Origin of the sequence: Picosynechococcus sp. PCC 73109 (assembly GCF_001521855.1) — a bacterium.
In the GTDB taxonomy this organism is placed as follows: domain Bacteria; phylum Cyanobacteriota; class Cyanobacteriia; order Cyanobacteriales; family MRBY01; genus MRBY01.
In genome coordinates this window covers 1,938,590-2,053,932 of record NZ_CP013998.1, presented here as the reverse complement: position 1 = coordinate 2,053,932, position 115,343 = coordinate 1,938,590, and the positions used below count along the sequence as shown (strand labels likewise).

At 49.2% G+C, this 115,343-nt stretch carries 109 protein-coding genes and 1 tRNA gene (1 of these 110 cut by a window edge); 45 read left to right on the top strand and 65 right to left on the bottom strand.

Annotated features, from left to right (window positions below; genetic code table 11):
* Positions 1-224 precede the first annotated feature (224 nt).
* From AWQ23_RS09895 to AWQ23_RS09875, 5 genes are all read right to left on the bottom strand, one after another.
* Complete coding sequence (locus AWQ23_RS09895; RefSeq protein WP_198158639.1) at positions 225-686, bottom strand: anti-sigma factor; 462 nt, start codon at positions 684-686, stop codon at positions 225-227.
* 113 nt (positions 687-799) lie between these two features.
* Positions 800-1,456 carry a sigma-70 family RNA polymerase sigma factor gene (locus tag AWQ23_RS09890; protein WP_012307580.1) on the bottom strand — a complete coding sequence of 219 codons (657 nt, stop codon included), beginning with the start codon at positions 1,454-1,456 and terminating at the stop codon, positions 800-802.
* 100 nt (positions 1,457-1,556) lie between these two features.
* Positions 1,557-2,111: a late competence development ComFB family protein gene (locus tag AWQ23_RS09885; protein ID WP_030006461.1), complete on the bottom strand. Its 555-nt coding sequence runs from the start codon at positions 2,109-2,111 to the stop codon at positions 1,557-1,559.
* Between the two features lie 258 nt (positions 2,112-2,369).
* Positions 2,370-3,335, bottom strand: a complete 966-nt coding sequence (gene nadA, locus AWQ23_RS09880) for a quinolinate synthase NadA (protein ID WP_062434931.1) — start codon at positions 3,333-3,335, stop codon at positions 2,370-2,372.
* A 75-nt stretch (positions 3,336-3,410) separates the two neighbouring features.
* Positions 3,411-4,181 (bottom strand): ABC transporter permease, encoded by a 771-nt coding sequence (locus AWQ23_RS09875; protein ID WP_030006459.1) that lies wholly within the window; start codon positions 4,179-4,181, stop codon positions 3,411-3,413.
* Between the two features lie 85 nt (positions 4,182-4,266).
* Here AWQ23_RS09875 and AWQ23_RS09870 point away from each other — a divergent pair, with 85 nt between their 5' ends.
* Entirely contained in the window at positions 4,267-5,382 is a 1,116-nt protein-coding gene (locus AWQ23_RS09870) for a DegT/DnrJ/EryC1/StrS aminotransferase family protein (protein WP_062434928.1), read from the top strand.
* Positions 5,383-5,490: 108 nt separating this feature from the next.
* Here the strand turns inward: AWQ23_RS09870 and AWQ23_RS09865 are convergent, their stop codons facing one another.
* The 5 genes from AWQ23_RS09865 to psaA form a co-directional block, all read right to left on the bottom strand.
* Positions 5,491-5,769 (bottom strand): HU family DNA-binding protein, encoded by a 279-nt coding sequence (locus AWQ23_RS09865; RefSeq protein ID WP_012307575.1) that lies wholly within the window; start codon positions 5,767-5,769, stop codon positions 5,491-5,493.
* A gap of 267 nt (positions 5,770-6,036) precedes the next feature.
* On the bottom strand, positions 6,037-7,158 hold the full coding sequence (locus tag AWQ23_RS09860; RefSeq protein ID WP_062434925.1) for an AI-2E family transporter: 1,122 nt from the start codon (positions 7,156-7,158) through the stop codon (positions 6,037-6,039).
* A gap of 132 nt (positions 7,159-7,290) precedes the next feature.
* Complete coding sequence (locus AWQ23_RS09855) at positions 7,291-9,492, bottom strand: amino acid permease (RefSeq protein WP_062434923.1); 2,202 nt, start codon at positions 9,490-9,492, stop codon at positions 7,291-7,293.
* A 194-nt stretch (positions 9,493-9,686) separates the two neighbouring features.
* Complete coding sequence (gene psaB, locus AWQ23_RS09850) at positions 9,687-11,888, bottom strand: photosystem I core protein PsaB (RefSeq protein WP_012307572.1); 2,202 nt, start codon at positions 11,886-11,888, stop codon at positions 9,687-9,689.
* Positions 11,889-12,062: 174 nt separating this feature from the next.
* Positions 12,063-14,282 (bottom strand): photosystem I core protein PsaA, encoded by a 2,220-nt coding sequence (gene psaA, locus AWQ23_RS09845; RefSeq protein WP_012307571.1) that lies wholly within the window; start codon positions 14,280-14,282, stop codon positions 12,063-12,065.
* A 619-nt stretch (positions 14,283-14,901) separates the two neighbouring features.
* Between psaA and rpsB the strand changes: the two genes are divergently transcribed.
* A complete protein-coding gene (rpsB, locus tag AWQ23_RS09840) occupies positions 14,902-15,672 on the top strand; it encodes a 30S ribosomal protein S2 (RefSeq protein WP_012307569.1) in 771 nt (256 codons plus the stop codon).
* A 49-nt stretch (positions 15,673-15,721) separates the two neighbouring features.
* On the top strand, positions 15,722-16,378 hold the full coding sequence (tsf, locus tag AWQ23_RS09835; RefSeq protein WP_012307568.1) for a translation elongation factor Ts: 657 nt from the start codon (positions 15,722-15,724) through the stop codon (positions 16,376-16,378).
* A gap of 75 nt (positions 16,379-16,453) precedes the next feature.
* Here tsf and queG read toward each other — a convergent pair whose 3' ends face one another.
* Positions 16,454-17,398, bottom strand: coding sequence for a tRNA epoxyqueuosine(34) reductase QueG (gene queG / locus AWQ23_RS09830; RefSeq protein ID WP_062434920.1), 945 nt, complete (start codon positions 17,396-17,398; stop codon positions 16,454-16,456).
* A gap of 36 nt (positions 17,399-17,434) precedes the next feature.
* Positions 17,435-18,145: a response regulator transcription factor gene (locus AWQ23_RS09825; protein ID WP_030006454.1), complete on the bottom strand. Its 711-nt coding sequence runs from the start codon at positions 18,143-18,145 to the stop codon at positions 17,435-17,437.
* Positions 18,146-18,175: 30 nt separating this feature from the next.
* On the opposite strand from AWQ23_RS09825, the gene AWQ23_RS09820 reads away from it, so the two are divergent.
* Complete coding sequence (locus tag AWQ23_RS09820) at positions 18,176-18,769, top strand: cofactor assembly of complex C subunit B (protein WP_030006453.1); 594 nt, start codon at positions 18,176-18,178, stop codon at positions 18,767-18,769.
* A 168-nt stretch (positions 18,770-18,937) separates the two neighbouring features.
* Here AWQ23_RS09820 and AWQ23_RS09815 read toward each other — a convergent pair whose 3' ends face one another.
* Positions 18,938-19,267 (bottom strand): DUF3155 domain-containing protein, encoded by a 330-nt coding sequence (locus AWQ23_RS09815; RefSeq protein ID WP_030006452.1) that lies wholly within the window; start codon positions 19,265-19,267, stop codon positions 18,938-18,940.
* A gap of 279 nt (positions 19,268-19,546) precedes the next feature.
* On the opposite strand from AWQ23_RS09815, the gene AWQ23_RS09810 reads away from it, so the two are divergent.
* Entirely contained in the window at positions 19,547-20,863 is a 1,317-nt protein-coding gene (locus tag AWQ23_RS09810; RefSeq protein WP_062436623.1) for a cell wall metabolism sensor histidine kinase WalK, read from the top strand.
* 113 nt (positions 20,864-20,976) lie between these two features.
* Positions 20,977-21,750, top strand: coding sequence for an HAD family hydrolase (locus AWQ23_RS09805; protein ID WP_062434917.1), 774 nt, complete (start codon positions 20,977-20,979; stop codon positions 21,748-21,750).
* On the opposite strand, the gene AWQ23_RS09800 is transcribed toward AWQ23_RS09805, so the two are convergent.
* From AWQ23_RS09800 to AWQ23_RS09765, 8 genes are all read right to left on the bottom strand, one after another.
* The gene (locus tag AWQ23_RS09800; RefSeq protein WP_062434914.1) at positions 21,696-22,874 is read right to left on the bottom strand and encodes an esterase-like activity of phytase family protein; all 1,179 of its coding nucleotides are present in this window, start codon (positions 22,872-22,874) and stop codon (positions 21,696-21,698) included. The genes AWQ23_RS09805 and AWQ23_RS09800 overlap by 55 nt on opposite strands.
* Before the next feature lie 98 nt (positions 22,875-22,972).
* Positions 22,973-23,863: a hypothetical protein gene (locus AWQ23_RS09795; protein ID WP_062434911.1), complete on the bottom strand. Its 891-nt coding sequence runs from the start codon at positions 23,861-23,863 to the stop codon at positions 22,973-22,975.
* A gap of 58 nt (positions 23,864-23,921) precedes the next feature.
* A complete protein-coding gene (locus tag AWQ23_RS09790) occupies positions 23,922-24,440 on the bottom strand; it encodes a hypothetical protein (RefSeq protein ID WP_071884953.1) in 519 nt (172 codons plus the stop codon).
* Positions 24,441-24,530: 90 nt separating this feature from the next.
* Positions 24,531-25,742, bottom strand: a complete 1,212-nt coding sequence (locus tag AWQ23_RS09785; protein WP_062434907.1) for an FAD-dependent hydroxylase — start codon at positions 25,740-25,742, stop codon at positions 24,531-24,533.
* A gap of 88 nt (positions 25,743-25,830) precedes the next feature.
* On the bottom strand, positions 25,831-26,295 hold the full coding sequence (locus AWQ23_RS09780; protein ID WP_062434904.1) for an NADAR family protein: 465 nt from the start codon (positions 26,293-26,295) through the stop codon (positions 25,831-25,833).
* 30 nt (positions 26,296-26,325) lie between these two features.
* Positions 26,326-26,982, bottom strand: a complete 657-nt coding sequence (locus AWQ23_RS09775; protein ID WP_062434900.1) for a YdcF family protein — start codon at positions 26,980-26,982, stop codon at positions 26,326-26,328.
* A 79-nt stretch (positions 26,983-27,061) separates the two neighbouring features.
* Positions 27,062-27,658: a hypothetical protein gene (locus AWQ23_RS09770; protein ID WP_062434897.1), complete on the bottom strand. Its 597-nt coding sequence runs from the start codon at positions 27,656-27,658 to the stop codon at positions 27,062-27,064.
* A 46-nt stretch (positions 27,659-27,704) separates the two neighbouring features.
* A complete protein-coding gene (locus tag AWQ23_RS09765; protein WP_062434894.1) occupies positions 27,705-28,118 on the bottom strand; it encodes a VOC family protein in 414 nt (137 codons plus the stop codon).
* Positions 28,119-28,255: 137 nt separating this feature from the next.
* Here AWQ23_RS09765 and AWQ23_RS09760 point away from each other — a divergent pair, with 137 nt between their 5' ends.
* The gene (locus AWQ23_RS09760; protein ID WP_062434891.1) at positions 28,256-29,149 is read left to right on the top strand and encodes a ChaN family lipoprotein; all 894 of its coding nucleotides are present in this window, start codon (positions 28,256-28,258) and stop codon (positions 29,147-29,149) included.
* Here the strand turns inward: AWQ23_RS09760 and AWQ23_RS09755 are convergent.
* The 3 genes from AWQ23_RS09755 to AWQ23_RS09745 all read right to left on the bottom strand — a co-directional run bounded on the left by AWQ23_RS09755 (position 29,146) and on the right by AWQ23_RS09745 (position 30,922).
* Entirely contained in the window at positions 29,146-29,469 is a 324-nt protein-coding gene (locus AWQ23_RS09755; RefSeq protein WP_062434888.1) for a translation initiation factor, read from the bottom strand. The two genes, AWQ23_RS09760 and AWQ23_RS09755, sit on opposite strands and share 4 nt — an antisense overlap.
* A gap of 383 nt (positions 29,470-29,852) precedes the next feature.
* Positions 29,853-30,080 carry a photosystem II assembly protein Psb34 gene (gene psb34 / locus AWQ23_RS09750; RefSeq protein ID WP_041443557.1) on the bottom strand — a complete coding sequence of 76 codons (228 nt, stop codon included), beginning with the start codon at positions 30,078-30,080 and terminating at the stop codon, positions 29,853-29,855.
* Between the two features lie 50 nt (positions 30,081-30,130).
* Entirely contained in the window at positions 30,131-30,922 is a 792-nt protein-coding gene (locus tag AWQ23_RS09745) for an ABC-2 family transporter protein (RefSeq protein ID WP_062434885.1), read from the bottom strand.
* A 133-nt stretch (positions 30,923-31,055) separates the two neighbouring features.
* On the opposite strand from AWQ23_RS09745, the gene AWQ23_RS09740 reads away from it, so the two are divergent.
* Positions 31,056-31,247, top strand: coding sequence for a hypothetical protein (locus tag AWQ23_RS09740; protein WP_030006439.1), 192 nt, complete (start codon positions 31,056-31,058; stop codon positions 31,245-31,247).
* Here AWQ23_RS09740 and AWQ23_RS09735 read toward each other — a convergent pair.
* Positions 31,222-33,738: a DNA topoisomerase (ATP-hydrolyzing) subunit A gene (locus AWQ23_RS09735; protein WP_062434883.1), complete on the bottom strand. Its 2,517-nt coding sequence runs from the start codon at positions 33,736-33,738 to the stop codon at positions 31,222-31,224. The genes AWQ23_RS09740 and AWQ23_RS09735 overlap by 26 nt on opposite strands.
* 319 nt (positions 33,739-34,057) lie before the next feature.
* Between AWQ23_RS09735 and AWQ23_RS09730 the strand changes: the two genes are divergently transcribed.
* Positions 34,058-34,453, top strand: coding sequence for a response regulator (locus AWQ23_RS09730; RefSeq protein WP_012307547.1), 396 nt, complete (start codon positions 34,058-34,060; stop codon positions 34,451-34,453).
* Between the two features lie 60 nt (positions 34,454-34,513).
* On the opposite strand, the gene crtB is transcribed toward AWQ23_RS09730, so the two are convergent.
* The 4 genes from crtB to AWQ23_RS09710 all read right to left on the bottom strand — a co-directional run bounded on the left by crtB (position 34,514) and on the right by AWQ23_RS09710 (position 38,478).
* Positions 34,514-35,455: a 15-cis-phytoene synthase CrtB gene (gene crtB, locus AWQ23_RS09725; RefSeq protein ID WP_012307546.1), complete on the bottom strand. Its 942-nt coding sequence runs from the start codon at positions 35,453-35,455 to the stop codon at positions 34,514-34,516.
* 136 nt (positions 35,456-35,591) lie between these two features.
* Complete coding sequence (pds, locus tag AWQ23_RS09720; RefSeq protein ID WP_062434879.1) at positions 35,592-37,007, bottom strand: 15-cis-phytoene desaturase; 1,416 nt, start codon at positions 37,005-37,007, stop codon at positions 35,592-35,594.
* A 169-nt stretch (positions 37,008-37,176) separates the two neighbouring features.
* On the bottom strand, positions 37,177-38,049 hold the full coding sequence (locus tag AWQ23_RS09715; protein WP_062434876.1) for a universal stress protein: 873 nt from the start codon (positions 38,047-38,049) through the stop codon (positions 37,177-37,179).
* A gap of 249 nt (positions 38,050-38,298) precedes the next feature.
* A complete protein-coding gene (locus AWQ23_RS09710) occupies positions 38,299-38,478 on the bottom strand; it encodes an NblA/ycf18 family protein (protein ID WP_030006436.1) in 180 nt (59 codons plus the stop codon).
* Between the two features lie 258 nt (positions 38,479-38,736).
* On the opposite strand from AWQ23_RS09710, the gene AWQ23_RS09705 reads away from it, so the two are divergent.
* From AWQ23_RS09705 to AWQ23_RS09680, 6 genes are all read left to right on the top strand, one after another.
* On the top strand, positions 38,737-39,597 hold the full coding sequence (locus AWQ23_RS09705; protein WP_232308886.1) for a DUF72 domain-containing protein: 861 nt from the start codon (positions 38,737-38,739) through the stop codon (positions 39,595-39,597).
* A gap of 463 nt (positions 39,598-40,060) precedes the next feature.
* Positions 40,061-40,546: an allophycocyanin gene (locus AWQ23_RS09700; RefSeq protein WP_062434871.1), complete on the top strand. Its 486-nt coding sequence runs from the start codon at positions 40,061-40,063 to the stop codon at positions 40,544-40,546.
* A gap of 83 nt (positions 40,547-40,629) precedes the next feature.
* The gene (gene apcB, locus AWQ23_RS09695) at positions 40,630-41,115 is read left to right on the top strand and encodes an allophycocyanin subunit beta (RefSeq protein ID WP_012307539.1); all 486 of its coding nucleotides are present in this window, start codon (positions 40,630-40,632) and stop codon (positions 41,113-41,115) included.
* A gap of 225 nt (positions 41,116-41,340) precedes the next feature.
* Entirely contained in the window at positions 41,341-41,544 is a 204-nt protein-coding gene (locus AWQ23_RS09690; protein ID WP_012307538.1) for a phycobilisome linker polypeptide, read from the top strand.
* A gap of 197 nt (positions 41,545-41,741) precedes the next feature.
* The gene (locus AWQ23_RS09685; RefSeq protein ID WP_062434868.1) at positions 41,742-43,976 is read left to right on the top strand and encodes a PBP1A family penicillin-binding protein; all 2,235 of its coding nucleotides are present in this window, start codon (positions 41,742-41,744) and stop codon (positions 43,974-43,976) included.
* Between the two features lie 121 nt (positions 43,977-44,097).
* Complete coding sequence (locus AWQ23_RS09680; protein ID WP_062434866.1) at positions 44,098-45,078, top strand: DnaJ C-terminal domain-containing protein; 981 nt, start codon at positions 44,098-44,100, stop codon at positions 45,076-45,078.
* Here AWQ23_RS09680 and AWQ23_RS09675 read toward each other — a convergent pair whose 3' ends face one another.
* The 9 genes from AWQ23_RS09675 to pipX form a co-directional block, all read right to left on the bottom strand.
* Positions 45,079-45,858, bottom strand: a complete 780-nt coding sequence (locus AWQ23_RS09675) for an RNA polymerase sigma factor SigF (protein ID WP_062434863.1) — start codon at positions 45,856-45,858, stop codon at positions 45,079-45,081. It lies immediately after the preceding gene.
* Positions 45,859-46,202: 344 nt separating this feature from the next.
* Positions 46,203-47,216, bottom strand: a complete 1,014-nt coding sequence (tilS, locus tag AWQ23_RS09670) for a tRNA lysidine(34) synthetase TilS (protein WP_062434860.1) — start codon at positions 47,214-47,216, stop codon at positions 46,203-46,205.
* A 53-nt stretch (positions 47,217-47,269) separates the two neighbouring features.
* The gene (locus AWQ23_RS09665; RefSeq protein ID WP_062434857.1) at positions 47,270-49,027 is read right to left on the bottom strand and encodes a KGK domain-containing protein; all 1,758 of its coding nucleotides are present in this window, start codon (positions 49,025-49,027) and stop codon (positions 47,270-47,272) included.
* Positions 49,028-49,173: 146 nt separating this feature from the next.
* Positions 49,174-50,190, bottom strand: a complete 1,017-nt coding sequence (gene ccsB, locus AWQ23_RS09660; protein WP_062434854.1) for a c-type cytochrome biogenesis protein CcsB — start codon at positions 50,188-50,190, stop codon at positions 49,174-49,176.
* Between the two features lie 92 nt (positions 50,191-50,282).
* A complete protein-coding gene (gene cofH, locus AWQ23_RS09655; RefSeq protein ID WP_062434851.1) occupies positions 50,283-51,440 on the bottom strand; it encodes a 7,8-didemethyl-8-hydroxy-5-deazariboflavin synthase subunit CofH in 1,158 nt (385 codons plus the stop codon).
* Positions 51,437-52,246, bottom strand: a complete 810-nt coding sequence (proC, locus tag AWQ23_RS09650; protein ID WP_062434847.1) for a pyrroline-5-carboxylate reductase — start codon at positions 52,244-52,246, stop codon at positions 51,437-51,439. The genes cofH and proC overlap by 4 nt, the downstream gene beginning before the upstream one ends.
* Positions 52,247-52,400: 154 nt before the next feature.
* Positions 52,401-52,994 (bottom strand): cell division protein SepF, encoded by a 594-nt coding sequence (locus AWQ23_RS09645; RefSeq protein ID WP_062434844.1) that lies wholly within the window; start codon positions 52,992-52,994, stop codon positions 52,401-52,403.
* A 418-nt stretch (positions 52,995-53,412) separates the two neighbouring features.
* On the bottom strand, positions 53,413-54,081 hold the full coding sequence (locus tag AWQ23_RS09640) for a YggS family pyridoxal phosphate-dependent enzyme (RefSeq protein ID WP_062434841.1): 669 nt from the start codon (positions 54,079-54,081) through the stop codon (positions 53,413-53,415).
* 43 nt (positions 54,082-54,124) lie between these two features.
* Entirely contained in the window at positions 54,125-54,394 is a 270-nt protein-coding gene (pipX, locus tag AWQ23_RS09635; protein ID WP_012307526.1) for a transcriptional coactivator PipX, read from the bottom strand.
* A 280-nt stretch (positions 54,395-54,674) separates the two neighbouring features.
* On the opposite strand from pipX, the gene miaB reads away from it, so the two are divergent.
* From miaB to AWQ23_RS09615, 4 genes are all read left to right on the top strand, one after another.
* A complete protein-coding gene (gene miaB, locus AWQ23_RS09630) occupies positions 54,675-56,030 on the top strand; it encodes a tRNA (N6-isopentenyl adenosine(37)-C2)-methylthiotransferase MiaB (protein WP_071884920.1) in 1,356 nt (451 codons plus the stop codon).
* A gap of 8 nt (positions 56,031-56,038) precedes the next feature.
* Complete coding sequence (locus tag AWQ23_RS09625) at positions 56,039-56,515, top strand: MEKHLA domain-containing protein (RefSeq protein WP_062434836.1); 477 nt, start codon at positions 56,039-56,041, stop codon at positions 56,513-56,515.
* A gap of 3 nt (positions 56,516-56,518) precedes the next feature.
* Complete coding sequence (locus AWQ23_RS09620; RefSeq protein WP_062434834.1) at positions 56,519-56,776, top strand: hypothetical protein; 258 nt, start codon at positions 56,519-56,521, stop codon at positions 56,774-56,776.
* Between the two features lie 81 nt (positions 56,777-56,857).
* Positions 56,858-57,442 carry an HD domain-containing protein gene (locus AWQ23_RS09615; RefSeq protein WP_062434831.1) on the top strand — a complete coding sequence of 195 codons (585 nt, stop codon included), beginning with the start codon at positions 56,858-56,860 and terminating at the stop codon, positions 57,440-57,442.
* A 49-nt stretch (positions 57,443-57,491) separates the two neighbouring features.
* Here AWQ23_RS09615 and petA read toward each other — a convergent pair whose 3' ends face one another.
* Positions 57,492-58,469 (bottom strand): cytochrome f, encoded by a 978-nt coding sequence (petA, locus tag AWQ23_RS09610; protein ID WP_062434829.1) that lies wholly within the window; start codon positions 58,467-58,469, stop codon positions 57,492-57,494.
* A gap of 50 nt (positions 58,470-58,519) precedes the next feature.
* The gene (petC, locus tag AWQ23_RS09605; RefSeq protein ID WP_012307519.1) at positions 58,520-59,062 is read right to left on the bottom strand and encodes a cytochrome b6-f complex iron-sulfur subunit; all 543 of its coding nucleotides are present in this window, start codon (positions 59,060-59,062) and stop codon (positions 58,520-58,522) included.
* Between the two features lie 227 nt (positions 59,063-59,289).
* Between petC and AWQ23_RS09600 the strand changes: the two genes are divergently transcribed.
* The 3 genes from AWQ23_RS09600 (at position 59,290) to AWQ23_RS09590 (ending at position 62,018) form a co-directional block, all read left to right on the top strand.
* Positions 59,290-59,601: a DUF3067 family protein gene (locus AWQ23_RS09600; RefSeq protein WP_030006422.1), complete on the top strand. Its 312-nt coding sequence runs from the start codon at positions 59,290-59,292 to the stop codon at positions 59,599-59,601.
* Positions 59,586-60,122, top strand: coding sequence for an AMIN domain-containing protein (locus AWQ23_RS09595; RefSeq protein ID WP_062434826.1), 537 nt, complete (start codon positions 59,586-59,588; stop codon positions 60,120-60,122). The genes AWQ23_RS09600 and AWQ23_RS09595 overlap by 16 nt, the downstream gene beginning before the upstream one ends.
* A 228-nt stretch (positions 60,123-60,350) precedes the next feature.
* On the top strand, positions 60,351-62,018 hold the full coding sequence (locus AWQ23_RS09590; RefSeq protein WP_062434823.1) for an adenylate/guanylate cyclase domain-containing protein: 1,668 nt from the start codon (positions 60,351-60,353) through the stop codon (positions 62,016-62,018).
* On the opposite strand, the gene ispD is transcribed toward AWQ23_RS09590, so the two are convergent.
* On the bottom strand, positions 62,015-62,710 hold the full coding sequence (gene ispD, locus AWQ23_RS09585; RefSeq protein ID WP_062436621.1) for a 2-C-methyl-D-erythritol 4-phosphate cytidylyltransferase: 696 nt from the start codon (positions 62,708-62,710) through the stop codon (positions 62,015-62,017). The two genes, AWQ23_RS09590 and ispD, sit on opposite strands and share 4 nt — an antisense overlap.
* Positions 62,711-62,792: 82 nt before the next feature.
* On the opposite strand from ispD, the gene AWQ23_RS09580 reads away from it, so the two are divergent.
* The 5 genes from AWQ23_RS09580 to recQ all read left to right on the top strand — a co-directional run bounded on the left by AWQ23_RS09580 (position 62,793) and on the right by recQ (position 69,347).
* Positions 62,793-63,752: a glycosyltransferase family 9 protein gene (locus tag AWQ23_RS09580; RefSeq protein ID WP_030006419.1), complete on the top strand. Its 960-nt coding sequence runs from the start codon at positions 62,793-62,795 to the stop codon at positions 63,750-63,752.
* A complete protein-coding gene (locus AWQ23_RS09575; protein WP_062434820.1) occupies positions 63,745-64,338 on the top strand; it encodes an HAD-IIIA family hydrolase in 594 nt (197 codons plus the stop codon). Before AWQ23_RS09580 ends, AWQ23_RS09575 begins: the two co-directional genes overlap by 8 nt.
* Before the next feature lie 119 nt (positions 64,339-64,457).
* Positions 64,458-66,431 (top strand): molecular chaperone HtpG, encoded by a 1,974-nt coding sequence (htpG, locus tag AWQ23_RS09570; protein WP_062434819.1) that lies wholly within the window; start codon positions 64,458-64,460, stop codon positions 66,429-66,431.
* A 119-nt stretch (positions 66,432-66,550) separates the two neighbouring features.
* Positions 66,551-67,186 carry an exopolysaccharide biosynthesis protein gene (locus tag AWQ23_RS09565; protein ID WP_062434818.1) on the top strand — a complete coding sequence of 212 codons (636 nt, stop codon included), beginning with the start codon at positions 66,551-66,553 and terminating at the stop codon, positions 67,184-67,186.
* Positions 67,187-67,208: 22 nt separating this feature from the next.
* Positions 67,209-69,347, top strand: a complete 2,139-nt coding sequence (gene recQ / locus AWQ23_RS09560; protein ID WP_062434816.1) for a DNA helicase RecQ — start codon at positions 67,209-67,211, stop codon at positions 69,345-69,347.
* Positions 69,348-69,358: 11 nt separating this feature from the next.
* On the opposite strand, the gene AWQ23_RS09555 is transcribed toward recQ, so the two are convergent.
* The 6 genes from AWQ23_RS09555 to AWQ23_RS09530 all read right to left on the bottom strand — a co-directional run bounded on the left by AWQ23_RS09555 (position 69,359) and on the right by AWQ23_RS09530 (position 75,668).
* On the bottom strand, positions 69,359-70,147 hold the full coding sequence (locus AWQ23_RS09555) for a tetratricopeptide repeat protein (RefSeq protein WP_062434815.1): 789 nt from the start codon (positions 70,145-70,147) through the stop codon (positions 69,359-69,361).
* A gap of 55 nt (positions 70,148-70,202) precedes the next feature.
* Positions 70,203-71,765 (bottom strand): phospholipase D-like domain-containing protein, encoded by a 1,563-nt coding sequence (locus AWQ23_RS09550; RefSeq protein WP_062434814.1) that lies wholly within the window; start codon positions 71,763-71,765, stop codon positions 70,203-70,205.
* A 33-nt stretch (positions 71,766-71,798) separates the two neighbouring features.
* Complete coding sequence (locus AWQ23_RS09545) at positions 71,799-72,593, bottom strand: TIGR03943 family putative permease subunit (protein ID WP_012307507.1); 795 nt, start codon at positions 72,591-72,593, stop codon at positions 71,799-71,801.
* 56 nt (positions 72,594-72,649) lie between these two features.
* Positions 72,650-73,126: an FHA domain-containing protein gene (locus AWQ23_RS09540; protein WP_012307506.1), complete on the bottom strand. Its 477-nt coding sequence runs from the start codon at positions 73,124-73,126 to the stop codon at positions 72,650-72,652.
* 293 nt (positions 73,127-73,419) lie between these two features.
* The gene (pstB, locus tag AWQ23_RS09535; protein WP_012307505.1) at positions 73,420-74,223 is read right to left on the bottom strand and encodes a phosphate ABC transporter ATP-binding protein PstB; all 804 of its coding nucleotides are present in this window, start codon (positions 74,221-74,223) and stop codon (positions 73,420-73,422) included.
* Positions 74,224-74,567: 344 nt separating this feature from the next.
* Positions 74,568-75,668, bottom strand: coding sequence for a DUF389 domain-containing protein (locus tag AWQ23_RS09530; RefSeq protein WP_030006411.1), 1,101 nt, complete (start codon positions 75,666-75,668; stop codon positions 74,568-74,570).
* 212 nt (positions 75,669-75,880) lie between these two features.
* Here AWQ23_RS09530 and rpmF point away from each other — a divergent pair, with 212 nt between their 5' ends.
* Complete coding sequence (gene rpmF, locus AWQ23_RS09525) at positions 75,881-76,048, top strand: 50S ribosomal protein L32 (protein WP_012307503.1); 168 nt, start codon at positions 75,881-75,883, stop codon at positions 76,046-76,048.
* Between the two features lie 229 nt (positions 76,049-76,277).
* The gene (crtH, locus tag AWQ23_RS09520; protein ID WP_157072214.1) at positions 76,278-77,819 is read left to right on the top strand and encodes a carotenoid isomerase; all 1,542 of its coding nucleotides are present in this window, start codon (positions 76,278-76,280) and stop codon (positions 77,817-77,819) included.
* 122 nt (positions 77,820-77,941) lie between these two features.
* Here crtH and AWQ23_RS09515 read toward each other — a convergent pair whose 3' ends face one another.
* Positions 77,942-79,060 carry a SpoIID/LytB domain-containing protein gene (locus tag AWQ23_RS09515; RefSeq protein ID WP_062434811.1) on the bottom strand — a complete coding sequence of 373 codons (1,119 nt, stop codon included), beginning with the start codon at positions 79,058-79,060 and terminating at the stop codon, positions 77,942-77,944.
* A gap of 133 nt (positions 79,061-79,193) precedes the next feature.
* Entirely contained in the window at positions 79,194-79,964 is a 771-nt protein-coding gene (gene hisA / locus AWQ23_RS09510; protein WP_012307500.1) for a 1-(5-phosphoribosyl)-5-[(5-phosphoribosylamino)methylideneamino]imidazole-4-carboxamide isomerase, read from the bottom strand.
* Between the two features lie 59 nt (positions 79,965-80,023).
* Between hisA and AWQ23_RS09505 the strand changes: the two genes are divergently transcribed.
* Positions 80,024-80,095 (top strand) — tRNA-Cys (locus AWQ23_RS09505).
* Between the two features lie 180 nt (positions 80,096-80,275).
* Here AWQ23_RS09505 and AWQ23_RS09500 read toward each other — a convergent pair.
* From AWQ23_RS09500 to AWQ23_RS09475, 6 genes are all read right to left on the bottom strand, one after another.
* Positions 80,276-80,488, bottom strand: coding sequence for a hypothetical protein (locus tag AWQ23_RS09500; protein ID WP_030006408.1), 213 nt, complete (start codon positions 80,486-80,488; stop codon positions 80,276-80,278).
* A gap of 176 nt (positions 80,489-80,664) precedes the next feature.
* Complete coding sequence (gene glgB / locus AWQ23_RS09495) at positions 80,665-82,998, bottom strand: 1,4-alpha-glucan branching protein GlgB (protein WP_062434809.1); 2,334 nt, start codon at positions 82,996-82,998, stop codon at positions 80,665-80,667.
* A 349-nt stretch (positions 82,999-83,347) separates the two neighbouring features.
* Complete coding sequence (gloB, locus tag AWQ23_RS09490; protein ID WP_062434806.1) at positions 83,348-84,127, bottom strand: hydroxyacylglutathione hydrolase; 780 nt, start codon at positions 84,125-84,127, stop codon at positions 83,348-83,350.
* A gap of 70 nt (positions 84,128-84,197) precedes the next feature.
* Positions 84,198-85,112: a branched-chain amino acid transaminase gene (locus tag AWQ23_RS09485; protein WP_062434803.1), complete on the bottom strand. Its 915-nt coding sequence runs from the start codon at positions 85,110-85,112 to the stop codon at positions 84,198-84,200.
* Between the two features lie 61 nt (positions 85,113-85,173).
* The gene (locus AWQ23_RS09480; RefSeq protein ID WP_062434800.1) at positions 85,174-86,976 is read right to left on the bottom strand and encodes a M61 family metallopeptidase; all 1,803 of its coding nucleotides are present in this window, start codon (positions 86,974-86,976) and stop codon (positions 85,174-85,176) included.
* Positions 86,977-86,992: 16 nt separating this feature from the next.
* Entirely contained in the window at positions 86,993-87,673 is a 681-nt protein-coding gene (locus AWQ23_RS09475) for a Crp/Fnr family transcriptional regulator (protein ID WP_062434797.1), read from the bottom strand.
* Positions 87,674-87,914: 241 nt separating this feature from the next.
* On the opposite strand from AWQ23_RS09475, the gene pap reads away from it, so the two are divergent.
* On the top strand, positions 87,915-89,426 hold the full coding sequence (gene pap / locus AWQ23_RS09470) for a polyphosphate:AMP phosphotransferase (RefSeq protein ID WP_062434795.1): 1,512 nt from the start codon (positions 87,915-87,917) through the stop codon (positions 89,424-89,426).
* 332 nt (positions 89,427-89,758) lie between these two features.
* Entirely contained in the window at positions 89,759-91,471 is a 1,713-nt protein-coding gene (locus AWQ23_RS09465; protein ID WP_062434793.1) for a bifunctional diguanylate cyclase/phosphodiesterase, read from the top strand.
* A 40-nt stretch (positions 91,472-91,511) separates the two neighbouring features.
* Here the strand turns inward: AWQ23_RS09465 and AWQ23_RS09460 are convergent, their stop codons facing one another.
* The gene (locus tag AWQ23_RS09460; protein ID WP_062434790.1) at positions 91,512-92,150 is read right to left on the bottom strand and encodes a DUF3386 domain-containing protein; all 639 of its coding nucleotides are present in this window, start codon (positions 92,148-92,150) and stop codon (positions 91,512-91,514) included.
* A 239-nt stretch (positions 92,151-92,389) separates the two neighbouring features.
* Here AWQ23_RS09460 and AWQ23_RS09455 point away from each other — a divergent pair, with 239 nt between their 5' ends.
* Positions 92,390-93,235 carry a DMT family transporter gene (locus AWQ23_RS09455; RefSeq protein ID WP_062434788.1) on the top strand — a complete coding sequence of 282 codons (846 nt, stop codon included), beginning with the start codon at positions 92,390-92,392 and terminating at the stop codon, positions 93,233-93,235.
* Here AWQ23_RS09455 and recG read toward each other — a convergent pair.
* Positions 93,232-95,700 (bottom strand): ATP-dependent DNA helicase RecG, encoded by a 2,469-nt coding sequence (gene recG, locus AWQ23_RS09450; protein WP_062434786.1) that lies wholly within the window; start codon positions 95,698-95,700, stop codon positions 93,232-93,234. The two genes, AWQ23_RS09455 and recG, sit on opposite strands and share 4 nt — an antisense overlap.
* Positions 95,701-96,150: 450 nt before the next feature.
* On the opposite strand from recG, the gene AWQ23_RS09445 reads away from it, so the two are divergent.
* Together AWQ23_RS09445 and AWQ23_RS09440 are read left to right on the top strand one after the other, a co-directional pair.
* Entirely contained in the window at positions 96,151-96,771 is a 621-nt protein-coding gene (locus tag AWQ23_RS09445; RefSeq protein WP_062434783.1) for a YqiA/YcfP family alpha/beta fold hydrolase, read from the top strand.
* A 3-nt stretch (positions 96,772-96,774) separates the two neighbouring features.
* A complete protein-coding gene (locus tag AWQ23_RS09440; RefSeq protein ID WP_062434779.1) occupies positions 96,775-98,013 on the top strand; it encodes a lipid-A-disaccharide synthase-related protein in 1,239 nt (412 codons plus the stop codon).
* A gap of 19 nt (positions 98,014-98,032) precedes the next feature.
* Here the strand turns inward: AWQ23_RS09440 and AWQ23_RS09435 are convergent, their stop codons facing one another.
* Together AWQ23_RS09435 and AWQ23_RS09430 are read right to left on the bottom strand one after the other, a co-directional pair.
* Positions 98,033-98,416, bottom strand: coding sequence for a DUF309 domain-containing protein (locus AWQ23_RS09435; RefSeq protein ID WP_062434776.1), 384 nt, complete (start codon positions 98,414-98,416; stop codon positions 98,033-98,035).
* A 5-nt stretch (positions 98,417-98,421) separates the two neighbouring features.
* Positions 98,422-98,781, bottom strand: coding sequence for a ferredoxin-thioredoxin reductase catalytic domain-containing protein (locus AWQ23_RS09430; RefSeq protein ID WP_012307462.1), 360 nt, complete (start codon positions 98,779-98,781; stop codon positions 98,422-98,424).
* Between the two features lie 279 nt (positions 98,782-99,060).
* On the opposite strand from AWQ23_RS09430, the gene AWQ23_RS09425 reads away from it, so the two are divergent.
* Entirely contained in the window at positions 99,061-99,339 is a 279-nt protein-coding gene (locus AWQ23_RS09425) for a DUF1816 domain-containing protein (protein ID WP_012307461.1), read from the top strand.
* Between the two features lie 93 nt (positions 99,340-99,432).
* Here the strand turns inward: AWQ23_RS09425 and lexA are convergent, their stop codons facing one another.
* Positions 99,433-100,050: a transcriptional repressor LexA gene (gene lexA / locus AWQ23_RS09420; protein ID WP_012307460.1), complete on the bottom strand. Its 618-nt coding sequence runs from the start codon at positions 100,048-100,050 to the stop codon at positions 99,433-99,435.
* A gap of 305 nt (positions 100,051-100,355) precedes the next feature.
* Between lexA and AWQ23_RS09415 the strand changes: the two genes are divergently transcribed.
* Positions 100,356-101,162 (top strand): class I SAM-dependent methyltransferase, encoded by an 807-nt coding sequence (locus tag AWQ23_RS09415; RefSeq protein ID WP_062434773.1) that lies wholly within the window; start codon positions 100,356-100,358, stop codon positions 101,160-101,162.
* A gap of 58 nt (positions 101,163-101,220) precedes the next feature.
* Here the strand turns inward: AWQ23_RS09415 and clpP are convergent, their stop codons facing one another.
* The 3 genes from clpP to remA form a co-directional block, all read right to left on the bottom strand.
* Positions 101,221-101,817, bottom strand: coding sequence for an ATP-dependent Clp endopeptidase proteolytic subunit ClpP (gene clpP / locus AWQ23_RS09410; protein ID WP_012307458.1), 597 nt, complete (start codon positions 101,815-101,817; stop codon positions 101,221-101,223).
* 78 nt (positions 101,818-101,895) lie between these two features.
* A complete protein-coding gene (gmk, locus tag AWQ23_RS09405) occupies positions 101,896-102,450 on the bottom strand; it encodes a guanylate kinase (RefSeq protein ID WP_062434770.1) in 555 nt (184 codons plus the stop codon).
* A 35-nt stretch (positions 102,451-102,485) separates the two neighbouring features.
* Positions 102,486-102,758: an extracellular matrix/biofilm regulator RemA gene (remA, locus tag AWQ23_RS09400; protein ID WP_012307456.1), complete on the bottom strand. Its 273-nt coding sequence runs from the start codon at positions 102,756-102,758 to the stop codon at positions 102,486-102,488.
* A gap of 738 nt (positions 102,759-103,496) precedes the next feature.
* On the opposite strand from remA, the gene AWQ23_RS09395 reads away from it, so the two are divergent.
* From AWQ23_RS09395 to AWQ23_RS09385, 3 genes are all read left to right on the top strand, one after another.
* On the top strand, positions 103,497-104,834 hold the full coding sequence (locus AWQ23_RS09395) for a S41 family peptidase (protein ID WP_049761732.1): 1,338 nt from the start codon (positions 103,497-103,499) through the stop codon (positions 104,832-104,834).
* A gap of 116 nt (positions 104,835-104,950) precedes the next feature.
* Positions 104,951-106,921 carry an AarF/ABC1/UbiB kinase family protein gene (locus AWQ23_RS09390; RefSeq protein ID WP_062434767.1) on the top strand — a complete coding sequence of 657 codons (1,971 nt, stop codon included), beginning with the start codon at positions 104,951-104,953 and terminating at the stop codon, positions 106,919-106,921.
* Positions 106,922-106,995: 74 nt separating this feature from the next.
* The gene (locus AWQ23_RS09385; RefSeq protein WP_062434765.1) at positions 106,996-107,661 is read left to right on the top strand and encodes a cytochrome b/b6 domain-containing protein; all 666 of its coding nucleotides are present in this window, start codon (positions 106,996-106,998) and stop codon (positions 107,659-107,661) included.
* Here AWQ23_RS09385 and AWQ23_RS09380 read toward each other — a convergent pair.
* On the bottom strand, positions 107,658-108,254 hold the full coding sequence (locus AWQ23_RS09380; protein WP_062434762.1) for a nitroreductase family protein: 597 nt from the start codon (positions 108,252-108,254) through the stop codon (positions 107,658-107,660). The genes AWQ23_RS09385 and AWQ23_RS09380 overlap by 4 nt on opposite strands.
* A gap of 119 nt (positions 108,255-108,373) precedes the next feature.
* Here AWQ23_RS09380 and AWQ23_RS09375 point away from each other — a divergent pair, with 119 nt between their 5' ends.
* From AWQ23_RS09375 to acs, 3 genes are all read left to right on the top strand, one after another.
* Complete coding sequence (locus tag AWQ23_RS09375) at positions 108,374-109,039, top strand: nuclease-related domain-containing protein (RefSeq protein WP_062434759.1); 666 nt, start codon at positions 108,374-108,376, stop codon at positions 109,037-109,039.
* A gap of 129 nt (positions 109,040-109,168) precedes the next feature.
* Complete coding sequence (locus tag AWQ23_RS09370) at positions 109,169-110,518, top strand: hypothetical protein (protein ID WP_062434757.1); 1,350 nt, start codon at positions 109,169-109,171, stop codon at positions 110,516-110,518.
* 137 nt (positions 110,519-110,655) lie between these two features.
* Complete coding sequence (gene acs / locus AWQ23_RS09365; protein WP_062434754.1) at positions 110,656-112,620, top strand: acetate--CoA ligase; 1,965 nt, start codon at positions 110,656-110,658, stop codon at positions 112,618-112,620.
* Between the two features lie 109 nt (positions 112,621-112,729).
* Here the strand turns inward: acs and AWQ23_RS09360 are convergent, their stop codons facing one another.
* Positions 112,730-113,947: an ABC transporter substrate-binding protein gene (locus AWQ23_RS09360; RefSeq protein ID WP_062434751.1), complete on the bottom strand. Its 1,218-nt coding sequence runs from the start codon at positions 113,945-113,947 to the stop codon at positions 112,730-112,732.
* Positions 113,948-114,603: 656 nt separating this feature from the next.
* Here AWQ23_RS09360 and AWQ23_RS09355 point away from each other — a divergent pair.
* Both AWQ23_RS09355 and AWQ23_RS09350 read left to right on the top strand, forming a co-directional pair.
* Positions 114,604-115,029: a Fur family transcriptional regulator gene (locus AWQ23_RS09355; RefSeq protein WP_030006386.1), complete on the top strand. Its 426-nt coding sequence runs from the start codon at positions 114,604-114,606 to the stop codon at positions 115,027-115,029.
* A gap of 163 nt (positions 115,030-115,192) precedes the next feature.
* Positions 115,193-115,343 carry the start of a 2-phosphosulfolactate phosphatase family protein gene (locus tag AWQ23_RS09350; protein ID WP_030006385.1) on the top strand. It continues 578 nt past the right edge of the window, so only the first 151 of its 729 coding nucleotides appear in the window; its start codon is at positions 115,193-115,195; the stop codon falls past the right edge of the window.

Here is a 115,343-nt window from a genome sequence, read left to right as displayed (position 1 = left end):
ATATGAATTTTTGTTACAACCTGCCAAGGGGTTAAAGAAAAAACTTTTTATGGTCATGTTTATTTTTTGTGTTGTCTGTCTATCAGAAGACAGAATCCTGGTTTTGTGATGGAAAAAAGAAAAAAAACAATGCTTTTTTTACATCGAAATTCCCCCAAACAAAAATCCACGGCGAGGCAACTCACCATGGACGATGTGGGCAAAACTTAACATCAGCCGAAACATTAGGGTGACTCTGTGGTGGCCAGTTTGGGAATTTGTAAAACCGGGCGATTCAGAGCAACCACAAGGGCTTCTTCTCCCTGGGGAGAGGTTTCGACTAGGGCAGCGGTGGGTTGCTGATCGGGGTCATTTTTAGCAAAGCGATCAAGGTTAAGGCTCGGCATCTGACCCATAACCCCAGCCACAAAGAGAGCGGCGATCGCCCCACTGCCCCAGAGGGAAAGGGTGCGTAACTGGGAACGACGCAACCGCGCCAATACCCGTTGACCGAGATATTGGGCCGAAATGCTGGTGGGAATGGGCAGCAACTGTAGCGCTTGTTTGAGCTGCCGTAGCTGTTGATATTGCTGTTTGACCTGGGGGTCAGTATCCAGGAGGTGCTGAATTTCCTTGCGTTCTGCTGGGGTGGCCTCCCCATCAAAATAGGCGCTCAGGCGCTGGAACTGCTCAAAATTGTGGCCCATAGGAGTTTCAGAATAGGTGTGGTGTTGGTGAGAAGTGTGTTTTTTTTTCATTTCTAGGTCACCCCCTCTTCAGCGATCGCCATCGGTTTGCCGCTGAGAAAAGCTTTCATTATCTAGTCTGCCAAATAGGGCTGGAGCATTTCCTGTAACTTGGCCCGGGCCCGGGCGATCCTTGACTTGACGGTGCCGAGAGAAACCCCGGTGATTTCTGCAATTTCTTCGTAGGCGAGCCCTTCAATTTCCCGCAGCACGATTGTTGTGCGAAAGACTTCTGGCAGTTCGGCGATCGCCTCCCGTAAATGTTCGTAAAATTCCTGGGTTGCCAGATCATCATCGGGGCTGGGATCATCAGAGGCTACGTCCCAAGCCACTTCTCCATCTTGGGTCTGAAACGGATTGTCCAACGAGAGGGGACGACGAACCCGTTTACGTTTGCGTAGCTCGTCATAGAAGAGGTTTGTAATAATTCGACTCAGCCAACCCTTAAATTTTTGGGGATCATTCAAACGCTGAAGATTGCGATAAACTCGAATCCAAACTTCCTGGGATAAATCAGACCGATCCTGCCAATCCGGAGCGAGGTGGTAGAGGAGTCGATCCACATGGGACTGGTAACGTTTTAATAATTCCACGAAAGCAGCCCGCTCAGGCTTACTACCCGCCTGGCAACGGAGAATTAAATCATAGTTAGAGAGTTTTTCCGGAGACACACCACTTTTGGGAACGACTCCCTGTTGGGAAGGAATGGGGATAGAAAGGGATCGGTTCATGCTCTCTTCACAAAGAACTCATAACGGGACTTCTTCTTGTAAAGACCCTACGGCCCAGAAAAAAGTTCCAGCCCCTAGCTCTAAGTGTCAGCCCCCAGTCCTAGGAAAACACATTCTCTTCCTGTTCAAAGCCCGGTGCATAGCCTTCCAGGAGCTTACTGACCTGGGCTAACATGCTCTTGTCTTGGTTCGGAGAGGCGATCGCCTGGCGCTCAGGGAAAAAGTCCGGTCGGTCTAGATAACGAGACAGGGCAGCATCCACCTGTTCATTAATTAAACCCTGCAATTCCTCACGGGCCTTTTGACGCTGATAATTCGCTCCCTCTTCCGTCGTTGCGTAGAGCGGTGGCAAACGGTTTAGGGCATAGGCCGCAATATCCCCTACATCCAAACTTTGGGTGCTACTCGCCTCGATCTCCGCGACCCGGGCAATGGAGCGGCTAATGACTAGCTCCTCCATGACATTGATGAATTGTTTCCGGGGGACAGCAATCACTTCCCCCGTGAGTAAAGCCCCCATCAGGCGATCTAGCGCCATATATTCCTCAATGGAAAGCTCAGAGGACATATCGCAAATGCGTCCAACTTCCGCTTCCATGCTTGGGGTGAGATAGCCGTCTTTTAAGGCTTGTTCAACAATTTGATCAATACTCATAGGTTTCTTGGAAAATTCCGGGACAAGGGGGCCAATCACTTCACTATCTTTGCGTAAAAATCGGGGAAAAACCACGATTCTCTAAGAAAGTACATCCCATTACTATCATTCCAATTTATAGCAAGGGAATGGGCAATCTTTTTGCTTGACTTACACAGATTTACAAATGTTTTACTTCCCGTACGGGTAATGTAGTTTACTCTAAAGGATTTTTGTCAATTTGCTACTGCTTATTTTGCCGCGACTAACGCCTTTGTTCTAGACACTCATTTCTAGCATCTTCTGAATTGGTTTCAAAGCCGCCGTCGCAATGTCTGGGCTGAGGGTGATTTCCGGGGCTTTATGTTTCATCGCCAGATAGAGTTTTTCTAAGGTGTTAAGGCGCATATGGGGGCATTCATTGCAGGCACAGTTACTGGTAGAAGGGGCCGGAATAAAAGTTTTACTGGGGCTGGCCTTTTCCATTTGATGGATGATGCCTGGTTCGGTGGCGACAATGAAAGTCTGGCTGGCACTATCTTGGGATCGCTTTAGTAGGGCGGTCGTGGAGCCGATAAAGTCAGCATGGTTTAACACAGGGGTTTCGCATTCAGGGTGAGCGAGCACCTCCGCGTTGGGGTGTTCGAGTTTGAGTTCGATGATACGTTTTTCGGAAAAGGTTTCGTGGACAATGCAACTGCCCTGCCAGAGGAGGAGATCCCGTCCGGTTTGTTCACTCACGTAACGACCGAGGTTTTTATCGGGGGCAAAGATGATCGGTTGGTCGGCGGGAATTTGGTTGACGATTTTGACGGCGTTGGAGCTGGTGCAGATGATGTCGCTCATCGCCTTGATCTCGGCGGTGCAGTTGATATAGGAAATGACGATGTGGTCTGGGTGCTTGGCTTTAAATTGGGCAAATTCGGCGGGGGGGCAACTGTCGGCGAGGGAACAACCGGCATCGAGATCGGGCAGAAGCACAAGTTTATTGGGGTTAAGGATTTTTGCGGTTTCTGCCATGAAATGTACCCCAGCGAAGACAATCACTTCGGCATCGGTTTGGGCGGCTTGGCGGGCTAATCCCAGGGAATCACCAATGTAGTCGGCAATGTCTTGAATGTCGTTTTCTTGGTAGTAGTGGGCGAGGATGATGGCGTTGAGGTCTTGTTTGAGATCGGCGATCGCCCCAAAGAGGTCTTGGGGAATGGCGGGTGTTGTCGGGCGGGCAGCGGCAGCAGCAAACATGGTTGTTTTTCCGTGAGAGATGGATCGCGGCAAATATGGAAATTCAGTCTAGCAAGGATTGGCAAGGAGCAAAACTTAGAGGGTGAGCTGGGCAGTGGGGTTAAAAAATTGCCGATAAAGGCCCTCAGTCACCAGGGAAGTACAGATGAGGTTAATGGTCACAATCAAAAAGAGAATCAAAATTTGATAGGAGGCAGCATTAAGCGGATCAATCCCCGATAAGACTTGCCCCGTAAACATCCCCGGCAAACTCACTAAACCTACTACCATCATAGAATTGATCGTCGGGATTAGGCTGGCGCGGATCGCTTCGGTACGGTAGCTGGCGATCGCCTGTTTGGGGGTTGCGCCGAGACAAAGCTGGGTTTCGATTTCCAAACGACTGGTTTTAATCCGACTGCTGAGCCGTTCTCCCGCCAGGGAAGCACTATTCATCGCGTTCCCCAAGACCATCCCTGCCAACGGAATCAAATACTGGGGGTCATACCAAGTTTCCGGCTGCACAATTACCAATAGGGTATACGCCAACGGCACACTGAAACTGATAAAAATCGATCCCCAGATCAACGGCAATTTAACCCGATCATTAATCCGATTTTTCGCGGCGATCGCCGCAATGGTCAACATCACCAAAACAATCCCTAACACCGCCAACGGGTGCGCCAAGGCAAAGACCATTTCCAGGGCATAGCCCACCACCAACAATTGCAAAATTGTCCGTCCCGTTGCGAGTAAAAGCTGCCCCTCTAGTCCCAACTTTTGCCACCGGGCCAGGGCGATCGCCAAGGCAATCAGTCCCAATGCCCAGCCCAAATCTCCCGGATCTAAGGCAATAAATTCACCCATGCGCTTTTTTTTTTCACTCCCATAACCTATAACATTTATATTTACGCTTTTATGCGAATTCCTACCCAAAAAATCACCGTCACCCATGAGCCAAATTCCTCCCGTTGATCTAGGGCGCCAGTATGCAACCATTGCCGATGAAACCAATGCCGCCGTCTTGGAAGTGCTCAGTTCCGGTCGCTATATCGGGGGGACAGCAGTAAGCGAATTTGAAAAACATTTTGCCGCTTATCACCAGGTTGACTCTGCCATCGGCTGCAACTCCGGCACCGATGCCCTTTATCTTGCCCTAAAAGCCCTTGGGATCGGCGTTGGCGATGAAGTGATCACCTCTACTTTTACTTTTATCGCCACCGCAGAAGCCATTGCCATGTGTGGCGCAACCCCTGTCTTTGTTGATATTACCGCCGCAACCTTCAACCTCGATCTCGATCAACTAGAAGCGGCCATTACTTCCCGTACCAAGGCCGTGATCCCCGTTCATTTATTTGGACAACCTGTGGATATGACCCGTCTTGGGGAAATAGCCCAAAAACATAGCCTGCTTATCGTTGAAGATTGTGCCCAGGCCACGGGAGCAAAATGGGGAGATCGCCAGGTGGGAGCCTGGGGAGATGCTGGCTGTTTTAGCTTTTTTCCGACGAAAAATTTAGGAGGTTGTGGCGATGGTGGTGCTGTGACGACCAACAATCCTGATCTCCATGGGCAGATCAAAATGCTCCGGGAACACGGCTCCAAAGTCCGCTACCAACATGAAGTGCTGGGGGTAAATAGTCGGTTAGATGCAGTGCAGGCCACGATTCTCGCCGTTAAATTGCGTCACCTCGACCTTTGGAATCAACAACGTCAGGTGATCGCCCACCGTTACCATGAATTGCTGGCTGGGATCGAAGGCATTCAACTCCCCCAAGCGACCCCTGGTGGAACCCATGTCTGGAACCAATACACGATCCTCGTTCAAGCCGGCGATCGCGATACCCTCCGTAGCCAGCTACAAGCCGAGGGCATCATTGCGATGGTGTACTATCCCAAACCCCTACATCTCCAGCCCGTGTTTGCAACCTTTGGCTACCAATCCGGAGCATTTCCCATTGCTGAGCAATGTTCTCACCAGGTGCTGTCTTTGCCTATGTTCCCCGACCTCAGCATCCCAGAACAAGAACAAGTGGCCACAACCCTCAAGCGTTTATTGGCGGCTTAACAACGCGGTAATACCGATCAGTCAAAAAATAAAAAAGCCCAGAGAGTCAACGTTGTGACCATCTAAGCCTCCGTACACATTTTTAGTTTGTCCGACCAAAGCCAACTTCTATTTAGGGGCAACCATTTCCTTAAACTGTTTACCAGCAGAAAATGCGGGCACTGTGGTTGCTGGAATTTGCATTTTTTCGTTGGTCTTGGGATTGCGACCTTCTCTCGCTTTGCGGTGGCGGGGTTCAAAGGAGCCAAAACCGACGAGGGTTACTTTGTCACCATTGGCAACGGTTTCCATGATTGCCTCTACGGTGGCACTAATCACAGAATCTGCCTGCTTTTTGCTGATACCAGCTTTCTCAGCGACTAAATCGACTAATTCGCCTTTATTCATTAAAAATCTCCTGAATTTTAGATATTGTGAGAAGTATAGGTAAAAAAACCAGGCAAAACAAGAATCCCAGAAGAGATATTTTGCACTGTTGCGGGTCAAACTTATTCTTGTTGCAAGGTTTTCCTGCATTATTCTAAGCGTTCTTTGCTCAATATGGATCGCTGAAAGCATTAATTTACATAGATTTCAACAATTTTTCCGTTTCAAAACTTTAAAAACAGAACAAGGGAGAGCAAATTTGTCAGAGAACGCCAAAATAATTGCTGCCTAGACTTGATTTTTCTCAGATTTGTGGCTGTCGGACAGGGACGGAGTCTCCGTTGAGGTGAGGGACACGGGTAATGGTTTTGTTTTGAGGTAAAGATTATCGAGCAGTACAGCGGCTCCCGCAACCCAGGGTGGCACAATCACCGCGCCTAAAATTCCCAGCACCTGGGCCCCTCCTAAAACCGCCAACAACTGATAAAGCGGGTTCACTTTGACCGAAGAACCGACTAATAACGGATCTAATACATAGGTTTCGAGGTTTTGGATCAAGGTAAAAAGCAGTAGGACGGATAAAAATGTCCATCCTCCCTGGGCGATCGCCACAATCAAAGCCGGCACAGCACCTAGCACAGGCCCAAAAAACGGAATTAAATTTGTCACCGCCGCGATCACCCCCAAACCGAGGGCTAATTCTGAAATCCCCAGCAGCCTCAGGCCAATGGTGATGACAATGCCGAGAATCCCCGAAACCACGATCCGACCTTGAATATAACTTCCCATCCGCTCGCTCATGGGCTGTACCTGTTCCAGAAGTTGTTCATCCCAGGGGGCCGGAAAAAGACTGACAAAGCCTTTAATTAATTTGTCAGAACCAGACAGCATATAACCAGAGAGCATAAACGCTAGAATCAAGCTTAAAATGCCCCCAATGACCCCCCGCGTAATGCCGTAGGAACGAATCAGCAGCTCTTGGGAAGAACGGAAGGCCCAGGCTGTCAACGCTTGCAAATCAAAAAGACGGTTCAATTGTTCTAAAACTTGCGGCTCTGTCATGCCCAAGCGCACGGCCCAGGATTGAACCAAAACCCCAACAATTTCTAAATATAGGGGTAGCTTCCGGATCAACTTTTGAATTTGATCAACTACTGTAGGGCCAATGAGTAAAACTACCCCCGTGAGAATTGAGATCAAGCCGAGGTACACACCGATCACTGCCAGCCAGCGGGGCACCCGGAAAGATTCAGCGATGGTAATCACTGGTGCAAGGGTCGCTGCAATGACGACGGCAATCATGAGCACAACCAGCAGACTACGTAATTGCCAGAGTAAAAATAGCAATAGCACTGCCCCGACAATCAACAGCAGCGTTGAAAAAGATACTGTAATTTTCCGCTCAGACATACTGAATTTTGCTATTGGTCAGAATTGTTCCCATTGTCGGGGCAAAGTTGCTTGAATGTCACACAAAAGCTATTTTTCTTTCGAACAATATGCCGTTAATACGCAACTAGCCAAGAAATTATTTTTAGAGATTTAAGTGCCCACTTTTCGGGGAGCGCCCACCACTTCTGCAAAGGCAAAATCTGGGGCGGCGAGAACAAACACGGTGCTTGGTAAGTTCTGGGCCCGTTGGGAAAGGCTTTTGTAATAATCCTGGAAATCGGCGGGCTCGTGAGGGCGGGCCATGCCAAGGAAAACAAGATCTGCACTCGCAGAGGATTGGTACAGGATATCTTCAAAGGAGCGATCGCCAGCAATAATAACCATTGGTTCTGCTTTGATGCGAGCACTACTAATCAGGGACTCCAGGTTTAAACGGGCGGCCTGGGCGGCTGTCTCGTCTTGCACGACAAGTTTGAGGTAAATCTGGGCACTGCGCCACCGGATATCGGTACGGAGCAAATAAGCCAGCATCAGCATTAAGCCGCCATTGCTCTGAACCCCACCCCACCAGATATCAATCCGTTTTTTACGACCAAAAACCCGCTCTGGATTTTCATGGAAGATAATAATATTGCGTTGGGCAATGTGAACCTGCTGCAAAAGATGACAGTAGGCGGCAAATCGTTCAGGTGATTCTGTACTGCCCAGCAAAACCGTGTTGGGGGTTAAGTCCCCTAGGCCATAGGTTTCAATTAAATTTAAGGCGCCAACAAAGGGATCATCGGCGGTACTGAGGCGCACCAAGGCTTTTACACCCCGTTTGGCCAAATAATCGCGGATTGTGGTTTCCATTTTCACCTGTTGGCCAGGGTCACGGGAACCTTCGGGGAGCACTGTGGCCACCGTCATCAAGGCCCGATTGTGACTAAAACCATCTGCTAACTCGATTAAAGACCAACGTTTTCGGGGTGCCCCAGAAAGCACCAGGAGGTGAGGCCGCCAGTTTTTGCTATCTTCAGCTCCCGCCACTTGATAAATCGCTTTACTAATCAGGGCCATCCACAAACCACGCCGAACATCTCCCCAGGTGACTTGGAGTTCCCGCCGCTGTAGCCAGAAGTAAATGATCGTCACGATCAAAGCGGCAACGACCGTGGCGATCGCATTGATTAAAAACATCACCCCAAGGCAGCCCACAGCCCCCAACAGAGAAAGCGCCCAGTGCACCCGGAAGGTCGGTCGGAAGGAAGGACTTTGGAGGAGCGTTTCAATACCGGCGGAAATATTGAGGACAAGATAGGTGGTCAAGAAAAACATCGTCAACACCGGCGCAATGATGTTGAGATCACCAATACAAACAGCGGCGATCGCCACCCCCAAGGTGACAATGGTGCCAATACGCGGCTCATCCTCCGACCCACTACCAGATCCCAGAAAACCTAACCATGGCGGCAACACGCCATCCCGAGCGAGGGCTTGTAAAACCCTAGGAGCACCGAGGATGCTTCCAATTGCGCTACTGAGCGTTGCTCCCCAGACCCCCAATAAAATCGCTGGCCCCCAAACAGACAAGCGTTGCATCACCAGGGGATCCTCAATGAGGCTGGCTGTATCTCCCCGTTGGGCCAACAGCAAAGGAATGAGCATGTAAATAACATAGCCAGTACCCACGGCAGCCAGAGTACCAATGGGAATTGCTTTAATGGGATCCTTGAGATCACCGGACATATTTACGCCAGACATAATCCCCGTAACTGCCGGGAAAAATACTGCGAAAACTGTCCAAAAGGGGACTGTCACCTCAGCGCTAGAACCCCATAGGAGAATATCTCCAGCTTCGGGCAAGGGGCGACCCAGCACCAGGGAAACAAGAGAAAGGGCGATCGCCGCCATAATGAAGTATTGGGCTTTAATAGCAATGCTGGCGGATGTAAGGGCTAAAACTCCCACCAAAATCGTCACAATCAAAGCCACATAAAGCTGATTTAAGCCGCCAAAAACTTGGACAACACTCTCTGCGAAACCAATGGTGTAGAGGGCCACCGAAAAGGCCTGGGCGAAATACAACGGGATTCCCACCGCCCCTCCAGTTTCTAGTCCCAAAGAGCGACTAATCATGTAGTAAGCGCCCCCCACACGAACCACCTTATCCGTGGCGATCGCACAAATCGAAAGGGCCGTTAAAAAGGTAATGGCATTGGCGAGGGTAACAATGGCGAGGGAGCCTAACAATCCTGCATTACCCACAACCCAACCAAACCGGAGATACATGATCACCCCAAGGATGGTCAAAATAGAAGGGGTGTAGACCCCCCCAAACATTCCTAACCCAGATTTTTTCTCACTCGCCATAAAAATTCTAAGCTTGCCAAGTTTGTGTCCAGCATAGCGTTATTTTTTCCTTCCTTTGTGCAGAAACAAACTATTTCCGCCTTTTCTAGGATATTTGGCCCATTGTCCTAGGGTTTTTTCATCGCAAAGCAAAAACCCCCTGCCTAAAAGACAAGGGGTGAGATTTTAGCAGGTTAATTTTCAGAAGAACTTAATTAACCAAACTTACCTGACGTCGAGGCAATCAGGAAGGCCGCGTAGGTGAGGACGTAACCCACCGTGAAGTGAGCTAAACCAACCAAACGAGCCTGAACGATGGAGAGCGCAACGGGCTTGTCCTTCCAACGAACAATGTTCGCCAGGGGAGTGCGCTCGTGGGCCCAAACGATGGTTTCGATCAGCTCTTGCCAGTAACCACGCCAAGAGATGAGGAACATGAAACCAGTTGCCCAAACAAGGTGTCCGAAGAGGAACATCCAAGCCCAGACGGAGAGATTGTTTACACCGTAAGGGTTGTAGCCGTTGATCAACTGTGCGGAGTTCGCCCAGAGGTAGTCACGGAACCAGCCCATCAGGTAGGTGGAGTTTTCGTTGAACTGAGCAACGTTACCTTGCCAAATGCCGAGGTGCTTCCAGTGCCAGTAGAAGGTCAACCAGCCCAGGGTGTTCAGCATCCAGAACATTGCGAGGTAGAAGGCATCCCAAGCGGAGATATCACAAGTACCGCCACGACCGGGGCCATCACAGGGGAAGCTGTAGCCGAAGTCTTTCTTATCGGGCATCAGCTTAGAACCACGGGCATCCAACGCACCTTTCACAAGAATGAGAGTGGTGGTGTGGAGACCGAGGGCGATCGCATGGTGAACGAGGAAGTCACCAGGACCAATGTTGAGGAAGAGAGAGTTAGAACCGCTGTTGATGGCATCTAACCAGCCGGGAAGATAAGCCGCACTTGCATTGGAAGCGATGCTATCAGCGTTGGAAAGAAGTACATCAAAGCCGTAGAGTGCTTTACCAGAAGCCGCTTGGACAAACTGAGCAAAGACGGGTTCGATGAGGATTTGCTTTTCGGGTGTACCGAAGGCAACCACTACATCGTTGTGGACATAGAGTCCGAGGGTGTGGAAACCGAGGAAGAGAGATACCCAGCTAAGGTGGGAGATCAAGGCTTCCTTGTGCTCCAGCATGCGATAAAGAACGTTGTCTTTGTTCGCTTCGGGATCGTAGTCACGGACGAAGAAGATCGCACCGTGGGCAAACGCACCGACCATCAAGAAACCAGCGATGTACTGGTGGTGGGTGTACAGTGCTGCCTGGGTAGTGTAATCCTTGGCGATGAACGCGTAGGAAGGCAGAGAGTACATGTGCTGTGCAACCAAGGAGGTGATTACACCCAAGGATGCAAGCGCCAGACCCAACTGGAAGTGGAGGGAGTTGTTGACGGTATCGTAAAGACCTTTGTGGCCGGCACCAAGCTTACCGCTGGGGGGCTGGTGGGCATTGAGGATCTCTTTGATGCTGTGACCAATCCCGAACTTGGTGCGATACATGTGACCCGCGATGATAAACAGCACGGCGATCGCCAAGTGGTGGTGGGCAATATCAGTCAACCAGAGAGACTCCGTTTGGGGGTGGAAACCACCAAGGAAGGTCAGAATCGCAGTACCTGCACCTTGGGATGTGCCAAACACATGACCCGCAGTATCAGGGTTTTGCGCATACACACCCCAGTTCCCAGTGAAGAAGGGCATCAAACCAGCGGGGTGAGGCTTCACAGAAAGGAAGTTATCCCAGCCAACATGAACACCGCGAGACTCAGGAATTGCAACGTGTACGAGGTGACCTGTCCAAGCCAAAGAACTGACACCAAACAAACCAGCTAAGTGGTGGTTGAGGCGAGATTCAGCATCCTTGAACCACGCAAGACTAGGACGGAACTTGGGTTGCAAGTGCAGCCAGCCTGCGAACAAAAACAGAGAAGAGAGGATCAGAAGGAATACTGCGCCTTGGTAGAGGTCAGCATTGGTGGTCATCCCAATGGTGTAGAACCAATGGTAAACCCCAGAATATGCAATGTTTACAGGGTTAGAAGCGCCCGCTTGGGTAAAGGCATCAATTGCACCTTGACCAAAGTGGGGATCCCAGATCGCATGGGCGATGGGACGGACGTTCAGGGGATCTTTGATCCACTGCTCGAAATTGCCTTGCCAAGCAACGTGGAAGAGGGTGCCGGAAGTCCACAGAAAGATGATTGCGAGGTGACCGAAGTGGGAAGCAAAGATCTTTTGGTAAAGATTCTCCTCAGTCATCCCGTCGTGGGTCTCGAAATCATGTGCTGTAGCGATTCCGTACCAAATCCGACGCGTAGTGGGATCTTGAGCAAGGTCTTGGCTAAATTTTGGAAATTTAGTTGCCATAACTATGCTTGAGGTTCTCCTCGTTAAACAAATGAGGGTGAGGTCTTCAAATGTAACCTCTGTATTTTCCCGCAGGGAAAGATACTAGGAGCCAATTGGGAGGGAAGGTGAATCGAGTGAAATACAACTCTTACAACTCCCCCTGAAATTGGCGATCGGTAAACCATTTCAGAGTTAACCGATGGACAAGCTTCTCGCTAGGAAGAAGGCCCAGGTTGTCACGATCCCACCGAGGAGATAGTGAGCAACACCAACCGCACGACCTTGAACGATGCTCAAAGCACGGGGTTGAATCGCAGGAGCCAACTTGAGCTTATTGTGTGCCCAAACGATGGACTCGATGAGTTCTTGCCAATAGCCACGTCCACTGAAGAGGAACATGAGACTGAAGGCAAACACAAAGTGACCCGCCAGGAACATGATGCCGTAAGCCGACAGTGCAGAACCGTAGGAGTTGATCACCTGAGAAGACTGTGCCCAGAGGAAGTCACGGAGCCAGCCGTTAATGGTAATTGCGCTTGTGGCAAAGTTACCACCAGTGACGTGGGATACGCTACCGTCTGGGAGGATTGTGCCCCAAACATCGGATTGCATCTTCCAGCTAAAGTGGAAAATTACGATGGAGAGGGAGTTGTACATCCAGAACAGGCCAAGGAAGACATGGTCCCAACCAGAAACTTGGCAAGTACCACCACGACCAGGACCGTCACAGGGGAAGCGGAAGCCCAGTTGACCCTTATCGGGTACGAGACGGGAGCTGCGGGAATAGAGAAGACCCTTCAGCAGAATAAGTACAGTGACGTGGATGGTAAACGCATGGATATGGTGAACCATGAAGTCAGCAGTACCGAGGGTGATGGGCATCAGGGCAACTTTGTTGCCGATTGCCACTACATCACCACCGAAAACTTGACTCGCAGAGGCGATCGCATTGGGAGCGGTGCCACCGGGAGCAAGGGTATGGATGTTTTGAATCCACTGCGCGAAGATAGGCTGCAACTGAATCGCAGAATCAGAGAACATATCTTGGGGACGACCCAACGCACGCATGGTGTCATTGTGAATGTAGAGACCAAAGCTGTGGAAGCCAAGGAAAATACAAACCCAGTTGAGGTGAGAAATAATCGCGTCACGGTGACGAATTACGCGGTCTAAGAGGTTGTTAACGTTCTTAGCGGGATCGTAATCGCGAACCATGAAAATTGCGCCGTGGGCACCAGCACCAACAATGAGGAAGCCGCCAATCCAAGTGTGGTGAGTGAACAGAGACAGCTGAGTGCCGTAATCTGTTGCCATGTAAGGATAGGGAGGCATGGAGTACATGTGGTGCGCGATGACGATGGTTAAAGAACCAAGCAGCGCGAGGTTAACCGCCAATTGAGCGTGCCAAGAGGTGGTTAGAATTTCGTAAAGACCTTTGTGACCTTCGCCAGTGAAAGGGCCTTTGTGGGCTTCGAGGATCTCTTTCATGCTGTGGCCAATACCGAAACCAGTCCGGTACATGTGACCCGCGATGATGAAGAGAACAGCGATCGCCAAATGGTGGTGAGCCACATCAGAAAGCCAGAGGCTACCAGTAGTGGGATTCAAGCCACCCTTAAAGGTTAAGAAATCAGAGTATGCAGCCCAATCTAAGGTAAAGAAAGGCTTCAGACCCTGGGCAAAGCTGGGATACAGTTCCGCCATTACCGAAGCATCAAAGAACTCGTGGGGTAAAGGAATATCCTTTGCAGCCACACCAGAATCTAGGAGCTTGTTTACCGGTAAAGAAACGTGGATCAAGTGGCCAGTCCAGCCCAAAGAACCACAACCTAACAATACGGATAGGTGGTGATTCATCATGGCTTCAGCATTCTGGAACCATTCCAGTTTCGGAGCTGCTTTATGGTAGTGGAACCAACCGGCAAACACCATTAGGGCTGCCATAACAAGACCGCCAATGGCAGTCACATAGAGCTGATAAGAGTTGGTAAAACCAGCAGCACGCCAGAGGTAAAACAGACCAGAGGTAATTTGAATACCGCTGAAGCCGCCACCGACGTCTCCGTTCAGAATGCCTTGACCCACAACGGGCCAAACCACTTGTGCACTTGGCTTAATAACAGTGGGGTTATTTAACCAAGCTTCATAGTTAGAAAATTTTGCGCCATGGAAGTACATGCCGCTGAGCCAAACAAAGACTACAGCAAGGTGACCGAAGTGGGCGCTAAAGATTTTGCGCGAAATATCTTCAAGATCACTTGTTTGGCTATCGAAATCATGTGCATCAGCATGGAGGTTCCAAATCCAGGTGGTGGTTTTTGGACCCCGTGCCAGAGTTCGGTCAAAGTGACCCGGTTTGCCCCACTTCTCAAAGGAAGTTGGTACCGGATCCTTATCAACCTTTACTGCCATGAGGATTCTCCTCTCTAGACAATCGACGTAATAAAGGTTCTATCTAAATAGATGTATTCAAATAGATAAGCTGTGAGCGAATCACCAGCTTGCAAGGTTTCCAGTGATTTAGGACTGCTCTAAAACCCATTGGGCAAAAAGCATTGATGTAAATGATAGGGCCTACTTTCCAAGGATGTTGGGGGACATTAACAATATTTAAAACTCCCTGAAATCATTACGGCACAATGGCTGAAATCAATTGAATTCCGCCGAAAAACTGAAAACTCAAACGGTTTTTTGTAACAAAAAGCAATGTAACGTTACCTTTCATTATGGTGAAGTTCTCTGGCGATCGCCCCCAGAGACGACGGTTATGATTCCAAGGGGGTCCCTTCGTCTTCCACAAAACCCAATATGAAGACCAAGGCTAAGTGAAATAATGGTTGTTGGCGATCGCCTTAAGTCGTTTTTGTCACGCATCTCAAACCTGTTCTCCGTAGACCTCTCCCCTCAAATGCGGAGCTATGCTACCCTGATAAGGTTGTTTAAAACTCGCACATCTGGGATTCTTTCGGGTGTTTCGCACAGATGAAATGTCCCCAGATGAAGGTTTAACCCGAAAAGGAGTAAACAGAATATGCCCGTTGTATCTCTCGCTGAGCTACTAGAATCTGGTGTCCACTTTGGGCACCAAACCCGCCGCTGGAACCCCAGAATGGCACCTTACATCTACACATCCCGTAACGGTGTCCACATCATTGACCTGGTTCAAACTGCGCAACTCGTTGAACAAGCCTACACCTACATGAAGGAAGCTTCCGAAAACGGTAAGCACGTCCTTTTTGTCGGCACCAAACGTCAGGCCGCTGGCATCATTGCCCAAGAAGCAAAACGCTGTGGCGCTTTCTACATCAACCAGCGTTGGCTGGGGGGAATGCTCACCAACTGGGAAACCATCAAGACCCGTGTTGAGCGCCTCAAAGAATTAGAAGCCCTCGAAGAAAGCGGTAACCTTGCTCGCCGTCCGAAAAAAGAAGCTTCCATGCTTCGTCGCGAACTGGACAAGCTGCAAAAATACCTCGGCGGCATTAAGAATATGCGCAAAATTCCTGACATTGTGGTGATCATTGACCAACGTCGGGAGCACAATGCCATCCAAGAATGCCAAAAATTAGGGATTCCCATTGTTTCTCTCCTAGATACCAACTGCGATCCCCAAACCGTTGATTTGCCAATTCCGGCTAACGACGATGCAATTCGTTCTATTAAATTGATTGTGGGTAAATTGGCCGATGCAATTTATGCTGGTCGCCACGGTCAGCCCGTTGATGATAACGGTGACTACGGAGACTTCGATGAAGCAATCGATGAGTACGCCGATGAGACCGATGCATCTGAGTCTGAATAAGCGTAATATCTTCTTGAATTGACCTGATAATTTTTTGGTGAACAGCAACATGGCACAAATTTCTGCAAAGCTTGTCAAGGAACTGCGCGATAAAACTGGCGCAGGGATGATGGATTGCAAAAAAGCGCTTGGTGAAACCAATGGGGACATCACTAAAGCGATTGAGTGGCTCCGTCAGAAAGGGATTACCTCTGCTGAGAAAAAAGCAGGTCGGGTAGCAGCCGAAGGACTGATCGAAAGCTATATTCACACCGGCGGTGGCATTGGTGTTCTCGTAGAAGTGAACTGCGAAACGGATTTCGTTGCCCGTGGTGATATCTTCAAAGATCTGGCCAAAGGGATTGCGATGCAAATCGCTGCTTGTCCTAATGTTCAGTATGTGAAAGTCGATGACATTCCGACTGAAATTGCCGACAAAGAGCGTGAAATTGAAATGGGTCGCGATGACCTGGCCGGTAAACCCGATAATATCAAAGAAAAGATTGTTGAAGGCCGCATTGCTAAGCGCCTAAAAGAGCTTTCTTTGATGGATCAGCCCTACATCCGTGATCAGAATATGACGGTTGAAGAGCTTGTGAAGCAGTCGATCGCCACCATTGGTGAAAATATCCAAATTCGTCGTTTCCAACGGTTCGTCCTGGGCGAAGGCATTGAGAAAAAAGAAGAAGACTTCGCCGCAGAAGTCGCTGCGCAAATGGGTCAATAGGAACTTTAATTTCTGATTTGATTGTGTGTGCTTAAATATTGTCCCGCCTTCTCCATGTTATGGGGGAGGTTTTTTCTATGGTTGATGGTCAAGGTTTGCCTGGGCATTACGTTGCCACATGGCTGGTTTAATACGCCGCAGCGCCGATCCTGTGAGTCTTTGATCCCATTCTGTTTCGGATAAGGTGGCAAGTTCGGCTAACTTTGGCGCACGATGTTTGGGGTAAGGCTGAAAATCTTCAATATTGGTGGGTTGGGCAAAGCGCTGGTTCCAGGGGCAGACATCCTGACAGATATCACAACCTGCCACCCAATTTTGTAGGTGTGGGGCAATGTGAGGGGGCAGTTGTTCGGCTCGATTTTCGATGGTGTGATAGGCGATGCAACGGTTCGCATCAACGGTAAAGGGAGCGGCGATCGCCCCGGTTGGACAAGCCTCAATACAACGGGTACAGGTACCACAATGCTTTGTATGGGGCTGATCCGGCGTCAAAGCTAAAGTGGTGAGGACTTCCCCCAAAAAGACCCAACTACCGTACTCTCTGGTAATGACATTGCTATTTTTGGCAATCCAACCGAGGCCAGCTCGTTCTGCCCAAACCTTATCCTGGACAGGCCCGGTATCCACATAGAAACGGTGATGTTCCTCCGGAAATTCGTTGGTAAGCCACTGGCAGAAAGCTTTTAGACGTTTGCCTAAGACACGATGGTAATCTCGGCCCCAGCCGTATCGGGAAATTTTGCCTATGCCTGGTGCCTCAGAATGGGCATGGGGTGTGTAATAGTTGAGGGCCACACAAATGACCGACTGCACCCCTGGTAAACAAGCTTGGATATCCTGGCGTTTCGGGTTAGCCATCCAGGCCATTTCCGCCTGATACCCTGCCGCCAACCAAGCTTGTAACTGCTGTTGATTGTGAGCATTGTCCACGGTAGCATCGGCAATGCCCACCAAATGAAATCCTAAACTTAGAGCATAATTTTTGACCAGGACAGTCCTATCTGTTTGCAACTGCGACATTTTGAACAATTTGATGAATCTCCGCCAAGGCGCTTTTTAACCGACCAGACCAGAACGAAGGGCACGCACAGCAGCCTGGGTACGGTCATCGGCACAAAGCTTATTGAGAATATTGCGGACATGGGTTTTAACGGTACCCACGGTGATAAATAAATGCTCGGCAATTTCGGAGTTGCTGCAACCATCAACAATCAATTGGAGTACTTCCAATTCTCGATCCGTTAGGGGACAGCTTTCTAGGAGTTGTTGATCTTCTGGGGAAGTCGCTTGAATCGTAACTGTAGAGCCAGAAAGGGATTCTCCCCCTTGCACTTGATTGAGGACAATGCGGGCGATCGCCGGATCAATCCAACTATTGCCTGAGTCTGTCGTTTTGACCGCCTCTACCAAGTGATCAAACGTAATATCCTTCATACAATAGGAATCAGCCCCTGCCGCAAAGGCCGCTAAAACAGCCGCATCATCATCCTGCAACGTCAAAATCAAAACCTTTGTTTGCGCCTCGTGGGACTGATCCTTGAGCTTTTCCTGTTTCAAAATTCGGGTCAACTCAATCCCATCAAGCTCAGGCAAACCAATATCCACAATCGCTAAATCAGGATGAATCTCTTCTAACAAACGCAATCCATCCGCTCCATTGGCCGCCTCTGCTAAAAGTTCAATGTCCGCACATTGTTGTAGAGAAGTTCTTAGCCCGATGCGCGTTAAATCATGATCTTCAATTAGAACAACCCGAATTTTTTTCATGGTTTTCCCGGAGACTTTCCAAAATATAGCATGATCGATATACATTTATATGCAGTGAATCTTCAAGCCCTCCTTGTAAAAACCGTGTTAGAACAATCCGTAATCACCTCGACCCTCCTCCTTACATTGCTCTTGATGGTCGGTCTGTTTTTCTTCATTCGCGCTTCCATCAAAGATCGCACCGAACAAGTAGAGCTATTGGCAAAAGAGCCTGAAGAATCCATCTTTGAGCGTCTCCAAACCTACTTCGAACAGCGAGCCTATCGGATTACCACCGTTGATGGTGTCAATAACATTGTCACCTATGAAGGCTTTGTTCCTCCCAGTGGCTTTATTGCTGTTTTTTTAAGCCTATTAGCAGCCCTCGGTTTAGTTTGTATTGCCCTGGTCTTAGCACTGCTCTATCCCAATATTGGCTTTGCTTTCCTTGGTATTTGTCTCCTGGCTCCCTTGGCAGGTCTCTTTTACTGGCGTAAGGCAGGGAAGGTAGAAAAAGTTATTTTACAGATCACCACACAAACACCGATTACTGAGACTCCCACCCAATTAATTACGGTGACCGCCCACCGGGATGAGTTGATCCAACTGCGTCAGGTGATGCCTTACCAGCTCCATGAAGCTTAGGAAATGTCCCCAACAAAACCAATTAAGCCATCCATTAAAACCATGGCAAAAACGCGACAAAAATAGCCCCGACCCGAAAATGGGTGGGACTAGGGAGTATTGAAATTGATAGAAGGGGATTAGAGATCACCTAAACGTTAGGTTAAGTGATATATTTTTGAAGGAACTTTAAGCTTTGCTAGAAACAGTCGCTTTTTCAGATACTTCCTCATCGGCGTTGCTACAAAGCACCCGTAGACTGGGGAATAAAAAGTGATTCTCCTCTACATATTGGGCACCAAATAATCCTTTTTCTGCCCAAAAGTACCGATCAGTGGTATGCTCATTACGCTTAACTACAACGACTGCTGGGGGCATAATCCCATTCGCAGCGATATGCTTGCGGGCTGCAGTCACGGGTTTGTCATCACCGCTTTCGATATTATATTGTGGGACAATCTCTAAAATTTTTCTTCCTTCTTGCCGACGTCGACTCTTGCGTTTACGCTTTCTTGCCAACCCAGTACCTCCTCTTCTTTACTTTTTTAGAACAGCTGTAACAGGAGTTACAGAATGTCGAGCAAAGTATATCGGCTCCATTGAAAAAAATCAAGTGAAAATTGACTGGTTTTCACGATGAGTTGGATTTTTTGTATTAAGAAATCTACTACAATCCAATGAAGGTAGGCGATCAATCCAAAAGTGAAAAAAGAATTAAGTTTTTTGTCAAAACCCCTGATTTATCAAGGTTTCCTGGGAAATATCCCCTAGGGATTGCGGCTTGGGAGGATGAAATTCATGACGACATTACCGCAACTGTTGCCAGTTAGCCCAGAGTATTTGTCCCTGTGCCAAGGGCAGTTGCAATTGTTAGCCCAAGGCGTTGGGGCAGAGTGGGGGATTGTTTATTTGGCCCAGCCAGATCAAGAGAATCAAGAAATTACGCTCCAACCCATTAGTGCCTTTCCCGATCGTTTGCTGGCGGCGGGGAGGCAGGGGTCAACGGAGATGGCAACGATGGTTCTGGATCAAGAGGAATGGCTTGATGTCTCGATGGGTGAGGAAGCGGCTGCTTTGCCGGATGATCTTGTTGGTTTGTTGGGGGAACCGGCTCGGGCATTTCCCCTGTGGCATGGTGATTTAATTTTGGGAATTTTAGCGACGGGACGCCGGGATCGGGGTTGGCGATCGCCAGAGGTGACCCAGATTGAATTGATCGCCGAAAGTTTAGTGCTGGCCTGTGTGTTGGATCAGCAAAAGAGTTGGGCAACGGAACGGCTCACCCAACAGCAACATCTCCAGGCCCTAGAGCAAGAGCATTTCCATGATCTGCTACACCAGCTCCGTAATCCAACGATGGCGATCAGTACCTTTGGTAAGTTGTTGTTGAAGCGATTGCTGCCGACGGAGAAAAATTATCCGGTCGCTGAAGGCATTGTCCGGGAAAGCGATCGCCTAAAGGGATTGCTCACCCAATTTAGTGAAGAGGTGGATCTCTTAACGGCCCAAATTCCCCAGTTGGAGGGAGGGCCAAGTTTGGCTTTACCGCCCAATGGTGAACCGAGTTTTGCCCCAGACCGTTCCCTCTCCGTAGAACCGTTACCCGTAGCAGAAGTGGTACTTCCCCTCGTCGCTTCCCTGGGGGCGATCGCCACCGAGCGGGGAATCACTCTAAATTATGGGTTGCCAGAACCGTCTCCTTGGGTCTTGGGGAATCACACGGCCCTGATGGAAGTTTTGAATAATCTTTTAGAAAATGCGCTGAAATATACACCATCCGGGGGACAAGTGTTCTTGCAGGTAGAAGCCCAGGCTCAGGAACTCACCATTGCTGTCCATGATACGGGCTACGGCATTCCCTCGGCAGATTTGCCCCATGTCTTTGAACGCCATTACCGGGGAGTGCAGGCGGAAAGTGCCATTGAAGGTACTGGGCTGGGGTTGGCGATCGCCGCTGATCTTGTGGGAAAAATGGCCGGGGACATTGAAGTATATAGCCCAACCATTGGCTTACCCCATACCGAAGCTCTCCCCGGTAGCACTTTTATGTTGTGGCTTAAAGTCGCGTCAAATCCTCATCAAGTTACCTCTGCTGAGCTTCCCCAAGGCAATTGATTTGATTATTTAATTTTTGAGATTTAGAATGCTGTTTTTGCATTAAGCAACTTTTCGGTATTGCAGACAATTTCCCAGTACAGTGGGGACGATAAAAATAGTTGAGGTTTTACATGGGACAACTAGAAGCCCTGATTTTTGATGTGGATGGCACCCTGGCCAATACAGAAAAGGATGCCCATCGCGTCGCCTTTAACCGCGCCTTTGCCGATGTGGGCTTGCCCTGGGATTGGTCGGTAGATCTTTACGGTCAGCTCCTGAAGGTGACGGGGGGTAAAGAAAGAATTCGTTTTTACATTGAATCTTGGCAGCCACAAATGCCATCGGTCGGTGATCGGACTGCTTTTATCAAGGATCTCCATGCCCGCAAAACCCAGCATTACTGCGATTTGTTAGCCAATGAAGTTTTACCACTACGCCCCGGCGTTAGACGACTGATCCAAGAAGCACGGGATCAAGGCATTCGTTTGGCGATCGCCACCACCACTACCCCAGCCAATGTCACTGCCCTATTGACCCATTCCCTCGCCCCCGATGCCATGGATTGGTTTGAAGTTATTGCCGCTGGCGACATGGTCCCCCAGAAAAAACCGGCCCCCGATATCTTTTTCTATGCCCTCGAAAAAATGAATCTCCGGGCCGATCAATGTGTCGCCTTTGAGGATTCCGGTAATGGCTGGCTTTCGTCTCGGGATGCGGGCCTCACCACCGTCGTCACAGTGAATAACTACACCGCTAACCAAGATTTTACGGGGGCCGACCTGGTACTCAGTGATCTAGGGGAACCGGATCAACCCTTTACAGTATTGGCCGGAGAAGTCGGCACTTGGCCTTATTTTGATGTGACTTTAGCCGCCGAATTACTCAAGCGAAAAAGCAAAAGTTGATTTACCTGATCGGTACTGAAATTATCATCGCTGATCAACAGTAAACTTTGGCTGCCATCGGCAAGCTGTGGCCCTAGGGTCATACCTTCTAGGTTATCGAGGCCAATCCCCAACTGTCGCAGATCCAGCAATAGGGTTTTCTGCATGGGGACAACGGTCTCTGGATTTCCGGCGAGGGATTCGATGCGGGCAGTGTCGGTGGCATTACCAATGGTCACCTGGAACAGTTTCGCACTAACACCCCCAAGGCCATAGCTGCGCTCCAGGCTGAGAAAATAACCTTCCTGGGGGAGGGCAATCATTTCCACAAGGCCATTGGAAAAGGTTCCTTGGGGCGCAGGTTCTAAAGGATAGAGGTGTTCGGCAATTAACACAGGTTCGCCGATGGGATTGATGACGTAATGCAGTAGACGAATGGGCGCACCCACATTATCAGAGCGCGTGTCTTGATGAAGGGATGATTCTGGAGCGACAAAGATCCGAAAGGGGTCAACGGCGGCTTGGGAAGGGGCAGAAATGGCCAAAGCCTCAAATCCTAAATTATTGCGCACACCTCGCTGGCGATCGCCTGTTAGAAAACGTTTGGGAATTCTGAGGGAGGTTAATTCGCGCCCTCCGCGGTCAAATTCTTTCACAAATGGATCAATGGCGGCGTCGGTATCTCCCTCGCTGGAAATAAATAATGTATTGCGGGGCGAGAGCACCAATCCTTCTGGGTCAAGGCTCCCTGGGGCAAAAGTTTCGCCGTCAGGGGTGGTTAAAGGCGTCATTTCCTTGAGGTTGAGCTGTTGGATTTGGGGAATGGCTCCGGTTTCGTCGATTGTCAGATCGAAGGTATAAAAGCGGGCCGGAGCAAACTGGGAGCGGTCATCACTCAGGGCGTAATAATCACCGGTCTGGGCATCGTAATAGAGAGCCGATAGGCCGCCGACCGTTGTCCCTTGAAACTCTGTTTTGGGTAACCAATATTCGTCTAGAAACTCTACGCTCAGGGGGGCAAAGGTGCGGGGATTGCTTTCTGCCGGGGGGACAACGGGGGCACAACCGATCAGTAAGCTGCCAATCAGACAAAACTTGATCCATAAAATTTTTGGCGATCGCCACCAGGTATTTTTCGGCTTCATCACGGCTTTTGGCTTTCCCACAACACAACAAAAAAGAGAGGTGATTTTTCCTCCCTTAAACTAGCAGATTATCAAAATTTGCCTGGTAATGGCTGGCTTTATATTTCTCCGTAGGCGCGGTCAATGAGCCGCCGGGCAACGGTTTGGGTGCCTGTGTGTTCGTAATAGTTGGTACTGAGATCCAAGAAAGCCGCCACATAATCGAGCTTGTTATCGGAAACTTCCACAAACCCTTGGATATGATCCATGATTTTTTCGGGGGTCAAACCACGGGCGCTCACAAAGCCGCTCATCCAGCCCTGCATAGAGCTAAAACTGCGGTTAATAAAGGCCAATTTCCCCGCAGGATTCCCACCCGGCAAGAATTCTCCGACACGACCAAAGGCCGGATTATTGCTGAGTTCTCCCGCCGAAAGATTATTTAAGGTGCGGTCAATTTTTTGGAGGAAATCTGGCCCCAGGGGAATTAAACCATCCACACAAATCAGGGTCGCAATCCGCATCAATTCTTCGCCACTGTAGTCGGCGATCGCCTTCATAAAATCCTCCAGACTATCCCCCGGAATGCCATTAATCTGACAAAAACAGGTAATTTCGGCGACCAGCTTTAGACACAAATCAATCGCCTGGGCCTTATCAGCGTTGGGGGTCACTTTCTGCATCAAGCCACCTACCAAAGGAATTTTGTCGCCCACTTTATTCGCCAGGGCCGCCGCCGCCAATGCTTTATCCGCCTGGTCAACGGTTTGGTAGATCCACATCGCCCGCTGATAACCCTGGGATTTGTCGCTGTAGAGGACAATGGCGCGATCGCGTACCGATTGAAGGATTGCCGGGTCGGTCTCCTGCGTCACCGCTTTAACCATATTGTCGAAGCCAACAATGTTAGTCCATTCCCCAGGCACCACAAAATCCAGACCATTTAAAAGCATGGTCGTGAGATTTTTTTCGGGTAACTGGTCCATCAACTCCACAATCGAAGCACTCATGAAAAACCTCCTAATTTAGTCAATAGAAAATTACGGCTGTGGTTTACGAAAAACTGACCTATAAACTCGCTAAACCCTGTAGGTTCACTTTGGCGAGCCAAGCCTTGCGCTCATCGGGGCCAAAACTAGGATCCCGGGACATCACTTTCACTTGATAGCGATCGCCCACTAAAACCGCATGGGCATTTGCTCCCTGGGCCACGAGGGGGAACCCATCAACGGTTTCTTCGGCTTCAGCAAATTTACTGCGGGCAGCGAGATTGGTCGCGGTATCTGAGATGGAAATTTTTGCCATTTCTGTACCATTGAGGGTTAATTTAATTTCCGCGAAACCCTCTTTCTCTTGGGTAAAGACCCGGTCATAGCCCTCGGTTTTGTCCGCTGGGAAAAATTGATTAAAAGCACTGCCTTTTTGGGGTGTTTGGGCCGTCTCCGTTGCCGGGGTGGTGACTTCAGTATTAGTCCCAGGGTTCGGGTCAGGGGGGGGAACCGGAGCATTGCCGCCACAGGCCGTCAGGAACAATAGACTCGCCAGAAGCACAGGGGCGATCGCCCGATAGATAAATTGAAAACGCATGGGATGATTGGAAAATTTACGCTCACTTGGTTTCAATTTTGAACGCAAATCCCTAGAATCTCCCGAAAAATTAATAATCTAGCAAGAAAGTTACGCCAAAATACGGGGTTGACGGCCCTTTTGTCCGGTCATGAGTTTGAGCGCAAACAGGCGCAGGGGATTAAATTTCGCCATCACAATCAGCCCCAGACGGCGCACCCAGACCACCGGCCAAATGCGGTTGGAAAAAAGACGGTTGAGGAAATCCGTAAAGCCAAGAATTACCAGATTTTCCTGCTTGCGCCACCGTTCATAGCGTTTCAACACAGCCAAACTTCCTAGATCCTGGCCCCGTTGCTGGGCTTCGATCAAGGTTTGGGCGAGGGCCGCCGCATCACGGATGCCTAAATTGAGACCCTGTCCCCCCACCGGGTGGCAACAATGGGCCGCATCTCCCACCAACGCGAGACGATGATCCACATAGCGATCGCCTTGCATCAGTTGCACCGGAAAGACCTGGCGATCGCCAAGCAATTTTAAGCGACCGAGCTGGGGGCCGGTGTGTTGTTCTAAATATTCTAGGAAAACGTCAGGGGGCAAGTCCTTTAGGCGTTGGGCTTCGGCATGAGGATTTGTCCAGACGATTTGACAGCGATTTTCGGTTAGGGGTAGAACTCCCATCGGCCCCGTACCCCAGAACCGTTCAAAGGCAACATCATTGCGGGGGGCGTCATGTTCGACAACGCAGGTGACACAGGATTGCCAATACTTCCAACCCCTCGTTTTAATGCCTGCCCCTTGGCGCACAAGAGAGCGTGGCCCGTCGGCTCCAACTACCAAGGCCCCTTGAATCTTGATCTGCCCCTGGGTTTCGCTAGATAACTCCACGATTGCCTGCTCAGACTCGTAGTGAATGGCGGTGACTTGGGCTGGACAGAACCAGCGGATATTGCCATAGCCCCGCAGAGAAGCCTGGAGAGTTTCAAGAACAACTTGGTGCTGCCCCGAAAACCCAAGAAAATCGGTCTTGAGATCCTGGCGGGAGAATCTAACAACCCCAGAAAAATTTTCGTCCGATAATTGAATATTGCGGTATTTGCCACTACGGGCGGCGATCGCCTCCCAAACCCCCAACTCCTGAAAAAGCCGCTGGGAAAGCAGGGACATCGCATAGGCCCGCTGCCGTTGAGTCACCACATCAAGGGGTTGTGCTTCCACGATAGCGATCCGCAGATCCGTTTGCTTGAGGCAGGCCGCGAGGGTGACCCCGACAATACCGCCACCGACAATGATCACATCAAACCCAAGGTGAGATTTTTCCATTACTGAGCGCGAGAAACTAAAGACCGTAGGACGTGGCTTGTCCTAAACAAAAGGTAACATTTTCGCGAGAGAGAAGGCTATGGCGTGACTACCCCTGGCGTAGTTGACTGCGCACCTGCATTAAGACTTTGCCAAGATAATTGTGCCCGCTGCCATCGGCACCACAGCCCCAGTAATAGTCCACCGGGGAATTTTCAATAATTGCTGCGTCCCCCGTTGCCAGCAAAATTTGGGCAATGTCAGGGTGGGTTTTAAATTTTGTCCAAACCCCTTGCCACATCACGGTTCGTTTAATGTCTTCCCAATCGGGGCGTTTGGGGTGCTGGGGATCGCGGCCTAGGGCGGCGGCAATTTCTGGGGTCGGGGCAGCGCGAATTTTGTCGATGAGATCTTGTTGGTGGATAGGGAGAAATTTATGGGCTTGGTAAAAATGCTCAACGGTAGGCCAATCTAGGGCTTCGCAGTGGATCGGGTGCAGGGAAAAATTCGAGAAACAGCCATAGGGGTCATGGGCCTTATAGAAATAAATCGGTTCGGCGGTTGACTCCATCATGACTCCTGTGCGCAAGCAAAACCTCAGCTATTATAAATTCTCCTCTGGTCGTCTGGCGCTGGGGGCGATCGCCTGGGTAGGGATCTGAGTCAAGGTTTGCCACTCGCGGCCCGTTTCGCCGGTGACCACCCAGAGGATTGAGCGGAGCCCATCACGGATACATTTCATCGTCGTTTCCGGGGGATTATCTGACGGGACAGGCACTGGTTTAATGGCAATGTCACGGGTGCCGAAAACAATGCTGGCCACGAGCTTGGCGCGGTTCATGTGGTTTTCGGAGGTGATGAGGTAGACGCTATCAATATTTTCTTGTTTAAATTCGTCTACGAGGCTGGTGAAGTTGGTGACGGTGTCTTCGGCCTGGTAATCGAGCTGGAGGCGATCGCCTTCGATTTGATAGTTCGCAAAGATCTGGCGGGCATATTCCGGTGGGCTACCGGAGGAAACCCAAACTTTTAACTCCGGATGTTCCTGGGCAAACTGGGCCGCAAACCGCTCCCGTTCTTCGTGGCCCCCAAGGACAAAAATGGCTTTGGCTGGACGTAAAGCGCCTTGGATACGTTGGTAGGCGATCGCCCCACAGGTTAGGCCAATTAGACCCAAAACAAACCAGCGCCGTCGGAAAAACGTTGTTTGCTGCTGTCGGGGCGATCGCGGTCGCGCCACTTTTCTAGAAGAAATAGCCATGCCAAGGGAAAAAGAGGAAGCGAAACATCGCCAATTATAGGCAATGGGTAGAAAAATTTACGGAGAGCATAGCCCCATCTTAGCCCCGCCGCTGGAAGGGTTGTCCCCAGTAGCGCCAACATTCTTTATTAAACGGCGATCGCCACTTCAAGATTAAATCCCGTTCTAGGGCAAGCCGTTGGGAACGGTCTGTGGGGACTGACACATTAAACGCTAAATTGACCGCCACATTCAAGTCGTACTGACGGTGCAAGCTGATGTAGGCATCAATGTAATCTTTACAATCGTGAACCCCTTTCCAGCGTTGCTTAATCGATAATTTTGTTTCCCCCACATAGAGCAGCAACGGCACCGCATGGTCGAGGACAAAGTAAATATTCGCTTGACCTTCTTGGAGGGGATCATAACGCTCTCGATAGAAATCCCAGGGCTTCGGCGGCAGGGTAAAGGGGTCAATTTTTTCGGCGTCCCAGTGGTCTGGCTTCGACTGGGTCTCAAAAAGTAAACTGGTTTGGCTTGCGGCTGGATTTTGACGAACCTTGTCCTGAAAGTTTTGCAGTCGTTGCTTCCATTGCAGGAGGCTTTCTTGGCCCATGGTAAGCCTGGGGGCGCGTTCGACGCGGTAAGGATTGGGGGCATCGGCCACAGAAAAAAGCTTGAGCTGTTCGTCGGTCATGGGCGAGAAAAAATTCACAGGCTCTCCAGTGTAGCAAAGGGCAATTTTAAGCTCGTGCTCCCTGATACCGGATAAATTCGAGGGGCAGACCATCGGCATCGGCAAGGAACATCACCTCATAAATGCGATCGCCAATCATCTGTTGTTGGGGTTTTAGAAGAACCGTGATCGGTTCCGGGGCATTTTGTTGCAAATCGGCGAGCCAAGTGGCTAAATCTGGCGTGATTTCCGTCAGGTCAAAGGATAAATGATAGTAGCCGACATAATGTTCATCACCAAAGGCATCGGGGGCGGGCTTTGGTTGGGGGATTTGGATGAGTTCCAAACGTCCAAGGGGGCCTTTAAGCCAACAGGCGAGAGTGTACCCTGTGGTGAACTGGGTTTCCATGGCAAAATCGAGCTGTCCGTAAAAGGCGATCGCCCGGTGGATATCGGCGGTGCGAATTGAAGCGTGGTGCATGGCTGACTGGTGTAGCTAGAGGACAGATCAATTTTCCCCCAGGGCTAAATCTGTCGCCAAAAATCCCCTGCGTTACCATAGCCATAGTTTTTTGAGTTTTCTTTGTTTTCTAAAAAAAGATTTGTGGGGAAAAGTTTATGGGAGCATGGCGCAGGGCTTGGGGTTGGCTGTTGTGGGGAAGCATTTTTTTCTATGGCTCTTTCGCCTATGCCGATGACAGTTTCGGCAATACTTTAGATACGATCACTGTCAAAACCGCGCCCACAACCGACGCCAGGGCTGCCCTCGCCACCCTGAAAACAGCGCAAGTCATTTACCTCGGTGAACACCACACCAGCGAGGCTGACCACATCGCCCAGTTAGAAATCATCAAAGCCCTCCACGACCATCATCCCCAGGTGGCGATCGCCATGGAAATGTTTCAACGGCCTTTCCAAGGGGTTTTAGATCAATACATTGCCGGGGAAATTAGCGAAGCTGACCTTGTCGCCCAAACGGAATATGAAACCCGTTGGGGTTTTGACTGGGAATTGTATGCGCCCATTCTTCGTTTTGCCCAGGAAAAACAGATTCCAGTGATCGCCCTCAATGCCCCCAATGAAGTGGTACGTCAGGTATCCTCAGTTGGTTTGGCTAGTTTAGAGGCGGCGGATTTTGAATATTTACCGCCCCGTGAAGAACTGGATCTAAGCAACGAAAGTTATCAGGCGCTTCTCCAGGAGGCCTTTACGGGCCATGGTCAGCATGGCAACTTTGACTTTGACAATTTTTTTGCCGCCCAGGTGGTCTGGGATGAGACCATGGCCGAGGCGATCGCCAATTTTGCTCAACGCAACCCCAATACCCAAATTATTACCCTCGCCGGTCAAGGCCATGTCATTTATGGCTACGGCATTCCTGAGCGGGTGCAACGTCGCCTCGGCGAAAATCTAAAACAGGAGATCGTATTGCTCAATCCCAATCCTGATCTCGCCCCAACACCAGAGGTTGCCGATCTTTTCTGGTGGACGGAAGCGCCGACCATTCCCTAGCCACCGCTAATTTTCGCCTTGTAACCTTGGTCAAGGAGGAATGTGAGAATCGGCTGGCGCTGATCTCCCTGGATTTCTAGGGTATTGTCCTTGAGGGTGCCCCCGGAGCCACATTTATTTTTCAGTTGCTTTAGAAGTTTTTGTAACGTCTCTGGGGAATGTTGTAGTCCCGTAATTACAGTTACCGTCTTGCCCTTACGACCAGAACGGCTCGTTTGGATGCGGGGACTTTGTTGTTGGGGCGGCAGATCAACGATTTCCGGGGTCTCGTCTGGGACAGTGTTACCAAATTCTTGATAGACAACTTTTTTGCGTGTCATCGTTCAAATTCAATCGATTGGGTGTACTTTTCCCTAGCTTACGGGTTTTATGGGATCTTGGATTACAAGCTACTTTTTTTGAAATTTTAAATGCCTACAAAAAAGAGCGACATAGCCGCCCTTGGTGAACTGGATTCCATCAATATCCTTGTGGTGGGCTAGGAATAACCCGAGGAAACTTGACCAAAACTGCTTTCAGGAAAGAGAAAAATGGTGCGGTAAAACCCAATAAAGAATTGGGGTCAAAATTATAAACGCAACCGTAAAAATCCCAATAATCTCAACAGCGAGAAGTCCTTCATTCATGGCGATCGCCTCTTAAATGTGATTGATCCATCACATCTTTAGTGTAGCCTGACTTCCTTCGCCGCCAGACCAGACCCCTAACCGGAGATCAGTACCGTGACACCGATGAGGGTCGCCACAAGTACGCCTCCTAGAACACCAATAACCAGCAAATTTTTTTGTTCTTTCGCTGTTTTTGCCTCTGCTTGGTACATTTTGGGCTCTTGGGCAAAATTATTCAGCTTACCGTCTTCATCTTCCATGTAGCGCATGGTGGCTCCTTCAAATTTGTCAATCTTTAAACCCCCTGGGGGTTCGATCATCATAGGAACCGGACTTTATAGCTATCAATAAAACTCAACAAAAGTTAAGCTTCCTACGCACCCATGCCGGAATAATGTTTCAAACCTTTACGCCAAAAGTAACGATTTAGGCCATAGAAAATCAAACTCCAGACGCCCATGACAATGAAGCCTTCGGTGAGACGCACCGGCAACCCCATCAAGATGGCCGAGGGGAAATACACCACATAGGGAAAAGGGGTCAGCAGGGCAATTTCTTTCATGAGGGGCGGAAAGGTTTCCAGGGGAGCGATATAGCCAGAGAGGAAAATATAAAACAAAAACCAAATTTGTTCGATGGCACTGGCCCGTTCCACCCAAAAGGCCGCCATTGCAAAGGTGTATTGCAGGAGGAAACGCAGACCAAAGGCGATCGCCGCCGTCAGAATACAAAGTAGCATCTGGGTCAGACTCGGTACCCAAAATGCCTGGGGATAAAGGGCAAAAAACAAGAGTACCAGGGCAATGCTAAAGGGCAGGCGAGCAAACCGTTCCGACACATGGCTCGCAAAATGTCGCCAAACGGGATCAATAGGTTGGAGTAGGGCAAAGGACAATTTTCCCTGGGAGACTTCCTTTTCAAATTCCCAGATCACCCAGACGAGGGTCAGTTGGCGAATAAAAAAGACGGCGATAAAGTAGCGGGCAAATTCAATCGCAGACAGGGGCAACTCCACTTGGTTCGAGGCTTCTGTCCAGACCCCCAGCAGGATAATCGGTAGGGATGAGTTGAGCACCCAAAAAAATAGCTCGGCCCGATATTCCACCATGTAGGCGTAGTAGGTGGTGAATAAAACCTGTGCTTTTCGAAACGGCGATCGCACCATAATCTCCCAGAAAAAAGTCGTTTTTATCATAGGCTGAAAGTCTAACCCATGGCTGAGTTTTAGGCCGCGCAGAAAAATCTAGGCCATTTGTGTTATGGTCAAAAAAGAAGTTCAAAAAATTACCATTAATCCGATGCGCATCAAAAGTTGGGAAAGTCCCCGGCGTCGGGGTCGTAACGACAAAGGCAAAGGCGGCGCGGCCCGTCAACGGCAACTAAAAAAACGCAATAAAATGCTCAAAAACAAGCTCAAGGGCAATGACCACGGAGGGGAAATTAATCCCCTCTTTTTTATGGCTTCTACGACCCACTCAGATAACAATTAACGAGGCGATCGCCCCCAGTTAATTTCACCAGTCTTTGTCCTGCGCTATCCTTTTCAGCCAGATTAAATTTACTTAAAGGCAACAGATCGAGGTTTTCTTGGGAATCTTTTATCAACAGGGATTCCTGCTGATCGGGAACGAAAAGTGTGAGGAGCAGATCGGTTTTTGATTCAAAGCGCATCACATGGTTGCCCATATCACCCCGTTTACCGAGCCGTAAGCTGCTGGCGGCTAATTTTTTGCCGTAGCCTTCCTCGGAGATTAAGTAAAGTTCGTTGTGCCGTTGGCAGGGAACACAGGCGACAATTTGCTCGTTAAAGCGGAGGCGCAGGGCTTGGTTCCCTTGGGAAGTTCTGCCCATCACGGGGATTTCGTTGTCATTTACGGGCAGATGCAAGACCCGCCCACTGCTGACGGCGATCGCCACCTGCTCACCCCCCTTCACGAAACAGGCGAATTTGAGGGTGTCCTTGTCCTTGAGCTTGATCAAACTTAAACCGCGACTGGTGAAACTTTCAAGTTCGATCGCTGGGAGACGTTTAATTCGTCCTTGGGCTGTAAGTAAAAGTAAATCGTACTCTGCTAAATTATCGGGCAGTAAAAACTGGGTGATCGGCTGATGGTCATCCCGTAGGGCATGATCTGGTAATAAATCGATTAATTGGGGCTTATCCCGCTGTTCTTGGTAGGGTAAATCGGCGATCGCCACCGGAAAGGCTTTCCCTTGATCGGTGCAGACGATTAAATTTTCCTGCGTGCCGATCTGCGCCTTAAAAATGGTCGGTTCCTCATCCAATAGCCCCGCATCATCATTGCCCCAATACACCCCTCCCAACGCGGCGATCGCCACATGGGAAGTCTCCGTTAGTTGCGGCAGGAGGGCAAGCACAGGTTCCTCCTTTTTGCGGGATTGGCGTTTTTTCTTCGGGGTCGCCGCGGGGGGGTCTGGCTCCGCCTCGACTGTGACAGGTTCCGGTTCAGGGGATGGCACATCCGGTAAACGGGTGCGACGCGGGTCGGCAAATTTCCGTTTTAAACTGCGCAATTCCCGCTTTAGTGCCTTGAGTAATTCGTGGCGATCGCTCAATAATTTATTTAACTTGGCAATCTCCGACGCCAGTTCCGCAAACTCCTGTTCCAACTTTTGCCGTTCCAAACCCGTTAACCGCCGCATCGGCATCGCCAAAATCGCATCCGACTGACTTTCACTCAACCCCAATGCCGCCTGAAACTGCTGTTTTGCCGTCGTGCCATCCGCGGCATTCCGCAAAATCTCGATCACCGCATCCAAATTATTCAGCGCAAGTAATAACCCCTCCACCGAATGTTGGCGCGTTTCCTTCTGTGTCAGCTCATACCGATATTGCCGAGTGACCGTTTCTTCCCGAAATTTAAGAAATTCCTGCAAAATCGCCTTTAACGACAACTGACGTGGTTGATTATTCACCAAAGACAGCAAAATCGCCCCAAAATTGGACTGCAACGCCGTTTTCTTATACAGCAACTTTAAAACCTTCTCCGGTTCCGCATCCCGCTTCAGTTCAATCACTACCCGCATCCCTTGGCGATCGCTCTCATCCCGAATATCCGAAATTCCCGAAATCTTGCCATCATTCACCAGATCCGCGATCTTTTCAATCCACGCCGCCTTATTCACCTGATAGGGCAGTTCCGTCACCACCAGCGCATTCACATCCCGCTTCCGTTTCCGCCCCACCTGCAGCACTTCCAAATGGACAATGCCCCGCATCGGAATAATGCCCCGTCCCGTCCGGTAGGCGTCTCGCACCCCAGCGAGATCAACGATTTCTCCCCCTGTCGGAAAATCCGGTGCAGGAATAATTGCCCATAACTTCTCATCCTCAATTTCTGGATCATCAATCAAAGCGATCAACCCATCCACCACTTCCCCCAAATTGTGCGGCGGCATATTCGTTGCCATCCCCACCGCAATCCCCGAAGAGCCATTCAACAGCAAGATCGGCAACTGTACCGGCAGCACCACTGGCTCCTGCTGCGACCCATCAAAATTATCCGTAAAATCAACAATGTCCTCACTAATCTGCGCCAACATCGCCTCAAAACTCACGGGCGATAACCGCGTTTCCGTATACCGCATCGCCGCCGCCGGATCATTGTCAATCGAACCAAAATTCCCATGTCCCGCCAACAACGGATAGCGCGTCGAGAAATCCTGCACCAACCGCACCAAGGCATCGTAAACGGACTGATCGCCGTGGGGATGATACTTCCCCAACACATCCCCCACCACCCGCGCACATTTGCGGTAAGGGCGATCCGGACTTAAGCCCAACTCATACATCGCATACAAAATCCGCCGATGCACTGGTTTAAGACCATCCCGCACATCCGGCAATGCCCGTCCGACGATCACACTCATCGCATATTCCATATAGGACTGTTCCATTTCCACATGGAGCGCTGTCGGGATAATGTGACCGGACTGGAGCAGATCGAGTTGTTGTGCCATGAATTTATGCTGATTGGACAATAATGGGGAACGCTGTTTTCAAGGAATATACTGTTGATTCTTAAATCTTTACAAGCGTTTGCATCTTTTTCACCATAAAGGCATAGGGCTCTCTGTCGCAAAAAACATTGTTATGGATTCGCTTTGCTTTGGGTAGAAATAAGTTACGCGATGTCTTTAATTCAAGGGGGTAATAATCAAGGTGGCAGAGATGATATATTGTGCTTCTGTTCAATGGCCCGCAAGACCCCAGTGATTACGCCATAGTGAATCCCAGAATTGATTGTTTGCAGTTGTCCCTAATCTCAAGAAAGTAGTTATGGCCACGATATTGATAGTTGAAGATGATCCGATTAATGTGCGTGTTTTCAGCACAATTTTGCAGAAACGGGGCCAGTTCGATGTGCTCTGCTCTGAGAATGTCGGGGAAATTATGGCCTTAACGTCAGCGGGAAAGGTTGATCTGGTGATGATGGATGTTTCCCTAACGGCAAGTCTCTATGAAGGGGAGTCAGTGGATGGAATTCGGATTACCCAAATGCTCAAAGCAGATCCCCAGACGAAGGAAATTCCAGTGATTTTAGTGACAGCCCACGCGATGCAAGGCGATCGCGAAACGTTCCTGAGCAAAAGTGGGGCTGAGGGTTATATTTCTAAGCCAGTGGTTGATTATGATGATTTTTTGCAGCAGATTCATCGCCTAATCGGAGAGTAACAAATAAAAAAAGGCGATCGCCTTTTTTTGCTTCAGTGAAAATCCGTTGGCGTTAATGGTTTACAACACTTGCGATCGCAGTAGGGCGACGGGCAGATAAACCATTTTCTTGGCCGTCGGCACATAGGCGCGGCGGTTAAAAACATCGTAGTCATTTTTCTCAATGATATCGAGGATCCCTTGGTACAACATCAAGGCAGACCACACCGGCCAGCGGGCATCGGGATGGAGCGACCGAATTCCCCGCTCGGCAATTTGGTAGTAATGGCGGGCCCGCTTAATTTGAAATTTCATTAGCGATCGCCACCGCTCATCGATGACCCCCGCAAACAAGTCCTTTTCGGAATAGTTAAATAGCGCTAAATCTTCTAGGGGCAGATAAATGCGACCACGGCCCCGGTCTTCCCCCACATCCCGGAGAATGTTCGTTAGTTGATTGGCAATCCCCAGGGCGATCGCCTCTTCCGTCGGCATCTGAGACTGGCTTTGACGATTCCAGGGGGCCGTATTCGTGCGATTTTCTAAACCCATGACCGCCCCGGACATCAGGCCCACAGTCCCAGCGACTCGATAGCAATAGAGCTCCAAGTCCTCAAATGTTTCATAGCGACTGCGATATAAGTCCATGCGCTGCCCAGCAATCATGTCCCGAAAGGGCTGGATATCAAGGGGAAAGCGATTCAAGCTATCCACCAAGGCCACATCTGGATCGGCAACCGGTTGCCCCGCAAATACAGATTCGAGATCCCGCTCCCATTGATCGAGGGTTTCTGGGGTAGTATTAACCGCTTCTGGCCCATCAACCAGTTCATCGGTGCGACGACACCAGACATAAATGGCCCAAATTGCCTCGCGTTTTTCCTTGGGCATGAGGAGGGTGCCTAGGTAAAACGTCTTAGAATACATCGCCGTAACAGTACGACAATATTCGTAGGCCTCTTCACGGGAGATGAAGGACGAGGCAGTGGGTGGGGAAGGTTGAAGTCTAGACAATTGCAGCATGCGTTGCGGGCGAAGTGTCTGGGGAGTCGTTTCCGGGCCTCCCCGTGGGCAAAAAAAGCCATAATGATTGTCGCATTGTACGAGTCAAATGGGAAATTAATCTTAATTTTGTCAAGAAGTCTCCCACGGACTGATTTTATGCGGCAACGGAAACAGTGGTGGCCTGGTCAGCAAGGGTGGTTTCAGCCGCTTTCGCAACAGCTTGGGCGGTGAGTTTCCCGGAGAGGACGGCCCCTTCCATACTGGCGAGATAGCGCTGCATTGTGTAGTCCCCAGTGAGGAAGAAGTTGGAGATGGGTGTCTCCTGGGAGGGACGGTGATCTTGGCGACCGGGGGTTGACTTGTAAACGGAGCGGGGAGTTTTCACCACATGGTACTTCAAAAGTTTGGCTTGATTATCACCCGTAAAGTCATCGGGGAAGAGTTGTTGCAATTCTTCCATGGTGGCGGCGATGATCTCCTCATCGGACTTGCTAATCCAGTCCTTTGCGGGGGCCAAGACCAGCTCTAACATGGATTTGTCGCTGTAGTAGCCACGGCAAGTGTTGCTCATGTCCGCATACACGCTTAATAAAGGCGATCGCGAGAAGAGGAGATGATCCACATCGGTTAATTTGCGATCAAACCACATGTGCAGGTTGATTACCGGGACGCCTTCGAGGCCATCCAGCTTCTGGAAAAAGGACATTTCTTTCCAAGGCTTGGGCAACATTACCTTGAGGGGATCGACGGGCATCGCTGACACATAGGCATCGGCGGTGAAAAATTCGTCTTCGGCCCCGTTTAGACCGCGCAGGAGGAAGCCTTTTACAGAGCCATCATCGTTGAGTTGAATTTCTTTGAGGGGACGATTGAGATGGACTTCGCCGCCCCGTTCAGTGATGTAGTCCACGATGGGTTGACAGAGGCGTTCGGTGGGAGAGCCATCGAGGAAAGCCATTTTTGAGCCGTTCTTTTCTTGGAGGAAGCGGTTCAGGGCGGTGAGCAGAATGGTGGCAGAAATTTCATCGGGGTTGATGAAATTCAAGGCTTTGGACATGGCGATGAAAACTTCTTTCTCGACCCGCTCAGGAATTCCTTGTTTCTTCATCCATTCGGACCAGGAATATTGATCCATGTCTTCGACATATTTTTGGCCCTGTACCATCGCCGGAATTAAGCCGATGCCAAATTTGATTTTTTCTTCCCAGGTGAGCATGTCGTTGTTGCGGAGGATGGCAAACACACCGTTGATGGGAGCAGGCAGATCGGGGAAGTCGAACCGGGAATAGGTACCGGGAGCATCGGGCTGGTTGAAGATCATCGTATGCTCTTTCCACTGCAGACGATCTTCGATGTCGAGTTCTTTAAAGAGCTGGAGCATATTGGGGTAGGCTCCAAAGAAGATGTGTAAACCAGTTTCGTACCAGTCTCCATCTTCGTCTTGCCATGCGGCGACTTTGCCACCGAGAACGTCTCTTCTTTCGAGGACAATAGGAGTATGTCCTGCATCAACAAGGTATTTCGCACAGGATAATCCTGCTAATCCGGCTCCGGCGATCGCAACTCGCATGGTGAAGGGCTTCCTACTCTAACGAACGACAACTAAAAATTAGATGTTGTTCATTATACTTTGCAATTCGTTACATTTGAGTTTTTCTCCAGAAATCCCTTGATTTTCCACAAAATTAACGGTCTAAATTGCGGCAAGGGCGATCGCCTTTATTTTGATGCCAGATTACCTACATCGGAAAAAATAGGGTCGGGAACCAACTGCGGTGTAATAAATCGCTGGCATAGCTGTGCACCGTGAGTTCAAGGAGTTGATTGCGGGGTTTGCTGGCGATGGCGATCGCACTAATATCTTCTTTGACGGCGATATCAAGGGTTTCACTGAGGGGATTGCCAATTTTAACGGCGGTTTTGACCGTCAGTCCCAAGGCTTCTAGCTCCCCTTTAACCTTCGCGAGTTTTTCCTCGGCTTCCTTTTGGAGATATTCAATCTGAATGCGCTGGATACCAGAATTATCGAGGACGGACAACAAAAAACAATTGGCGATCGCCCCTTGGGGCGCATTTTTCGCAAAAGTCTTCACCTGTTCAATTAAATATTTCGCCTCATCACTGCCATTGTAAGGAAGCAGCAGATATCGCCACAGATGGCGGCAACGCAGCGCCAACTCCTCACAAGTATAGGTAGAGACAATCTGGGGCCGGAGGATCATGATCGGCTTTTTCAGAGACTTGATCAGACCCAGGCTCGTACTGCCAAACATTTTTTCTTGGATTAAATTTTTGATGGGGGTGCCCACCAAGATGACATCACATTGATATTGCTCAAGGACTTGGGGAATATTATCGAGGGCATTCCCAGAAACAATTTCTACTTTGACATCTGCACCAGCCGGAACCTGGGTTAGGGCCTTGGAAAGATGGGCTTGGGCAGCAGCCACTTTTTCTTTATCAATACGGGGGATATTGCCTTCTGTCCAGAGGGGCACACTATGGAAAAAAACAATCTGGGATAGTCCTCCCTGTACCAGATTTGCGATGCAGCCAGTGAGTCGATCTAAGCCATCGGAAAAATCTGTACAGACTAAGGCGCTATGAAACATGGCAATATCGCTAAAAACTGTGGAATAAGAATCAAAATTTTCTTTACGGTAGCACTTCTCCCCGAAGAAGTTGAACTGCAAGTCAATAAATCCTTTGGAATTTTTTCCCTACCCCCACATCCCTAGCGTGATGCTGTTGTGATCAGGCTCGAGAAGGAGGCCAGTGAAAAATATTCACGTTTACCAGTGGATGCTCTTAGTCGGAATAAACTTGACTATCGTTGCTGTTTCCAGCATTTGGGCTATCCCCTAGAGCCCCCATTGGTGCTTGATCACTTCCTTGTACATATTCTCCCGTGAGAGCATTTGTTCGTAAAGTTTCACGAGATGCTCTAGGGCTTGTTCACGGTTCATCTGTTGCACTTGGCTTTCGAAGGAACGGAGGCTGAATTGTTGCTCTAATGAGAGTTCATTGTTTGTTGGAAACATAATTATCTCCTTAACAGTTTTGACAATTAATACTGGGCTGAATTTCTACTGATGCAGAAATGCGGGGCCAACTATTACATATTGTAAACAATTATTGACAACTGTGTGATTACGTCAATTCGTTTTTAGCGATTCTTCTCCCAAGAAGTTGCTCAAAGTGAACAAAGCAATGAGTAAAAATACTTGTTTGTCTGGATTTCTAGATAAAATTAGACAATGTCAGGGACAGCCAAACTAGCAATGGGGAGAAATGTCTTCGTGGTACAGGAATTTCGTTTGGGGTGTGCAGTCTGGGCCTACCGGGGTTGGTTAGGGGATTTTTACCCCAGGGGCAGTGTCGCGAAGGATTTTTTGAGGCTCTATGGCGATCGCCTCCATGCCGTGGAAGGAAATACGACGTTTTATGCGGTGCCGTCCGCCGAAACCGTGACACGCTGGCGGGAACAAACGCCCCCCGAATTCCGCTTTTGTTTGAAATTTCCCCAGGCTGTGACCCACCAAGGCCCGTTAATGGCTCAATTAGACCAGGCAAAGGCGTTTATCGACCGGGTTAAGCCCTTAGGCGATCGCCTAGGCTGTATCTTTGCCCAGCTTCCCCCTTACTATTCCCCGAATTACTACGACGATCTACAGGCATTTCTACTCGCTCTAGCAGATTACTCCGTTACCTTAGGCGTGGAAGTACGCCACCTCGACTGGTTTCACGCTCCCCATCGAATTCGCCTTGACACCCTACTCGCCCACTACAGTGTGAGTAAAGTTCTGTTAGATACCCGCCCAATTTACAATTGCCCCGATAATCCCCAGGCCCATTCCCAACGCCCCAAACCAGAAGTGCCACTGATCCCAACAGTGACTAACCAGAAAGCCATTATTCGTTTTATTAGCCACCCCAAACGTGCCTTCAATCAGCCCTACTTTGAGCAATGGTGCCAGCAGATTCAGCAATGGTATGCCGCCGGGCACTCTATCTATTTCTTCATGCACTGTCCCATCGAGGATCACTCCCCCGGCCATGCTCACTATTTCCAAGAACAATTACAACAGGCCCAGGTTCCAGTGCCCCTCCTTCCCTGGCAGAAGCTAGCCCCCGAACCGAAACAACTTAAACTCTTCTAAAAATATGAATTTGAAGCCTCCAACACCCAATCCCAGCATCTCCCTGTTCACAAAATCTCCCTTGTCGCAAAAATGTAAGTCCCATTTTTCAGTAAACCAGCCAGCAACTGAGAAAAATCTCAACTCTCATTCCTAAGAACAGCACCACATCCAAGATCCCCCCTAGCCCCTGTAGATGTTAAAAACTGTTACGAAACAACAAGGAGAGGTGACACAGTAACGCAAAATATTTGCGGATGGCTGTAGGAAAACCTAGGACAGCATCGGCTTATTTCTCTGATAAAACGTTAGGTGATAATCCGGACACTTAGGATCCTCATACACCCACAATGTTGGTTTTAATTTGAGCAATATAAAGCAAATTAAAGAAAGCCACCATTTATTTGATAAAAAACCAGTTTAAACTTAAAATCTGGTAATTATTTACTTTATTTAGTCTCATATCTAGAGGAGGAATCCATAGATGAGTATTGTCACGAAATCCATCGTGAATGCCGACGCTGAAGCTCGTTACCTCAGCCCCGGTGAGCTCGATCGCATCAAAGCTTTTGTTACTTCTGGTGAAAGCCGTCTTCGGATCGCAGAAACCCTGACTGGCTCCCGTGAGCGCATCATCAAATCTGCTGGCGATGGCCTCTTCCAGAAGCGCCCTGATATCGTTTCTCCCGGCGGTAACGCTTACGGTGAAGAAATGACTGCAACTTGCCTCCGTGACATGGACTACTATCTCCGTTTGATCACCTATGGTGTCGTTGCTGGTGATGTAACTCCCATCGAAGAAATCGGTCTTGTTGGCGTTCGCGAAATGTACAAATCCTTGGGCACTCCCGTTGACGCGGTTGCTCAGGCAGTTCGTGAAATGAAAGCTGTTGCGACTGGCATGATGTCTGGCGACGATGCAGCTGAAGCTGGTGCTTACTTTGACTATGTCATCGGAGCAATGGAGTAATCATAAAATTTGATTACTTTCTCCATAGTGGTTTTTACCCTCTGGAACTTCGTTAAGACCTACTAAGATAAGGAATTATAACAATGCAAGATGCAATTACTTCTGTAATCAACTCTGCTGACGTCCAAGGTAAGTACCTTGATGGCAGTGCAATGGATAAGCTCAAAGCTTATTTCACAACTGGTGCTCTCCGTGTTCGTGCTGCTAGCACCATCAGCGCTAACGCTGCAGCAATTGTAAAGGAAGCTGTTGCTAAGTCTCTCCTTTACTCTGATGTAACTCGTCCTGGTGGCAACATGTACACCACTCGTCGTTACGCTGCTTGTATTCGTGACCTCGACTACTACCTCCGCTATGCAACCTATGCAATGCTTGCTGGCGATCCTTCCATCCTCGATGAGCGTGTGCTCAACGGTTTGAAAGAAACCTACAACTCCCTCGGTGTACCCGTTGGTTCCACTGTTCAAGCAATCCAAGCAATGAAAGAAGTCACTGCTGGTCTTGTCGGTGCTGACGCTGGTCGTGAAATGGGTGTTTACTTCGACTACATCTGCTCTGGCTTAAGCTAATGCTTCGCATCTGTCGGATGCAAATGGTGTAGTCACCCAATTGAGTTCGGAGGTATGCGCTCACTGTCTAGCTCTTTATAAGCTTTTACTAGGTTTGTCTAGGTATAAGTTTTGGGGATCTAGGGTTTGGGTTGCGACTTCCGAACTTTGCTATATCAGCCTTGATAATAAAACTCTTTCACATAAACGACTGGGTTCAGAAACTTTTAAGGAGATCATTAAGCTATGCGGATGTTTAAAATTACGGCCTGTGTACCAAGTCAAAGCCGAATTCGGACACAGCGTGAATTACAAAATACATACTTCACCAAGCTAGTTCCTTACGACAATTGGTTCCGTGAGCAACAACGCATCATGAAGATGGGCGGCAAGATTGTTAAGGTGCAACTGGCAACTGGTAAGCCTGGTACTAATACTGGTTTGACCTAAAAATAAGAATCATCAAGCGTCCATCTGTTTTTGGGTTTGACTTGGGGAGGTCGATTAACGGCCTCTTATTTTTTTGCAGAATCTGGGGGCATTGGCAGAAATTTGGTTCACGAATGGGTAACGAAGTCCAAATTTCACGCCAAAATTGACTAACCTAGATCTTGTATTTTCAGTGTCTCTTTGTGGTGGTACTCACAATGACCCAACCAAATCCCCAGCCTCCAAAAACACAATTGGGACAGATGGTCACTCAAGCTTTCAACACGATGGTTCATTTTGGGCAGCATACCCTCAAGCCCGGTGCCCGTGTTCCTGAGTTACACATTGAAGGCCAGACACAACCTTTTCCGTTAATTGGCGATCGCCACACAGGGGGCCGGAGTTCGAGCCAAGACATCACCATCCGCAACGAAACGGTGAGTGCCCAACATTTTTCACTCAGTAAAGATCCAGAGAATCCGCGCCACTATCTCATCCATGATGAACGCTCTTCCAACGGTATTTATGTCAATCGGCGTAAAGTTAAACATTTTCCCCTCCGTAATGGCGACATTATCCATCTTGCGCCCCCAGAATTAGCCCAGGCCGCTTGTTTGACCTACCGTTATGAAATGCCGGTCTGGGTCAAAATTATTCGGTATGGTCTGTTAAGCGGCGGCGGTTTCGTCGGTTTCTTGACCCTATTCTTGCTGTGGCAATGGACAAAATATCCTTTAAATCCTCTCCCCTCCGGCGTTACAGGCCCTGTCGTGATTTTTTCTCGGGACGGAGAGACAGCGATTAATCCTGTCACCACCGATAGCCATCGAGAACTTCAGCGGCTCAAGGATTTTTCACCTTACTTAAAAAATGGCGTGATGGCTTCTGAAGATGCTCGTTTTTATTGGCACCCAGGCATTGATCCAATCGGGATTGCCCGGGCAATCCGGGTGGCCCTTTTACGGGGAAGCGCGACCCAGGGGGCAAGTACAATCACGCAACAGGTAGCCCGGAGCCTATTTCCGGAGGTGGGGCGGGAAAAAAGTGCCAGTCGTAAGTTGCGGGAAATGATTGTGGCCCTGAAGATGGAGACGTTCTTCAGTAAAGATGAAATTTTGCTGTTGTATCTGAACAAGGTTTATCTGGGGGTAGGCCAGTCAGGGTTTGAGGATGCGGCCCAGTTTTATTTTGACAAGTCGGCCCGGGACCTGGATTTGTTGGAATCTGCCACACTGATCGCCATGTTGCCCGCCCCAAATGCCTTTAATCCCATTGTTGATCCAGATAAATCCCGCGAACAGCGCAACCTTGTGATTGACCGGATGCACAAGTTGGGAATGATCAGCGATCAGGAACAACGGCAGGCAAAATTAACGCCCATTGAGGAGCGTTTGAGTGAGGAAGCTCGCCGTTCGCTATCGAACAATGCAGCGCCCTATTTTTATGGCTATGTACAGCAGGAGTTGACAGAATTACTGGGGGAAGATGCCCTGAAAATGGGAAATCTTTACATCGAAACGGGGCTAGACATTGCGATGCAACAGAAAGCGGCCTCCGCTCTCAAGGCATCCATCGAGCAAGATGGCACCCAGGTCGGGTTTTCCCAAGGGGCGATCGCCACCCTAGATAGCGACACTGGTGAAATTCTCGCCATGGTTGGCGGCAAAGATTACGCCGAAAGCCAATTTAATCGTGCCGTCCAGGCGAAGCGACAACCGGGTTCAACCTTTAAGGTGTTTGGCTATGGTGCTGCCCTTGAACAAGGCATTTCCCCCTACACTGCCTTTTCCTGTGCACCTCTCAATTGGCAAGGACAACAATACCGTGGCTGTGAACGCACCAGCACCGCCAGTACCGATATGTTTCGTGGCATGGCCCAATCTGAAAATGCGATCGCCCTGCGCATTTCCCAGACAGTAGGGTTAGATGGCGTCATTAACTTTGCCCAACAGTTAGGCGTAGACTCACAACTGAGACCCTCCCCTGGTTTGATTTTAGGAGAAAGTGAAGTCTCTGTTTTAGAAATGGCAGGGGCCTATGCGACCTTTGCCAACGACGGTACCTGGAATAAACCCCACGCCATCCGTCGGATTTTTGACAGCAGCGACTGCACTGGTGAAACCATTGATAGTTGTCATTTACTCTACGATTTCAGTAACCGCGCCGATCTCCACCGAGAACAGGTTATTTCCCGCGATACCGCCCGCACCATGACAAGTATGCTCCAGGGGGTGATTCAAGGGGGCACAGGCACCGCCGCCCGTCTGGGCCTTGATGAAGCCGGAAAAACAGGGACAACGAACAGTAATGTTGACCTGTGGTTTGTTGGCTATGTCCCCTCCCAAGATTTAGTAACGGCCATTTGGTTGGGAAACGACGATAATAGTCCAACTCGGGGCGGGAGCTCATACGCGGCTAAACTGTGGGGCGCTTATATGCGTGAGGCCTTTTAAAACCGCTTCCAATACGGAAATCTAACAACGCACCATCGGGAAAACCAAACCATTCTTGGCAGAGCAATTTGCTATTCTATGGTGTAGTGAATCATGACCCCCGCAAGGAGGCTTAATTTCGATGGCAGCAACGGATTTTAAAGATTACTATTCCATCCTTGGGGTCAGTAAAAGTGCCTCTGCCGATGAAATTAAGAAAAAGTTTCGCAAGCTCGCTCTCCAATACCATCCTGATCGCAATCCAGGCAATGATGCCGCTGAAGCGAAGTTTAAGGAAATTAGTGAAGCATACGAAGTTCTTTCTGATCCAGAAAAACGGCAAAAATATGACCAGTTTGGCCAATACTGGCAACAGGCTGCTCGCGGGGGCGGTAGTCCCTATGGTGGCGCTGGCGTAAACGTCGATTTTGAGAACTTTAGTAACTTCGACTTTGGTAATTTTGGCAGCTTTGATGAATTTATTAACGATTTACTCGGACGAGCCGCAGCGGGTGCGGGGCCAAGAAGTACCGGGAATCCCTACAGTGATTTTGGTTTCAATACAGCAGCGAGTGGTACAACCCAAGGCGCCGATCGAGAAGCAAATATTCAACTGACATTGTCCGAAGCCTTTCGCGGTGTTGAAAAACGGTTGAGCCTAGGCACAGAGACAATTACAGTCAAAATCCCAGCAGGAGTAACCAACGGTAATAAAATCCGTGTCAAGGGCAAAGGTTCTCCCAGTGCCATGGGCGGCCAGAGGGGTGATCTGTATTTAATTGTTCAGCTCCAGGCCCATCACTTTTTCCACTTTGAAGGGGATAACTTAATCTGTACTTTACCCATTACCCCCGATGAGGCTGTGCTAGGGGCATCTGTCGCAGTCCCAACGCCGGATGGTATGGTGACGATGAAAATTCCCCCAGGGATTAAATCAGGACAATCACTGCGACTCCGAGGCAAGGGCTGGCCCAAACCGAAGGGAACCCGCACGGATCAGCTTGTCAAAATAGAAATTGCTGTCCCTGCTGCACCCACCGAAGCGGAAAAAGAGTGTTATGAGAAGCTCCGGGCGCTTAATTCTTTCAAACCCCGCGATCGCCTCCAAAATGTAAGCCTCTAACTAATCGCCACCGAGGATTTTCTTAAGGGAATTAATCCCTTTTTTAATCCGCCGTGACACGGTAATAACACTCACTCCTAGTAGGTCAGCGGCCTCTTTTTGGGTAAGGTCATGGAGAAAAACAAATTCCAATACCTTGCGAGTATGTTCTTCGAGTTGAGCAAGGCCCTGTTGAATGCGAATTTGATCTTCAATGGCCAGTTGAAAGCTTTTGTAACCCGGATCCGGAACCAGATCTCCTAAAGAAGTATTTTCCCCTTGGTCAGCTTTTACAGAAACGTCAAGACTGACGGGATCACGGTTTTGATAAGCCAGATTAATGGATTGCCATTCAGTTACAGAAATGTTGAGGTGTTCAGCAATTTCGATGGCAGAGGGTTGTCGATTATGTTCTTGGCGAAAAGCGTGGATAAAGCGGTTAGACTGTTGCCGCAATTGCAACATTCGGCGGGGAATACGGACAGTAGAGCTTTTATCTCGCAGGTAATGTTGAATTTCACCGCGGATATAGGGATTCGCAAAGGAACTGAAAGCATTGCCCCGCTCTAGGGTGAATCGCTCAATGGCCCGGAGTAAACCCAAGCTCCCCACCTGCATGAGATCATCAAAATTTTCGCTACATTGTCTCGACCAATGGTGGGCTTCTTTGCGAACCAAGCCAATATTTAAACTTACAATCTGATTACGAATTTTGACATCTTGGGACTGCCGATATTCCTGTAACAGTTCCAGGGTTTTTGACTTAATATTGTCACTAACTTTTGTCGTCGTAGGTTCCATTATTTTTCGGCCAGATTAATGGTCAAGCGATTACTGAGAAATGGATTGGAGCAAACTAAAAAAGATACGCTATTTTTCTGATGAAAAACTTCAAAATTAATGCGAGACTAAGGGAGGATTTTGGGAAAGATAAATTTAGATACCCCTAACATCCATCAGTTGTACTGTTCGTGATCATAATATTGGCATAGGTAGATCCGAAATAGTATTGATTTTTATCAAAATTCACTACTTTTTACGGAATCTTCAACAAAACTCCGTAAAACTACTGAAAAACCAGGGGAGATGACCTTTTAAATTCTTTTCAAAGACTCCCTAAATCTACGGAATTAATAGTCTTTGGTCTACGGCGGATAATGATCTTGATTATTAATTGATTTGGGTAAATTTGATTTTAGTGCTTCCGGCACAAGCCATTCTCCCATGACTTGCAGTTGAATTTTACCGGGTAAAGTGCTGAGGCGATCGCCATTACAGCCATGGATCAACTCGACTGTAGCGCTAATTTGGGCGAAGGTAGGCATTTTGGGCGAAACTTGCTGGAGATATTGCCGGATAATGCGACGTTGGAGGGCAATGTGTAAGGGCTGTAGGACAAGGCGATGGAGATGTTGCTGGGGAGTTAGGGCTTGCTGGAGATATTGTTGGGCGATCGCCTCAAGGTAGTCATTTTCATCCTGCAAAATGAGCGCTGTTTGGGCAAGGTGTTTATCGGCTTGGGTGTTTAATGTCCGTAAATGGGGCAAGATTTGCTGGCGTATTTGGTTGCGTTTAAAGCGCATTTGTTGATTGAAAGGATCAAGACACACAGGTAGATTAAATTGTCGGCAAAATTCCCCCGTTTCCTGCCGCGTAATTGTCAACAAAGGACGCACCAGCTTGACCTTATCGGAGAGCGATCGCCCTTCGGTGAGACTGCCTAGACCAGCCGTCCCCGCCCCCCGCACCAGGTTATATATTAGAGTTTCTGCACGGTCACTTTGGGTATGACCCGTCACCACATAGGCCTGATCGAGTTGTTCTGCTAAGTGAGTTAGGGTTTCATAGCGCCAGCGGCGTGCCGCATTTTCTGTTTCTGGGAGAGACGACGCCGCGCGGCAGAGGTAGAAAGGTAACTGCCATTGTGCCCCCAGAGTTTGTACGTGGGCGGCAATCTCTTCATCACCGGGCCAGCCATGGTGACAATGGGTGATCGCCAAGGACCATTGCCAATGGCGTTGTAAGTCCAGCATCAACCGACTTAAACACACAGAATCTTGCCCGCCGGAGACAGCCATGATGAGCTTGGCCCCTGCAGGTAATAAATTTGACTCCTTCAAATGTTGGTGTAGCCGCGCGTGTAAAGGACTCCAGTTCATGGAATCATCGATCTACTAATACGCCCATAGGATCATTACCTTCGTATCCAGGCTTATGGCTTTTTACGAAACATCGCAACATTAATAAACTGGCCCAGATCATCCTCCGATGCTTGGGTATTTTGGGTACTTGAAACTTCTGAGTCATCAAAAAGATCGTCTAAATCAAGATCACTATCCTCGGATAATGGCTCTTCTGCCTCATCTAAAGACAACTCCAAATCCCCTGACAGATCATCTAGACTTTCGGCGTCCTGACCTGTAAACACCGCAAACGGATCATCCGCCTCTGAAACATCCGCCTGGGTTGGTGCTTGATCTTCTGCCACCTCTCCAAAGGGATTAGGGGCCTCAAGAGAATCTGTTTCTAGGGCTTCAGGAGTACTTTCTGTCTCCATCTCCGGTAGATCTTCTGGTAGATCTAAAGTTTCTAAATCACCAGTCTCAGGGGTTGGGTTTTCTTCCAATAGGGATTGGAATAAATCGTCTTCCTCTGGAATTTGCTCCGGTTCATCAAACAGGTCTGTAAGGGCCATTTCCTGTTCTTCAATGCTATCGACGGTGATTGCAGTTGGCTCATCGTCGTCGGCAAATTCATCTAAATCTAAATCAAGATCAAAATCGCCCTCCTCTGTATCACCAAACAAATCATTGAGATCTTCGTCAGAAATTGCTTCATTTAGCGCATTAGCTGGTGTGTCTTCCGCAAACAATGTCTCTAAATCATCAGTTTCTTGAAGCTCAGCTTCTACCTCTGAAGTTTGTTGCTCTGGGGATTCAGAAGTTTCTTGATCAAAAATATTTTCTAAAAACTCTTCATCCGGCTGCACCAGGGTCTCTTGAAAAACAATGGTTTCTTTACCATTAACGGTGGACTTTTCAACGGGTTCTGAGGTGCTAGTCGAGATATCCTCCTCTCCATGATCAGCTTCTGGGGCGATCTCGGTAAGATCTGTCTCGGGAGTCATTGCCTCGGCAAAGTCTGGCGTCTCTTCTAATTCCCCTAGGCCTAGGTCTTCTGAAAAGGTATCAGTGGCTCCCGCAGTTTCCTCTGATGCCATCTCAGGCCTATGAATCTCAGGTTCTGCTTCGGCAACAGCAGCATCAAAATCAAAGTCTTCTTCCCCGAACAGATCATCAAGGTCGTCGATTGGTTCTGCCAAGTCTGCTTCGGCCGTGTCGCTAGATTCTTCAAAAAGGGCCTCAAAATCATCGAGGTCATCCTGATCAGAGAAATCGGCACCGTCGGCAGTTGCTAGATTTAAATTTTCTAAATCTGCACTAACATCTTGGGGTTCTACCTCCATGTCCGGCAGGTCAAGGTCTGGTAGATCTGTCTCTGGGGTATCAGATTCAGAATCATCAAAATCCAAACCAAGGTCAGCAAATTCTGCTTCGTTAAACTCTAGTTCCAAATCATCAAAGTCTGATTCTGATTCAGAAGTCGTAGAGGCAGTCGCACTAGGGAAATTACTGGCAGCTACCGAAGGAAGGAGATCAGCAGCTGCCTTAGGCTTTGGGTCTGCGCTTGCCTCCCCACCGTCTTCTTCGGCAAATTCAAGGTGTAGCCTGACTTTTCCTTTGACCCAACCAGAGGCACCAAACCGCAGCACATCACATTCAATGCCGTTATCCGTTAACCAATCAACGGTTTCTTCGGTGAGTCCCCCCAACCCTTGTTCTAGCAAGAGTTGCTTTAAGGCGGCGGCGAACTCGTCAACGCGAAAAGTGCTATGGCCGATTACAAAACGGGATTCGCTATTAATCGACAGCACTTCACCGCTGCTCAGTGGTTGAAAGTTTTTGCTCACGGTTATTTCCCCACAGTGTCAAAATAGTTAGGTCATCAAGCTAAAAGAGGGTTCGGGCGGATTGATCACAATTCCCGCCTTTGTGTCTTATTTTAATCGGGCTTTTCCTACGGAAATGTCTTTTTCTCTTTAAAATTTACGGATTTTTAGAAAAACCAACCGTAGGAATGCAATCCTTTACCAAGAATATTGACCCCTAGATAACATACCCAAACGACGAAAAAACCTGCCGCGGCGAGAAAGGCAGGTTGTCGACCTTGCCAACCCCGGGTGATACGGGCGTGTAAATAAGCGGCGAAAACTAACCAAGTGATGAGGGCCCAGGTTTCTTTGGGATCCCAACTCCAATAGGAACCCCAGGCTTCGTTGGCCCAAACGGCACCGGCAATAATCCCAATGGTCAAAAGCGGAAATCCTAGGCCAATGATGCGGTAGCTGATGTTATCGAGGGTATCGGCAAGGCTCAACATCTGGGGGCTGAGAGCTGGGGAGGAGGTGAGCTGTTGGAGGTCAGGGGATGCTAGGACAGCGGTATTGCCGTTACTTTGGGGTTCGGTTTTCTGAAAAGCGACTACGGTCACTGGGGTTTCGTCGGTGGTGTTTTGGGGCTGGCGGAGTCGATAGCTGCCATTACCAACGGAACTGCCCCGCAATTCAATTTTCTGGCCTTTGGTGACAATTAAAAAGGCGATCGCCAATAGAGATCCCACCAAGAGTGCGGCATAGCTGATCATCATCACACTGACGTGCATCATCAGCCAGTTAGATTTGAGGGCCGGGACGAGAGGGGCAGAATTTTGCATTTCCGCCGGGAGGGAAAGGGCAGCAAAGGCCGTGATCCCCATGGCAACCGGAGCAGTAATCACACCGACCCAACGACTGCGACTCATCCATTCGGCGACGAGGTGCATGGTGGTTACCCCCCAGGCGAGGAAAAAGAGCGATTCGTAAAGATTGCTAAGAGGGAAATAGCCGGCTTCTAACCAACGGGCTCCCAGGAGGGTGGCCATGCAGAGATTGGCGATCGCCACGCCGAGGGTGCCTAAACCGGTTAAGCCCGGAATGTTCGGAAACGCAGCCCCGCCCCAATAGAGGAGCATCGTCAAGAAAAGAACCAGAAAAGAAGTGTTATCTAAAAGGCTTTGGAGTGCGACCAAATCCATTGTGCGATTCTCCTAAAAAAATATCGATCAAAAAAAACTTGGACTTTTAGCGGACTGTAATTAAAAAATTTTTATCGTTACTTATTTTCCCATTAGATCATATCGGCTGAGCTCCCCCGACGGCTATGTCGATCCTGATAGAGGGTGGTACGTTCTGCGGGAAGGCGATCCACTGAGGCGATCGCCGTTCGTAGCTGAGAGACCGTTAAACAGGTTCCCCCTTGGGCCCCAGCCATGGTGGTAATGTGCTCTTCCATGAGGGTACCGCCCAAATCATTGCAGCCCCAACGGAGGGCAGTGGTGGCCCCCCCTAAGCCCAGTTTGACCCAGCTCGGCTGGTGATTGATGATCCATTTGCCAAGAAAGAGACGCGCCACTGCCGTTAATAACAGGGTTTTCTGTAGATCCGGTTGATCCCGGCCCACTTTTTTGCGGAGTACCTGGGGCGCGGCTTGACCGACGAAGGGCAACAGAATAAATTCGGTAATTTTAGCGGGTTTACCCTCGGCGATCGCCTGTTGTTGCAACTGCCGGATCTGGGCTAAATGTTGTACCTGGTGCAATGGCGTTTCGATGTGGCCACAGAGCATTGTGCTGGTGGTCGGTAGTCCCAGGTGATGGGCTGTACTGACAATTTCTAGCCAAGTTGCCGCCTTTAACTTTTCGGGACAAATTTGACGGCGAATCTGATCGTCGAGGATTTCTGCCGCCGTACCCGGTAGGGAACCAACACCAGTGTCCTTGAGGGCAATGATTACATCTCGGAAGGACAGCTGATCCTCGCGGGCAATAAATTCAATTTCCTGGGGAGAAAAGGCGTGGAGATGCAAACCGGGAAAAGCATCCTTCAAAGCAGCAACCAAATCGAGGTAATAGTCGAGCGATCGCCCATTGTGTTTCGCCTGGGGGTTTAACCCCCCCTGGATGCACAGTTCCGTTGCCCCCTCCGCCCAGGCCGCCGCCGCTTTTTCCTGGAGTTGTGCTTGATCGAGCCAAAAGGAATCTGGATCTCCCGCATCCCGTCGAAAGGCACAAAAGTGACAGTGCTGCTCACAAATATTAGTGAAGTTTAGATTGCGGTTCACCACATAGGTAACGGTTTCCCCGCAAAGCATTTGTCTGAAGGCATCAGCCGCCATGCGGATACTTTCGATGGCCTCCGGCTCCGTTTGGGAAAGGAGGAATACTCCGGCCTCAACCGTGAGATCAACACCGGCGATCGCCGCATCTAGTACCTGCAGTAACTTCATCCTTGGCCTAACTCGACAGAACGGGCCTTCGCCGCGGTAACAGCAGCAATGACCCCTGAGCGAAACCCGTGGGCTTCAAGGGCCGCAACACCAGCGATGGTAGTGCCCCCTGGACTGGTCACCCGGTCTTTGAGTTGAGCGGGATGTAAGCCGGAGGTTTGGAGTAATTCCGCCGTTCCCTTGACCGTTTGGAGGGCGAGTTGTTGGGCTGTGGCCCGGGGCAAACCTACCGCAACGCCGCCATCGGCCAGGGCTTCTACCATCAAGGCCACAAAAGCCGGGCCAGAGCCAGAAAGTCCAGTTACCGCATCCATCAGAGACTCTGGTACTGCCACCACTTCACCCACAGCCCCAAAAATTTGTTTTGCGAGGGCGACCTGGGCCTCTGAAACGCGATCCCCAGGGGCGATCGCCGTCATCCCTTGGCCAATAATCGCCGGTGTATTCGGCATTGCCCGTACCACTGGATAGTCCCTAAAACCGTCTTGTAACTGAGCCAGGGTCACCCCAGCAAGAATTGACAACACCAGGGGAGGCGTTTCTAGCTGTTGACCTTGGAGTTCGGTGCTGACTTGATTAAAAATTTGTGGCTTGATTGCCAACATCAGAACCTCAGAGGCGATCGCCGCTTCCTGGTTACTGGCCGTGACACCCACCTGATATTCCTGTTGTAAATAGGCCCGTCGCTCCGCCACAGGTTCACTCACAATCACATCTGCTGGCAAGTAAATTTGTTCCTTGAGGAGCCGCGCCAGGAGTGCTTCTCCCATAACACCACCGCCAATCATGCCGAATTTTGCCGCCATTTTAATTCTTCACATTCATCCCTGAAATGACGCATTCATCTTGACTGATTTTTTCCCAGAAGGCAAATGCAGCGCACCAAAAAGGGGACAGAAAATCTATCCCCAAAATTTGGCGATCGCCTTGGACCTTACAGCGTTTTTGTTGAGCCAATTCTTATTGAGCCTGGGCCATCGGTGTCATCTCATCACTCCAAGCGGGAGCAGGGGCGGCAGGACGAGCCGGGGCTGCCGGAGTGGCAGGAGTTTCTTCGCGGCTCAAGCTATTTGTGACTTGTACACAATTCGGTGTGAAGAGGAAAATGCTATCGCCAATCCGTTCTTGGTGGCCATCAATAGCAAAAGTCCCACCCGCAACAAAATCTACTGCCCGCTGTGCTTCGTCGGGATCCATCATGTTGAGATTGAGGACAATGGAACGTCGATCCCTAAGGGCTTGGATAATTTGGGGCATTTCCTCAAAGGAATGGGGCTCACAAACAACCACTTCAGCCGGGGAGTTACTGACGCCAGGGAGGCCGATGACATTGCTACGAGTGGGGGTGGTGTTAGAGTTCATGGCAAAGTTAGAAGCAACGGTAGGGTTTTCAGGTAAACGACGGGGGGCAGGCGCACTCTCTTCGGGCAAAGGGGTGGGCATTTCAGCAGGATAGAGGGCATGATAATCGTTGTTATCAATTTCCCCTTCATAGTATTCTTCGTATTCTTCTGGTTCGTTGAAGCCTAAGAAGTTACGTATGCTGTTAAACATGGGGCTAAATATCCTTGGTTATAGGGTTTTCAATATTGATTGATGATATGCTTTGTCGGCTTGGTAGATGGTGGGCAACATCTCCAAAAATTGTTTGTCCAGGATATAAGGCTCGAAGGGTGAAGAGACTTGACCAAGACTTAGGTAATTTTGAGCATATTCTAAGGGATGAATTATCTAGGGTTTCGCCAATTTAAAATTCTTAAGCTTAGCGATCGCCTTGGGACATATGGCTTATTTTGCCCTAAAAGTGAAGTTTTGGAGAATCGACATTGATAAGATTTTGTGAATCGAACATTGCAAATTCTAGATATTTTTCATCAATAGAATTGTTGCAAGAGGATCAATTTCAAAATTCTTTATGGAACTGCGGCCATTCACTGGGGTGATCAATAAATTTGTCAGCGGTTAGATTGGCTTATTCCCGTGCCCCGAAGATCCCCTGGCCAACGCGAATCATTGTTGCTCCAGCCTCGATCGCCAGGGGATAATCACCGGACATTCCCATGGATAATTCCGTTAATTGCTCTGGCAAGCTTGCCATCTGATTCAGTTGTTCCCTGAGAGAAAATACTTGTTCAAAGGCCATCTGGGTCTCAGTGCGGGAAAGCCCCAGGGGAAGAATTGTCATTAAACCCTGAAGCTTGAGGTGTTGACAGATGGCGAGTTGCGGTAGATCGCTCAGGAGTTGGGGAATTTCCCAGCCAAATTTATTAGGGTCAGGCAGGGGTTTGATTTGTAAACAGCAGCGGGCTGGATTTTCTAAATCGGCGGCGTACTGATCCAGTTTTTGGGCGAGGGCGAGACTATCGACGGTATGAATCCAATCGAAATGGACGATCGCCTTTTTTGCCTTATTTTTTTGCAGATGGCCAATAAAATGCCACCGGATATCCGGCAAGTCCTCTAATTCCGCTTGTTTTTGCTGGGCTTCCTGAAACCGATTTTCGCCAAAATCTCGAATTCCCGCCGCGTAGGCCAGGCGAATTTTTGCCGCAGAGTGGGTTTTGCTAACGGCGATCAGGCGCACCTCCGGCGGGATTTCTTCCCGTAGTCGGGCAATATTTTCGGCGATCGCATCTGACATTACTAAAAAAATGACCCGTAAATTTTAGACTCAACTAACTCGCTTATTGGAACGTCCGTTTATAGAGCGCCTGTAATACCTGAAACTCAGCCATGGCACCGGATCGGCGCACCTGACGCAGGCGATTTTCCATTTTTAACCGGGCATCCATCCGGGTGACCGACTCAAAACTCATGCCATTGGTATCTTGGTGCACAATGAAAAATAACCGCTGGGCATAGAGCGTTGTAAATAACTCTTGCTTGTCTTCCAGTTCACAAATCCGAAAGAGCATCCCAAATGTCGGGTGATTAAAATAAGATTCCGTATTCATTCAAATTTTAGCGAGTTCACCAATAGCCACAAAGCACCCTTTCTTTTTCGGTTTTCGACCACAAAAAATCAGAGGTTAGCTTTGCTGTAATCAAAAATACACATCAAAAATATTAGACATAGTATATAGGCAAGGCTCCCCCTGGGATAGCGTGATCCAGAGTTTTCACAACTCACATCGAGGTTTTGGCGGATTCACATCCCCATCTCCCACAAGCGAAACCTAAATTGGTAGAATAAAAAGCTGCTAATTTGCCTAGCCCATTATTTTTGAAACGACCATGACTAAGCCTCGTCAATATCACATTACCACTTTCGGTTGTCAGATGAACAAGGCCGACTCTGAACGTATGGCGGGCATCCTCGAAGAGATGGGCTATCACTTCACCGAAGATCCCTATGCTGCAGATCTCGTCCTCTACAATACCTGCACGATTCGGGATAATGCGGAACAAAAAGTTTACTCTTACCTCGGTCGTCAGGCTAAGCGGAAACAAGAAAAACCCGACCTCACCCTGATCGTCGCTGGTTGCGTCGCCCAACAGGAAGGAGAAAGCCTCCTGCGCCGTGTCCCAGAACTGGATCTGATCATGGGGCCTCAACACGCCAACCGTCTCCAGGATTTGTTAGAGCAAGTTGAAGGGGGAAGTCAGGTGGTGGCGACGGAGCCAATCCATATCGTTGAAGATATTACGAAACCCCGGCGAGACAGCACGGTTACGGCCTGGGTCAATGTGATCTACGGCTGTAATGAGCACTGTACCTATTGTGTTGTCCCTGGGGTGCGGGGCACGGAACAATCGCGCTATCCAGAAGCGATCCGGGCAGAAATGGAAGAACTAGGGCGACAAGGGTTTAAGGAGGTCACGCTCCTCGGTCAAAACATCGATGCCTATGGCCGGGATCTACCGGGGACCACAGCAGAAGGCCGGAATAAATATACCCTTACTGATCTTTTATATTACGTCCACGATGTACCGGGCATTGAGCGGATTCGCTTTGCCACCAGTCACCCCCGCTACTTTACGGAACGTTTGATTAAGGCTTGCCAGGAGTTACCCAAGGTTTGTGAACATTTTCATATTCCTTTCCAGTCTGGGGACAATGAGGTGCTTAAGGCGATGCGACGCGGTTATACCCACGAAAAATATCGCCGCATTATCAATACCATTCGGAGTTATATGCCCGATGCTTCCATTAGTGCGGATGCAATTGTGGCGTTCCCCGGAGAAACGGAAGAGCAGTTTGAAAATACCCTCAAATTGGTGGATGAGATTGGTTTTGATCAACTCAATACGGCAGCCTATTCACCCCGACCCGGCACTCCCGCCGCCACTTGGGATAACCAATTGTCAGAGGAAGTAAAAGGCGATCGCCTCCAACGTTTGAATCATTTGGTCGCCCAAAAAGCAGCAGAACGCTCCCAACGCTATGCCGGACGGATCGAAGAAGTGCTTGTTGAAGATCAAAATCCGAAAAATCCGAGTCAGGTTATGGGACGGACCCGGGGCAACCGCCTCACCTTTTTTGAGGGAGACATTAACGAGCTCAAAGGAAAAATTGTTGCGGTCAAAATCACCGAAGCACGGGCCTTTAGCCTAACCGGAGAAGCCGTTGAAGCCCTCGTAACCGCCTAGTAGATACTATGACCACTCAACCTTGGCTCACCCCAGCGGCGATCGCCCAAGTGCAGCTTATTTTGGATAGTTATCACCATTGGTTTGGGGCGGATTTGATTGATCGCAGTGAATCCCCCCAAAAGCAGGCGGCGATTTTATTTGACGCGCCGCTGGTGGTATTTTCCCATGGCACGGAGGCCGACCCAATTTATAACTATGGTTCTCGTCTGGGTTTAGAACTTTGGGAACGGTCTTGGGAGGAGTTGTTACAGATGCCCTCCCGACAATCGGCGGAACCTTCGGCACAGGTACAGGCAGAGCGCAATCAATTGTTAGCGAGCAGCCGTAGTTATGGGTTTAAAACGGGTTTTTCGGGGGTACGCATTACCAAAAGCGGGAAGCGGGTACAGATCGAGGATGTTAAGCTTTGGGACTTACTCGACCCGGCGGGGAATTACCGGGGGCAGGCTGCCGTATATTCTAAATGGACAAATTTAGATTAGGACATGAAAGAGCAATTTACCCTGTGGTTAGATCGTCTATTGGTCGCGGATGTGTTTGTGGTGTTATTCGCCTTTTTTTGGTTTGCGATCGCCTTAGTTGGCCGCTCATCGGGGGTTAATCTGGGCTGGGATTTGTGGTATTCCCTCTGGGAGCCTGTGTTTACGCCAGCCATTGGTATTTTGATGTTGGGAGCAATCCTCAGTTGGGTGGTGAAAAAACTGGGCCTCTGGTTTGGTGACAAATCCGATGAACTGTCTTAATTCTCTTCCCCATTAATGAGGCGCAGTCTTACTGGATTAATTAGCTAGGATTGGTGCAAATGCAACCTAGGCATTAAGTTGATGAAACTCTCTGACCGATTTTCTGAAGCGCTGGTTTTTGCGGAAAAATTACACCGTCAGCAAGTGCGTAAAGGCTCTGGCGTTCCTTATGTGGCGCATCTCCTGGGGGTTGCCAGTTTAGTGCTCGAAGCCGGGGGTGATGAAGACGAGGCGATCGCCGCCCTGCTCCATGATGCCATCGAAGACCAAGGGGGATGGGAAACCAGAACTTTAATCTGTGAAAAATTTGGCGAGCGGGTGGCAACCATTGTCGAAGGCTGTTCCGATAGTTTTGATGGTGAAAAAAAGAGGCCTTGGCGGGAACGCAAAGAAGCTTACCTCCAGCATCTACGAACAGCTTCAGCCTCAGTGCACCTCGTTGCCATGGCCGATAAACTCTACAATGCCCAATCTATTTTGCGGGATTACCAACGGATCGGTGAAGCCCTCTGGCCCCGTTTTAAAGGCAAAAAAGAGGGCACCCTTTGGTATTACAACTCACTTTTGAAAATCTTCGATTTATCCCATCCTCTCGCCCAGGAATTGCACTGCACGATGGAAACTTTGAAGACATTAGTGGCGGCAAATCAAGCACATCAGCAATAAAAAAGACAGACCGGAGTCTGCCTTCGCACAATTTTAAATTTCTTGTAATTTAGAAGTCAAGTTGGCCAGCGGCTTGAACCCGTTCTACCTGTTTCTTCTTCAGAACAAGGAAGATTTGAGTCAACATAATCCCAGCGACAAAGGCCATGTAGCCATAGATGCGAGCGGGATTCTGGAGGACAACTTCTGTATCTTTTTGGCCAAAACCACCGACGTTGGGGTTGTTCGTGAGGGCTTCACCAGCGGCGATCGCCTGACCTTCAGAAACAATCACTTCGGGGCCAGCCGGGATCGTATCGATCACTTCGCCCGCTTCAGTGGAAATGGTGATATCAGTACCCGCAGCCTCATTCACCGCAATATTGGTGATGGTGCCGGTAGCGGACGCTTTAAATTGATTGTTATTGCTTAATTCACCAGTGGGATAAACCTGACCACGGCCACGGTTCGCACCGAGGTGGACTGCATATTTACCGTAGTTGATGTTCTTATCGGTTTTCGGATCGGGGGAGAGTACCGGGAAAACGATCTCTTCGTATTGGTCACCGGAAATCGGCCCAATGATCACAACGTTTTCTTGATCCGGAGCGTAGGACTGGAAGTAGAGACCTTCGGTTTTTTCCTTCAGTTCGTCAGAGAGACGATCAGCAGGCGCAATTTTGAAACCATCAGGAAGCATCAAAACAGCACCAACGTTGAGGCCACCCTTTGAGCCGTCCCCTAGAACCTGCTGTTGGCTATGGTCATAGGGAATTTTGACAACGGCTTCAAAAACTTGATCGGGTAAAACGGACTGGGGAATTTCCACCTCTGCTTCTTTGGCAGCGAGGTGACAGTTGGCACAGACGATCCGGCCTGTTGCTTCACGGGGCGTTTCTGGGGCGGTTTGCTGGGCCCAAAAAGGATAGGCAGCAGCGGCTTGGGGGAAAAGGGCGTCACTGGCGAAAAATAAACCAAAGGTGGCGATCGCCACGAGGCAGGCGGTCTTTAGCCGTTGCCAGATTGCCATCAGTTCAGGTGTTTTCATCGTAAATTTTTACAAGCGTTTTCTCTAATGGATGAACCCGTATGGGGTCTTTAGGCCCACCAAGGAGCTTCGTCAGTACGGAAATCGGTTTCTGTCCAGTCGGTGAAGGAGATCTTGTCATCTTCAGTCACTTCCGCATGGACAAGGGCCAAGGATAAGGGGGCTGGGCCGCGGACAACTTTCCCGGTTTCGTCATACTGAGAACCGTGGCAAGGACACATGAATTTATTTTCAGCGGTATTCCAAGGGACGACACAGCCAAGGTGGGTACAGATGGCGTTGATCCCATAGCTGGAGATGGTGTTATCCCCTTCGACAACCACATAGGTGGGGTCCCCTTTGAGGCCTTGGGCCAAGGAGCGATCGCCTGCGGTGTGGGTTTGGAGATAGTCGCTCACGATAATGTCATTACCGAGGGCATCTTTAGCAATCACGCCACCACCAGCGCCACCACTAGAAGGAGGAATAAAATATTTAATAACGGGATATAAACCACCGAGAGCCGTTCCCGCCGCCGTCCCCACCCAGAGGAGGTTCAAAAATTGGCGACGACCTAGATCTGGAACATCGGAGGAACCTGATAATTGAGTCATAATCAGAGCCTTTTTGTATAGTTATGTAAGCGTTTCTACAATACTTCCTATGAAGAATATCATCCAAATGGCGAGCAAAGATGGCGTTTTACCTGAGCTTGAGCCTTAGTTGGTTGCCGGATAGCCTTTAAAAAGGTTAACAAAGTTTTGTAGATAAATTATTACAGATCGGCTGAGATTAGGCTTTTGGCCACAGAAATGTCAATGAACCGCAGGAGGAGTGGGCGATGAATGGTGTAGAACTACGGGAACTTTTGTGGCGTAAATGGGGACGATCCTATGACATTCAGCTGCGACAAATTAAGGGGGAATGGTATCTCCAGGTGATGTGGAAATATTTGGAACAGGTTTCTTTTCCCCTCTCGGAGGCTCAATATGAGGAACATCTCCAGGCGATCGCCACTTATTTAGGGGAATGGGGTGTGAGTCAACAAGTCCATACTTACCTCGAAGAAACCACAGAACGCCCCAGGGTCGGCAAAGCAATTAGTATTCGTTTGGAATTGGGAGAACGGGCCTCAGAATGGCTGTTGGGTTAATCCAAAAATATTTTCATCAGAGTGTCTGTGTAGTGCTGGTGTTGGTAGCCGGACTGAGCCACAGCCCCAAGGCGATCGCCGATCCGCCGTCAGAGTTGCCCTCCCTCCAAGATTGGGCCTTTGATCCCCAAGCGCAGCAACTCCGCCTCCAAACCGCCCCAACGACGATTCCCCAATATTCTCGCCTCAGTAATCCGACTCGTCTGATCATTGACCTGACCGATACCCGCTGGCCCGCTGCCACCTTGACCCAGGCCTACGACGGCACCATTCGTCAACTGCGCATTGGCCAATTTAATGACCGCACCACTCGAATCGTTTTAACCTGGGCTGGGGAAATCCCGCCCACTTGGTCCCCCACCTTTCAACGTTTGCCCCAAGCTGATGGTTCTGTGGTGTGGCGCTTTGAATTTCAAGGGGCGATCGCCAGTGCAGATCTCCCCTTCACATTTCCCCCGGCCCTCTTGCCTCCCACCCAGGCGATACCTATCCAACTCCCCCCATTGCCAGAACTTCCTTAACGGTTTGTGGCGATCGCCACTATCTTTAGACAGAAAAATATCCTCCTTGGGCTACACTCAGGGATGAATCTCCGCTTCAGGCGCTGACTTTTTATGACAAGCCGAGCAAAATTTCCCCTTGTTTTCTGAACTTCCGTGGGCAGAATTCCCCTGTCATCGCTTTGACTATTTAAATTCAGCAATTTTTTTCGCAGGCCACTGGCACGTGTTATTTCCCGTGAAACTCCTATGACTGATCTGCAACTCCGCATCCAAGCTGAGGGCTACCCAGAACGTATTGTGGTGGTCGATCAAGGGGAGTTTGTGATCGGTCGCTTGCCTGAATGTAGCCTCTCGCTACAGATGACCCAAATTTCCCGGTACCACGCCCGGATCAAACGGCGGCAACAGGCTTGGGTTTTAGAGGACTTGGGCAGCACCAATGGCACATATCTTAATCACGTCCGGATTACTGAACCCCAAACGATCCGCCAAGGAGATTTAATCCGTCTGGGCCATGCCTCAATTTTAGTCACGTTCCAGAATGTGACCCTCGATGAAACCACAGATCTACAGGCCGACCAATGGGGATCGGGGCGCACCATTCTCCGTAACGCCGAAGATCTCAAGGAGCAATGGCTACAGGGGGAAGAAGGCTATGGTCATCAGCCCCACACGGAAACGGCGATCGCCCGCCTCAAGGAGTTGGTGGACATTGTGAAACAACTTAGTTCTGCCGAATCCATTGAAGCTATTTTTCGCCTGACCCGGAATGTTATTTTTCAGGAATTGCCAGGCTTAGAACGGCTGGCGCTGCTCATTGATATTCGGGGCAATGGCAAATTAGAACTCCTCAGTGCTGCGGCTCAGAGTCTCCCGGATAATCATCCGGCCATCCGCACCAGTGCTTGGATTAGTCAATCGGTCTGCCAAAAGGTCTTTAAAGAAAGGGTTGCCCTCAAATCCGTAGATGCCCAGAGCGACCAGCGCTTTGCGGGGGAAGATAGCATTTTGGCAAAAGGGATTCGAGGAGTGTTGGCGGTGCCCCTATGGGATCAAACAAAAGTGGTGGGAGTTCTGTATGGTGATGCCCACTTGAAGTTAGATGAATCAGAACCGTTAACCGATGATGATTTAAGTTTTTTTTCGACCATTGGCCATCTGTTGGCGGCCAGTGTGCAACGGTGGTTGCTGAGCCGTCGTCTCCAGGAACAAGCTCAAATTCGCCAAAAACTAGAGCGTTACCATTCGCCTGCGGTGGTACATCAATTAATTTCGGTGGGAGCGTTAAAAAATGGGCGACTCCCCCCTAGGGAAGCGGAAATCAGTATTTTATTTGCAGATATCGTTAATTTTACGCCCATTGCGGAGCAGTCTTCCCCCAGTGCCATTGCGGATTTGCTGAACGTTTTTTTTGAAGAGATGCTCCACTCGGTGTTTGCCCAAGGAGGAACCCTCGATAAGTTTATTGGCGACTGCATTATGGCGTTTTTTGGGGCACCGGAACCCCAGATCGACCATGCTGAACGGGCGATCGCCACCGCCATGGGCATGCTCAACCGCCTTGATCAACTAAATTTACAAAATATTTGGCCCCAACCGATTCAACTGCGGGTTGCGGTAAATAGCGGCAAGGCTTTTGTGGGCGATGTGGGCAGCTCCCAGCGGGTGGACTACACGGTTCTGGGGGGAACGGTGAATCTTGCCGCCCGCCTTGAGACCATTTGTCCACCGGGGGAATGTGTGATCACCGATGCGACATATCAAGCGATTGGCGATCGCCACCAGGATTTATTTATTCCCATGGGTGCCGGGCGATTTAAAGGCATTGACCGCCCCATCCAGGTTTACCGTACCCAACGGCACCGCCACCCCAAACCGCTACCGTTAAAAAGCACCGAGGTTTCCAGCTCCTAGGTTTTTGGCATTTCATTACGGCTCTGCAAAATAAATTCGGCGATCGCCAAGTCCCCCGGCGTCGTAATTTTGAGATTTGTTTCTTCCCCAGAGACAATTTTCACAGGCAGACCACAACGCTCGAACAAAGCCGCATCATCGGTCACTTCCCAACCCAGGGTTTTGCCTTTTTCATGGCAATCCTTGAGGCGCTGCACCGTAAACCCCTGGGGCGTCTGGGCGGCCCAAAGCTTCGCCCGCTCCGGCGTCTCTTTGACCCAACCTTGTCCATCTACCACCTTAATGGTGTCCTTGACGGGGATCGCTGCAATTAAGCCTTCACAGGTTTCTAGGGCCGCTGCACAGCGATTAAATAGTGCTGGGGTGGCCAAACACCTTGCCCCATCGTGGATCAACACCTGGGTTGCCTCTGGGGGAAGGGCTTGTAGGCCGTTATAAACTGATTCTTGGCGAGTTTTGCCACCTCGAATCAGTTGGACAGGCTTAGAAAGCTTTAAATCGGCCAAAATTGCCTCAAAGTCCGGAAAATCTAAGGGCTGTCCCATGATGCCAATCCAGGCCACCGCATCCGCCGCCGCTGCTGCCTGGAGCGTCCAACTAAAGAGCGGTTTATCCCGTAGTGTCATCAGCAGTTTGTTGCGATCGCCGCCCATCCGTTTGCCGACGCCCGCCGCAGGCAATAACAAGTGCACCATGGCTTTTCCCTAAGTTACTAAACGTTTCCGCCTATTCTCTTCTAAAATGATGCTGGATACGTAAGTTTATACCCCCAAGATGCGCATACTAGCCCTAGTTCCCGGAGGAGTTGGCGACCAAATCCTCTTCTTCCCGACCCTCGCTGATCTCAAGGAACGTTATCCCGAAGCCATGATTGACGTTCTGGTCGAACCCCGTGCCAAGGCAGCCTATCGCGTCTGTCCCCAGGTTCATGAAGTGCTGACCTTCGACTTTAAAGATCGCAATGGCCCGGCTGACTATCTCAATATTCTCGGCACCATCCGCGATCGCGAATACGAAATTGCCCTCTCCCTCGGCAAAAATTGGGCTGTGGGCTTCCTGCTCTGGCTGAATGGAATTCCCACCCGCGTGGGCTACAAAACCGCAACATCTTGGTTTATCTCCAACCCAGCCCCCCTCAACGAAAACCAATACGCAGCGGCCCTCTACCACGATCTCCTCAAAGGCTTAGGCATTGACACCGATTGTCCATCCCCCAGTATCACAGTGCCCAATGGGGACATTCAGTGGGCGGAAGGGGAGCAAAAACGCCTGGGCTTAACCGAGGGGTATATCCTGATCCACGGTGGTGCCAGTCAACTCTCCCAAGCCAAGGGCATCAACAAACTCTACCCTGTGGCAAATTGGCAACCGATCATTGAAGATATCCAGAGCAAGCAACCAAATCTCCCGATTGTCTTGCTCCAAGGCCCGGACGATGCCCCTTGGGTCACGGAACTCATCGCCCTTTATCCAGCGCTAAAGGTGACACGGCCTGAGGATATTGGTAAAGCAGCAGCAATGATTGCCGGGGCTAACTTGATGGTTTGTACAGATAGTGCGCCGATGCACCTGGCCGCCGCCGTGGGAACTTACACCATTGCTCTCTTTGGTGCGACCCACGCCGAAAAGCTCTTACCGCCAAAGAATGATAAATTGATTGGCATCCAGTCTCCCACTGGAAAAATGGCAGATATTCAACCCAAAGACGTATTGGCTCAAATTTGGCGTGGCTAAACCAGCAGTTTTCCTTGATCGTGATGGTGTCCTTAACATCGAAGCAGGATATATTCACACCCTCGAAGACCTGAATCTAATTCCAGGGGTGGCGGCGGCTGTGCGATCGCTCAACGATCAAGGAATTTTTTGTTGCTTGGTTTCCAACCAATCGGGGCCAGCCCGGGACTACTACGGCATTGACCATGTAGAAGCCCTCCACACGAGACTGCGTACCCTCCTAAACCAAGAAGCGGCGGCCCACCTCGATGCGCTGTATTATTGCCCTTATTTAAGCCAGTCAGCCGGGGGCACCCACCCAGACTTTACCCAGTGGGGCACCTGGCGCAAGCCGAATACGGGAATGTTGGTGACAGCGGCCTGGGAACATGATTTAGATTTACGCCGTAGTTTTATGGTGGGGGACAAGGCGACGGATATTGACCTCGCCCACAACGCTGGCCTCCGGGGAATTTTGGTCCAAACAGGCTACGGTAAACAAGTCCTCGGCGGCAAGTACCAACACCACACCAAGCCCGATTATGTCGCCAAGGATCTCCAAGATGGGGTGAATTGGGTATTACAACAGCTCCAAAAGAAGCCATAGGAATCAAGAAAATACGGAAATCCGCATCTAGGGATGGGGGCGATCGCCGCCTTGAGGTTTTCCCAAGTTCCGGCAAAATAGAGGACGAATCCTTAGACCAAGTTGGAAGCATACGACCTATGGCAGTCCTCGAAAAAGGCAATATTACAATCCATACCGAGAATATTTTCCCGATAATCAAAAAATCTCTGTATACCGACCACGAGATCTTTTTACGGGAACTCATCTCCAATGCCGCCGATGCGATCACCAAGCGCAAAATGGCAAAAATGGCCGGTGAAAGTAGCATTGATGTGCCCGATGGGGAAATCATTATTGACGTTAATAAGGAGAAAAAACAACTCTCCATCACCGATAATGGCATTGGGATGACCGCCGAAGAAATTAAGAAATATATTAACCAAGTTGCCTTTTCGAGTGCCGAAGAATTTATTCAAAAATATGGCAAGGATGCGAACGATTTAATCGGGCATTTTGGTTTAGGGTTTTATTCTGCCTTTATGGTGGCCACCCAAGTAGAAATTAATACCCTTTCCTGCAAAGATGGTGCGGAAGCGGTTCATTGGAGCTGTGATGGTTCCCCCGAATTTCAACTGAGTGCCAGTGACAAAACCAGCATTGGTACGACCATTACCCTCACCATGATGGACGAGGAAACAGAATATTTAGAATCCCAACGGATTCGCCAATTGGTCAAAACCTATTCTGATTTTATGCCCGTTGCTATTCACTTTGAAGGGGAACAAATCAACAAACAGCGGGCCATTTGGAAGGAATCTCCCCAGAATTTAACCGACGAAGATTACCTCGAATTTTATCGCTATCTTTATCCTTTCCAAGAAGACCCATTACTGTGGGTTCACTTGAATACGGACTATCCTTTCTTGCTCAATGGCATTCTCTATTTTCCGAAACTGCGCCCGGACATTGATGTTACTAAAGGACAAATTAAGCTGTTCTGTAATCAGGTTTTTGTCAGTGACCATTGCGAAGAAGTCATCCCTGAATTTCTGATGCCGCTGCGGGGTGTTGTGGACAGCACCGATATTCCCCTCAATGTTTCCCGCAGTGCCTTAACAAACCACCGGACAGTGCGCCGCATCTCCGATTACATCGCCAAAAAAGTTGGCGATCGCCTGAAGTCCCTCTACAACGAAAGCTATAGTGACTACGTTAAAAGTTGGGAAGATGTCGGCACCTTTGTAAAGTACGGTAGTATCCGCGATGAGAAGTTTAAAAAACAAGTCGAAGACATTCTCATTTACCGCACAACCCACCAACCTGAAACAGCAGTAACAGCGCCGAAAGTAGAAGTACAGGGTAATGATGGCGATGTGTGGGAAGACGTGAAATCCGAAGACACCCAGGCAACGTCTACGGCCCCCTACACAACCCTCAAAGATTATTTAGAGCGTAATAAAGAGAAGCACGAAAATCGCGTTTTTTATTGCACCGATCCCAGCACCCAGGGCACTTACATTGAACTGTACAAAAACCAAGGTTTAGAAGTCCTTTACATGGACTCCTTTATTGATACCAATTACTTCATTCCTTTCCTAGAACAGGAATACAGCGATGTGAAGTTTTCACGGGTGGACTCGGAGCTAGATCAAAGCCTCGTAGAAGACGATAAGGCCAGTGAAATTGTTGACCCGAATACCAACAAAACCCGTGGCGACGTCATTAAAGAGTTGTTTGAAAAGGCAATTGGGAAACCAAAGGTCAACATCAAAACCCAATCGATTAAATCCGCAGAAACAGCGGCAACGCCCCCGGCAATGGTGCTTTTACCAGAGGCCATGCGACGTCTGCAAGAGATGACGGCGATGATGCAGCAGACGGCAATGCAATTCCCAGAAGATCATGTGTTGATGATTAATTTGTCGCACCCCTTGATCGAAAATATTTACCAACTCAGCCAGGGTTCGATTATCCAAGCAGATGGCAAAGCATCCAACCAGGAAACCATCGATATGATGTGTCAACACGTCTATGATTTGGCATTGATGGCCCAGAAGGCCTTTGATGCGGAGGGGATGAAAGCGTTTGTGGAACGTTCGAACCAAGTGTTGACCCGTTTAACCCAGAAGTAAGCCTTCATTTAACTCGCCCGATGATCTCCCCCCCGGTGGGGAGATTTTTTTTGTAAACACAATTAACGGGCGGGCATTGCGCTATGCTCAGTAGCTGTCCCTCTGCGTAACATTTGGCTATGGCTCGCCTCTCCCAAGAATTGCACCGTTATTTTTTTGAAGAAGACCGTGGTGAAACCGTTAGTTTAGCCCAGGCGATCGCCCTCGCAGAGGAAAAAGTCTTTGGGGTCATTTTGCTGCTGTTGGCCTTTCCGTCGGCCCTGCCAATTCCGGCCCCAGGCTATTCAACGCCCTTTGGGATTTTAATTTTTGCGATCGCCCTCCAGTTGATTTTTGGGCGGAAAAAACTTTGGCTCCCGGTTGCTTGGCAACGAAAAACCGTCAAAACGACCATGGCCCAGGGCATCCTGAAAAAAGGTCTCCCTTGGCTCAAAAAAATTGAGGCGATCGCCCACCCCCGGTTTTCCATCGTTTGCCAGAGTCGCCTGGGTCGCACCGTCATGGGTTGTACCATTGCCCTGATGGCTACCTCGATGATGATCCCCATTCCCGGCACCAATACCCTCCCGGCCATGGCAATTTTTCTCACCGCTTTTGGCCTCCAAGAGGACGATGGCTTGATCAGTGGCGCTGGGGTTGTTTTCTCCATTGTCATTGCCGTGCTGATGGTGTCCGTCATTTATGTGTTCTTCAACGGTGGCCTCAGCCTATTGGATCTGCTCAAAGACTGGGTCACGGTACGATTAGGGGGCTAGTTGTTTTCGTTTTGTTGCCGCCATGTCCCAGTTCCCATCCCTAGAAGCCGCCCTCAAACACTTCTTTGGATATGACAATTTCCGCCATGGCCAAAAAGCTGTCATTACCGCCGCCCTACAAAATCGTGATGTCCTGGCCCTGATGCCAACAGGAGCCGGTAAGTCCCTTTGTTTTCAACTGCCCGCCCTGCTGAAACCGGGGTTGACGGTGGTGATTTCTCCTTTGATTGCCCTGATGCAGGATCAAGTCAATGCCCTGACAGACAATGGCATTGGTGCAACTTTCCTAAACAGTACCCTCAACCTCGACCAAGCGCGATCGCGGATCCAGGCAATTTTTAACGGCAATATTAAACTGCTCTACGTTGCCCCAGAACGGCTGTTTAACGAGGGCTTTCAGCAACTACTCACAGATGTGGATCAGACCATTGGCCTGACTGGATTTGTGGTGGATGAGGCCCACTGTGTTTCAGAATGGGGCCATGATTTTCGCCCCGAATACCGTCAACTGAGTCGCATCCGGAGACGCTACCCCCGGACTCCTTGCCAGGCCTTTACCGCCACCGCCACCCAGCGCGTCCGGGAAGATATTATTGATCAACTTGCCCTACAGAACCCCAGTTTTCACTGCACCAGCTTTAATCGCCCCAACCTTTATTACGAGGTTCTTCCCAAAGACCGGAAAAGTTATACGCAACTGCTGCGCTATGTTCGTCAACGGCGTGGGCAACCGGGAATTATCTACTGTTCTAGCCGCAAAAAAGTAGACGAGTTGGCCGATCGCCTCAAACAAGATGGCGTTAAAGCCTTGCCCTACCATGCGGGCTTGGCGGATCGTTTACGGGCGGATTATCAAGAGCAGTTTATCCGGGATGATGTGCCTGTGATGGTCGCCACCGTTGCCTTTGGCATGGGCATCAACAAACCCGACGTGCGCTTTGTGGTGCATTATGATTTACCGACCAATTTAGAACGCTATTACCAAGAGTCGGGTCGTGCGGGTCGGGACGGGGAGCCTGCCCACTGTACTCTGTTCTATCGGGCAGGGGATATTAAAAGGGCCGAATATTTCATTGAACTCAAGGAAGACGAACAGGAAAAACGAATTGCCTACCAGCAACTGCAAAAGATGATCGACTATGCCGAGGGGATCGATTGTCGGCGGACGATCCAACTGAGCTATTTTGGGGAACAATTTCCGGGGGACTGCGGCGGTTGCGATAATTGCCAGAATCCTCGCCCTGTCGAAGATTGGACGATTGAGGCCCAGAAATTTTTATCCTGTGTTGCCCGTTGTCGAGAACGCTATGGCATGACTTACATTATCGATGTGTTGCGGGGTTCCAAGAAAGAAAAAATTATTCAAAACGGGCACCACCAACTGTCTACCTATGGCATTGGCCTCGACCACCCTAAGGAAGCATGGAAAAATTTAGGGCGATCGCTCCTACATCAGGGCTTGATGACCGAAACAAGCGATGGCTATCGGGTCTTGAAGCTCAACGCCCGCAGTTGGGAGATTTTGCGACAACAGAAAACAGTGAAAATTGCTGTGGAACGGCGGCAAACGGCCCAGGAAATTCTGGGGATTTCTGAAAGTCGCCTCGATGCGGAAATTCTTTTTGGGCAACTGCGACAACTGCGGAAACAATTGGCCGATGCAAATTGGGTTGCCCCCTATATGATTTTTTCCGATGCGACCCTCCGGCAAATGGCAACTCGGCGACCCCGCACCCAGGCAGATTTTTGTTTGATTTCTGGGGTAACGAGTGCGAAATACCAGCGTTATGGGGAGCCTTTCCTCGCGGCGATTCAGGAATTTTACGCCAGCCAAGAGCCACCAAAACCCCAGGTCAATGGCACCCAGTTACTCACCCTCCAGCTTTATCAACAGGGCCTTTCGGTCACGGAAATTGCCAAGCGGCGCAGTCTGACGGCGGGGACGATCAACGAGCACCTGGCAACATTACTCCAGAATGGCGAGATTACTGACCTAGACCGCCTCGTCAAACCAGCCGCCCAAGTGGAAATTGAAAAGGCGATCGCCACCGTGGGGCCAGAATCCTTAACGCAGTTGCGGGAGCACCTCCAGGAAAAATACAGCTACGATGCGATTAAACTGGTGCGGGCTAAACTGCTGCAAACTGCAAAATTAGCCTAGAATCTTGAAATTTACTGGAGATTGAGGAAATTGTCTAAATCTTCAAGGACTTTCGGTGGAAAGCGACGAATATCCTCTAACCATTCTAAATCCCGGTAACGATCGTCTAAACCCGCTGCGGCCACCCAGTTACTTTCAGCTTCGCCGAATTGATGGTTCCCCCAGAGCATCGCCGTCAGGGCCACCCGCGCATCGGCAAACATCGGGTATTTGCGCACCAGGCCTTTCATTCGCTGGATCGCTTGGTTGTTTTCGCCAACTTGATACAGAGCAAGGGCATAACTTTCGGCGGCCCAGGCAAAGCGGGGATCAAGTTCCGTTGCTTTTTGGTAGTCCTGGCGGGCCTGTTCCCAATTGCCCAAACTGCCGTAGGCATTACCGCGATTGTGGTAGGCGATCGCCTCTTGGGGATCGAGTTCAATGGCTTTGTCATAGTCGGCGATCGCTTCGCTAAACCGTTGCTGTTGTTCGAGGATCGCACCGCGATTAAAGTAGGGTTCGACTTGGTCTGGGGCCAGGCGGATCGCTTCATTGAGATCGTCGAGGGCTGCATCAAACTGATTTAAACTCGCCCTCGTATTACCCCGATTACTCCAGAGGGCCGGATTTTGGGGAAATGCCTCAATTAAATCGGACCAAATTTTTTCGGCGGTAAATAGATCGCCTTTTTTCGCCGCCTGGATCGCAGTCTGGGTAAGGCGATCGCCTTCAGAGATTTGAGCATTAGTAAGGGCAACACTAGGCCAACAAAGGCTAATCCACAGCAGCAGACTACACAGAAAACTAAAAATTGGGCGCATAGATAAATCGCTCAACGGCGTTCAGAGAAAGGGCTAAGGGTACTATAACGCGTCTCTACCAAGTGACTTTTCCGGCCAGGTCGGCGGCTTTCTTTTCCCCAATGCCCGACACCCGTTGCAGATCCGTCAAACCAGAGTAGGGACGGCCTTCGATAATCCCTTGGGCGAGGCTGGGGCCAATGCCAGGTAGGGTTTCGAGTTCGACGGCACTGGCGGTATTGAGGTTCACGGGGCCATTGGTGGCGGCTACGGTACAGTCAGCGGGCATCGGTTTTTGTTTGCTGGCGATAAAGGGCGGAATCCCCAGGTAGGCCGTGGTATAAAACTGATCGAATTCAGCTTGAAATTGTTGGGCGATCGCCTCGTTCTGGATAATTAAGAGGGTCTCGTCGTTTTGATTATTGGCAGCAGCTGACCAATTGTGGGAACCAGTAATTACGGTTTTGCCATCGATGACAGCGAATTTGTGGTGAAATTTGTCCCCCTTGGGTAATTTGGGCGTGCCGACGGTTTGAATGGGGTTAGCCCAGGGCCGATTAAAGGGGTCACATTTTTCCTTGAGATTCACCCCCAACAGATCCAGTCCATCGCTATATTCCCGAAAGGCAAAACTCGGATCAATTAAGGCGCGGATTGCAGTGCCTTCTTGAGCTTCTTTTTCTAAAATATTGGCGATTTTTTGCTCAGAGAACACAAATAGGGCCAGGCTAATTGACTCCTGGGCTTGGGCGAGGGTGCTGCCAATGAGACCATTGCTCGTATTTTCCCAAGGTTGGGAACTAGAGAAAGGCGAAAACTGAACGGTGACGCGACTGTTGCCTACGCTAAAGGTTTGGGGCGGTTCCTGAAGTTTCTGGACTCCAAACTTACGCCCTGTCCACATCTCCTCAAATTCTGTTGTAAAAACCTGGGCGATCGCCGGATCTTGGATCCGCATTAGGTGGTTCACATTACCCCTGGTTTCCGGGTTGGCGAAATCTCCGTGGATGCCGCTTAATGTCCAGTTTGCTGAGCCGGTGATCACCGTTTCCCCATCGACCACCATAAATTTGTGGTGCATCAGGCCGCTCCCTTTGGAACCGTCGGCGGTGTCGTCCAAAATCGGAATCTTTGCCCGTTCTAGAATGGCGATCGCATCATATTTAGCCGTCTCTGCCGCATCCAAAAAGCCATCTTGGTTTTCGTCGGCGAGGGCGACAAATTCTTGGTATTTTCCCTGATCCCGTTCATCGAGTTCTAAAATTTCTGTCGAATCAGGTTCGGCCCAGGGTTGACGGTAATTATTTTCGACGATGACGCGAATTGTGATTCCCGCAGCGGCTTGGTCGGCCAGAGCTTCAGCTACCAGGGGCAAGTTCAACTCCTGAATCGCAATATCGATGGTGTTTTGGGCGCTGTTAATGCCCTCAATCAAAATTTCTTCGAGGTTATCCCCTGGGCGTTTCAGTTGGCGGTAGGGTTCGGTGTAACTAATACGTCGGCCTTGACGCTGATTGAAATACACTTGAATGGATTCATCCTGGGGCGATCGCCCTCTTCCCCCCTGGCAACCCAGCAGACCAACGACCAACAGACCCCAAAGAACGAAAAATGGGCGGCGAGCGGCGGGATTAACCATCAAAGATTTAAGAGCGCGACACCACCCTTATACCTAATAATCGTAAGGATTTCTGGGGGTGGGAATCGGTTCGACGGCACTGGCTTGGATCACCAACTGACGCTGGGGCAAATTATTATCACCCTCAGCTTCTGTGGTGAGTTGGAGATCCTCGGTAATCATTTCCCCCGTGACTTCTACCCAAGAGTCCGGCGCAAAGGCTTGGCGATCGCCTTCGAGTTTCACGGGCAATCCCACCGGATAGGCATCCACTGCACAACAGGTCAACACAAACCGCGACACCATCATGTAATTGTCCGGCAACTGGGGCAGGTGAGTCACAAAGCCGTTCACCTTCACCGGATCCCCCGTATAGGCATCGGGTTCCGGGTAAACATTCAACGTCCGAATCCAATCCAATAACGTCCGCTCCTCTGGGGAGGTACCGACCCGAAAACTTTCCGGTTGACTCCGGGTGAGGGGCAATTCTTCCGTTAAACCCCGTTGAATCGCCGTTTGGCTCGACAAAATGGTCGGCGGGATCAAAAATCCGGCGATCGCCACCACAATTAATAGGGCACTCCCCACATTCTGGGGTAATAGCGTAATATGCTGCACCGACTCCCCGCCACTAACTTGGGGACGCACCTGTTGTAGTAATTTTCCCAACCCCAGCAGAAGGAGAATGATCCCCGCCGCCACACATAAACCGAAGTAATTGGGGTGGATCAACAGAGCTAGCTGGCCCGTAATCGCATACTTGAGCAGCAAAGCTCCCCACAACAGCAGGGCCGTAATATCAAACCAAGGGGCCAAACCAGCCGCTTTCGGAGCAGAAAAATTAACCATTGCGTTCCTGGAAAAAATACCTCAAACAACTATCACCCGTTTCCGTTAAGGCCACCCTAAAACAAACGTGTTGCCTCTTCATCAGCCATCAGTTCTTGATCCTCAGCTAACATCGCCGGATCAATGAGCGTAATGTCAAAGGGATCTTCTTCCCCTGGCTGAGTGCGCTTTGAAGCACGCGGCGATCGCCGTTCATAACGACCCAAAATTTGGGGGCCAAACGTCACGACATCCCCATCCTGGAGTGTGACCGCATTCACTTTGTTCCCATTGACCAAAATGCCATTGGCGCTCGCCTCCTGCAAACCGTCCCCATCAACAATGCGATAGTAAACATGATCATCCGTGAGATGCCGGACTAAGGTGGCATGGAGACGAGACACAAACTGAGACTGGAGGTGAATCGCGCAACTACTACGACGCCCAATAGAATAGCGAGCATCCGTCAAAATATATTCCCGTTGTCCAGTGTCATCTTGGACAACAAAAACATGTTGAGGTTGATTCATTGTGACGGTAGGAGCAACAGCCATGGATTCCAAATCAGTGCAGAAAAATTGTCGCTAAACAAAGACAATACTAAGTCCTCACATTTAAACATATCAGCTCAACATTCAATCGTGGTATGAACCCACAAAGCCCAATTCATGTTTAGTCTCTAGGATTGTCCTATCCTATCGAAGTGCCGTCTTTTTTGGTCAACCCGTAACAAATTCAATCACAAACAGAAAACCCATTACCTGCAACAGCGGGCATGGGTTATGGCTGAGACAAAAATTTAGTGTAGCGTTGCGAGAAAAACAGACCCTAAAGTCATTCCCCCAAATTAACCGAAACGGCCACTGACATATTCTTGGGTGGCCTGTTCCCGGGGATTTTGGAAAATAACCTCCGTGCGGTCACATTCCCCTAGATAGCCCTGGCGGGTACCATCATCATTGGTCTTCACGTTGAAGAATGCCGTCATATCAGCGACCCGCGAAGCCTGTTGCATATTATGGGTCACGATAACAATCGTGTATTGCTCTTTGAGCTGGTGGATCAACTCTTCAATTTTGAGGGTCGAAATCGGGTCTAAAGCAGAACAAGGCTCGTCCATCAGTACCACCTCTGGCTGAATGGCGATTGTCCGGGCAATACAAAGCCGTTGCTGTTGCCCCCCAGATAGGGCGAGGCCACTTTGACGCAATTTATCCTTAACCTCATCCCAAAGAGCGGCTTGGCGCAGTGAGCGTTCTACCAGTTCGTCCATGTCGCCCTTGTAACCATTGATCCGTGCCCCATAGGCGATATTGTCATAGATCGATTTAGGGAAGGGGTTTGGCTTCTGGAACACCATGCCAATGCGACGGCGCACTTCCACTGGATCTACACCGGATCCGTAGAGACTACTGCCGTGGTAAGCGATGTCGCCATCTATGCGGAAAGAAGGAATGAGATCATTGAGACGGTTATAGCAACGCAGCAGAGTGCTTTTACCGCAACCAGAGGGGCCAATAAATGCTGTTACTTGATTTTTGGGAATGTTGAGGTAAACGCCTTTGATCGCCAGGAAGTTACCGTAATAGACACTGACATTTTCTGTCTGCAGAACGTAGTCTGTGGCGTTTGCATTGTCGAGTTCAATCATTGGAAAAGCAGCTTATCTAGGCCGGATGCGGGGAGTCAAGAAAATAGTCAATTACTTGCCGAATGACTTGGTGGGGCTAATGTTGAGGCTTGTTTAAATCTGAGAAGAGCTTAACGATGGAGAGGGTTTCCGCGTTTGCCAGCTTTATCAGTTTTGCCTAGACCATTAGAATACAAAACCTTCGGCTCCAGTATATTATCAGTCCTGCGACATCTTGACTTTAAGAACAGGTAAACCTTTTGGCTGGCGCTAGATAGGGTCGTTCTTTGTCGGTTATTGTTAGGTTGAACTAAAGCGGAAAGCTTGATATTTCAAAGATTTCTGGTTGACAATTGGAGTCTTTTTTACTGGCGTGGTGGGGCCATGTCCAATTGGGGTAAATCTAAATCATGGGGATCGATGTCATCGGCTTTGACTTCTTGGATTGGACTGACCTGAAACACAATTTTAAAAATTTGCCGATTACGCTTGCGTAAGAATTCCTCAACGAGGAGAGCCTGTCTGGGGGTAATTTCTTTTTTCGCCTGGAGATTGACATAGATAATCGGCGGGGAAGAAGTCCAGTCAACCCGTACCCGAACATTTTCAACATCTTGACCAACAGTGACGGTTTTAGTTGTGAGCTGGCTGGTGATGGTTTGTTGTAGGCGGAGCTGTTGCACGAGTTGAACAAATCTTGCCCCCAGGGGTACTAACAAAATCAGGGTTAGGGCCATCGTCCAACCCAGGGCGTGGTTGATCTCGGCATAACCGGCCAAGATGTAGACCACCATGCAGGCAAGGGTAATGCCGAGGAGGTTGGTTAGATAGAGTAAGAAAGCGCCACGGGAGTAATTGAAATAGCCTTGGGAAAAGGATAGGCCCACCACACAGAGAGGAGGCATCAGGGCAACGGCGATCGCCGTCCCGGCGAGGGCATCGCTGATCCCTCGGCGCACCTTCGCAAAACCGCTAATCCCCCCAGCGGCCACGGCAATACCAAGGTCGATCAGATTTGGCTGCGTCCGGGCCGTGAGTTCCGAGCCAAAATCAGGAATACCAATGACGACGCCGATCATCCAGGATAAAGCCAGGGAAAGGGCGGTTGCGCCGGTAATCGAATAGAGCGATCGCCAAAATAATTTCAATTCCCCTTCTAGGGCGGCAAAGGCTAATCCCCGCAACGGCAACATGAGCGGCGCCACCAGCATCGCTCCGATAATCACAGCCGTACTATTACTAATGAGCCCGAAGGTGGCAATAATACAGGAGCTGACGGTCAACATTACAAAATTAAGCCGCCAGCTCGCCTCGATCAAAAGCTGCCGATACAGACGCCGCGTCTTTTTCCCCGTCACCGGGCGAGGAATAAACCACTGCACAAAATCGACCCAACCCAACCACCATTCCATCACGACCCCGTAGGCTTGGGGATTACGGTACAGCCGTCGTCGATACCACACCATCGCTGTTAAGACTCCTGGACAAATAGACACACAAATGCGATTTCGATTGTAAAAGCTCGGTTCCTCTCTGATGGGATTTGCATGGATTTCTTTACCCGTGACAAACCCCGCCTTCGTTCAACCCCACAATTCAAGAGATTCTGACGGAGGACTTACTTTTTGGGAGAGAAGATTTTATAATGGTAATTCTGTAAAAATCTGTAGTTAATCCCATGGCAGTTCCAAAGAAGAAAACCTCAAAGGCAAAGCGTGACCAACGCCGGGCCCACTGGAAGCGTAAGGCAACCATCGAAGCCCAAAAGGCCCTTTCCCTTGGCAAATCTGTACTCACTGGTCGTTCTAGCTTTGTTTATCCTTCCCCCGAAGACGACGAAGAGTAAATTCAGTATTTTTCTGGCCCCAGTGCCCTCTAAATCTCTTATTAAAAATAAATATAGTTCTGATACAACAAGGTGGAAAGTTTTCCGCCTTTTTTTGTGACAAAGGCCCATGCCCAACGAAGAACTGTCGCCGCAACATCGCCGGAGAGTTACCCTACTAATCCCAAGGGAAATAAAGGTAGACTATGTAACAGTCAAAATTTAGCCTACCTTGCGAGCCTCACCGTTTATGACCGCCAAAACTGCCATTTCTGCTCCCCAGTACGATGTGATTGTCATTGGTTCCGGTATCGGGGGCCTCGTCACGGCAACCCAATTAGCAGCAAAAGGGATCAAGGTGTTGGTGCTAGAACGCTATGTGATCCCCGGTGGCAGTGCGGGTTATTTTGAGCGGCAGGGCTATCGGTTTGATGTGGGCGCTTCGATGATCTTTGGCTTTGGCGATCGCGGCACCACCAATCTCCTCACCCGGGCCCTCGCCGCAGTGGATATGTCAATTCCGACCATCCCAGATCCGGTGCAAATTCATTACCATCTCCCCAATGATCTTGAGGTCAAGGTACACCGTGACTACGAAGAATTTTTAACGGAGTTAACGGCACGGTTTCCCCACGAAGCCAAGGGCATTCGTAAATTTTATGATGAGTGCTGGAAAGTTTTTAATTGCCTCAATAGCATTGAGTTGCTTTCCCTCGAAGAAATTCGCTACCTGCTGCGGGTCTTTATGCAGAAACCCTTTGCTTGCCTGGGGTTACTTAAATATTTACCCAGAAATGCCGGAGATCTTGCCCGTCAATATATTAAAGACCCCGAACTGCTGAAGTTTATCGATATGGAATGTTACTGCTGGTCGGTGGTGCCAGCGGAACTGACTCCCATGATTAATGCGGGTATGGTGTTTAGCGATCGCCATTATGGGGGCATCAACTATCCAGAAGGCGGAGTGGGCCAAATCGCCCTCAAGCTGGTTGAAGGTTTAGAGCACCATGGCGGTGAAATCCAATACGGTGCAAATGTCTACGAAATCATCACCGACCAAGGCCAGGCCGTCGGCGTGCGTTTAGCCAATGGCACCGAGTATTTCGCCAAAAAAGTCATTTCCAATGCCACCCGCTGGGACACTTTTGAAAAGCTGCTCCCCAGTGAAAATAAACCCTTTTTTGAAGAAAAGTGGACGGAGAATTACCAAAAATCCCCCAGCTTTCTCAGCGTTCACCTCGGTGTCAAAGCCGATGTTCTTCCTCCTGGGACGGAATGCCACCACATTTTGCTGGAGAATTGGGACACCATGGAAGCCGAACAGGGTACTATTTTTGTCTCTATTCCGACACTCCTCGATCCGAGTCTGGCCCCTGAAGGATATCACATCATTCACACCTTTACTCCCAGTTGGCTGAGTGAATGGCAAGGCCTTTCTCCCCAGGAATATGAAGCCAAAAAAGAAGCCGCCGCCTGGCAACTCGTAGATCGCCTTGAAGCTATTTTTCCAGGATTAGATGCGGGATTGGACTACATGGAAGTGGGGACACCGCGCACCCATCGCAAATTCCTCGGACGGGTCGATGGCTCCTACGGGCCGATCCCCCAGCGCAAACTTTTGGGGTTATTGGGAATGTTTAATTTTGCTGGTTTTCCACCCCGGGTCAATAAAACAGAAGTCTCTGGACTTTATTGTGTCGGCGATAGTACCTTCCCCGGACAAGGCTTAAATGCTGTGGCGTTTTCTGGTTTTGCCTGTGCCCATAAGGTAGCGACAGATCTCGGCTATTAAGTGACAGGCACAAGAAAGGCGATCGCCCTTGGGAAAAACAAAAAAAGAGGGGAATTTTACCCCTCCTGAGATCTTGTATTTACTTTAGATCTTGTATTTACTTTCACGTTGAAAACTGACAGTTACCGTGGCGTCAACTTGGCAATAGTTGCATTTTGGTAATAGTGACGCAGAATTTGTTGGTAATCAATGCCCTGGGCTGCTAAACCATTAGCTCCCCATTGACTCATGCCAACGCCATGGCCAAAGCCTTTACCATAGATGTAAACGTCACCCTGTTGGATTCTGGCATTGATCAAAGTGCTACGCAGTTCTAATAAACTACGCAGTTGATCGCCACTGATATTTTTTGTGCCGCGATCGCCAATCACCTTCATCGTAATCACCCGACCCTGGGGGGTAGCCCGTTGGGGAATGAGTTGCTTTACGGTACCAACACCACCAACCAGTTCTCCTAAGCGAGTCGCAGAAATGGTTTTACTCCACTGATAGACTGGCGAAGACTGATCATAATCCACAACCCCCCGGAGATAGGGCAGAGGTTGACTCCAGATATCCTCGACGTTTTCGGTATGGCCGCCCGAAGAAGAATGGAATACCGCCAGAATAACACTACCGTTATAGGTCATCACCTGACTTTCCGTGGCGTTAACGGCAGCATGGGTTGTGCTGTACTCGCTATTTAGCCCCTTGTAGACCTGTGTCGCCGTCGTGGTATCTAGATCATAGGGTTTCCCGGCATTTTCCGAGCGTTTTTTTAATGCATAGGTACGGGCCGCGACAGCCTGGGCTTTGAGGGCTTCCTGGGGCCAACTGGGAATTGCTTCAGCGCCGACAACACTATAGAGATAGTCTTCGAGATCGACGTGATTGATGGCGAGAATTCCGTTGCCACTCTGCCGGAGTTGGGTGCGCCCCCGGTACCAGCGATCGCCAATCCACACATAGCCATCACCCTGGGGCTCAATCCAGACCTCAGTTGCCCGCCAACGGTCAAACGCCAACTGATTACCCTGGCGTCCCACGGCAAAGGAACTCATTCCGGCAATTTCACCGAGGACTTGGCCTTGGCCATTTCTGATTAAAGCATTGGTGGAACTGCCCACCTGGAGATTGGCCGTCGTCTGCCGTACAGCGACCCGGAGATCAACCGCTGCCTGTGCAGGTGCAAGGGTTCCTAGCCATACAAGCCCCGAAAGAACCCAGGAATGTCCGATTAATCTACGTAAGGGTCTCAGCATAAACACATTAGAAATCTACAACAAATATCAATGGCATAAAGTGGTGCAGTCGATCACTATATAGCTTTACTCTAGAATCGCTTTTGATGTGGTTTGTTCCATTACAATTTCACGACTCAATCTAGCACGAAAATTAGGCGATCGCCGTACCATCATCCGGAAAAACATCCTGCAAACGTTGGGGGCCAACCGCCTTCACCGCTTCAGCCAAATTAATGTCCCCGGTATAAATCGCCCGGCCCACAATCGCTCCTGTGACCCCGATCCCTTCGAGGGCCACAAGATTAACCAGATCCGCCAAAGAACTTACGCCCCCCGAGGCAATCACCGGAATCTCAATGGTGGCCGCCAATTCCCGCAGCGCCTCCAAATTAGGCCCAGCCATGGTGCCATCCCGATGAATATCCGTGTAAATAATGGCAGCGACGCCCTGGGTAGCCATCTGTTTCGCCAAATCCGTCGCCAAAACCGCCGATGTTTCCAACCATCCCTTTGTCGCTACCTTTCCATCGCGGGCATCAATCCCAACCGCAATCCGGCCCGGATATTTTGCACAGAGTTCTGTCACGAGATCCGGGTTATCTACCGCCGCCGTCCCAAGAATAGCTCGCTCTACACCCACATCAAACAATTGCGCCACACTTTCTACCGTACGGAGACCACCGCCCACCTGTACAGGAATATCAATCGCTGCTGCAATTTTGGCGATCGCCCCTAGATTGACCGACTCTCCCTGTTTTGCCCCGTCTAAATCCACCACATGGAGCCGCGTTGCCCCCTGCTCAGCCCAAGTCCGTGCCACCTGAACCGGGTCATTATTAAACACTTGCGCCTGTTGATAATCACCCTGATAGAGGCGCACACATTGGCCACCGAGCAGATCAATAGCGGGAATAACTTCCATAACGAAAAAAATGTTGTGATGTGAACAAAAGCCCTGTTATAATAGCGAACTGTTGACCCGGTGGTATAGCCAAGTGGTAAGGCAGAGGTCTGCAAAACCTCCACTCCCCAGTTCGAATCTGGGTACCACCTTATTGTTATTGCTTCATAGCTGAAATCGACCTAGAACTCGCTCCGTAAGTAGAACTTCTAGTTCCTTTATTTTTTTATGCCCTAATAGAGGCTAATTAAACACACGAATTTCTCTGCAAAGAACAAAAAAGGTTCAAGAAATAGTCTCAAACCCTCTTAATTATTAGATGAAATAAATTTTTATTTGACGACCGCAGTGATGATCGTCGTGATCGTGGCAGTTGCCAGTAGGCCAAAGGCGAGATTAACTACCCATTGAGATGCCATCTGGTAGGCATTAAAGCGGATGGTCAATTCTTTTTGTTCGTCCCGTTGGGTTTTGATAGCTTCAGTAAGCTCCTGTACGTCATCGGCGAGCTTGTCGAGCATTTCGTCTGTCCAGCGTTGTGTCATGGTTTGTGCTACCTCACTTTTGCTTTACTAATATGAGTGGTCATCTAAAAATTACAAGGGATGATGATGATGATTCATATCCAGTCTCTCTTAAACCCAACAAGAAAGGTCTGGAGACAAACTCCCAGACCCTATAAATATAGTTCAACAGCTAACGACAAAGATTTTTGATCTTTCTATATTTCGCCGGATAGAGCCTTTGCTTTATCGGCCTGTTTTTGAGCAAGCATTGCGGCTGTTTTTTTTCGATCAATTTTTAGGACAACCACGCCGAGGGGCGGCAAACACAGATCAATGGAATAGGGAAGATTATGGAAGCGCCAATCTTCAGTCCAGACGCCACCGAAGTTGAGCAAATTACTCCCCCCAAAGGTTTCGGCATCACTATTTAAAATTTCTTGATAGTAGCCCTCTTCTGGAATGCCAATTCGATAATGACTATGGGGTTGCGGCGTAAAATTGCAGACCACAACTAAAAAATCATTGGGATCTTTTGCCCGTCGAATAAAAGAAAGAACACTATTTTGATTGTCAGAACAGTCAATCCATTGGAATCCTTCCTCTTCAAAATCCCGTTCGTAAAGGGCCGGTTCCTGTTTATAGAGACTATTTAATGCCCCGAAGAAACCTTTGAGTTTGGCGTGGGGTTCATGTTGCAGCAAATCCCAACTCAAGTCACTCCAAACATTCCACTCATTCCATTGGCCAAATTCCATGCTCATAAACATGGTTTTCTTGCCAGGATGGGTAAACATATAGGCGAATAAAGCCCGCACATTGGCAAATTTCTGCCATTCGTCCCCCGGCATTTTGCCAATAATCGAGCTCTTACCATGGACGACTTCATCGTGGGAAAGGGCCAACATGTAGTTCTCGCTGTGGTGATACCACATACTGAAGGTAATGCTGTTTTGGTGGTGCTGCCGGAACCAGGGATCCATGCTGAAGTATTTAAGATTGTCATGCATCCAACCCATGTTCCACTTGAGGTTGAAGCCGAGGCCACCGAGATAAGTGGGACGAGAAACCATGGGCCAAGCCGTGGACTCTTCGGCAACGGAGATAATCCCTGGATAGTACTTGAAGATGAGATTGTTGGTTTGGCGGAGAAATTCTACGGCTTCGAGGTGTTCGTTGCCGCCGTAGTCATTGGGAAGCCACTCGCCATCTTCCCGGTCGTAGTCGAGGTAGAGCATTGATGCCACTGCATCGACCCGAATGCCATCGATGTGATATTTATCAAACCAGAATAGGGCATTGGCAATGAGGAAGTTGCGAACCTCATTGCGATTGTAGTTAAAGATCAGGGTGCCCCAGCCTTTGTGCTCACCTTTGCGGGGATCGGCGTGTTCGTAGAGATGGGTGCCATCGAAGTAAGCGAGACCATGGGCATCCTTAGGGAAATGGCCAGGAACCCAGTCAACGATCACCCCGATATCATTGGCGTGGCATTGATCGATGAAATACATCAGGTCTTCGGGATTGCCAAAGCGGGAAGTGGGGGAATAGTAGCCGGTTACTTGGTAGCCCCAGGAACCGTCAAAGGGATGTTCAGCGACAGGCAGTAGCTCGATGTGGGTGTAGCCCATGTCCTTAACGTAGGGGATGAGCTTATCGACAAGTTCGTAATAGCTCAGGAAGCGAGCACCGGGTTTTTGATCGCCTACGGGAATGGGATCGACTTCACCGGAAAGGAGTCGCATTTTTTCGGTGGCGGAACCATGGAGCCAGGAGCCGAGGTGTAGTTCGTAGATGGAAACAGGATTTTTGAGGGGGTCTTGTTTGGCACGTTGTTCTAGCCAATCGTGATCCTGCCATTGGTACTGGTCGAGGTCAGCAACGATAGAGGCAGTGTCGGGGCGCACTTCCCGAAGAAAGCCGTAGGGGTCTGATTTTTCGTAGATGTGGCCGTGTTGGTTTTTGATTTCGTATTTGTATTTGGTGTTGGGGCCGAGGTCAGGAATGAAAATTCCCCAGATACCAACGTTTAAACGACGCATTTGGTGTTTGCGACCATCCCAGTTGTTAAAGTCGCCCAGGATGGAGACGTTGCGGGCATTGGGTGCCCAAACGGCAAAGTAAACGCCTTTGATGCCATCGACTTCGACGAGGTGTGCCCCCAGTTTGTTGTAGATGCGGTGGTGATTCCCTTCGGCAAAGAGGTGGAGATCGAGATCGCTAATGTGGGGGGCTTCGGCAAAGGCATAGGGATCGTTGATGATGTGTTGGCGATCGCCTTCTTGGAGTTTTAGTTGATATTTCGGTGTTGTTTCACTCTGGAGGGTGCATTCAAAGAAGTGGGGATGATGCACCGTTGTCATCGGGTGTTCCGTTTGGGAAGGGGTATCAATCACCCAAGCTTGGCTAGCAGAAGGTAAATAAGCGCGAATTGACCAGGTTTTCGGATTGGGATCGTCGTTGGTAGGATGACAACCCAAGACAGCATGGGGGTTGTCATGGTGGTTAGAAACAATTTGGTTGATCTGGTCTGGAGTGAGGAGAGTAGGCATTATGGCAATTACCGAAAATCGATTAGAGGTTTATTAAAGGAATTTTTTTGTTTGGCGATATGGAACAAGGCTAGCTCAGGATAGGGTAATCCGAGGGAGATTATAGGACGTGGTGGGCGTTTGGAAATGATTGTGACAAAGAGGATAGGGGAGAAATGTCGTGTGTGATACCTTGCTCCTGATCGGAGGCCCTGGGGTTTACTTTTCAGGAAAAAAGAAGAGAAAACTATAAATTGAGCCTTATTTTAGGGGATTGATCCTCACTGTAAACGGTTTTAGCAAATCCGCAATCGTTTCCCTGGGGTATGGTTGAATTTTTTTATGGAAGTCGCTGCCACCAGTTTAAACTTCAAAAGAGATCCCGTTTGCCGCGCAATTTTGTAAAAACTCGCAGGGGATCTGTTGTCTTTAAGTTAGCTTGCAGTTGGCGATCGCCACAGCGCAAAAAAGGATTTGTCTGTTTTTCTAAAGCTAACACCGTTGGAATGGTCGGTTCCTGGCGTTGTCGTTGAGTCTGCACTTGCTGAAAACGTCTCTGAAGAGCCTCATTTTCTGGATCGACCGTCAAGGAAAATTTAATATTTTTCAGGGTGTACTCATGGGCGCACCAGATATTCGTGTTATCCGGCAAATCACAAATTTGCTGGAGCGAGGCAAAAAGTTGAGCAGGCGTTCCTTCCAAAAGACGACCACAGCCATTGGCAAACAACGTATCGCCACAAAATAAATCACCACTGTCTTCAGGCCGCAGGGGAGGGAAATAGTAGGCGATGTGACCTTGGGTATGGCCTGGCACAAACAAAATTTCGACGGTGCGATTAAATAAATCTAAGTGATTACCAGCCTTAAGGCTCACCGTTTGGCCTGGAATACGTCTTTTTTGTAAATCTATCTCGCTACCATACACAGCCGCTGCGGGAAAATGACTTAATAGTTGACGATTGCCACCCACATGGTCAGCGTGATGGTGCGTAATCAGAATGGTCTTAAGCGTTAAATCTTCTTTACTTAGATACTCCAGAACAACCTCAGCGTCGCCTGGATCAACAACCGCACAATCCCCTGTAGCTCGATCAACCAAGAGAAAAATATAGTTATCGTTAAAAGCTGGTAAACGAATAATTTCCATGCCGGAATGTCCCCCATGAGTCACTGATGCTGATCATAACAAGGGGGATTTTGTACGAAAAAACGAGTCATTAATCGAGGGAAATTTTATAAACCCACTCCGCAAACTCTGGATCGCGGTTTTCTGTGATTGCCGTTAGTTTTTCTCGCAATTTCTCAGTGATGGGCCGTTCCGTGGGTAAGGTATAGTTTTCGACTCGCTTCACGGGGGTGACTTTGGCCGCCGTCCCACTTAAAAAGACCTCATCGGCAATTAGAAGCTCTGATTTATCAATGGGGCGTTCGATCACGTCAATACCCAGATGTTTAGCAAGGGTAACGACGCTGTCACGGGTAATGCCTTCGAGAATATCCTGGTCAGAACCAGGGGTGATCAGTTTACCATCGCGGACAATAAAGACGTTCATCCCAGATGCTTCACAAACTTTCCCTTGGGAATTCATTAGCAATGCTTCGTCAAATCCAGAGGCAACGGCTTCGGTTTTGGCTAGGGCTGAGGCAATGTAAGCACCGCTAATTTTGCCCCGGAGTGGAAAACTCCGGTCTTCTTGGCGTGTCCAGGAACTGATGCGACAAGCGATCCCGTCGGGGGAAAGGTAATCACCCAGTTCTAAACCATAGACGAAGAAATCTTTTTCAATGTTGTGGAGACGGGGGGCAATACCTAAATCAGAAGTATAGACAAAGGGGCGAATATAAAAAGATTTTGTGGGCCGATTTTGTTTTACAAAGTCCACAATGACGTGTTCAATTTTGTCAGCCGGGAGATCGAAATGGAGAAATTTTGCGCTGTTGCTGAGACGGCGGCAGTGGCGTTCGAGACGAAATAAAAGAATTTGGTTTGCGTTGGCGGGATCAGGAATACCCCGTAAGCCCCCAAAAGCCCCTGTTCCATAGTGGAGTGCGTGGGTTGCAATGGAAATATTTGCGTCAATGAAGGGAACAAATTTTCCTTGGAAATAGGCAGTGGGAAGGAAATTATGCATGGGTTGGGGGCAAACGGTAGGGTGCGAAATGAATTACAGAAAGAATAATGAAGCAAGGAATTTATCTTACCGCACCTGAATCTTTGGGATTCAGCCAGCCCTTGAGGTTTTGCAACTGCTTGGCAGAGGCTTGGGGATTTTTCACGACTTGATAACTGCTCGGTTGGGGGGCAGCGAGGGTGACGGCAAGGGTTTTCAGTTGGTCTTGGTGAAAAATCGTGATCGAAATTGTATCACCTGCTTGGTAGTTCTGAAGGCGATGGTTGAGTTGTTCGGCATTGGTGCGATAGTTGGCGATCGCCAGGAGTTCATCTTCTGGATCAATGCCTGCTTGATAGGCCGGGGAATCAACATTGACCGTTTGCACTAGGGTGCGATTGTTTTGGTCGGTGACGGTGAGACCCAGGTAGGGGAGATCTTTGTTGGTGTAGACGGGTTTGATTTGTAGACCGAAGGTTTCAAGGGCTTCGCCGAGGGGAAGTTCTGCCGTGGTGTGAAGAAATTCGTGGAAAAAATCACTCAGGTCAAAGCCCGCCACCTCACTAATTACCTGTTCCACTTGGGCCGGAGTAAAGCCAATTTCTGGTTTGCCAAATTTTTCCCACATGATCCGCAACACATCATCTAGGGATTTTTGGTTTTGGTGGCGATCGCGGATTTTGAGATCCAGCAGCATTGCCACGAGAGCCCCCTTGAGATAGTAGGACATCTGGTTATTGTTGCTATGGGCCTCGCGGCGGTAGAGCTTAATCCAGGCATCAAAACTCGATTCGGCCAGGGGCTGCACCAAACGCCCAGGGGTGAGGAGGTAGCGGGTGATGTCCTTGCTGAGGCTTTCAAGGAAAAAGGCCTTGTCATAGATGCCAGCCCACAACGGAATGAGCAGATCATAGTAACTGGTCACACCCTCGGCAAACCAAAGGGAAGGGGTGTAATTTTCTGTTTCGTAGTCAAAGGTTTCGAGTTCCTTGGGGCGAATGCGCTTCACATTCCAGAGGTGGAAAAACTCGTGGGCCACCAACTGCATAAAGCGGTTGTACTGGTCAGATTTTTGGAAGCCAAACCGGGGATAGTTTAAAGAGCAACTTTCTTTATGTTCGAGGCCGCCATAGCCACTGCCAGACAGGTGCAACAAAAACATATATTCGTCGTAGGGCAACTCGCCGCCGAAAATTTTGGCTTCGGTCTGGATGATTTTTTTGGTATCGGCGATCGCCTTTTCCGCTTCAAAATTGCCTTCCCCCCAAACGACCCAACGGTGGGGCTTCCCTTCACAGAGGAACTCATAATTTTCATGGAGACCCACCTCCACAGGGCTATCCACCAACACATCAAAATTTTCGACCCAGAAACAATTTTCCTGGTCTTCGATCAGAGGCAAGGTGGTATTCACTTCCCAGGCGATGTGGGGCGGTTCGACGGTCAGAGTGCAAGCTTGGTCTTGGTAGCCCGGAATAAAGCAAAATAAAGCCGCACCGTTGAAATAACCGTGGGTTCCATCGAGGTGATTGGTGCGGACGGTGAGGTCATTGGCAAAAACCCGATAGTGGACTTGGATGTCTGAGGTGTCAGTGGTTTCAACTTGCCAGTGGTTTTTCGTCACTTTGCGCCAACTGAGGTCAACACCTGCCGCTGTAGTCGCCCGAAAATCCTGGAGATGGCGGGAATATTCGCGCACCATATAGGAGCCAGGCGTCCATACGGGCATTTTTAGATCCAAAACTGCGGCTTCCCATTGGCTAATGTGAATGGTTACCTCAAATAGGTGGGTTTGGGGTTGGGGCATTGCCACTTGATAGGCGATCGCCACCGTATTTTGCGCGCTTGGGGCTGGCGTTGCCATGGAAGTTGCCGTATGAACCATCAGAAAAAATTTACTCCTATGCTCGGTTGGCTAAATTTGTCAGTTGCTTAAAGTTGATCAAATGAATGCGACCTTCACCCATTTCGATCCACCCTTTCCCTTCCAGTTTAGACAGAATCATCTCAACTTCTTTCGTGCTGATATCAGCCACATCGGCCAGGTCAGACACCGACAATTGAATAATTTCTAGGCCCTGTTCCGTCGGTTGACCGTAGTTTTCTGCCAGGAGGAGGAGAGTTTTGACTAACTTGAGGGCGGGGGGCTGCTTGCGCCAAGAAAACCGGGCATTGGCATTACGGAGGCGGCGCACCATGAGTTGCAGCATTTTGTGGTGCAATTGGGGGTCTTTAAACAGTAGCTGGATAAACCGTTGGGCCGAAACGCTAAACAGTTTGACTGGCGAAAGGGCCACCACATCCGTGGAACGGGGCGATTCATCTAGTACTGACATTTCCCCAAAAAAATCACCTTTGCCCATAATTGCGAGGGTCACAGTTTCACCATCCCCTGTGAGGCGGCGCACCTTAACCCAGCCGGATTCGATGAAATAGACGGCATTGCCCCAGGAGTCTTCCATTAAGACGGTTCGTTCGGCGGGATAGTCATGCTCGGTGGTGACAGACAGGAGCCATTCGATGGTTTCGGGGTTTGCGGTGCTAAAGAGGGGGAAAAGCTCGCTAAAAGCTTCAATGTCCATGAAATCTTGCCAGGATGTGCAGAATGAAACAATACAACGAATACAAGGTGATTGGCTGTTAGGCGCTATTTTCGCACGTTTTCTTTTCAGAATAGCTCACTTTCTGGTGAGGTCTAAATGGGGCGATCGCCCTACGGGAAAAGTCAGCCCCCTCACATTACAGTTTTTGTCACGATAACCATGGCGCGGGGTGTCCTTATTCATAATTTGTAGTGAAGCACTCTTGGAATGCAAAAGGCGCGTGTTAAATACCCTTGATCTAAAGCGAACCCTAGCAAAGGACACCTACAAAGAACAATTAGAGGAGTTGATGCAGCAATTGCGGTCTTTGCAAAATGCCTGTTGGCAGCACCAATTACCCGTAACGGTCGTCCTCGAAGGCTGGGCGGCGGCTGGCAAGGGCGCTTTAGTCAAAAAAATGACCAACTACATGGATCCCCGTGGGTTTTCGGTGTTACCGATCTTTGAACCCTCAGCCCGTGAGAAGCAATATCCATTCCTTTGGCGCTTTTGGCATAAGCTCCCGGCGAAGGGGAGCATCGCTTTTTTCTACCACAGTTGGTACACCCACGTCCTCGAAGACCGTCTGTTTGAGCGGCTGGATCCGGTGGAAGTGCCCCTGGTGACGCGGGAAATTAATGCTTTTGAGCGGCAGCTGGTGGATGATGGCATGGCGATCGCCAAATTTTGGATTCATCTGTCCCAAAAGGAATTAAAAAAACGCCTCAAAAGCGCCGAAGCCGATGAATTAGAAGCCTGGCGAGTGCGTCCTGAAGATTGGCAACAAGCGAAAAACTACAAAGAATATCGGCACCTCGCGGAGGAAATGTTGATCTACTCCAGCACCGGTGCCGCCCCCTGGATTCTTGTCGAGGGCAACGATTACCGGTGGTCGGAAATCAAGGTGCTCTCCCAATTGGTAGCGACCATTATCGAAGCCCTAGATCGTCGCAAAATCACCCTCCCTGAAGCGGTTCATATTCGTCCCCAGTCCCAACTCTTGCCCACGGAACCAGACTTTCTTGCCAAGGTGGATTTAAGCCTAGAACTAGAGGACAAAGACTACAAAAAACGTCTCCGGGCGGCCCAAATTAAATTACGGCAACTGCAACTCAAGATTCACCAAGAAAAATTACCAGTTCTGCTGTTGTTTGAAGGCTGGGATGCTGCGGGCAAAGGGGGGGCCATTAAACGCTTAACCGATGTCCTCGATCCCCGTAGCTACAAAGTCGATGCCTTTGGTGCGCCTACCGAAGAAGAAAACCGTTACCATTACCTCTGGCGTTTTTCTCGCCATTTACCCGGTATGGGGACGATTGGTATTTTTGACCGCAGTTGGTACGGGCGCGTTTTAGTTGAACGGGTCGAAGGCTTTGCGACGGAAGCCGAATGGAAGCGGGCCTATCGCGAAATCAATGAGTTTGAAGCCCAGCTAATTCATAAGGGTTATGTGCTTGTAAAATTTTGGCTCCACATTGACCCGGATGAACAACTAAAACGGTTTGAGCAACGACAGGACAATATTTTCAAAAAATATAAGCTGACCGACGAAGATTGGCGCAACCGAGAAAAATGGGATCAATATGCAGTAGCCATTAATCAGGCGATCGCCCGCACCAGCACCCCCGCAGCCCCCTGGACGATTGTGCCGGCCAATGACAAACTTTATGCCCGTGTTTTTGTGATTGAGACCGTTATCGAAGCGATTGAGTACAAACTCAAACGTTTGAAAAATGGTGAGGCCATTGCCTAAGCTAACCAACAGACCACTTAAAAGTCTCTCTCGTCTTCCAATTTCAAGGGATTTCGAGAACGAAGAGACATATTTTTATTGTTTCTTGGAAGTCCTTTTAATGACCTTTGATAAAAATAGATTATTGGAAATTTATAAACTTTAAATTTGTTTTTAGTCGTAAAAAATAGCTCATTTATTGTTCTAGAGTTTATTTTTCTTTTCTCCTGACTCTCTGCTGTGTTGGGATTATCAAATCGCAACAAATATTTATTTTATGCAATATGCATTCTGGTTGAAATAATTGAATGTTATTATCATTTCAATAGCCTGTAAACAAAATATTTTTTTATATGGTAAATCAATACAAAGCAAAATACGAAAAATACCAGCTTAATTGGTACGCCAATATTTCTAGGCTCAGTCGTCCCAAGAGCTATTTAGGCAAGATAATGTTAGTGGCGTTTCTAGGAACTCATATACCATTATTGACTTTGTTCTTTTATTCCATTAGCGTTACCACCCTAAGTACAGATACAAAAATTCGCGTTTTAGTAGTCGCACTCCTCGCTACATTAATTGGAACAGCTGTTACTCTTTTTACGTTACAAAAACTCTTATTGCCTATCAGTGTTACAGCAAAAGGTTTAAGGAAATATTTAGAAAACAATCAAATCCCAAAGCTGCCAACGCATTTTCAAGACGAAGTAGGCGTTTTAATGGCCGATACCCTATATACGATTTCTAAATTGGATGAATTAATCGAACAATTAAAAAACTACGATCGCATCACATCCTTGCCGAATCTCCATTTATTTCAAGCACTACTACAAAAAGAAATTCAAAATGCTCAATGTCGCAATCAATCCTTAGCCGTATTATTGCTAGATTTAGACAATTTCACCAATATCAATACTCATTTAGGTAGAGACTATGGGAATTTAATTTTAAGAACAATTGCTCAACAATTAACTCAGGCAATTGGTGATACTAACTTATTGGCAAAAATAAATACCGATACATTTGCGATTATTTACCCACATTTAATATCTTTAGAGGATTTAGAAAAATACTCTCAAAAACTCTTAACTATCATCAATCAAAAAATGACAGTCAAACATGAAGATATTTATCTAAGTGCGACTATGGGAATCACTGTTTATGATGAAGGTAAGGTAGAGCCCCAAGAAATTATCAATCAAGCAGAAACCGCCCTCAATTTAGCCAAGGAAGAAGGGCGGAATATTTATCGCTTTTATTCGGTGGAAACCAATGAAAAATTACGCAGCCGTTTTCAGTTAGAGAGAGATTTATATCGTGCTTTAGAGAGAGAAGAGTTAGAACTTTTTTACCAACCACAAATTGATGTCAAAACAGGAAACATTACTGGTGCTGAAGCTTTATTGCGATGGCGTCATCATGAACATGGGTTTATATCCCCTGGTATATTCATCCCCATTGCAGAAGCAAGTGATTTAATTATCAACATCAGTGATTGGGTTCTTAAAACTGCTTGCCACCAAAATCAACAATGGACTAAAGATGGTTTTCCTGAACTTTGCGTGGCTGTTAATTTATCAGCAAAACAATTTCAACAGCCTCAGTTGGTGGATGATGTTTCCAAGATTTTAAAAGAGACTTCTCTTAAACCAAATCAATTAGAATTGGAAATTACAGAAGGATTATTGATTAACAATATACAAAACGCAGTGAAGACTTTAGAGGATTTACACAATCTTGGTTTGATTACTGCTTTGGATGATTTTGGGACTGGCTTTTCTTCTTTGAGCTATCTGAAGCGTTTTTCTTTAGATTATTTAAAAATAGATCAATCTTTTGTTCGCGGCATTCCCCTAGACAAAGACGATGTTGCAATTACCAACTCTATCATTGCCCTTGCCCATAGCTTACAGATAGAAGTCATTGCAGAGGGAGTAGAAACTATTGAGCAAGTTAATTATCTCAAAAGTGTTGGTTGTAACAAGTTACAAGGTTATTATTATAGTCGTCCTATTTGTGCTAAAGACTTTGCTGAACTTTGGGAACAAAATCTGGAAAAAAGTTAGTTCGCCACAAATAGAACGACATGATGTCCTAGGTCACACTCTAAAATTGAATATCAGTGAAAGTAAACACTTTTTTATCAACTTCTTGATCGTTTTCTAGGTAGGTAATTTCCCGACGGGTGAGGACATAGTAACCGCTAACTTTTTCGAAGCTATCCTGGAAAAGGCTCTTACCCGCTTTGGGTTCTTTGGTGGCCGCATCAAAGTAGACGGAATCATAGCCCAAAGAAAGATAGCCTTCGTCGGTATTGAGCACGTCAAAGGTATTGATGTTAACGATGATGTCGCGGATTTTGCGGTTCACAAAGGTAACAACATTATTTTTGATTTTGTAGGAATTCCCCATGGACGCGCCAGTCACTTGGATTTCCTGGGCACCGTCGGCAAACTTTTCGCCAAATTCAAAGCTATTTTTGCCGTGGCTGTCTTCAAAGGAGCGGCGTACTCGGTGGACAGTGATTTCCCACAGTTGACCTTCGATTTCTTTTTTTGCTGCTTCGGCTTCAATCCCTGTGACCTCAAAGGACATATCGGCTTTGATGGCTACTGTGCCGATGTAGCTCTGGTCGGCATGGGTAAAGGTAACGGTGGCAGTAAAGCCAGGAAAATCTTGATCCCAAGTGTAACGGTTTTCGTAGGCGGCCCGAAAGGCATCCTGGGCGGTGAGAGTCTGTGTCATAGTGTGCTCCAGCGCTTGCATGTAATCACTGTTATTTCAACTTTTCTAAGATAACAGGTTCGTTTAAGTACAATCTACTAATAAAAGAGTTTTTCAATATTATTGAGAATTTAATTAACTATTTTTGGGCGATCATGTTGTTTTTGATTTTGTCAGAGGCTAGCGCTAGGGGTTGTTGGGGGTTACCTTACATAGGTCGGTCTCTGTGGCCTGTTTTCTACACTGTCTAAAAACCTTTGATGAGTCCTGTACTGCAATTGGCGATCGCCACCCTGATTTTGGGAACCTCCGGCGTCTTTATCAAACTGGCCGCTTTGTCTCCCCTCGTGATGACCTTTTTTCGGGCGGGCATTCCCCTAATCTTCGTCTCAGGCTTATTCCTCTACCGTCGGGAACCCCTTTTTTGGGGCGCAACCCCTTTTTTGTTGCTCATTTCCTTTCTCGATGCCGTGCGGGGACTGTGCTACATCATTGGCTTTAGCTATGCCGACCTCAGCAGTGCCGTCGTGATCCTCTACACCTGGCCCCTATTTACGACCCTATTGAGTTGGATTTTTCTCAAAGAAACGATTCCCCGCCGTAATCTGTGGCTATTGCCTTGTTTCATTTTGGGGATTATCGTCATCTACGCTGATGCAGAAATCAGTCTATCAAGCCGGAGCTTTCTGGGTCTTACCAGCGTTCTCATTGCTGCCGTTTTGGTAGCGTCTACCGTGGTGATGTACAAAGTTAAAGCCGCTGATTTTTCGGTATATCGGCTGATTTTTTACCAAAACCTCGTGGCTGGCGTTGTTTCCTTTCCTTTTCTGCTGGGAACTCAACCTTGGCCCGACCTTTTTCAATTCACCATGGGGGGGATTTACGGCATTTCCATCGGGATTATTGGTTTTATGCTGTTTTTTTCTGCCCTCAGTAAGCTCAAAGCTTCGACCACAGCCCTACTCTGTTATCTCGAAATTTTAAGCACTATTGTCTGTGGCATCGTCTTTTTCCAAGAAGAACTTTCCGTAAATATTATCCTGGGCGCTTCCCTAATTTTAGGAGGGAGTTTCTGTCTGAAAAAAACCAGTGATGTTGCCCCCTAGGTCAGGACGTCAGCCCCCAACAATTTTTGATATTTGCGCTGGAGTTCCTGTTGCATCAAGGGATATTGTTCGAGGAGAGGATCGATTTTGAGCAATTGTTCTGCCGCTTGTCGGGCGATGAGGAGCACTTCTTGATCTTCTGTCAGACTGGCTAGGGCAAAATCTGGTAGCCCCGACTGTTTCGTCCCCAGCACTTCCCCCGGCCCCCGCAGGCGTAGATCCATTTCTGAGATAAAAAAACCGTCGGTGGATTGCTCCAACACCCGGAGACGAGTTTGGGAATCAGGATTTTTACTATTGGTGACGAGCAAACAATGGGATTGATGTTGACCCCGACCGACGCGCCCCCGCAACTGGTGCAACTGGGAGAGGCCAAAGCGTTCGGCATTTTCGATCAGCATTACCGTCGCATTGGGTACATCAACCCCCACTTCGATCACGGTGGTGGAAACAATAATGTGGTTTTGGTTATCGCGGAAAGCATTGAGGGCGGCGTCTTTTTCCTCGGATTTCATGCGGCCGTGCAGCAGACCCACGTTAAAGCTCTTGAACACTTGCTCAGAAAGCCTTTGGTGTTCGGCGACGGCGGCCTTGGCTTCGAGTTTTTCGGATTCTTCAATTAGCGGAAAGATGACGTAGGCTTGGCGACCCTGGGCTACTTCCCGCTTAATTAGTTCATAGGCTTTGTGGCGATCGCCTCCTTTAATCACCCGCGTATCAATGGGTTGACGACCGGGGGGCAGTTCATCAATTTGACTAACATCCAAATCTCCATGGAGGGTGAGGGCCAAACTCCGGGGAATCGGGGTGGCGGTCATGGTGAGGACGTGGGGCGCTTTCCCCTTGGCGAGGAGTTTCCCCCGTTGTTGGACGCCGAAGCGGTGTTGTTCGTCGATCACCACCAGACCAAGGTTTTGAAACTGTACCGGATCTTCAATCAGGGCGTGGGTACCGACGAGAACTTTAAGTTCTCCCGTTTTTAGTTGGCTGTGGATCTCCCGGCGTTTTTTCGTTTTTGTCGAGCCCGTGAGCAGTTCTACGGGCAGATGGAGCAAGTTAAACCAGCCCACCAATTTCCGGTAATGCTGCTCGGCAAGGACTTCGGTGGGCGCCATGAGAGCGGCTTGGTAGCCGGACTGGATCGCGGCGAGGATTGCAAAGACTGCCACAACGGTTTTCCCGGCCCCCACATCCCCCTGGACAAGGCGATTCATTGGCGTTGACTGGGCCAGATCCGCAAGAATTTCAGTGATCACCCGTTGCTGGGCGTTGGTAAGTTGGAAGGGCAGCAGTTTTTCAAAACGTTTAATGAGTTCCCCCTGGGGAATAAACACAGCACTTTTTTGGCTCGCTTTCTCCTGTTGCCGCCGCTGGAGGAAACCCAGTTGCAGGTAGAAAAATTCATCGAAAACCAGCCGTTGCCGCGCCTGCTGGAGAATTTCGGCATTTTCTGGGAAATGAATATTGGTGATCGCCTCTTGGAGTTTCATCAGCCCATGTTGCTCCCGAAAAGCGGTGGGAAAAGCATCCTTAAGCTGCGCAATGGCAGGTAGAGAGTTAATGACCACTTTCCGAATTAGGTCAGCGGGAACCCCTTCCGTGAGGGGATAAACGGGCAATACTCGGCCAATTTTCAGGGATTTAATATCAGCGCCACTGCTGTCGAGCACCTCAATTTCTGGGTTGTCGAGGGTGAGGCCATATTTATTTTTTTTCACCAATCCCGACGCGGCGATCGCCACCCCCTGGGGATATTGCCGTTTCATTTTTTCTTGCCAACCCCGATTACTGTAACGGGTGCCCGCATAGAAACGACTGAGCTTAATGCGGCCACTGCTATCCCGCAGCCAGAGTTCGAAAATACTGAGCTTCTGGTTTTTCGGGCTGGTAAAAATATTGCAACGCACCACATGGCCCACCAGGGTCACCGTTTCTCCCGCTTCTAGGTCAGTGATTTCGACCTGTTTGGCATAGTCGATGTGCTGTCGGGGGTAGTAAAAGAGTGCATCCCGTACCGTCTCTAAACCTAGCTTTGCCAATTGGTTGCTGCGTTTCGGCCCGATACCAGGCAAATACATCAACGGTTGATCCAGAGAAATTCTTTTACCATAGGTTGAACTTTTGACATTACTTTCACAAACCGATTGGGTGCGGGGCACTTTCGCTTTGGGAGCAATCTGGCTTGGCTGTTCTAGTTCTTGTTTAAGTTGCTGCAAAAAACGCCTCGCCCCAGCTACCAAAAGACGGCGATCGCCTAACGTTGCCACGGGGTAATCGGCAAATTTCTGGGCAAATGCTTGCCACCGGCGTCGCTGATCCGGATCAATGCCTGCCGGGGGAACTGCGCCAAAACTCAAGCAAAGAAATTCACTAAAACGATGCTGATGGCCCTGGAGATCCTGAAAGCCCCGTTCTGCTTCGATGGATAAGGCTTTTTGTAATCGCAAAAAATCCGGCTGATTCATAACACCATAAACAAAAAACGCAGGCTAACCCCTCTGCCAACATTAAACCTTATCTGCTAATAAGCCTGTACCGCAATGGAAACGGTAATCACACAGCAAAGGAGATTCAGCATCCCACGGTGGTTGTAGAAGTCCTTTCTCCCAGCACCGCCAACTATGACCAAAGCCGTAAACTAAAGCTCTATCGGTAAATCCCCAGCCTCCAGGAATATGTTTTAATCGACAGTCAACAAATTTCTGTGGCCCTTTACCAGCGGCAATCGGGCCGGATGTGGGGCTACAGCGACTACGGCCCCGACGAAACCTTTTGGCTCCCCAGTATTGAGCTGTGGCTGATCTTTATGAAAATGCGATTCTTGAGACTCTTGATGACGAATAGAAAGGCGATCGCCCTTCGCCCAAACACCCAAAATATTAGATGATGGTCTGTGCTGTTCGTTTCCCTGGCTGATGACCCGCACCCTCTATCTCCACGGCTTCGCTTCTAGTCCCCAATCCCGCAAAGCCCAATATTTTGCCGAACATATCCCTGATCGCATTACTCCCGATCTCAATCAAGACGATTTCAGTGGCTTGACCATTTCCCGACAACTGGCGCAGCTTAAACCCCTGCTCACAGAACCCAGTTACATCATTGGTTCAAGTTTGGGGGGCCTCACTGCGGCAATTCTGGCGGAACAATGTCCAGAACTGGTTAAAAAAATTGTTTTACTGGCCCCGGCTTTCCAATTCACCACCAATTGGCGTCGTCGCTTAGGCGAAACCACCATCGCAGAATGGCAAAAAGAAATCTATCGTCCGGTGTTTCACTACAGCTATCAGCGGGAAATCCCTCTCCACTATAACTTTTTTCAAGATGCAGAAACTTACGCAAATTATTCGTTTAAAAATACAATATCAACGTTAATTCTCCACGGCATTCATGACGAAACAGTACCTATCCAAGTAAGCGAAGATTATTGTAAAGATCGACCCTGGACAACGTTGATTTCCCTCGACAGCGACCACAGTTTAGGTAATTGCTTAGACACGCTTGTACAAGAAACAAAACAGTTTTTATTTGGGGGTTAACCGATGCGGATTTTATGTCTCAGTAATGGCCACGGAGAAGATGCGATCGCCGTCCAAATCCTCAGCGCCATCCAAGCCCAAAACCCGGAAGCAAGCCTCGCCGCGCTACCCATTGTTGGTACAGGTCATGCCTACCAAAAGTTAGATATACCAATCATTGGTCGTACCCAGCAAATGCCTTCCGGGGGCTTTGTATATATGGATAATCGGCAATTAATGCGGGATCTTAAAGGGGGTTTACTGCAGCTCACTTGGCAACAATATCAGGCTGTGAAACGGTGGAAAAATCAAGGAAAAGAAAAGTCTTTAATTCTTGCGGTGGGTGATATTGTCCCGCTCATTTTTGCTTGGCTCAGTGGTTGCCGATATGCTTTTGTGGGGACAGCCAAGTCAGAATATTATTTGCGCGATCGCCAGGGAAATTGGCTCCCGAAAACCTCTGCCCTTGAAAAGTGGTTTGGGTCAGTTTATTTGCCTTGGGAACGGTGGCTGCTTAGTCGCAAAAAATGTGTGGCTGTTTATCCGCGCGATCGCCTCACCATCGATGTTTTAACAACCTACAAGATTCCCGCCGTAAATCTAGGCAATCCCATGATGGATGGCCTTGAACCTCCTGAAAATTTGCCCCAGAAGGAAACAAAACAAACTTTGACCTTTGTCTTGCTGCCCGGTTCGCGCCCCCCGGAAGCCCTGCACAATTGGCAAAAAATTCTCCAAGCCGCACAATTATTTGTGGAAAAGTACCAGGCGGTGAATTTTATCGCGGCGATCGCCCCTAGTCTCGACCCAGGAGAATTCTTCGACTGTTTGTCCTCTCTAGGTTGGCAAAAACTCGATTCTCAGCCCACTGAACTCACGTTTGGTGATCCTGAAGCCCAGGTTTTCCAGCAAAATAAAGCTCAGCTTGTCTTCACCCAACATCGCTATGCCGAAAGTTTGCACTGTGCTGATTTGGCGATCGCCATGGCGGGTACGGCCACCGAACAATTTGTTGGCCTTGGAAAGCCTGCTTTGACCATCGTCGGTGCTGGCCCCCAATTTACCCCGGCCTTCGCTGATGCCCAAACCCGGCTCCTGGGAGAATCCGTGCTTCTTTGTTCTAGCCCCAAAGCCGTTCCTGACAAAGTGGATTTTCTGCTGAGTCATCCTGATTTACTCCAGGCGATCGCCATCAACGGCCAGGAGCGCATGGGGACGGCTGGGGCGGCCCACCGTATCGCTAGTCATCTTTTGGCACTTTAATATTTAGAGAAGAAACAACCTAAACGGGATTGAGGCGTGGGAAACGATTCTCTGCTTGGAGCGCCTGATAAAAAGTTGTCACCTCTGCCGTGGGTAACTGTTGCAAACTGGCGAGCAGCACCTCTCCCTGCTGAATAAAGTCCACGAGATTCAGGCCACCGTAAACTTCTTCTTCCGTCTGGCGGAGGCGACGTAGCCCTTCTCCCATGAGAATTGTCGCGCCCCTGAGATTATCATTACTGAGGTGATAACAAGCCACGGCAATTTGCAAAATACCTTGGTAAAGAGACTTTTCTGGCTCCATAGCCTCAAACCACAGAGCCTCAAGGGTATCGTGGCACGCATAAAACTGTTGAGTGTTTAGTTGCTCTACCCCCACGAAAAAAGTCTCTGGAATTGTCATCGGCTCTATCCTTTCATGCTCGCCGCTACTTCTTTGACGTAATCCAGTTCAATTTCCTGCTTATCGCCAGCGAAATCGTTGTCTTCGGTGATAAAGAGCATACAGTGACAATCATTGCGCTCCCGCATGGGGACACAGGGGCAGTTCCAAAAGGCATTGTCGACTTCCGCTTTTTTGTCTTCGTAATGGCGACAGGGACAGAGGGGCGCACCCAATTCTTCTTTATGTTTAGCGAGGCCTTCGATCACAACTGCCGTTACCGAAGGATCGACACAAAAATAGGTGCCTGTGCGTTGGGCATATTTTTCGGCAAAGTTTTTCATCAACTCTAAAGCCTTGTCGGAAGCATTGTTCTCAGCAGTCATCGCGGTATTTTCTGGTGTATGGGACTGTTTATACGATAGTACGCTTTCGTGAATTTCCTCAACTGCTTGGGGTCTGTGCCCTGGAAACTTCGCTAGCATTTAAGGAGTCATATTATTCAGCGGGCGATCGCCTGGGAGAATTTTTCAACCAAAAGTCTCCTCGTCCAGTGCCTAGCAACAAATATTGGCGAAAACCATTGATTTCTGGTCGAAATTGCGAAATTTGTCTGCTGAAGCATCTACATAAATATTGACTTTTGCTGTAGTGAGGTTTGAACAATGACTGGTTTAATTATTTTTGCGGTCTATTCCCTAGCCCTGGGTTCTGTATTTTATTATCTCAACCAACCCTATAACCGCGATTGGTGGCTCAAAGTGACTACCATGAATCCATTTTGTGTCTACTACTTTGGCCCTTTTTCCAGTGAAAAAATAGCCCGCTGTCATCTGGCGGGTTACCAAGAAGACTTAGAACGAGAACAGGCCACAATTACCCAGGTTGTTTTAAATCAAACGATGCCCCCGGCACAACTGACTATTTGTCCGGAAGAAGCATAAATAACAAAGATTAACAGTAACCTGAATGAATATCTCTGCAAGTCAAATAATTCAGGGGTTGTACTTTCTATTTCTATTGAAGTTTATCGTCGCCTATTGGCCGTAGCCGCGCCAAACTCCCACTAAAACCCCCTGTAAATCGACATTCAGCGCATCGGTTTTTATTTCGTCATACTTGGGGTTTGCGGGCTTAAGAACAACTTTTTTTCCTTCCCGATAAAAGTGCTTTAGGGTTGTGCCGTCCCCTGTCACACGCGCCGCAACAATGGTGCCATTTTTAACACGGTCTGGATCAAATACTTTTTGCATAATCGCGTAGTCCCCTTCAGTAATGAAGGCCTCAATCATGCTGTCACCGGTGACTTTGAGGGCATAACAATTAGGTTGGTTGACGACTTGATTGAGGATCAGGGTCTCACTTTGATCATCCGTAAAAGGTTCAACCAGGCCACCAGCGGTAATTGTCCCCAGAATCGGCAGACCTTCTCGCTGTTGTTGGGGGCGCAAAATCTTGAGAGTACGGGCTTTGCCATCGATCCAGTCGATGTATTTTTTCTTGCGCAGTCGTTCTAAACGGCTTTGGATTGGTGCTGGCGATCGCAAATTCATCGCGACCATCATCTGGCGAATGGATGGGGCATGTTGGTTTGTCTGGATGTAGTAAACAAGCCAATCGTAGAGTTCTTGTTGGGCGACGGTTAATTTTTGCATAGTCGAAATATTGCGCCAGTGCCACGAGCTTAATCACTTTCAAGGGACAAGCCACAGGCGTGAAGGCGTTGAATGTTTATGGTGCCATGGTACAAAACACATGATCTTAAGATGATTTGTACTAAACTATGTTCCCAATGGCAACAACTTCACGGCCAATCTGTAATATTTTTTGAGCTTTATCGCGTTTGATCTCCCTCGCAACCCTGACTTGAATTCGCCAAAAACAAGCCACAATGACAGAGAAAGGGGGATTAAGTGCGTTAGATTGTTGAGCAGGCATATTTTGGGTGGAAAATAAGGATATGGCTGAATATATCCACGGGTATGATCCAGAGGAACAACAACGTCTCGTTGATCAAGCACGCTACTGGGGCGATCGCCTGTTGTTAAAAGATCTCGCATTTGACCCCAAGGCGAAAATTTTAGACATTGGTTGTGGCGTCGGCGCTGTCCTCGGAATCATCGGTGAAAAGTTTCCCACCCTAACCTTTGCGGGCATTGACCACCAACCCCGTCAAATTGCCTATGCCACAGAATATTTACGTCGCCTGGGGTTCAAGACTGACCTACAGGTGGGAGATGCCTACGCTTTGCCCTGGGCAGAAAATACCTTTGATTTTGCCCTGACCGTGTGGCTCCTGGAGCACGTGCCCGATCCAGCGGGAATTATTGCTGAAGCGTTGCGGGTTTTACGACCAGGGGGCAAAATTTGCCTAACAGAAACCGATTACCAGAGCCTCCTGATTTATCCGTCCCATCCTGATTTTGACTATTTTCAGCAGGCCCTCTGCGAGTTATTCCAGGTTGCAGACGGCAATCCCTATGTTGGTCGCAGCTTAGGGGGATATTTAGAACAGGCGGGCTTTACTGAGGTCAAAAATGAGGCGATCGCCGTTCACCATTGGCACAGTCCCCAAAATCAAGACCTAAAAGGCTTAGTCGATCATCTCGACACCTGGATCAAACTGATGATTCCCCAGATGGTAGAGAAATTAGGCAAAAATCAAGACCGCCTCGAAAACGGCTTGATTCACTTCCGCCAAGTGCCGCAACATCCCCACGGCGCAATTACCCTGACCATTTATCGCGCCATAGGTTACAAACCCTAACCACAAAAAATCCTCCTAGGAATAGGAGGACGGTCAATCATTCGCAACAGAAAAAAATCTAAGCTGGATTTGTAGCCGAAGGACTTCTCTCAATCACTTGGTCAATGAGGCCATAATCCTTGGCCTCCGCCGCAGACATGAAGAAATCACGGTCTGTATCAATCTCAATCTTTTCTAAAGGTTGCCCAGTGTGGTCAGCCAGGTGTTGATTGAGCTTGCCCTTGAGATAAAGAATTTCCTTGGCTTGGATTTCAATATCCGTCGCCTGACCCTGGGCACCACCTAGGGGTTGGTGGATCATAATCCGAGAGTTGGGTAAGCTCATACGCTTCCCTTTGGCCCCAGCACTCAGCAGAAACGCCCCCATACTGGCCGCTAGACCAATACAGATCGTACAAACATCCGGACGCACTTGGTTCATCGTATCGAAGATCCCCATGCCGGCTGAGACAGAACCCCCCGGAGAATTGATGTAGAGGTAAATATCCTTTTCGGGATCATCGGCTTCGAGGAATAACAACTGTGCCACGATGAGATTGGCAATTTCGTCATTGACTTGGGTTCCAAGGAACACAATGCGCTCCCGGAGTAGACGAGAGTAAATATCAAAGGCACGTTCGCCCCGACCAGAACTTTCGATAACGGTTGGAATCATGGGGTCTGTAAGCTCGTTGTTGTTTTTGTCTTATTTGTTTGATTGTAATGGATTCAGTTTGCAGCGGTGGCGTTTTGGCTAGCTGAAAATTACTTTTTCGAGTTCTGTTAAGGCTGTTTCTAGGTCGTCATTGACAATTTCATGGTCAAACTCGTGGCTCATGGCCAATTCTTCTTTTGCCCGGACGAGCCGTTTGGCGATCGCCGCTTCTGGATCATTGCCCCGTCCCCGCAGCCGCTGTTCTAATTCTTCAAAGGACGGTGGCAAAATAAAGATTCTGAGGGCATCTGCATAGATGTCTTTAACTTGGTTGGCCCCAATGACCTCGATTTCGAGGATGACAAAGTTTCCCTGTTGAATTTGTGTTTTCATCGGAGGCAGAGGGGTGCCATAGTAATTTCCCGCATACTCGGCCCATTCGAGGAGCTCCCCCGCAGCAATCATCGCCTCAAATTGTTCACGGGTTTTGAAAAAATAGTCTTGCCCATCCACTTCTCCGGGGCGGGGCTGACGGGTTGTTGCTGAGATCGAGAGAAATAAATTTTGGTGGCGCGGCAGTAAAGAACGAACTAAGGTTCCTTTACCAACACCACTGGGCCCTGTGAGGACAATTAATTTTCCGGGGGTGGTCATGGATTCGACGGCGACGGGAGATGATAACTCAACCGTTAAACTTTGGTCATCGCCATGGCGGGATCTTTTTGCACAACAAAGCGATGGGCCACTGTCTCTGGTTGGATCGCTGATAGTACCACATGGCTGGAATCTGTAATAATCACTGCTCGGGTACGTCTACCATAGGTGGCATCAATTAATTGGCCGCGATCGCGAGCATCGCTAATGATCCGTTTGATCGGTGCAGACTCAGGACTCACAATCGCAATGACACGATTGGCAGAGACAATATTACCGAAACCGATATTAATTAATTGTATTTCCATAGGTCGCTTGAGCTTTCACTAGCAGCAGCCAGTTAAGGTTACAGATGGTTGATCGAGCACTTATAACTCAAGTCCAATGGTAGCGAGAAAAAATCGGAGATACAACGATTTAAGGGCAAAAATAATATAAATTTCTTGATTTTTACAGTTGTTTACCCATGGGACGAAAAATCTCGCCTATCTTAAAGCAAAAGCACCATTCTTGCCCTACATTGCATAGATTTATTACGGAGATCTAGCTTCTCCGCAGATTCATTAGTCGGGATGGCAACGCGGTATCTCTTGATCCCTAAGATGCTCAGCGGCAGATAGCAACAGAATCATCTCGGCTTCTGTGGAATAGCAGATCACCACCCCAGCATAATTGCTGAAAATGGGGGCTAATTGTTGGAGTAATTGGGATACAGATGTCCCATGGCTTCAGCGACCCTTTAAGCCCTTTGTAAGAATGTGCTGTCGTACCCGATAAAAGCAAAACTGAATTGATTACAATGGAGGGCAACCGCACAAGATTCGGTCGAGTCAATCTTCCCTCTAAGCTGATCTAAAAGCGTTCGAGACTTGCAAGTTTCTCACCCACGGCGTTTTTAGGGTCAAGCCCAGGGGGTTCCAGGGGACTTTTTCCAACCGTTTTTCCGGTGGGGAAGTCAGAAGGAAAGTAGATTGTTGACTTTGACCTGTCCCAATGGGGTGATTTGCGCCATTCTTCCCCCCTTTTTTCTTCGCCTTCAGATCTCCATGAAAAAGATTGCTCTGTCTTTGCCTCGTTGCCCAGATACTTTTGTAAAGGGTGCTCTCAGAACGTTATCTGTTTTAGTTTTGTTGACTGTGCCCAGTTTGTCTCGTCCGGCGATCGCCGCGATGGAAGATAGTCCGAAAGCCATCGTTGATGAAATGTGGCAGATCGTCTACACAGAATCCGTTGCCAAAAATTTTGAGCCGGAATCTTGGCTAAAACTCCGCGAAGATTTATTAAGCCAGAACTACGATACCTATGACACGGCCTATCGTCAAATTCGTGGTGCCCTCAGAACCTTGGGAGACCCCTACACGCGATTCCTTGATCCAGAGGAGTTTGAAACCCTAACCAGCCAAACCACCGGCGAACTATCTGGCATTGGCATCCGCATGGAAATTAATGCAGAAACTGGGATCTTGACGGTGGTCGATGTCCTCCCGGATTCTCCGGCAGAGGCGGCGGGAGTCCAAGCAGAAGATCAGATTATGCAGATCGATGGTCAGGTGACCGCTCTTTTGAGCCTAGAGCAGTCTTCGGAACTGATTCGGGGCCTAGAAGGGACTGAAGTGAATTTAAAAATTCGTCGCCGCGACCAGTCTTCCCTAGATCTTGCGATTACGCGGGCAAAAATTGAATTGGCCACGGTGAACTACGGGGTACAAACCATCGGGGACGAAAAAGTTGGCTACATTCGCCTTGATGAGTTTAGTTCCCATGCCGCTGAGCAAATGTATAACGCGATCCAGGATCTAAAGGCGGAAACGGTTACGGGTTTTGTACTGGATCTCCGGGGAAATCCTGGGGGCTTACTCTACTCCAGCGTTGATATTGCCCGGATGTGGATGGAAGAAGGGGCAATCGTTCGCACAGTGGATCGCAAAGGGGGCGATCGCCAATTTAGCGCCAACCAAACAGCGATTACCGATTTACCCCTCGTCGTGCTTGTGGATGAAAACTCTGCCAGTGCCAGCGAAATTTTAGCGGCGGCCCTCAAGGACAACCAACGGGCAACCCTGGTGGGGACTCGCACCTACGGTAAAGGCACCGTCCAATCAGTCCATGAATTATCCAACGGTGCGGGTCTGGCAGTCACAATCTCCCGGTACTATCCCCCCAGTGGCATGAGTATCAATATGAATGGGGTTAGTCCTGACATTACCGTAGAACTAGATAATGAACAGTTCACGCAACTGCGTCTCGATCCGAGTTTGATCGGGACGAGTGCTGATCCCCAGTTTCTCAAGGCAGTCAATATTCTCCAGAACCAGCGCCTTAGTGAAACTCCAGGCAAACAAGCCCCCCTCAGCGCCCGCTCATCTGGTGCCATCTCTAATTAAGCACCTCCCGTCGCTTTGATCGTCTGCAGTTCCCGTAGATGAGTAACCCAGAAACATTTGTTACAATCATTTACAATGCAACCCATTCAACTGTAGGCGATCGCATCGGATAAACTATGCCATACCAGACCCGTACCCCCGCGACCCCGGTCAATTCGGTCATCGAACAGCCCGCCCAGGAGTCCGAGCTGTGGCGTTACAATCCAGAGGCGATCGAAGCCAGATACCGCAATCGTCCCTTTGCTGTTCTGGGACGCCTCCTCACCATTATTTCCAGCTTTAGTGGCCTGCTACTCAGAATTTGGTGGGCTAAGGCCACTGGAAACAACAACAATCCCAAAGCCCAACAGAAACAAGCCGATCACCTCAAGGCGATTCTGACGAAATTAGGCCCCACCTACATCAAAATTGGCCAAGCCCTCTCTACCCGTCCTGACCTCGTCCCTCCCGTCTATCTGACGGAGCTAACCAGTCTTCAGGATCAACTTCCTTCTTTTCCGAATGAAATTGCCTTTCGCTTCATTGAAGAAGAATTAGGACAACCCCCCGAAAAAATCTACGCAGAAATCTCAGATCATCCCCTTGCTGCCGCCTCCCTCGGTCAGGTCTATCAAGCTCGTCTCAAAACCGGCGAAAAAGTTGCCGTAAAAGTTCAGCGCCCTGACCTGCAACAGCGCATCAACCTCGATATTTTTATCATGCGGCGCATTGCCCGCTGGCTCCAAAATAATGTTAAACAAGTCCGCTCCGACCTGATTGGCATTACCGACGAATTTGCGGCGCGTATTTTCGAAGAAATGAACTATGCCCAGGAAGGACGTAACGCAGAAAAATTCAAAAAACTCTACGGCGGCATGGCAGAAATCTATGTGCCAAAAATTTACTGGAAATATACCGGTAAGCGCGTCCTCACCATGGAGTGGCTCGATGGCACGAAGCTAACTAACCTCAAGGAAGTCGCCGCCAAAGGGATTGATGCCACCCATTTAGTCGAAGTCGGGGTGGAATGTTCCCTCCGCCAACTCCTGGAATTTGGCTTTTTCCATGCTGATCCCCACCCCGGTAATCTTTTAGCCCTCGATGATGGTCGCCTCGCTTATCTAGACTTTGGCATGATGAGCATGATCGAACCCTACCAACGTTATGGGTTAATCGAAGCTGTGGTGCACCTAGTTAACCGCGATTTTGAAGCCCTGGCCCATGACTATGTCAAATTAGATTTTCTCAAGCCAGATACTGATCTTGCGCCCATCGTACCCGCCCTAAGCACCGTTTTTAATAATGCTTTGGGGGCTAGTGTGGCGGAACTTAATTTCAAGAGCATCACGGATCAAATGTCGGGCATTATGTACGAATTTCCGTTTAAGGTGCCTGCTTACTATGCTTTGATTATTCGTTCGATGGTGACCCTCGAAGGGATTGCCATTGGTGTTGATCCAGAATTTAAAGTCTTGAGTAAAGCTTATCCCTATGTTGCAAAGCGCTTGTTGACTGATAATTCTCCGGAATTACGTCATTCTCTGAAGGATTTATTGTTTAAAGAAGGCAGTTTTCGCTGGAATCGCCTCGAAAATTTACTGAACAATGCGAAGGATTCTACCGACTACGATCTTAAAGGGGCGGTTAATCAAGCCATTGACTATATCTTTTCAGAACGGGGTGAATTTATCCGGGAGCGCCTTGCCGAAGAAATTATTCAATCGGTGGATATCCTCGGACGTAATACCTTCCAAAACATTACCAGTTTGGTACAAGAGCAGTTGGGTCAAAAGCCAACCCACAACCAGACTAGGGGGATGAGTGCAGAAGACCGGGCGAACCTGGTGCACATTCAAAATATTTGGCGCATCCTCCAGGAAACCCCTGATTTTGACCCGATGTTTATTTTGCCTTTAATTCCTAAAGTGCTCATTAAGCCGGAAACGCAACAATTAGGTCAGAAAATCGCTGAGGGACTCTTGCAACGCATTGCCGCCCGTTTCATCCGTAATGTTTTGTTGGCCGATCCCAACGGAGATAAGACTCGTCAGCGGGAGGTAATCCGTTATCCTGGGTCTCTGCCGCTGCCAAAGTCTGCGTTACGGTAATGTCTTAGGGAAATGGGTTGCTTTTTTGCGTAAAATCGAGCAAATATTAGCAATCTCAAAGATATTATGGAGCCATGGCACAATCTAAACCATATCAACCTATTTTATTGCGCTTGCTCCATGGCCTAACGGCGATTCTGGTATTGCTGGCTTTAGATACGGGATTTTGGGTTTACGACATTTATGATGGTCGCTGGGGCCGTTTGGGTCTACCACGGTTCGAAGCGATGCAGGGCATCCATGGAACGATCGCCTTAACATTCCTTTTATTGCTGCCGTTCTTTGCGGTGTACAGTTTTCGTCTGGGCGATCGCCGTTTGTTGCAGCCGAATTCCCTGACGCAATTAAAGCAACTGGGAAAACCGATTTGGTGGGTTTCGGCCCATCGACTGATTAATACAGGCATGCTGCTGGCGGGAACCTTAGCCGTCATTACAGGCCGGATGATGAAGGAAGAATGGCTACCGGCAAGAGAACTCAATCATTTCGCCTACCTTGGTCATCTGTTGGCCTGGGGGGTCATGTTTGGGGCGCTGGCTCTGCACTTACTTTTGGGCATTAAAGTTGGAGGTGTGCCCCTATTAACTTCGATGGTTAGTCTGGGGAAACGGGAAGGCGATCGCCCCAAAAACTGGTTACAGGGATTCCAGCAGCAACAGAGCTTGTTACTGAAATCCCTAGAAATCATTGTGGGTTTAGGGGTGCTTTTTGCCTTGGTTGTGCCCTTGTTTAATTTTTAGAAATAGGGATTTTCCCAAGTTCCAGTAAAGACAATTTCCGCGAAGGGTTTGCGGCTACGGGGGGTCTGTTCCCGTTCCTGGAGGGCTTCTGGTGCTGTGGTAATATCACCCGGATAGCCAATGGCCACGGCAGCGGCCGGTTCAAAGCCAGCGGGAATTTTGTAGCGGTCACGGGCTTTGTCTTTATCGAAACCGCCCATTTGGTGTACCCGCAGACCGAGGGCTTCAGCTTGGATCGTTAAACTGGTCAAGGCTTGGCCCACATCATACATTCCGTAGGGATTCGGGTTATCATTGCGGGTAAATCGCTGTTTTCCGACAGAAATCATCAGAATGTATGCGTTTTTTGCCCAGGTCTGGTTTGTTTCCATCAGGCAGTCCAACATTTTGCCATAGGCAGCAGCATCAGCTTTTGTGGCCACCAAAAACCGCCAAGGCTGTTCATTAAAACAAGAGGAAGCCCACCGGGCGGCTTCTAATAAGCTCCCAATTTTTTCTGCTTCGACGGGGCGATCGCCATCAAAGATGACCGTACTAAACCGTTGACGCAGTAGGGGGTGAATTGGATATTGAGTTTGGGCGGGTTTTTCCATGGAACTTACGACAGAATAATGGGCAATAGAAAGAAAACTAAATTCCAGCTTTAGGATAACGACTTTTGGGTTGGATGTTTGGTGGATTATTGATGGATTAACTTTTATCTGGGCTAGTTATGGTTGCCTCTTCCCCTAGAACAGCGGGTCAAAATGTACGTCGCTTAGCCTTTAGACGTCGCCTCCAGTCCTGGCGGGCTTTCTTGGCGGCGGGAGGACTCCCGGTCTTGGTGGTGTTCATGTTTCCGGTCTTGGCGATTGGTCTGGGGTTTATTGCAGCCATCATCATTGTGGCGATCGCCGCCTTTGGGGCAATGGGTTTTATTTTCCGGGGTTTAGATCTTTGGCAAGCCGCAAACCGTGCCGTTCAGGGGGCTAAAGCCGAGGAAAATGTCGCCAAAATTCTCCAGGAACTAGAGCCCCAGGGGTGGTCTTTTGAATATGGGATGCGCCTTGATGATGGCCTGGGGGATGCCGATGTGATTTGCTTTTCGCCCCAGCAAAAAACCTACGTCATTGATGTCAAATCCCATAAAGGCACGGTGATTTTCCAGGATCATCGGCTCCATCGCCGCATGGGACGCACGATCTATGGCTTTAAGAAGGATTTCTTACAAATTGTGATGAAGCAGGCGCTCCAGGTACGAGATAAAAAAAAGCTTGATTTTGTCACACCGTTGCTAGTATTCACCCGTGCCCAGTTGGCCGTCTCCCACAAAAAAATTCGCGGGGTTTATGTCATTGGCCAAGCGGATTTGGTGGCAAAGTTGCAGGAATTGGGTTGAGCGCTGGGGTAGCTGTGGTCGTTCAAGGCGGTGGCGAATTACATCATTTCCCAAAAATTTGATCGAGAAACAATTCAGACTCGCTTACGATCAAGGTAACAGCATCTCCCTGGACACGACAGATTTTTTATGCTCCACGATTTTCAATTGTCTATCTTGGCCCTGGGCCATGACCAGTATCAATTGCGTTTGAGTTCGGCGATCGCCCCTGGTGCGGAACCCATCGTGGCAGTGGTCACTTGGCAACCGGAAGCTTGGCTGGCAACCTGGGCCAATTACCCCCTAGAGACCTGGGGGAAAATGCTGTTTACGGCCCTTTTTACGGGAGAGATTTACGAGCATTGGCAGGACATGGTGGCGATCGCCAAAGTGGATAATCTTCCCATTCACGTCTATTTGGGCTTACCAGATGGGATTTTGTGGTTTTTGCCGTGGGAAGCGATGTTTATCGAACCGCAGAGTTATACGGTGAATTTTTCTCGGCAACGGGATCGGGCAATTGGTGCTGATAATTCTGAAAATTTAGATACAGCGGTTGATTTGTCTTGGTTAGGGGAGACAGAAACCGAGGAGGATGTTGCCTTTATCCAAGATATTTTTGCGAATATGCCCGAACCGTCCGAGACGGAGACGAATACTGAAAATGCTCATCGGGGAATGCTCTTGATCCCCTCCTGGCGCTCCCTATTGGCTTTTCCCCGTAGCCTCCTAGGGTTGGGATTGATCATCATGCTCACCCTGGGGGGCATTCTACTGGGCCGACATTTACAAAATCTCTCTGTAACGCCGACCACTACGGAGGGGATCACACGTCTTACAGAAAGGGAATTAGACAAGCTCGATGACGCAGACTTAGTGCAATTGGCCCAGGTAGATATTGACCAAGACAATTGGGGCAATGCTGAGATGATCCTCGCTGAACTCCTCGATCGCCAAGCCTTTGGTGTGGTGCAACCATTACTGTTTGATCCGGCGATCGCCCCGGAGAATGAAACCATTGCTTTTTTGCGGGGGCGCTATATCTGGCAGACAACCTTGGCTGCCGTCCCACCATCGCCAACCCAAGCAACGGCGATCGCCACGGTGCAAGACAATTGGGACATGGCCCTAGCCCAACAGCCCAACAACCCCGAAATTTTGATGGCCCTGGGTTTTGTCCATTACCTCAATGCAGATTACGAAGCCGCCAATGATCGTTGGTATGAAGCCTTAGCGGCGGCAACGACCCAGGATTTCCCCCCAGTCCTCCAGGCAGAGATTTATGCGGGCCTGGCGATTAGTATGTACGATTTGGCCCAAAGGCAACCCACCGACGTTGACCAGGAAATTCTTGTAGGGAAAGCCGAAAAACTCCGGGCGATCGCCCTAGATCTCGATCGTTCCCAGCTCAACCCCCGCCGCCTCGAACAAAGTTGGTTATGGTTCCCTGAGGCGATCGCCACTTGGCAAACCCTGCTCGCTTTAGAAGAATCTCCCTAGGTCATATCCGGGGCATACATTCGATCAACTTGAGCGCAAAAATCTTGCAAACCATTACGGCTTAAGCACGAGACCCCCTGATGGGGCGGACTTGGGGGACAATGGGGTGAAATAAATCCCACGATAATAACCCTATTATGTCCGAACAAAACATTGAATCCATCCTCCAGGAGCAGCGCCTTTTTTCGCCTGCACCAGACTTTGCTGCCGAGGCCCAGATCAAGAGCTTAGACCAGTACCAAGCCCTCTACGACCGGGCGAAAAATGACCCCGAAGGCTTTTGGGGGGAACTCGCCGAACAGGAATTGGAATGGTTTGAGAAATGGGACAAGGTGCTCGATTGGCAACCACCCTTCGCCAAATGGTTTGTCAACGGGAAAATTAATATTTCCTACAATTGCCTCGACCGTCACCTCAAAACCTGGCGCAAAAATAAAGCCGCCCTCATCTGGGAAGGGGAACCCGGTGACTCCCGTACCCTCACCTATGCCCAGCTACACCACGAGGTCTGCCAGTTTGCCAATGCGATGAAAAAGTTGGGCGTCAAAAAAGGCGATCGCGTCGGGATTTATATGCCAATGATCCCGGAAGCCGTCGTTGCCCTCCTCGCCTGTGCCCGCATTGGTGCGCCCCACACCGTCGTCTTTGGTGGCTTTAGTGCCGAAGCCCTCCGCAGTCGCCTTGAAGATGCCGAAGCCAAACTGGTAATCACCGCCGACGGGGGCTTCCGCAAAGATAAAGCGGTGCCCCTCAAGGATCAAGTAGATGCGGCGATCGCCGATCACCATGCCCCCAGCGTTGAGAATGTTTTGGTCGTTCAACGCACCAAAGAGCCTGTCCACATGGAAGCCGGGCGGGATCACTGGTGGCACGAGCTGCAAAAAGAAGTCTCCGCTGACTGTCCCGCCGAGCCGATGGATGCCGAAGATATGCTCTTCATCCTTTATACCAGCGGCACCACGGGCAAACCCAAGGGCGTTGTCCACACCACAGGCGGTTATAATCTCTACACCCATATAACGACCAAGTGGATCTTTGATCTCAAAGATGATGACGTGTATTGGTGTGGTGCTGATGTGGGTTGGATTACAGGCCACAGTTACATTACCTATGGCCCTCTATCTAATGGGGCAACGGTCTTAATGTATGAAGGCGCACCCCGTCCGTCTAATCCCGGTTGCTATTGGGAAATTATTCAAAAATATGGTGTCACCATTTTCTATACGGCACCCACAGCGATTCGGGCCTTTATCAAAATGGGTGAAGACATCCCCAATAAATATGACATGAGTTCCCTGCGCCTCTTAGGAACCGTGGGTGAACCGATTAACCCAGAAGCTTGGATGTGGTACCACCGGGTCATTGGTGGCGAACGTTGTCCCATTGTTGATACATGGTGGCAAACGGAAACCGGTGGTGTGATGATTACGCCTTTACCCGGTGCAACTCCCACAAAACCCGGCTCGGCAACTCGTCCTTTTCCGGGGATTGTGGCGGATGTCGTTGACCTTGATGGAAATTCCGTTGGTGACAACGAAGGCGGCTACCTGGTAGTGAAACAACCCTGGCCTGGGATGATGCGTACTGTTTACGGCAATCCCGAACGCTTCCGGTCTACCTATTGGGAGCACATCGCCCCGAAAGATGGACAATACCTTTATTTCGCAGGTGACGGGGCACGCCGTGACCAAGATGGCTATTTTTGGATTATGGGTCGCGTCGATGATGTCTTAAATGTTTCGGGCCATCGCCTCGGCACCATGGAAGTGGAATCGGCCCTCGTTTCCCACCCTGCCGTCGCCGAAGCAGCCGTGGTTGGAAAGCCAGATCCGGTTAAGGGGGAAGAGGTGTTTGCCTTTGTCACCCTTGAGGGCACCTACAGTCCGAGCGACGATCTCGTAACGGAACTCAAGGCCCATGTGGTGAAAGAAATTGGGGCGATCGCCCGTCCGGGAGAAATCCGTTTTGCCGATGTAATGCCCAAAACCCGTTCTGGGAAAATCATGCGGCGTTTGTTGCGAAACCTAGCCGCAGGTCAGGAAATTGTGGGCGACACCTCCACCCTCGAAGACCGCAGCGTCCTCGATCAACTCCGGGGCTAAACCCCCATTCTCCCTTGAGGGAGATGTCCAGAGGACAGAGGGTGTCTTCTCTTGAGGGGAGTCGGAGGGAAAATTTCCATTAGGTTTCCCTCCGACTGCTTGCTTTGACTTAGTTCCCTTCGATAAAGGCGAAACGGCCCTGTTGACCCGATTCATCCATTTCAATTTGGGCCACAAAAAATTCCTTCTGGACAATTTCCCCTTCCTCTGTGAAGGAAATTTCACCCAAAGGCGTGACGTAGGTACCTGCAAAAATTTCGTCCCGCAGTTGTCGTCGCAAGTCCGGTAGAGCAAGAGTTTCTAAGGGCGTTTTTTCATCGAGGCTGCTGAGGGCTTCAACAAAAACTTGGATCGCCGTGAATGCCTGGGCACTAAATTGGGGCGGCTCTTTTTGGTTTTGTTGAAAATAGGCGTCCCGAAACGCGCGGTTAATCTCATTATCTAACTCGGCACTGTAGGCTTGGGCCACCAACACCCCATCACATTTTGCTTGGCAGACGGGGAAAATATTAGAAGTATTTAAGCCGTTCCCCCCAACAATAATGCCGTTGTAACCTAATTCTCGCAGTTGCTTCACCAGGTTGCCCGCATCGGCTGCTAACCCCGAAATAATCACTAGATCTGGTTGAACATTGAGTGCGGCAGTCACCTGGGCTTGAAAATCAGTGTCGGTCGTTTGAAACCTTTGTACCGTGACTAATTCCAGGCCAAAATCTTGCACAGCTGCCTGGAAGGTTTCTGTCTCTGATTTACTAAAGGCATCATTTTGGGCGAAGAAAACCGCAACGCGCTGTAGTTCTGGGTTGAGCTTGAGGGCTTGGGCCACGGCATTGGGAGCAACCACCGAGACAGGGGCAGAAACTCGGCCAATAAATGTACCAATCTGCGGGATCCCTTCGGCGGTATTGGAAGGGCCAAGGACGGGAACTTGGGCCCGGTCGGCGATCGGATCAGCGGCAAAGGCTTGTTGGGAAAGGGTTGGGCCAACGATACCGACCACTTTATCTTGGTTGATCAGGGTATTAAAGGCGTTGATGGCGCCCTGCTCATCGGCAGCCACATCCTGGAGAATGATCTTTAGGGGTTTACCGTTGATGCCGCCGTTTTCATTGAAGTAAGTTTCCGCAATCTGGGTGCCGAGGATCTGCTCTTGGCCAAACAGGGCAACATTACTGGTCTGGGCGACGGCAACACCCAGGGGAATTTCCGCGAGGTTGCCATTATTATTACCGGCATCCGTAGGAGGAGATGGGGAATTACAGGCAATCACCAGCACTGCCGTCAAAAAGGCGATCGCCCCCTGGAGCAAGCGTCGATATTTAAACATAAAAATTTCTATAGAGTCTTGATATAACAGACATCCAGAATACTGCGAAGCTCGATGCTCCTTCAACTGCTTGCTGCTTGATTGACAGCGATGGGGAATCAGTAACTCCTATTGAAGCGCTACAGGCAGACGAGGGCCGTAAAAAAACTAGACACCAATAACGCTAACCCCGAAATGATCCCGATTTCTTGAATTTCTTTTTTGAGTTCCATGGTTTGACAGCTCCACTAGCAAAATATGCAACGAAGAAATATCGATTTTGCTTGTTTTTAAGTATAAATACTCAAGTGCTGTTTGCCCACCCTTGGCCCCAAGGGAAATCACCGGAGGGAGAGGTTTAGCCCGTTAAATGTCATCAAAGCCAAATAATGAGACCACAGGATGCCGTCAATTCGTTTTCGATCTGATTGGATTTATTCTTACTTAGGGAAAGGTATAAGATAGAACTTTCTCCTAGATAGGCGTAAAGCTTAATTTAAGGTGCTAAGATCATTAAAGAACTATTAACCTATATTTTTTTCTTATCCGTAATCCGAAAAAATTCTTAAGAATTGCTTTTATCGCTGATTTTGCAACGAACAGGCCTTGATTTCACCTTGGCCCATTCGTCAGAATAGCCCCCATTATTTCCTTGTCGTCTGTTCTTCCCCAAAACCATGTCCCAAGCCTTTAGTGCCACAGAAATTCGTAATACGATGAAGCAAGAGGGGTTGCGCATCACGCCCCAGCGGTTTGCGGTTTATGCCAATCTACTCGGTCGGCAGGATCATCCCACGGTAGAACAGATCTTAGAGGATGTGAATGCGGATTTACCCATTGCTTCTAAGGCCAGTGTTTACAGTGCCCTGACGGTCTTGCGGGAAGTGAATCTTGTGCGAGAGGTGCTCTTAGATGAAGGCGTGACTCGGTATGACGCCAATGTTAATCCGCACCACCATTTCGTCTGTCGAGACTGCGGGGCCATCCAGGATCTGCCTTGGCAAGCCTTTAGCTGTTTTGATTTGGGTCAGTTTGCGACGCAAGTTACCGCCGAGAGCTATGAAGTAACCGTTAAGGGACTCTGTGCGGACTGCCGTGCTTAACTTGTTTAAATAATCTGGGATTTTTTCTCGGCCAGCTTGGGCTGATCCTTGCTGTTTGGCAGCCTTGGTCAGAACCCTTAACCTCATGAAGGTTTTGTCCGGGGCGATCGCCAAATCAGGTATTTTGGAATCTAGACTGGATTGTTAGGAAGGATTTTATTGCGTGAAACTTTTTGTGTATCACACGCCTGAGGCGACGCCAACGGATCAACTCCCCGATTGTGCTGTGGTTATTGACGTACTGCGGGCCACCACGACCATCGCTACGGCGCTCCACGCTGGAGCAGAAGCAGTACAAACCTTTGCTGACCTCG

Coding starts and splice junctions, on each gene's coding strand:
- AWQ23_RS09895 (WP_198158639.1), bottom strand. CDS start 686: ATGGGCCACAATTTTGAGCAGTTCCAGCGCCTGAGCGCCTATTTTGAT.
- AWQ23_RS09890 (WP_012307580.1), bottom strand. CDS start 1,456: ATGAACCGATCCCTTTCTATCCCCATTCCTTCCCAACAGGGAGTCGTT.
- AWQ23_RS09885 (WP_030006461.1), bottom strand. CDS start 2,111: ATGAGTATTGATCAAATTGTTGAACAAGCCTTAAAAGACGGCTATCTC.
- nadA (WP_062434931.1), bottom strand. CDS start 3,335: ATGTTTGCTGCTGCCGCTGCCCGCCCGACAACACCCGCCATTCCCCAA.
- AWQ23_RS09875 (WP_030006459.1), bottom strand. CDS start 4,181: ATGGGTGAATTTATTGCCTTAGATCCGGGAGATTTGGGCTGGGCATTG.
- AWQ23_RS09870 (WP_062434928.1), top strand. CDS start 4,267: ATGAGCCAAATTCCTCCCGTTGATCTAGGGCGCCAGTATGCAACCATT.
- AWQ23_RS09865 (WP_012307575.1), bottom strand. CDS start 5,769: ATGAATAAAGGCGAATTAGTCGATTTAGTCGCTGAGAAAGCTGGTATC.
- AWQ23_RS09860 (WP_062434925.1), bottom strand. CDS start 7,158: ATGTCTGAGCGGAAAATTACAGTATCTTTTTCAACGCTGCTGTTGATT.
- AWQ23_RS09855 (WP_062434923.1), bottom strand. CDS start 9,492: ATGGCGAGTGAGAAAAAATCTGGGTTAGGAATGTTTGGGGGGGTCTAC.
- psaB (WP_012307572.1), bottom strand. CDS start 11,888: ATGGCAACTAAATTTCCAAAATTTAGCCAAGACCTTGCTCAAGATCCC.
- psaA (WP_012307571.1), bottom strand. CDS start 14,282: ATGGCAGTAAAGGTTGATAAGGATCCGGTACCAACTTCCTTTGAGAAG.
- rpsB (WP_012307569.1), top strand. CDS start 14,902: ATGCCCGTTGTATCTCTCGCTGAGCTACTAGAATCTGGTGTCCACTTT.
- tsf (WP_012307568.1), top strand. CDS start 15,722: ATGGCACAAATTTCTGCAAAGCTTGTCAAGGAACTGCGCGATAAAACT.
- queG (WP_062434920.1), bottom strand. CDS start 17,398: ATGTCGCAGTTGCAAACAGATAGGACTGTCCTGGTCAAAAATTATGCT.
- AWQ23_RS09825 (WP_030006454.1), bottom strand. CDS start 18,145: ATGAAAAAAATTCGGGTTGTTCTAATTGAAGATCATGATTTAACGCGC.
- AWQ23_RS09820 (WP_030006453.1), top strand. CDS start 18,176: ATGATCGATATACATTTATATGCAGTGAATCTTCAAGCCCTCCTTGTA.
- AWQ23_RS09810 (WP_062436623.1), top strand. CDS start 19,547: ATGACGACATTACCGCAACTGTTGCCAGTTAGCCCAGAGTATTTGTCC.
- AWQ23_RS09805 (WP_062434917.1), top strand. CDS start 20,977: ATGGGACAACTAGAAGCCCTGATTTTTGATGTGGATGGCACCCTGGCC.
- AWQ23_RS09800 (WP_062434914.1), bottom strand. CDS start 22,874: ATGAAGCCGAAAAATACCTGGTGGCGATCGCCAAAAATTTTATGGATC.
- AWQ23_RS09795 (WP_062434911.1), bottom strand. CDS start 23,863: ATGAGTGCTTCGATTGTGGAGTTGATGGACCAGTTACCCGAAAAAAAT.
- AWQ23_RS09790 (WP_071884953.1), bottom strand. CDS start 24,440: ATGCGTTTTCAATTTATCTATCGGGCGATCGCCCCTGTGCTTCTGGCG.
- AWQ23_RS09785 (WP_062434907.1), bottom strand. CDS start 25,742: ATGGAAAAATCTCACCTTGGGTTTGATGTGATCATTGTCGGTGGCGGT.
- AWQ23_RS09780 (WP_062434904.1), bottom strand. CDS start 26,295: ATGATGGAGTCAACCGCCGAACCGATTTATTTCTATAAGGCCCATGAC.
- AWQ23_RS09775 (WP_062434900.1), bottom strand. CDS start 26,982: ATGGCTATTTCTTCTAGAAAAGTGGCGCGACCGCGATCGCCCCGACAG.
- AWQ23_RS09770 (WP_062434897.1), bottom strand. CDS start 27,658: ATGACCGACGAACAGCTCAAGCTTTTTTCTGTGGCCGATGCCCCCAAT.
- AWQ23_RS09765 (WP_062434894.1), bottom strand. CDS start 28,118: ATGCACCACGCTTCAATTCGCACCGCCGATATCCACCGGGCGATCGCC.
- AWQ23_RS09760 (WP_062434891.1), top strand. CDS start 28,256: ATGGGAGCATGGCGCAGGGCTTGGGGTTGGCTGTTGTGGGGAAGCATT.
- AWQ23_RS09755 (WP_062434888.1), bottom strand. CDS start 29,469: ATGACACGCAAAAAAGTTGTCTATCAAGAATTTGGTAACACTGTCCCA.
- psb34 (WP_041443557.1), bottom strand. CDS start 30,080: ATGATGATCGAACCCCCAGGGGGTTTAAAGATTGACAAATTTGAAGGA.
- AWQ23_RS09745 (WP_062434885.1), bottom strand. CDS start 30,922: ATGGTGCGATCGCCGTTTCGAAAAGCACAGGTTTTATTCACCACCTAC.
- AWQ23_RS09740 (WP_030006439.1), top strand. CDS start 31,056: ATGCGCATCAAAAGTTGGGAAAGTCCCCGGCGTCGGGGTCGTAACGAC.
- AWQ23_RS09735 (WP_062434883.1), bottom strand. CDS start 33,738: ATGGCACAACAACTCGATCTGCTCCAGTCCGGTCACATTATCCCGACA.
- AWQ23_RS09730 (WP_012307547.1), top strand. CDS start 34,058: ATGGCCACGATATTGATAGTTGAAGATGATCCGATTAATGTGCGTGTT.
- crtB (WP_012307546.1), bottom strand. CDS start 35,455: ATGCTGCAATTGTCTAGACTTCAACCTTCCCCACCCACTGCCTCGTCC.
- pds (WP_062434879.1), bottom strand. CDS start 37,007: ATGCGAGTTGCGATCGCCGGAGCCGGATTAGCAGGATTATCCTGTGCG.
- AWQ23_RS09715 (WP_062434876.1), bottom strand. CDS start 38,049: ATGTTTCATAGCGCCTTAGTCTGTACAGATTTTTCCGATGGCTTAGAT.
- AWQ23_RS09710 (WP_030006436.1), bottom strand. CDS start 38,478: ATGTTTCCAACAAACAATGAACTCTCATTAGAGCAACAATTCAGCCTC.
- AWQ23_RS09700 (WP_062434871.1), top strand. CDS start 40,061: ATGAGTATTGTCACGAAATCCATCGTGAATGCCGACGCTGAAGCTCGT.
- apcB (WP_012307539.1), top strand. CDS start 40,630: ATGCAAGATGCAATTACTTCTGTAATCAACTCTGCTGACGTCCAAGGT.
- AWQ23_RS09690 (WP_012307538.1), top strand. CDS start 41,341: ATGCGGATGTTTAAAATTACGGCCTGTGTACCAAGTCAAAGCCGAATT.
- AWQ23_RS09685 (WP_062434868.1), top strand. CDS start 41,742: ATGACCCAACCAAATCCCCAGCCTCCAAAAACACAATTGGGACAGATG.
- AWQ23_RS09680 (WP_062434866.1), top strand. CDS start 44,098: ATGGCAGCAACGGATTTTAAAGATTACTATTCCATCCTTGGGGTCAGT.
- AWQ23_RS09675 (WP_062434863.1), bottom strand. CDS start 45,858: ATGGAACCTACGACGACAAAAGTTAGTGACAATATTAAGTCAAAAACC.
- tilS (WP_062434860.1), bottom strand. CDS start 47,216: ATGAACTGGAGTCCTTTACACGCGCGGCTACACCAACATTTGAAGGAG.
- ccsB (WP_062434854.1), bottom strand. CDS start 50,190: ATGGATTTGGTCGCACTCCAAAGCCTTTTAGATAACACTTCTTTTCTG.
- cofH (WP_062434851.1), bottom strand. CDS start 51,440: ATGAAGTTACTGCAGGTACTAGATGCGGCGATCGCCGGTGTTGATCTC.
- proC (WP_062434847.1), bottom strand. CDS start 52,246: ATGGCGGCAAAATTCGGCATGATTGGCGGTGGTGTTATGGGAGAAGCA.
- AWQ23_RS09645 (WP_062434844.1), bottom strand. CDS start 52,994: ATGTTTAACAGCATACGTAACTTCTTAGGCTTCAACGAACCAGAAGAA.
- AWQ23_RS09640 (WP_062434841.1), bottom strand. CDS start 54,081: ATGTCAGATGCGATCGCCGAAAATATTGCCCGACTACGGGAAGAAATC.
- pipX (WP_012307526.1), bottom strand. CDS start 54,394: ATGAATACGGAATCTTATTTTAATCACCCGACATTTGGGATGCTCTTT.
- miaB (WP_071884920.1), top strand. CDS start 54,675: ATGACTAAGCCTCGTCAATATCACATTACCACTTTCGGTTGTCAGATG.
- AWQ23_RS09625 (WP_062434836.1), top strand. CDS start 56,039: ATGACCACTCAACCTTGGCTCACCCCAGCGGCGATCGCCCAAGTGCAG.
- AWQ23_RS09620 (WP_062434834.1), top strand. CDS start 56,519: ATGAAAGAGCAATTTACCCTGTGGTTAGATCGTCTATTGGTCGCGGAT.
- AWQ23_RS09615 (WP_062434831.1), top strand. CDS start 56,858: ATGAAACTCTCTGACCGATTTTCTGAAGCGCTGGTTTTTGCGGAAAAA.
- petA (WP_062434829.1), bottom strand. CDS start 58,469: ATGAAAACACCTGAACTGATGGCAATCTGGCAACGGCTAAAGACCGCC.
- petC (WP_012307519.1), bottom strand. CDS start 59,062: ATGACTCAATTATCAGGTTCCTCCGATGTTCCAGATCTAGGTCGTCGC.
- AWQ23_RS09600 (WP_030006422.1), top strand. CDS start 59,290: ATGAATGGTGTAGAACTACGGGAACTTTTGTGGCGTAAATGGGGACGA.
- AWQ23_RS09595 (WP_062434826.1), top strand. CDS start 59,586: ATGGCTGTTGGGTTAATCCAAAAATATTTTCATCAGAGTGTCTGTGTA.
- AWQ23_RS09590 (WP_062434823.1), top strand. CDS start 60,351: ATGACTGATCTGCAACTCCGCATCCAAGCTGAGGGCTACCCAGAACGT.
- AWQ23_RS09580 (WP_030006419.1), top strand. CDS start 62,793: ATGCGCATACTAGCCCTAGTTCCCGGAGGAGTTGGCGACCAAATCCTC.
- htpG (WP_062434819.1), top strand. CDS start 64,458: ATGGCAGTCCTCGAAAAAGGCAATATTACAATCCATACCGAGAATATT.
- AWQ23_RS09565 (WP_062434818.1), top strand. CDS start 66,551: ATGGCTCGCCTCTCCCAAGAATTGCACCGTTATTTTTTTGAAGAAGAC.
- recQ (WP_062434816.1), top strand. CDS start 67,209: ATGTCCCAGTTCCCATCCCTAGAAGCCGCCCTCAAACACTTCTTTGGA.
- AWQ23_RS09555 (WP_062434815.1), bottom strand. CDS start 70,147: ATGCGCCCAATTTTTAGTTTTCTGTGTAGTCTGCTGCTGTGGATTAGC.
- AWQ23_RS09550 (WP_062434814.1), bottom strand. CDS start 71,765: ATGGTTAATCCCGCCGCTCGCCGCCCATTTTTCGTTCTTTGGGGTCTG.
- AWQ23_RS09545 (WP_012307507.1), bottom strand. CDS start 72,593: ATGGTTAATTTTTCTGCTCCGAAAGCGGCTGGTTTGGCCCCTTGGTTT.
- AWQ23_RS09540 (WP_012307506.1), bottom strand. CDS start 73,126: ATGGCTGTTGCTCCTACCGTCACAATGAATCAACCTCAACATGTTTTT.
- pstB (WP_012307505.1), bottom strand. CDS start 74,223: ATGATTGAACTCGACAATGCAAACGCCACAGACTACGTTCTGCAGACA.
- AWQ23_RS09530 (WP_030006411.1), bottom strand. CDS start 75,668: ATGGTGTGGTATCGACGACGGCTGTACCGTAATCCCCAAGCCTACGGG.
- rpmF (WP_012307503.1), top strand. CDS start 75,881: ATGGCAGTTCCAAAGAAGAAAACCTCAAAGGCAAAGCGTGACCAACGC.
- crtH (WP_157072214.1), top strand. CDS start 76,278: ATGACCGCCAAAACTGCCATTTCTGCTCCCCAGTACGATGTGATTGTC.
- AWQ23_RS09515 (WP_062434811.1), bottom strand. CDS start 79,060: ATGCTGAGACCCTTACGTAGATTAATCGGACATTCCTGGGTTCTTTCG.
- hisA (WP_012307500.1), bottom strand. CDS start 79,964: ATGGAAGTTATTCCCGCTATTGATCTGCTCGGTGGCCAATGTGTGCGC.
- AWQ23_RS09500 (WP_030006408.1), bottom strand. CDS start 80,488: ATGACACAACGCTGGACAGACGAAATGCTCGACAAGCTCGCCGATGAC.
- glgB (WP_062434809.1), bottom strand. CDS start 82,998: ATGCCTACTCTCCTCACTCCAGACCAGATCAACCAAATTGTTTCTAAC.
- gloB (WP_062434806.1), bottom strand. CDS start 84,127: ATGGAAATTATTCGTTTACCAGCTTTTAACGATAACTATATTTTTCTC.
- AWQ23_RS09485 (WP_062434803.1), bottom strand. CDS start 85,112: ATGCATAATTTCCTTCCCACTGCCTATTTCCAAGGAAAATTTGTTCCC.
- AWQ23_RS09480 (WP_062434800.1), bottom strand. CDS start 86,976: ATGGTTCATACGGCAACTTCCATGGCAACGCCAGCCCCAAGCGCGCAA.
- AWQ23_RS09475 (WP_062434797.1), bottom strand. CDS start 87,673: ATGGACATTGAAGCTTTTAGCGAGCTTTTCCCCCTCTTTAGCACCGCA.
- AWQ23_RS09465 (WP_062434793.1), top strand. CDS start 89,759: ATGGTAAATCAATACAAAGCAAAATACGAAAAATACCAGCTTAATTGG.
- AWQ23_RS09460 (WP_062434790.1), bottom strand. CDS start 92,150: ATGACACAGACTCTCACCGCCCAGGATGCCTTTCGGGCCGCCTACGAA.
- AWQ23_RS09455 (WP_062434788.1), top strand. CDS start 92,390: ATGAGTCCTGTACTGCAATTGGCGATCGCCACCCTGATTTTGGGAACC.
- recG (WP_062434786.1), bottom strand. CDS start 95,700: ATGAATCAGCCGGATTTTTTGCGATTACAAAAAGCCTTATCCATCGAA.
- AWQ23_RS09445 (WP_062434783.1), top strand. CDS start 96,151: ATGACCCGCACCCTCTATCTCCACGGCTTCGCTTCTAGTCCCCAATCC.
- AWQ23_RS09440 (WP_062434779.1), top strand. CDS start 96,775: ATGCGGATTTTATGTCTCAGTAATGGCCACGGAGAAGATGCGATCGCC.
- AWQ23_RS09435 (WP_062434776.1), bottom strand. CDS start 98,416: ATGACAATTCCAGAGACTTTTTTCGTGGGGGTAGAGCAACTAAACACT.
- AWQ23_RS09430 (WP_012307462.1), bottom strand. CDS start 98,781: ATGACTGCTGAGAACAATGCTTCCGACAAGGCTTTAGAGTTGATGAAA.
- AWQ23_RS09425 (WP_012307461.1), top strand. CDS start 99,061: ATGACTGGTTTAATTATTTTTGCGGTCTATTCCCTAGCCCTGGGTTCT.
- lexA (WP_012307460.1), bottom strand. CDS start 100,050: ATGCAAAAATTAACCGTCGCCCAACAAGAACTCTACGATTGGCTTGTT.
- AWQ23_RS09415 (WP_062434773.1), top strand. CDS start 100,356: ATGGCTGAATATATCCACGGGTATGATCCAGAGGAACAACAACGTCTC.
- clpP (WP_012307458.1), bottom strand. CDS start 101,817: ATGATTCCAACCGTTATCGAAAGTTCTGGTCGGGGCGAACGTGCCTTT.
- gmk (WP_062434770.1), bottom strand. CDS start 102,450: ATGACCACCCCCGGAAAATTAATTGTCCTCACAGGGCCCAGTGGTGTT.
- remA (WP_012307456.1), bottom strand. CDS start 102,758: ATGGAAATACAATTAATTAATATCGGTTTCGGTAATATTGTCTCTGCC.
- AWQ23_RS09395 (WP_049761732.1), top strand. CDS start 103,497: ATGAAAAAGATTGCTCTGTCTTTGCCTCGTTGCCCAGATACTTTTGTA.
- AWQ23_RS09390 (WP_062434767.1), top strand. CDS start 104,951: ATGCCATACCAGACCCGTACCCCCGCGACCCCGGTCAATTCGGTCATC.
- AWQ23_RS09385 (WP_062434765.1), top strand. CDS start 106,996: ATGGCACAATCTAAACCATATCAACCTATTTTATTGCGCTTGCTCCAT.
- AWQ23_RS09380 (WP_062434762.1), bottom strand. CDS start 108,254: ATGGAAAAACCCGCCCAAACTCAATATCCAATTCACCCCCTACTGCGT.
- AWQ23_RS09375 (WP_062434759.1), top strand. CDS start 108,374: ATGGTTGCCTCTTCCCCTAGAACAGCGGGTCAAAATGTACGTCGCTTA.
- AWQ23_RS09370 (WP_062434757.1), top strand. CDS start 109,169: ATGCTCCACGATTTTCAATTGTCTATCTTGGCCCTGGGCCATGACCAG.
- acs (WP_062434754.1), top strand. CDS start 110,656: ATGTCCGAACAAAACATTGAATCCATCCTCCAGGAGCAGCGCCTTTTT.
- AWQ23_RS09360 (WP_062434751.1), bottom strand. CDS start 113,947: ATGTTTAAATATCGACGCTTGCTCCAGGGGGCGATCGCCTTTTTGACG.
- AWQ23_RS09355 (WP_030006386.1), top strand. CDS start 114,604: ATGTCCCAAGCCTTTAGTGCCACAGAAATTCGTAATACGATGAAGCAA.